Below are 115,343 nucleotides of genomic sequence, written 5' to 3'. Positions count from 1 at the left end.
AATTTTTATGAAAAAGAGATATTCATATTAGGCCCCCCGCTTATTATCGAAGTAGTATGCATTTCTATTGTAGCACGCATGGCTTTAATGGGGTTATTGTTCCCCGACGAAAAACGTGAATGGTGGGGCCGTATGGGCGGCATTGTACATCGCTTTATTCTCCTGTGGTTATTGGTAACAGCAGGTGCCCTGCTACTGCCAGATTACATAAGATATAACAGCAAGAACATGCTTAAGGAACTTGCGCCTATACTGGGTACTGCAGCTACATGGGCGGGCCTTGTTGGCGCAGGTGTAAAAATGGCATTTAACGCTGCATCTGAAGGAAAAAAATCTGACCCGGGAAAATCAAAAGCTGCAGATATATTTGTACGATTTGTTCCATACCTCTTTATGGTAGGTTTTCTGCTGATAGGTGCATATACTTTGGAGGCGCTTACAAGAGTATTTGTGGACGTGAAAAACGCCGATGCCCAAACTTTAGCCAGCTGCTTTGGCCTGTTATCCGGCGGCTTAATTGTAATTACCTGGCTTGTAAGCTGGCGCACTGGTGTTAACGAGTTTTCTTTACACCACTTTTATCGCAATCGGCTTACACGGGCCTACCTGGGTGCAACACGCAGAAGGGATGACCGCGACAATACGGCAAACTCATTTACAGGCTTTGATCAAAGGGATGATCTGCCCCTCACAGATTTCAAGTACAAGGGAAAAAATGGCAGATATATTGGACCCTACCCTATACTCAATACTGCACTGAATGCGACTGATGCAAGTGAGCTGGACAGACAAGACCGGATGGCCGAATCTTTCATATTCTCGCCACTTTACTGTGGGTTTGATTTTAGTGCAACCAAGTCAGCCATCAATAATAAATCTTCAAAATTCAACTATGGTTACCGTAACACAGACAGGTATTCCGCCCCGATGGGTCCACAGTTAGGTTCGGTAATGGCTATGTCCGGCGCTGCAGTGAGCCCCAATATGGGTTATCATTCATCTGCCGCAACAGCATTTTTACTCACAATGTTCAATGTAAGGCTGGGCCGATGGATTGGCAACCCCAGGCAAGACAGGTGGAAGCATTCTGAGCCGACAGCCGGCATAGGGTATCTAGTTAAGGACTTAGTGGGCGATACAGATATTGATAACGACTACGTATACCTATCTGACGGCGGGCACTTTGATAATATGGGCCTCTATGAATTGGTGCGAAGAAAATGCAGCACCATTGTGCTGGTTGATGGCGAGCAGGACAGCAAAGCCAATTGTGAAGGCTTGGCCAATGCAATAAGGCGATGCCGGATTGATTTTGGTGTTGAAATTGAGATTGACACAACTAAGATAACCAAAAAAGCTAAAGATACCGGCTTTTCATTGGCGCATGCTGTTACGGGCAAAATACATTACCCTGGTGTTACTGATGTAGGGGAATTAATTTATGTGAAAACAACTCTTACTGAAGATAATGCAACTGATGTACGTGAGTACTACATGAGCAACCCCGAGTTTCCGCAAGAGTCAACCGGCGACCAGTTCTTTAATGAAGCGCAGTTTGAGAGTTATCGTAAACTAGGCTACCTGTCAATTGATAAGAGCATGTTTGCTGCTGCTAAATAGCACCTTAAACAAAAAAGCGATGGATTTCTCCGTCGCTTTTTTGTTATACCTGTTACAATTTAATCTTCGTTCACAAAAGAACGCAGCATCCAGGTGTTCTTTTCTTTAAACTGCATAAAACGGTTCACCATATCGTTGGTGCCGTCGTCGCCTGCGTCTGCAGTAATATCAAGTAGCTGGCGTTCCATTTCAATCAGCGTAGCCATATCATCAATCAAAGCTTTTACCATATCGGTATCTTTCATACCAATTGTATCAATTTCCTTTAATGTTGATGTGGTTATATAATCATTAAATGTGCTATACGGTGGTTTACCCAGGGTAAGTATACGTTCGGCCAGTTCATCAATTGTAGTCAGTGCTTCTGTGTACAGTTCCTCAAACTTTACATGCAGGGTAAAAAAGCTTTGTCCTTTTACGTTCCAGTGGCAGCCACGCAATTTTTGATAGTGAATGTGGTAATTGGCTAATAAGTCGTTCAGGTGATCTACAACTGGCTTTACTTTCTTTTCTTCTAGGCTAATTTCTTTCGCGTCCATGGTAAATATTGTGTGTGTTTTGGTGTAACAGCCTTCAGGAGGCATTGTTCATAAAGGTAAGCACATTTAATATTAATGAGCATATTTGCACATAATTTAACAATGGACAAACTATTGGCCCCGTTATTAGCACATTGTTTTACCGCACCGGTGTGGCGCATGGAAATTGATGAGCTGAGTGACGCAATTGTTTTGGAACTGCGCAGTGAAGCCGAAAAGCAGGTGAGCTTTGCATCGCTTAGCCTTACCACCGGACAGGTAAATTTTAAAAATTATCTAACAGAAGAACGATGGTTAGTTGGGCTGGAGGCTTTGTACAACGGCGTAGCACTGCTTCACTACTATAAAAACGAGAACAGCCCCGAACATAAAGGTATTATTGCAATTGATGCACAAACCGGTACTAACTTGTGGGCTAATTACAGCTTTGCTTTCGACGGCCTTACCCCTAATGGCCTGGCGGCTTACAACACCGCACTACAGCCAAAAAAAACGGTACTGCTTGATATAGCCACCGGTGCTGTTTTAAGAAATTGCACTCCCGCTGATAAACCTTTGACCAATAATATAGTCGTACCATCAATGATCTCGGCGCAGCAGTTGCCGCAACATTCCCTGCCTTTGCAACCGTACGGAAATATGGTGCATTACCTCCATCACAATAAGTACATAATTGTATCTTTGCACACATTTGAAAACGGGGTGCTGCAGCAGCACATGTTTATAATGGATGGTGCAAATATTGTTTACCGCGATGTTTTAAACAGCGGTATACAAAAATTACAGCCGGAGGCGTTTGTATTACATAAAAACGTACTGGTTTACATTAAAAACAAGACCGAATTAAAAGCCGTGCGCTTGTAAACTATTGTTTAATAACATATTATGAGATTTAAGATCGTATTGTTATCTACCATATTGCTATCCTTATCAGCAACTCTTTTTGCCCGCCCGCTTGTAGATTCAGTAGGCATTGAAAATCTGAACGGCAAAAAAGTGATCCTCCATAAGCTGGATCCAAAAGACAATTACTACTCTATCGGACGTAAATACGGCGTGAGCCCAAAGGCAATCATCTCTTTTAATAACAATGCCGGTATGCAAATCGGCAAGATAATAAAGGTACCTACAGAGCGACCGTTTGACGGGTCAGAACAGGCGGCCGCAACACCACCCCAAAACAAGCCGGTTACACAACCACAACAAAATAAACCTGTAACGCAGCAGCCGATTCAAACACAAACCACCCAAACGCAACCGGTAACTACAACAGTAACTCCCCCGCCGGTACAAAATCCGGTTGAACAAAAGGCTGCGCAGCAGGTAGCAAATTCCAACGCCAATGGCATAAGCTCCCAGCAATACAAAGTGTCCGCAGGCGAAACGCTTTACTCTATTGCAAAACGTTTTAATACTACTGTGGAGGACATTACCGCCACCAACAAACTTACAGAGAGCATTAAACCGGGCCAGCTGCTTACCATTCGCAGTAACGTTCCACCTCCGCCGACACCGGCTGCAGTTGCTAATGATAGCCTACTAGCCAAACGCGACTCCACGATGGTTGCTCCGGCAGACACCATGGGCGAACACCGCCCGGGCACCAACAAGTACGGCCTGTTTGAGAAGAACGAGCGTGGTGTTGCCACCTGGATAGAAGATACCAGCCTCGACCCTAATAAGAAGCTTATATTGCACCGTACTGCCCCTATTGGCACTATTATGCGCATAAGCAACCCCATGACCGGTAAAAGCACCTTTGCAAAAGTAGTTGGCCGCTTTACCGATAACCAGCAAACCAAAGATGTGGTTATTGTAATGACCAAGAACGTTGCCGACAGCATCGGCGCGCTCGACAAACGTTTTCATGTAAATATTAGCTACGGCACTCCTAATGAATAAACCTTTTGTTGTTGGCGTTGCCGGCGGAAGCGGCAGCGGCAAGACCTTTTTTTTGAAATGTTTCCTGGAGCATTTTACTGCTGATGAGGTGTGCCTTGTATCGCAGGATGATTATTACATCCCCGTAGCCCACAACATGACCAAGGAGGAGAACAAGTTGTACAACTTTGACCTCCCCAGCACCATTGATGCAGACCGCTTTGAAGCCGACATCAGTAAGCTCATGCGCTGGGAAACGGTTTATCAGCAGGAATACACCTTTAATAACCCCAACATTGTACCTAAAATGCTGGAGATAAAACCCGCACCTATCATCATTGTAGAGGGGTTGTTCATCCTGCACTTTAAAAAGGTAGCCAATGATCTGGACATGACCATTTTTATTGATGCGGATGAGGAAGTCGCGCTACGCCGCCGTCTTAAGCGCGACCTTGCCGAGCGTGGCTACTCCAACGAAGATGCCAGCTACAAATGGCACAACCACGTTGTACCAGCTTATAAAGAGTTCCTGCTGCCTTTTAGGGACACCTGCGATCGAGTAATTATAAACAATGGCCACATTGCAGATGATATTATCAAAGTCACTGATGACATATCGCAAGAATTAAGAGAGAAAGTTTTTGGAGAGAAGAAGAAGTAACTAAAAGATCAATCGCAGTTAAGCAACAGATCGTAGTACTTTTTCATAAGAACGGTATCATAGTTCACAAGGGAGTTGTACGCCTCGGTAACCAATTCGTTAAGTATGGACGAGCCAAGCTGCCCCGCCCCGTTTGGGATAGAATCGTAATAGGCAATAAGCTCTTTAACCCTTATAATTTCGTACAATAACTGTTGTATGAGGTCGGCTTGCGGGCCGCCGTTCATACCCCCCGAGTTATTGAGAAAACCAAGCGGGTCGTTCATAGTAGACGTCATTTTCAATATACAGGACCGGCTTTATTTTCTCTTAGCACATTTATACTTAATTATACCAAACCGCCTAATAGCTGATTTGTTTTCAAAGTTTAAAAAAAAATAATATAACAACAAAGCCCTCGTTAATGAGGGCTTTGTTGTTATCAGAATACAATTCTTAGTTGTTGTTTTCCGGCTTTTTAACTTCAGGTTTTGGCAATAGCACTTTACGGGAAAGTTTCAGTTTGCCTTGCTTGTCAATATCAAGCAGTTTAACCCTTACTTCATCACCCACCTGGAATATACCGTCCATTGTTTCAATACGACGGTGGTCAATTTCAGAGATGTGCAGCAAGCCATCTTTACCCGGCATGATCTCAACAAAAGCACCGAAAGGCATTATCGAGCGTACTTTACCTTCGTAGATCTCGCCTACTTCCGGTTTAGAAGCGATTGCGCGGATGCGGCCTACAGCTGCATCAATAGATGCTTTGTTATCTGCAAATACCTGTACTATACCAACGTTGTTAACTTCTTCGATAGAGATAGTAGCACCGGTTTCGCGTTGCATTTCCTGGATGATCTTACCGCCGGGCCCAATTACAGCACCAATAAATTCTTTATCGATCTTGATGGTGATGATACGCGGAGCATGTGGTTTGTAATCCTCACGTGGTTCGGTAATGGTTTTAGCCATTTCGCCAAGGATGTGTAAGCGACCGTCTTTTGCCTGGTGAAGGGCAGCAGCAAGCACTTCGTACGATAAACCGTTTATCTTAAGGTCCATCTGTACAGCAACAATACCGTTTTTGGTACCGGTTACTTTAAAGTCCATATCACCTAAGTGATCCTCGTCGCCAAGGATGTCAGAAAGGATGGCGTATTTAGTACCCATTTCGTTGGTGATCAAACCCATTGCAATACCCGATACCGGGTTAGCAATCTTCACACCGGCATCCATCAGCGCAAGCGTACCGGCGCAAACAGTTGCCATAGAAGACGAACCGTTAGATTCAAGAATATCAGAAACAATACGGATAGTGTAAGGATTTTCGTCTTCAGCAGGCAATACGCGTTTTAACGAACGCATAGCCAGGTTACCATGACCAATCTCGCGACGGCCGGCACCCCTGTTAGGGCGAACCTCACCGGTAGAGAAACCTGGGAAGTTGTAGTGTAATAAGAATTTCTGATAACCGTTGATGAACGCACCGTCAATCATCTGCTCGTCGTCCTTAGCGCCTAAGGTAACGGTAGTTAATGACTGTGTTTCGCCACGGGTGAATACCGCGCTGCCGTGAGCAGATGGCAAATAACCAACTTCGCTCCAGATTGGGCGTATCTGCGTGGTAGAACGGCCGTCAAGGCGTTTGCCTTCGTCCAGTACCAGGTTGCGGATAGCGTCGTACTCTACGTCGTGGTAGTATTTTTTAGCTAACGATTTAGTGATGTCATCTATCTCGCCAAGAGTTTCTATGTAAGCGTCACGTACAGCTTTGAATTTAGCACCGCGCTCGTCTTTAGCAGAAGCTGAAGAAGCAATGTCATACACCTGCTGATAAGTAGCTTCGTAAATAGCCTTTTTCAGGTCTTCGTTGCTATGCTCGTGGTTGTAAGTACGTTTTTCTGTTTTGCCAACTTCCTGGGTAAGTTCAATTTGTGCAAGGCACTGTACCTTAATAGCAGTGTGCGCAAATTTAATAGCTTCAACAAGTTCATCTTCCTGTATCTCGGCACTCTCGCCTTCCACCATGTTGATGTCGTGCTGGTTACCTGCTACAATAAACTCTAAAGTTGCATTTGCTAACTGGCTTAAAGTTGGGTTTATAACCAACTGGCCGTCAATTTTAGCTACACGTACTTCAGAAATAGGTCCGTTGAAAGGGATATCCGAAACAGATAAAGCTGCCGAAGCGGCCAAACCTGCAAGTGCATCAGGCATAATATCTTTGTCAGCGCTGATCAGGGAGATCATCACCTGTGTATCTGCGTGATAATCTTCAGGGAACATTGGGCGCAGGGCGCGATCAACCAAACGGGAAATTAAAACCTCATAGTCTGACAGACGTGCCTCGCGGCGTAAGAAACCACCCGGAATACGACCGGTGGCAGCGTATTTCTCTTGGTAATCTACAGAAAGGGGCAGGAAATCAATGCCTTCTTTCGCTTCTTTTGATGACACTACAGTAGCAAGCAACATGGTGTCACCCATTTTTACTACTACCGAGCCATCGGCTTGTTTGGCCAGTTTACCGGTTTCGATCTCAATGGTGCGGCCGTCACCTAAATCGATTACCTTTTTAATTACATTTAAACTCATCTTGTTTGTGTTGCGGTGCGCTTTTCATCTTCAGGAGCGCACCTTTTTTATGTTTGTAAAAATTGTTTCAGAAATTAAAAAAGCCATCCTGCTTAGGCGGACGGCTTTTTTTTGTTTTTCAACAAAAGTTATTTGATGATATCCCTTAGCTGTAACGCCTTGATGATAGCACGATACCTGTTAATATCTTTTTTGTATAGGTAAGCCAGCAATGCGCGACGTTTACCTACTAACTTCTGAAGTGATAACTGTGTAGAAAAATCGTGTTTGTTTTTCTTTAAGTGACCAGTTAAATGCGCGATACGCGTGGTAAAAAGAGCTACCTGACCTTCGGCTGAACCTGTATCAGTTGCGCCTTTACCGTGTTGTGCAAAGATCTCCGCCTTTGCTTCTTTACTTAAATACATTACCTGAATAATATTAAAGCGTGTAAACTTTTGTTAATTGTGGTGCAAAGGTAACTAATTAAGTCTGAAGTTTCAAGAGTTTACGAATAAGAATATCGGGGTAAAAGAGTCAAGAGTCAAGAGTCAATGCTTGGCAGGATTGGTTGTTTTAAATTCTATTAATTCTTTAAATTTCATAAATTCGAGTTCAGACGATAACACTGGCCGACTCACCCCGACATCGCTATCGCTCGTCGACCCTCTCTCCGCTGCGCGCAAAGAGGGTAATACAACAAAGCGTCATTGCGAGCGATAGCGTGGCAATCACCGACACACCTGTCGTCGACCTTTCTATCGAAGATTGCTTCGTTCCTCGCAATGACGCATGGTTACTGGAGGACAAACAACCGCGTCATTGCGAGCGATAGCGTGGCAATCTCCCGACAAGCTTGCGGCAACCTTTCTACGAGGGTTATCGTAACTTTTTATCTGGAGATTGCTTCGTTCCTCGCAATGACGTACTTCCAGAATAATCACCTAAAATCTCTACAAGCACCCCCTCTTTCCGCAACGCGGAGAGAGGGGGCTGGGGGTGAGTAGATTCGCCACGAGCGATAGCGTGGCAATCTCCCGACAAGCTTGCGGCAACCTTTCTACAAGGGTATCGTAACTTTTTATTTGGAGATTGCTTCGTTCCTCGCAATGACGTGCTAATAAACTCACTTACACTTAAAAGATTACCTCCCGTTCGTTCCTTTCCCGAATAGCTTCTTCAGTTCTGGGAATAAAATTTTCCCGTACGTTCTTTTCGGCAGTGCCTTGTACTTCTTCAATAAAAGGACGAATGCTTTTTTCATAGGTCGCAAACGCCGGGTTGTGATCCCCCCCGTGTTCAACTAAGGCATCGGCCAGCGCTGCCGCCCCTATCATTGATAATGAAGCACCCATGCCTGCAGCCGGAGATGCGCAATACGCTGCATCGCCTACCAGCACAACACGACCTTTGGACCACGATGGCATTTTTATCTGGCAGAATTTATCAAAATAGAAATTACCCGAATGCCTTACCTCTTCCAACAGCTCGGCAGTACGCCAGCTTTCGCCGGAAAAGTGTTCCAGGATGATGTTTCGCTGTTGCTCGATGTCGCGGTAACTATAAGAGATCTCCTCCTGCGAGTGAAAACAAAAGATCACATCAGTTTTATTCTTATATGCATTAAGCATAACGGCTTTATTCGGCACGTTAAACATTTGCATGGTGTTTTGCTCTACCAGCAGCTTGTCCACTATCGTAATAGAGAAATACGCCTCCATGAAATGCGCGTAGTCTGCTTCAGGACCGAACCATAATTTACGGACGCCGGAATGTGAACCGTCACAGCCTAGCACCAGATCAAACGCGCGTTGTGCGCCACTTTTGAAAGTAACCTTAATATTATCCCCGGTTTCGTTTAAAACGGCAATGCTATCGCTAAAAATAAACTCCACGTTGTTCTTAAGCTTGGCAAACAGCATATTTATAAACTTATCTCGTTCAATTTCTACTTCGTTGCTTTCGTCATCATTGCCGTTCAGCACTATGGTGCGTTCAGAAACATCTGCTGCATTTTTAAATATTATCTGTTCTACATTGAGCTTGTTGGCCTCCAGTTCATCATGGATGCCCATGCGGCGGGCAACATCCACGGTATTTCCGCGTATGTCAATAGCAGAGCCGGCAGTGCGTGGCTGATCTGCAACTTCCACAACAGTTACGCTGTAGCCTAAATTATTCATCCACCAGGCGCAGGAAAGCCCCGCTATGCTTGCGCCGGAAATAAGTACTTTTTTGTTTTTAAATGCTTCCATAGTTTAATTGTAGCCGCTTGATGACTACGGTACAAAACTGCATAATGCACCTCCCCTACGCTTGTACAAACACGACAAAAGCAAGTGGCTACCTGAAAGTCGAGGATTGCTTCGTCCCTCGCAATGACGCTCGGGAATTCTGTATAATTTCAACACCGTCATTGCGAGCGACAGCGTGGCAATCATCGACATGCTTGTTGGCTACCCACCCGTCGAGGATTGCTTCGTTCCTCACAATGACGCAGTGTCAGAACGAGCACTACTAACCCACGCCGACTCACCCCGACACCGCTATCGCTCGTCGACCCTCTCTCCGCTGCGAACAAAGAGGGTAAGAAGAATTACAAAACAAGAGCAGCACAGCCGGAACAACCACCTCAAAACCGGTATCAGGAACGTTCGGGTAGTATAGGTATTGCCAAAGCACTAACTTTAACAGAACGTAACGTAGCCGGCACGTTATTCACTCTGTTCATGAGATCGCTGCGCTAAGTTTCTTTGGTTCGTTTCTTTTGGTGTCAAAAGAAATGAACATCCACTGCCGCAAATTCAGCAAACCCATTCCTCATCAGCACTAACGACTCACCCCGACATCGCTATCGCTCGTCGACCCTCTCTCCGCTGCGCGCAAAAACGGTAAGAAAAGCCAGTCGATTCACCCCAATGCTACCCCGCTTATCAAACAGCTAATGAATAAACCTGTGAAATGAAAAATCAGGATGGCGAGTCTCCAACTCGTTAGCAGCAGACTGCCGTTGTGCTTCCCCGGCATAAACAAACATTTGCTGCTCGTAATCTTCTATTGCGGCCTGTATGCTGGCGTATTTGCCGTTGGTAAGATTATCCGACAGAATTAGCGCGTCCGTTAAACCAGTGTTTACACCCTGCCCTGCAAAAGGCGGCATAAGGTGAGCAGCATCGCCAATGAGCGTCACCGGCAGTGGCCTTTCGCTTTTCCAAGGTTTATCTAAGGGCAATTTCTTTGTAGGCAGCACCCAAAAAGAGTTGGTTGCCTTAAACAGCTGCCGGTAAACATCAGCCCATTGTACAAACCTGTTGGTCAGGTAACTGATAATGCTATCCCTGCCCAATCCGGCGCTCATAATGCCCGGCTCATCAGCACTGCTAAATATTACACCGTAGCTTAAAACCCCGTTGTTACGAGGGTTAGCAACCAACGAAGTGCCTTTGCTGGATACCATAAGGATATTGCCTTTGCACAGCTGGTAAAAGTCGGGACACCGCATAGCGGCATTGTGCACCTCTCCCTGCACAATGATCGTCCCGGTATCCTCCACCTCTGTATCCGTAAGGTACTTTCTCACAATTGACATACCGCCATTTGCCCCAATCACAACGTCGGCAGAGGCATCGGGCTTACCTTCAAAATGCAATAACCATTGCCCGTAATTAGCCTCAAGGCCGGTCAGTTTTCTATCCCATACAACAGTACCCGGGGTTAAACTTTCCAGCAATAAGATTCTAAGAGAATTTCGGTTTATTTCGGGGTTATCATGTTCGTTTTGTGGCGTTGGCACCCTGGTGAACAAAATATTACCTTGTTCGTCGGCAATGGTTCTGCCCATCGCTATTGCCATTGCATAGTAGCGCTCCAACAGCCCTGCTTTTTGCATAGCTACCTGGCCGGACTCCTTATGAAGATCAAGCGTGCCGCCCCATATACGTGCTTGCGGGTCGGTATCCCTTTCGTATACCGCAACATTGGTTCCGTTTTGCTGTAACAACCGCGCCATAGTGAGCCCAACAGGGCCGGCCCCGATAATGGCTACGTTTTTATCTTTCAATAACATGTATTGCATCATTTATTTATGATGCAAATGTGCGGCTGACAACAGCCTTAATCTTGTACAAACGCGACAAAGTTGGCCACAGCCGAATTGCCGCTTTTAGCTTTACGGGCGAAAGCTGCCGGCGTAGTGCCGCTATAGCGTTTAAACTCGCGGCTAAGATGGGCCTGGTCGGTATAGCCCAATTCGGCGGCTAAAGTAGCAAGGTTAACGGCGGGAGTAAGCCATAAGCGGTTTCGGACCTGCTCAAAACGCATAACGCCCGAAACATCTTTTACGGTGTGGCCCGCGGCCTGCTTAAATTTCCGTTCCAGTGTACGTACCGTAGCATGTGCAGCCTCGGCCACTTCGCTAACCGGTATAGTGCCGTTGGCATTGTTTAAGGCAGCGCCGGCTTTATGCAGCATGGGGTCTGCTTTATGCTTTTTGTGTTCTAAAAAATATTGTTTCAGCAAAGCCAGTGCATCATCGGCGCGATCTGCAGCCATTAAAGCTGCCAAAACAGGTTGAAGTTGGGCGATGGGATGTGTAAAAACGCGAACGCTCTCGTTACCTGCGGGTAAGCCCAGCAGATCGAACACTGTCCATGGGAAGCACCTTACCCCCAGCACCTGCAAACGGCCCTGCGCTTTTAATATCACCGGCTGGCCGAGCAGCCCCATCAGAAAGGGTGACGGCAAAGGCTGCAAGCCTTCGGGAGTGGATACGCTGCAAGCGGAACCAAAAAGAAAAACGATCTCGGCATAACCATCGGGCAGTACTTCAAAATCTGAAGGCTGCTCGCCAAAATCTATTATGGTATACCAAAATTCTTGTATGCTATCCCGCAGTTCTTCGGGCGGTTTATACTCGTAGTGCCGCATGCCGAAAGATAGCATATCGGCGAGTGCATTGCGTAGTCGGATAGAAATTTTTTTCATTAATAACGAACAACAAGTCGCACCGGGAATGCTTTTCAGACTGTCAAATTAGACTGTACAAGTGTAACATCATCAAAAAACTGTAACATGATCGCCAAAACTGTAACATGTTGCAACATATAATTTTTATAAACAATTAATTACCTGATAGTTGGTCAAAAATAAGCATTTTCAAGTGTATCAGGTGTAACACCTTTTCTTGTTACAGTGCAGCTTATATTGGCTTACCGGTAAACTTTTGCAACTTTACTGCATTATAAACAATATGAGCACTTACGCCACCTTTGAGACCGAGCACCGGGTAAGGCCGGATGATATAGACATGTTTCAGCATGTACACAACAGCAAGTACTTTGATTATGTGCTGGCAGCACGCTACGAGCAAATGGAAACCTGCTATGGCATGGCCATGGAGAAGTTTATGGAACGTGGTTACGGCTGGGTGGTGCGTACCGTGAACATGGACTTTAAGCGCCCCTTAAAGATGGGCGACTATTTCCTGGTACGCACCGGCATAGAAAGCATCAACGACAAAGGATGCCGGGTAACCTTTGTAATAACCAACAAAGCAACCCAAAAGATATGCTGCGACGGCTACTTCGACTACGTGATGATAGACATAGCCACCGGCCGCGGCATGAAGGTGCCGGAAGATGTAATAACGCATTACGCTATTTAGCGTAAGTACTTCAAAGAGTATTAAGCAGCAAGAAAGCCTTTAGTGCAGATGGCGTCTGTCACCAGCAACCCCTTGGCACCGTTAATCGCTTCTATAGTGTGAATGTACTTATAGCTGTTGGTTAGCTGGTCATACTCCTGCCCTATCACCTCTATGTTGAGGTCCTCTGCCGCGAAGTCAAGGCTGTCTTGCAGGCAAAGGAAATGCTGGTTGTGCATTGGCAGGAAGTCGTTGGTGTAACCTTTATCATGCAGGTCGATAACGCTCATTGTTAATGCGTTGTTTACTTTACGGGCGGTGTTTCTTAGTGAGTTCATTGTTGTGCAGTTTGTTACAGATTAATAGACGCAAGAATGTTTTACCTAGTTACTGACCACGTAAATAAATCAGCACGTTGGTGTTAACAATTGCTATACCATTGCACAACCTTAATTTAACTAAATTAAAAGCACACAAAGCTACTTAAGCTGCAAACGGCATCCTTTAAGGCAGCTGCAACATAACTCATTAGTTAATACATTTTCACAAATGTTAATAACCAATGTGAATTAAGAAAGTGTCTTGGATAGTAGTAATTCTGTATACAGCAGTGCCCTAAATATGCAACGCACTATCTATCAACTCGCTGTAGAAGTCTGGCAGGTGCATGCCGGCTGCCCTAACCTGCTGCGGAATCAGGCTTGCGGATGATTGCCCGGGGGTGGTATTAATTTCAATAAAATAAAACTCCTGTGTTTCCTCTAACAGAATAAAGTCTACCCGAACCATACCCCGGCAGTTAAGTCGTAGATATACTTGTGTAACTATCTCAGCTATCTCATGATTCTTTTCAGGTGATAGATCCGCAGGCGTTATCTCCTGGGTGATGCCGGGCGTGTATTTAGCTTCATAATCAAAGAACTCCTTGGTTGTTTTAAGTTCGGTGGCAGGAAGCACCGTTACTTTCCCTTTAAGCCTTGCGATACCGATACTGAACTCACGCCCTTTTATAAACTCTTCTATCAATATCTGGTTGTCTTCGGCAAAGGCTTTGTCCAACGCAGGCTGAAGGCCCGCAATGTTGTGCACTTTGCTCATACCCACGCTGCTACCTCCGTTATTAGGTTTAATAAACAGTGGAAACTTGAGATTAGCAGCAATGGTTGCTGTGTCGTGTATATCGCGGCTGTGCAACTGCATAGATTTGGCGGTATGCAGCCCGTGTATACCGTTCACGATAGCCTTGGTATAAGCCTTGTTCATGGTAATGGCCGATGTTGTGGCATCGCAAGTATTATAAGGCACGTTCAGCATATCCAGGTAGCCCTGCAGTTTGCCGTCCTCGCCCGGTGTGCCATGTACTGTTATGAAAGCAAAGTCGAACTTTATACGTTCACCATTAAGTATTATGCTGAAGTCGTTCTTGTCAACATTTACGATAGCATCATCAGCTTCAAACACCCAGCTATCCTTGTTGATAAGTATAGTATAAACCTTGTACTTGTCGCCAATAAGGTTGGCCGCGATGTTACGGGCACTGTTTATAGATACTTCGTACTCACCAGAGTAACCGCCGGCCAAAAGAGCAACATTAATAGCTTTCATGCAGCCAAATATAAGTCCCGCAGCGGAAAGTAGGCAAATTGGTGCGCTTTTATTTTCAAGAGATTCTTTGTTTTAACATTGTAGATAATCTTGCAAATGGCTTTACTTGGCACCTGAACCATATAGCACTTTTCCCACTTTCCACACCGGTTTTCAATTTTTTCATGTATGTTTGAACTTAAATATCCGCGTACAAGGCATGAGTAAATTCGGTCAGTATATTAAGTCCAGGCAATTCAGGAATACCATTTTGCTGGTAATATCCACCATTATCGGGATTGTATTGATTGCATTTTTCAGCCTGGGTTATTATACGCGTCACGGTAGCGGAATACCTGTTCCCCAGCTTAAAGGCTTAAGTGTAGACCGGGCAATGGCCGCCTTAAAAGAACAAGGCTTTAGCTACAAAATAGATTCTGTTTATGTAGCCGATCAGGAACCCGGTACCATTGTAGAGCAAGACCCCGATGCCGGCACCAACGTAAAGCAGGGCCGTACCATTTACCTTACTATGATTACGCAGCAGGCGCCGAATGTGTCGCTGCCCGATCTAATTACAGAACAAAGTATTTACCGTGAAGCTGTTGCAACGCTTTCGAATTACGGTTTAAAGGTTGGAGATACTATTTACCGATCTGATATAGCACGTGACCGGGTTTTAGAAGTGCATTTTAACGGCCAGGTGATTAAGCCTGGAACTAAATTACCAAAAGGCTCACGGCTGGACCTTGTTTTAGGCAATGGCGAGGGTGCAAGCGAGGTAGACATACCCGAGCTTGTTAATCTCGACTTAGATGCTGCTAAATTTGCCATAAAAGGAGCCGGGCTTACCGTAGGCACAATCACGTATGAAGGCAGCATATCCGACTCTACAAACGTTATAGTGGTGTCGCAATCGCCTATGAAAACGGATTCTACCGCGCAAACTAGCATCGGAACAAGGATAAACCTGACAGTCTCGCAGGGTCAGAAAACCAATGAGCCAAATTAACGCAGCCCAGTTAAAGCAACGATTGCAGGAAGAACAGTTAAACCTTCTTGATGTACGGGAAAAGATTGAACATTATACCTTCAACATTGGCGGGTTGAATGTACCTGTATCCCAGCTCGAAAAAAGCTTACCAACCCTCCCCTACAACAAAACGGATGAAATAATCGTTATCTGCAGCAAAGGTATCAGGAGCGAGCATGCATGCTCTATTTTATCCGCACATGGCTACCATAATGTCGTAAACTTAAAAGGCGGATTGATAGCTTTGCAGAAGTTAAACAATCAATAGTTACATCTATCTACATATATGTCAACCGAACAAAAATCATCAGGCGGAACTGCAAAGAAGTTCATAATTGCTTTGGTGACTATTATATTTATCGCGCTTGCGGGTACAGGCTTTTTCTATTACCTGCGTTATTTGGGGCCGAACGTAAATGACAATAAGGAGTACCTATACATAAAAACCGGATCGAACTTTAATGATGTTTACAAAACTATAACGGAACAGCGACTGGTGAATGACACCACAACCTTCTTGTGGGCAGCGCATAACATGAAATATGTTAATCGAGTTAGACCCGGCAAGTACCGCCTGAAGCCCGGGATGAGCAATCGTGCATTTATAAACATGCTTAAGGCAGGCAACCAGGAACCGGTAACGCTAGCTTTTCACAATTTGCGGCTTAAAGAGCAATTTGCTGGGTTTGTCTCAAAAAAACTTGAACCTGATTCTGTATCTATCTTACGTTTACTGGACTCAACTGAGTTTGCTGAGGCGCATGGCTTTACTACCGATAACATCTATACTGTTTTCATCCCAAACTCCTACCAGTTCTACTGGAATACTACTCCCGAAAAGTTCTTCGACAGGATGTATGCCAACTATCAAAAATTTTGGACACCTGAGAGGAAATTTAAAGCTCAGTCGCTTGATCTTAGCCCCGTGCAAGTATCAGTACTTGCATCCATTGTAGACGCTGAGGCATTACATGATGATGAAATGCCATCCATTGCGGGCTTATACCTGAACAGGCTAAAAAAAGGCATGAAGCTTCAAGCTGATCCGACAGTCATATTCGCCATGAACGACTTCACCATCAAGCGTGTGCTTAACCGTTATCTTACTAAAGACTCGCCTTACAATACGTACATGTATAAAGGTCTTCCTCCCGGTCCGGTAATGATGCCTTCTCTAAACGCTATCAATTCAGTCTTGGATTATAAAAAGAGTGATTACCTGTACATGTGTGCAAAGGAGGACTTTTCAGGCTACCATAATTTCGCCACCAACGAGGCTGAACATAAAATAAACGCCCGCAAATTTCAGCAGGCGCTTAACGACAGGAACATTAAACGCTAATGCTTAAGCACGCTACACAAGTAAGGGTACGCTACGGCGAAACCGACCAGATGGGTTATATGTACTACGGCAACTACGCTGAGTTTTTTGAAGTCGGCCGCGTGGAAATGCTGCGTAGCCTGGGTATGACCTACAGTTGGATGGAGGCGTCCGGGGTAATGATGCCGGTTTTGGAAATGCATTCCAAATACCTCAAGCCGGCGTTGTATGATGAACTGATAACCGTAAGCGTTACCCTTGAGAAGATGCCGGGCGTAAAGATTCACTTTAAATACGAGTTGTTTAATGAGAAAGAACAACTAATTCACGTTGGCGACACGCTACTGGCTTTTGTAAACATGAAAACGAATCGCCCCTGCCTGCCACCGCAAGATTTTCTGGATAAAGTAAAACCATTTTTTAGCGAGATTTAGATTAATGAAATGGGCGCACCGCTTTTTAAGCCGTTTTAAGTTCTATCAGTACTTTACGGATTGGATGAAATCCGTTTACATTCCCGGCTTTCGCCCGTTGCCGCTTTATACCGTTGTGGTATTCTTTATAGAGGAAATACAAAAAACATCATTAACCAACCGCGCCGCAGCACTGGCCTACAACTTTATGCTGGCTCTGTTTCCTGCAATCATATTTTTATTTACCCTAATTCCTTATATCCCAGTCCGTAATTTTCAGGACGACCTGCTTAGTGTTTTCGCACAGATAATGCCTACAAACGCTTATCTGGCCTTTCAGAACACGATTGTAGAGATCATCAAGAACCAAAACGGTAAATTACTTTCTTTAGGTTTTGCTACAGCGCTGTACTTCGCTACAAACGGTGTTAGCAACCTTATGCAGGCATTCAATAAGTCATCGCTGATACTGGAAACGCGCACGTGGTTGAAACGTCGCCTGGTAGCTCTTTTGCTTACTATTGTTATAAGTATATCGTTGCTTGTAGCTATAGTAATTATGATTGCCGGACAAGCGGTAATAAACTTTATTAAAGACAAGTTTCACGGCCAATCTGATCTTTGGTCATACCCAATCGCTTTGTTAAAGTGGATCATTGTGTTGGTAATCTTTTTTGTTAGCGTGAGCCTTTTATACAGGTATGGCCCCTCTAACAAACGTAAGTGGAATTTTATTAATCCCGGTTCTATTTTAGCTACAGCGCTGGCAATACTTACTTCTATCGGGTTTACTTACTACACTAACAACTTCTCGTCTTACAACAAGGTATATGGATCTATCGGAACCCTCATTGTAGTGATGATCTATCTTTATCTAAACTCGCTGATTTTACTGATCGGGTTCGAATTAAACGCTAGTGTTGATCTTTCCAAGCGTACGATTCGCATTGTAAAACCTCGATTTAATACCTTTCGCAGCCAAAAAGCTATTGAAAATCAAAAGCAAAACATTGCTAAACAGTAGTTTATATACTATTTAAAAAAAGTTAACATCAAATTTGCCAAATCAGCCGGGATTTGTACTTTTGTCCCCGGAGAGTTGGCAGAGTGGTCGATTGCGGCAGTCTTGAAAACTGTTGACTGTAACAGGTCCTGGGGTTCGAATCCCTAACTCTCCGCAGATTATATCTTAAGTAACAAAACGCCTTAAATGCATCATTTAAGGCGTTTTTGTTTTAGGACCCATCCAAATTGTATAGAATTTAAAACTATGTAGTATACATAGCAGCTCAGGCCCAGTACCAGGCGGGCGCAAACTCCATCTCTGATCTGATCACCGACTTGTCCAGGGCGGCAAAGCTGGAATACAGCAGCTTTGCCCGCTGCAATTCCGGCAGCTGAAGCTTCTTCAGGTTATAGCTGAGCGCGCCCATAAAGTTTTTGCCGATCTTTTGTATGGCGATCATTTCACCAGGTGCCTGATGATCTCCTGCTGGTGAAGCAGGCGTTCCAGCGTCGCGGATATGCCTGCCGCCCATTTCCCCGAGTTCACCCGTTTTGCGAGCTGGTTGATGTTCACGCCGATTTTCCTAAGCTCCAGGTAGACCTGCACATCTAGCTTCGCCAGCCTGGGCTCCGGGTATTTCCCGCTGAGCAGCCGCTGACGGATCAGCAGGTACACCGGCAGGCCGCAGGCTTCTGCTGACTGGTTGATCCGCTCCTGCTCTTCACGCGTCAGCCGGATCACGTTCCTGTAACTGCGTTTATGCCCCTCCTGTACCTTTGGCCTGCTCATCCTGGTCTCCTAAGCAGCAAAGGTGCCGGGCAGCCAGGTTAAACTTGCAGGAGCTCTTCGGTAGTGGTCTGGTTTATTTTCTTTATTCAGGAAGCGGTTGGCTCTCTGTTGAGGTTTTGAACGAAGTGAAGGACTGCACTGACTAAGCACGTCAGCAAGCGTTTGGAGGCACTCCAAACATGGCTTGCTTCCGGGTTTTAGATGATGGTACAGTTAAATCTTTTTCAAAGATTTGTTTAGAGACAGCATTGGTTTAAAGCTTAGACTACCATCGGGAGGTTTAGTATGGTGCTACCCGTTTTTGAAGTAAGTTACTTGATTTACAGAGCAAAACATCTATTTATTATTAATAATACAAGATCTCCCGGAAGTAATCACGAATCTCTGGTGCTAAAAAGCGGCAATGTAAATTATATGGCGGCTTTAATAACATCAATATTAGAGTGGAGCTGAAAAATGCGATTAGCGAGTTAATTTGTAAACATGATGTAAAAGAATTTCAATTCACAGATGTAATTAATAGGCAAAAATCGTTTTAAAAAATTAAGTACTGACGAAGTCTTGCTTCTTTTCAGAAGTTTAATAGTTTCTTAACCATTACAAACTCCCTTATTCCTTCAGATAAGTACTCCACCCAGGCTTACAGAAAATGCATAAGTAACAACCGCGATAAAAACCTAAGCAAGATTGCCTTTGATTTTCACATCGCTCGCATAAAAAAATTTCATTAAAGAAAACAATAGAGTTTGATTTCGACATTGTGATCGATAAAGGATGGGCAAAGCCAGGAAGCAAACTTGAAAAACCATGGTTAAAAGACATTATTTAAATAGCTAGGTTCTATTCCACAGCTCGACTACATATTAGTAAATTTAATTATAATAAAGAAGCCATTGTTAACTACTCCAATGGCTTCTTTATCATATATTGTTAGAGTTGCGCTGTTAACATAGCCGGCAGCTTAGTTAACTTCCATTTCGCTAGAATAAGTTTTCCCGAACCGATCTGTGGCTACTACTTTTATCTTCTTTACGGAAGGTGCGAAATGAGCTACAAAAAGATGGTCGGTTTGTACGGGCTCTACAAAGTGCCTGCTGACGGGCATATCTTCCCCCTTGTATAGGGTCACGGATAATGGATCGTAGCCGATCTCTTTTCCTAGTTCACCTTTTGACTGACCGTCTAAAAAGTACTCGACCTTCCACTTTGGGTCGTAATTCCAAATGTTAGCTATCAGGCGTGTTTGATCTGTAAGCTTATTTACATAAAGGCTGATCTGGTGCTCGGCAGGTAAGCCGGTAGATTTGTAGTACCATTTAAGTTCGGTACCGTTCACCTCGTAAACGCCATAGCCCCTTGGGGTACCGTCACAACATATAGGCCCGGTCCACCAGGCACCGCAAACAGTGCCGTGGTTATGCTCGTATATGTTGCCGGCGACATTATTGGCGTGGTAATGTGTGTGGCCCGACATGATGTGTACATTTTTAAAACCATCCAGCACTGCATAGAAATCTTTATTATTCTTTACCTGGTTGAACACCGGGATGTGCAGGTTGATGATGAGCAAATTATCTTTTTGAACATACTGTAGGTCTTGCTTAAGCCATGCGAGCTGCTCCTCCGTAATATAACCATCATAGTTGCGCTCGGTGCCAAGGTAACGTACGTCATCCAATACCACATAATGTGCCTTACCCCTGTTGAAAGAATAATAGGTTGGGCCATAATTTTGCTTGAACGTAACGTCAGATGTTTCATCACCACCCTGTCGGTAATCCATGTCATGGTTACCAAGCACCTGAAAGAACGGGATTCCCATTTGTTCTACTGCGGCATTGTAGTCGGCAAATAGCTCGTGATTATCCCAAACCAAATCGCCCACACAGATACCATGCACCAGTGCATCTTTCCCTAATGCGCGGATAGTACGATTGGTGTCCGGTACTGATGTTTCCATCATCTGCGCTACATCTTTTTTGTTTTTGACCTGCGGGTCGGCCCAGATTATAAAATGATGATTGTTATCATTCTTTCTCAACTGTTCGAGTTTAAAATCAAAATGTCCGCTATCTAATTTCTCGTATTGCTTAGCCAGACTGTAATCTGTTTTAAAGGCATAACCCGCCGGGGTACTCATAAATATACTCTTGGCTCTGGTGTTCGGTGTTATTTCGTAATACCCATCTGCATCAGTGGATACTACACTATAACCATCAGACATAACTACACCTTTCACGCCGTTTTTACCGTTTGTTACCCTTCCCTTAACTTTGTCGTTGGCATCAGCAAAAGCCTGGTTGTTTAATGCTATGAATGCGCCACCAGTAAGTATGGCAACACTTTGTATAAAACTTCTTCTGTTCATTAAATGAGTATATCTTTTAAGTGCCGGCGGAAAACGCCGGCACTATTTAGTTTTGAATAGTTGTAAAGCCTGTGCCGCTTTCGATAGTACTAAGCGGTGTTGTGAGCGTTAGCGGAATGCTTGTTACTGTACGGCCAGTAGTCCAGCGGCCGGTAAGTGCGTCGTACACACCTCCAAGTTTTGTAAAGTTACTTGTAGCAGGCAAGCCCAGTTTAGATGTGTTGGTACCTCCACCATAGAAGGACTGCGTTTGACGGGTAAGCGAGTTTATGGTGCTGTAATAATCGGTATTGGTAATGCGGTATCCTATCTCCGGCGGGCCGGCCAGGTATACTGCGCCGTTACCACCGTACATGATTACGTCTACTGGGGCGTTAGCTGCGGTAATAGCTGTGCCTTCAAACACCGCTATACCAGCTACGTTACCGCTGTTTGCAAGCAGGTTGCCGGTTATGTTACCTATCCCGTCTGCACCGGGCACTGTTGCATATTGTGTGCTATTGATCCATGTAGCACTGCTAATATCTGTAGAACCTGCGCCGTATATGTTCTTGTTACCACCGACATAAAAGAATTGTCCTTTAGTCACCTTTCCCGAGGTAAGATTAAACTTATAAGTACGCGCGCCGCCCTGCGCCCAACCATCAGGAGATGGCGGAAGCGTGCCTGCATTATTACATGTAATAAGTGAGTAGCTTGTCACCGAGAAATCGATATCCTTTGTTGCTTTCAGCTGGATATACTCATAATTCGCGTCTGTTCCTGTAGGATCGGTAAGGTAGCCGGTGATCACAATCGGCGTAGGCCTGGTAGCTGCAAGGGCAAAAATGTCTTCTGCAGTACGTGGCCACAACTGTACTTTTGTATCTGTACCCGTAGATGCAATTACCGGAATGCCCGTAAAGTTGGCGCTAAATGGCAACTCATTGGCAGCATACTTGGCAGTAGCTTCTGTGTGCAGGGTTATAATACCAAATCCATCATTTATTTGCTTGTCCCCAGCTAAGCTTTCACCGGTTTTAGGCTCGGGAGTAGTTACCGCTTTACTGATGGTCACGAGCGTGTTTTCGTAAACGTCCGGCGATGCAATGAGCATACCCGATGGAACTGATTGTACCTTTAACGCTTTACCCGAAGCTACTTTGGTAATTGCCGTTTCAGTGATCCCCGTAATGCGCATACTTCCGTTTACCCTGGTTAAGGTTGCACCTTCTACTTGGATGATTACCGAATCACCGGGAACGTACTTGGTGGCCGTATTGCCAACAGCAACAGCAATACCGCGCAGGGCGTTACGGCGGTTGTTTTGTACCACTAATACACCTGCGGGCGTATTGCCAGACGCAGCGTCGGATATTACCACGCCCACTATCTCTTTAGCTCCGCTTAGTTTATCGGCAGATAAGGTTACATCTGCCCCTTTATAAATATCTTTAAGGTCCACAACTGCTATGATTGGGCTTAGGGTGCCTTCCGCATAGTTATTCTTTTTACAGGCGGCAAGTACTGTTACTGTAAAGAGCGTTAGCAATAAATATATCTTTTTCATTGTTTTGATGTCTGAGTTTTAACTGAACATTATGGTTTCTGCCACCAAACCTGGGTGCTTATCTCATCCGGCCCTTGTGCGGCAACAGCGGTCTTGTAGTTATCCGGGTTGGCCGATTGTACGTACACGGGGTATGGCAGGCGGGCGGGCATCACACCGTTATTACGCAACCCATTCCCTTTAGGTAAAATGGGATGCCCGGTGCGGCGATATTCAAACCACTGCTCAAAATCTGTATAGAACATAGAGTAGTACTTTTGGAGATGAATAGTCTCCATCTTTTCATCCAACGAAGCTGAGTTATCCCAAGCAATGTCCCCGCCTGCTAAATAGGTGTCAATGGAGGTATTAAACAACGGAACCCAAAGAGTTATTCCAGTTAGAACGCCATTGTTATAGTAGGTTTTGGCATCTCCGCTGACCCAACCTTTTGCTGCTGCTTCTGCAAGGATGAACTGCAACTCCGAATAGTTCATGATGTTGCCAATTAGAGGATCATTCATGAGTGTACCAGTAGTAGTGGATGTGGTTGATAAAAAGTACGACTTTGTTGCCTGCCCTTCCCCCGGTGCGTACCCGCTCGGTATTCCTGCATAACTACCTTGATAAGCGGCTATCCCCCAACGATTGGTTGTTAGCCGTGGATCTGCCCAGCGGTTAAGGTTATCAATAAAGAAAGATGAAATGGCCAGTGCACGCCAGTCTTGCTCGCGCACACCACCTATAAATGGAGATGTAAGCGCCCCCACTCCTGTCCAGCGTAGTATTGCTGCATCATCATTGCTCGTCATAATTGGGTAAGCTGTAGGATTGGTGTCTACAATCTCTTTAATTTTGGCAATACAAGCAGCAGAAACATCAGCTTTACCTGAAAGCCTCATGAGCAAACGCAGGTAAAGGCTGTTACCAAACTTACGCCACTTAAGCGCATTACCATTAAATACCGGGTCGCTTCCGCCGCTAACATTAGCAGCAGCGCTCAATAAGGTATCTGCCGATTCCAGCTTCTTGAAGATATCCAGGTAAATGTCTTTTTGCTTATCAAATTTCGGGGTGAAATTACCATCCTTACCTTTATTTGAATCAAAGTAAGGTACATCACCATAAGTATCCGTGAGCAGCGAGTACAACCACGACTGACAAATGAGGGATATGCCCATATACGTTTTATTGTAGGTAAGCTCCTGGCTTGCTACTGTATACATATCCTTAAAGTTGGTAAGCTGCGTGTACCAGCCGTTCCAGGTATTATCTGCAAATGAGCGCCTGATATCATACCTGAAAACCTTACCCTCTGCGTCGCCCGGATCTACTGTAACCTGCATCAGCTCATTGTTAAAATTTCGGCTGCGCAGCATATTGATAGAAACGGTATTCACCAACGCCGGCGCAAGCAGTTGCTGCGGTAATGCGTTAGGAGTTCCGTTAGGATCGGTGTTAATGTCAACAAAGTCCTTTTTACATGATGATATTGCTACGATGCATAACAATGCCATTGCTATTATTGTGAATGTCTTTTTCATTTGATCATTATTAAATACCAACAACCAGGTTAAAACCGAATGTTCGGGTAGATGGGAACTGAGCGATCTCGAAGCCTTGTACAATATCGCTGCCCGACAGCGTACCAAATTCCGGATCAAAAATTGGCCATTTGGACCAGATGTAAAGGTCGCGGCCATAAACGCCGACAGTAGCACGTCTTAAGCCAAGCTTTTTTGTCAACCGGGGATTAAGGGTGTAGTCGAATCTCGCTTCACGGAACTTGATAAAGTTGGTTGAAAACGTGTTGCCTTCAGCATTATCTATCCCGTAGTGAGAGCGGTAGTACCCATCTATGTCTGATGCGATAACATCATTAGGACGGTAACTACCATCAGGGTTTTGAATAACCCCTTTTCCTATGATACCATTATATCTGCCCGGCAAAGTGAGGGTGGTTTTACCCTGTTCGGCAAGTTTGTAATTTGACAGCGAGTATGCTACGCCGCCAAACTGCCCGTCGAACAACACGTGCAAACCAAACTGTTTATACTTAAAATCGTGACCCATGCTCGCCTTCCACTTAGGCATAGTATTACCGAGGTAAACCAATTGATCAGACAACCTTGCAAAGCCTGTAGAGGCGTCGTAAACGATCTGGCCATCGGGCGAGCGTAAATATCCGCGGCCATACATGTCGCCCATGCTGCCACCAACCTTAGCCACAATTTGCCCGTTGCCAACCGGCCCGGTGCGCAACACTACGGCACTATCCGCGAGTTCCTGAATGGTGTTTTTATTGGCAGAAAAGGTTCCGGTAATTGCCCAATCAAAACCTCCCGGTTTGCGTATAGGTGTCCCGTTTAGCGCCACCTCTATACCTTTATTATTCACACGGCCCACGTTTATAACCGCCTGAGCGAAGCCAGATGACTGATCTACCGTGCGGTTAAGTATTTGGTTTTTAGTATTTCCGGTATACACAGCAAAGTCAAACCCTAAGCGGTTACCAAAAAAGCGCATTTCGGTACCAAGTTCTAATGTTGTGGTGCGCAGCGGTTGTAGGTCGGGATTAGCCAATGTTCTTGGATTTTGCAATCCGCCCGCATAAGTGCTGCCCGCAGTAACATAGTTAAAAGTTGTTTGGTATGGCGTAGTGGTACCACTACCTACACCGGCGATGGATGCGCGGAATTTAGCATAATCGATAGCCTTTGGTAACCTGAATGCTTCTGAAGCAAGAAAGCTTAAACTTGCCGACGGATAGAAGAAACCTACTTTATCGGTACGGTTTGCCGTAGCCAGCGTACTTACCCAGTCTTGGCGGGCGGTCAAGTCCATATACAGGTAATCTCTAAAACTAGTAGAGAGTAGCCCGTAAAAACTATTTATCGCGTACCTCGATTTAAAAGGCGCTGTGACTAACGGTCCGGCATTGTTAGATATTGAATATACGCCCGGATACACCAACGAGTCGGCACGAACCTCATCGCGGTTGTAATTGTTGCGCAGCATGCTGCCGCCGCCGGTAGCTGTTATATTTATATCGCGGTTTATCTTCTTATTATACTTTAGCAAGAAGTCGCCACCCGCTTCCTGCGAGTAGATGTTTTGTGTACGATAAGATCCCTTTGGATATTTGGTACCTGCGTCATAAGGCCTTTCCTGTGCCCTTTGCTCATAACCCATGTCCAGCGTTGCACGCACCTGCAGGCTTAAGCTCTTGGTTATGGCGTACTCTGCCTGTATATTGCCTGTTACAGAGTTGCGGTTAGACTTGTTGATGAACTCGTTTGATATGGCGTAGGGGTTTTCAGGAAAAGAACTAAACGGGTAAAATATAGCTTTGTCCTTTTGTCCTATCTTCCAGTAATCCTTTAACCAATTAAGATCGGCACTTGGCTGCCAAAAAATATACCAATACATTAACGATTGATTACCATAACCAGCACCCGGAAGGTTATCGCTGTTTCTGTTATTGTAATTAACCTTAGAACTTATGGTCAACTTATCGTTGATCTTCGAGTTTACGGACAATGCCAGGCTGTTACGTGTATAACCTGTATTTGGTGTGATCCACTTGTTGGTAACGTTAGTTGCCGAAAAGCGGGCGCTTGTTTTATCAGAACCGCCATCAACACTTATTGAATTAGTAAAAGTTTGACCGGTTTCGAAGAACTCCCTGCTTTGATTTTTGTAAGGAACCCACGGGGTTCTTACTGTTGATTGCTTTTGGGTGAGCGGGTCCAGTTGATAAAATTGCTGACCATCGAACTTTGGCCCGTAAGCAGAACTTGTTGCGCTTGTGCTTGCGCCATCAGGCCCTGCACCAAAAGAATAGTACCGGGAACCGGCGGTGCCCTGGCCATACTCATATTGCAGGTCAGGCCAGCGGTTAACGGATTCAAAGGCAGTGTTAGAGTTAAAGGTTACACCTAAGCCACTATGTTTACTGCCCGACTTGGTGGTTATGATGATCGCACCGTTTGCGCCTCGCTGCCCATAGAGCGCTGCCGCACCGGGGCCTTTAAGTACTGTTACGGTTTCTATATCCTCAGGATTGATGTCGTTCAGGTTGCTACCGTAATCGGCAGGCATATTATCACTGCTTGTACCGTATGCTGATTCGCCTGAGTTTGACGTACGGCGGCCGCTTCCCTGGTTAATAACTACACCATCTACAACTATCAATGCTTCGTTATCGCCGGTTAAGTTATTTTCACCACGTAATATAATTTTGTTAGATCCGGCAGGACCGCTGTTAGAGCGAACAAGGTTTAAACCCGCAACCTTGCCCGATAACGCATCAGTCCAGTTATTGGAGATAGCATTTGTTAGCTGCTCACCTTTTACACTGGTTGCCGAATAACCTAAAGACTTCTCTTCGCGTTTAATACCAAGCGCAGTTACAACAACTTCCTGTAAACCGTTTGCGCCAGGCTTAAGCATTATGTTAAGCGGAGTGACGCCATTTGAGTTTACCTGTACATTGTCTATCTTTTGAGTTTGGAAAGACAAAAAGCTCACCTCTACTGTGTAAGTACCATTAGATACTATCAGTGAAAAGGAACCATCAACCCTGGTTGCTGTAGATACCCCCGCAGAATTTATCCTTACGGATGCTCCCGGGAGTGGCTCGCCTTTATCATCGGTTACGCGGCCTTCTATACGGCCTTTGTCCTGAGTTTTGGCAATTATAAGAATGTTACCTTCACCTGATTGCCTGAACGTGCAGCCTGTACCTCTTAAAAGCAAGTTTAAGGTTTCCTGTACAGTACGTTCTGCACGTGGTAATGTTATCGTACGGGTATCGTCCAGCATATTATTATTGTAGCTGATAGAGATGTTACCTGTTTTTTCCAACTGCTGAAAAGCAGTTTTAAGTGACACCCCCTGAGCGCCGAACGTAACCTTGCGGTTATTGAGTGTTTGCGCATCCGCGCGTAAGATGCCTAAAGGCATCTGTAAGAAGATCAGCATGTTTAGCAACCATAACTTTTTCATATATTTACTTAATTTATACTTGTTTGACGTGAGTTTAAATTGAACTTTTAAGCTCGGGTTGTTACCAGCAACCCGGGCTTATTCAGTAACTGATTAGTAATGCTATCTCATTAATCGCCCTCCTTTTTGATCACCGTGAGAAACAAAAACCTGATTGCCCTTTATTGTGTAGCCGAGCCCGGCAAGAGAGCACAGATCGTCCATTGCCCTATTTATTGTTAAGTTCTTAAGCTTAGCTGTTAGTTTAATATCGCCGAGTTCGGCATCGGTTAAAAATATCTTTACTCCGTAGTGATGCTCCAGAGATGCCGCGATGTCGCTAAAATTTGTGTTGTAAAAAGAGAGATTATTGTTCACCCAGGCACTTACAGCGCCAGCATCAGCGTTGTTAAAGGTGTATAAGCCTGTTTGAGTGTTGATGTTCAACTGCTCGTTTCTTACTAGGTACCGTACTAAATGATTATTCTGATTTGAACCAGATAGTACTCCCACTTTACCTGAACTTACAGTAACGGCAACTTCCTTTTGAGAACTGTATGCCTTTACATTGAAAGATGTACCGAGTACAACCGTGCTTATATCGCCGGTAAATACTACAAAGGGCTTACCGGATTGATGAACCACATCAAAGAAAGCTTCGCCGTCTAACATGATATTACGGCCATCCGCACCAAAGTTTTTGTTGTATTTCAATATGGTGCCACCGCTAAGAATGACAGTCGAGCGGTCAGGAAGAAGTACTTTGGAGTGCTTACCGTCCACATTGGTTATAGTTACATATTCCGACTTATTAAACTGTTGTAAGACGCCTCGTGCGCTCCAGGCCAACGCGCAAAGCAAGATGCAAGCAGCGGCAGCCGCATACCATTTTGTATTTAAGGTTTTTGATTTGATGCCAGGTTGAGCTGAAATATGAGCTTCAACTTTCGCCCACACTTGATTATTGTTTAACGGCTTAGCAAAGTACGCTTGAGATGCTTCCAATATGCCTATGGTTTCGCTAAACTGGACCAGGTTTTCTTCGCTCGCGTCTATCCACTCCTTTAAAAGAGTTAACTCATCATCACTGATGGTTTTTTCGTAATAAGCCGTTATAAGTAGATGGTATGTTTCTTCCATTATCTGTCTCTGATTGTAAAGACAGATTTAAGCGGTTACTATACGTAGCTAAGTTGATTAACCTTACATTAAAGAATTGTTAAGAACGCGAAGAAAACTTACGCTGATCTTTCAGGAGATTTCGAAGGTTGCCAATGGCTTGGTACAGGGTAGTCTCCACAGTGCGTACTGTTATGCCGAGTACGTTAGCAATCTCGCGCTTATCAATACCATCTATACGGCTCATTAATAGTACCTGCCGCTGACTGGGCGGGAGCTTTTCTATGACTTCTAATACACTCCGGTAAGATTCTCTGCCTGATAGTATGGTCAACGGAGTGTTACCGTCTTTTATCAAATTCTGGTCAAGTTGGATATCTTCTAAGGATGATATTGGGGCCTTCTTTTTTTGATTGTAGTTAAGTGACAGGTTCTTGGCGGAGGTAAATAAATAGCTTTTAATGTTTAGAATAGTTGTATCTAACCGGTTGTCCCATATTTTCATGAACAGGTCAGCAACTATTTCTTCAGCTGCCGATAGGTCGTTGATGTAAATCGAACAGAAATGACACAGGCTTTTGTAGTAGCGGTTGAAAAGGGCTTTAAGCGCATAATGGTCATCATTCCTGAGCAGGTTTATTAGTTCTTCGTCTGTAAATTGAAGGTAAGTTGTCAAAGTCCTTTTTTTTGGCAAAGCTAAAAAGGGAATGTTAGGGCAATGTTAAATCAGACGCTTCATATCAACGAACAACAATTGAAACCAAAAATACTAACCCGTCTACTCTGATTTGTATTATTTGGTTCAATGTCTAGGAGCAAATTATTTGATGGTTGCATTTCAGGTAGTTTTCATCCTCACAGATGAAAGCTGTCCAAAGATGATTAGCAAGGCAGTCGCTACTCAAGCTAAGTTGGCGACCGTTGGCGAAAGTTTAGTAGCCCCCATCCAGCCGAATGTTTTAAGGCTTCGTGAGCGATATTATACCATTTCGATGAAATAATAATAGAGATGCTTCAGGCTGGTGTCGAATTTTAAAAGTTTACTGATAAAGCAAATATTTGCTTTATGCACATATTTTTCATTGTTCCGACGCTTTGAAGGCCCTAATTACCTCGAACTATTGCAACATCATAGTTTATAGTTATAGGTTTTTGACACTCTAAACTCTTCAACTACCTGAACTTTTTTCCGGCATTTGCTCCAGACCTTTGCTTTATGGGAAACAACCAAAATATTGAAGAGACCATTCTCACTTACACGAGTGCATGGAATGAGAACGAACGCGAAGTCATCCTGGAAAAGATAAGCAAATGCTGGGCACCGGATGGTACTTACACCGACCGCTTAACCGATACCATTACTGGACCTGATGCCATCACTGATCTGATCGTCAGCTCATTAGGACAAATGGGTCCAAGAACATTCAAGGTATTGGCAGAACCACAGGTGCATCACCAAAGCGGCCGTTTTCGCTGGCTGGCCATCCGCCCCGAAGGATACCCGGTTGAGGGCATGGATTATTTTGAATTTAACAGCGAGAACCGCATCACCCGTATTGTAGGCTTTTTTTAAACAAACGACTATGAAAATCACATTACCGAATATTGAACCGGGCCAAGGGCCCGTGTTAATGCTGAACATGATCAGGTTCAGAGACAAAAAAACCTACTTTGAACAATACATACCGGCATTTAACCAGGTGGTGCAGCAGCTGGGCATTGCAGGTGTAACCGTTAAACTGGTAAGCGAGGTTGTGGTTAATATCGTTGCCGATGAGCACGAGCAATGGGACGAGATTGTAGTAGTAGAATATCCGAGTGCCGAAGCTTTTAAAACCATTGCGCAAAGCGAAATCTATCATGAAATAGCCAACCCGCTTCGGGAGGCCGGAACAGCGGAACTGAAGTTGTTCATGACGCGCAAAATCGATTTTTAAAAGTTATACTTGCTTAGATGTCCGAACTTATATTGTCTAACTTTGCTTTGCATATAGCACTTGCCCCTGACGAACAGGAGCAAGTGCTTGCTTTGTTGCAACGCAAGACAGTTACCAAACGCGGTATACTGCTGCGCCCGGGCGAGATCGAACGGCATATTTATTTTGTCAATAAAGGTTGCCTGCGCATGTACAACACTGATAAGGACGGTCAGGAACACAATCTTTGCTTTTACCCGGAGAACTGGTGGGCGTGTGATATTGTCAGTTTTTTTAAAGCTAAACGGGCTACCAACTCCATCCAGGCATTGGAAGATACAGAGGTTTGTTACTTTAGCTTGCCTGCACTTGAACGCTTATTTACTGAGGTGCCGAGGTTCGAGCGCTTTTTTCGCATTCTCACGCAAAACGGCTTTGATATGTTTCAGAGACGGGTAACGTCCAACCTGTCCAAAACTGCCGAGCAGCGCTACCGCGAGTTCCGCAGGCATTACCCGGGACTCGAACAGCGTATATCCCAAAAACATATTGCCAGCTACCTGGGCATAACCGCTGTCTTTCTCAGTATGATGCGCAAAGAAAAGGACTTGTGAATTACGCTTGGTTGCCGGCATATAATAATAAATTGATTTGTATAATACGGAGAAGTTGACCAGGTGATTCCGTGGCAAATTGACCACCTAAGTGCTGGCGAACGAGCGCAGCAAACGCTGTAGAAGCGTTGTCAAAAGTAGTTATTTAAAGATGATTTTCCAGATAGCTTTTTTCAGGTTCGAAAGGTCGTCGTCTTCTCATGGATTCGCCCTTTAGTTCCATTCGGTGCGCATCATGCACGATACGGTCGAGGATAGCATCAGCGATCGTCTTTTCACCAATAACCTCATACCATTTACTGACCGGCAACTGAGAGGTAATGATCAGTGAGGTCTTACCGTGTCTGTCCTCGATGATCTCCATCAGGGCAGCCCTGCTCTGCGCATCAAAAGGCTGGATACCGAAGTCATCCATGATCAACAGTTGCTGGCGTTCCAGCCTGGCTACTTCCTTCATGTACGATCCATCAGCCTTAGCCATTTTTAGTTTAGCAAAGAGCTTAGGCGTGCTGGCATAGAATACCCGGTACCCTAATATGCAGGCCTGGTGTCCGATAGCAGAAGCAATATAGCTTTTACCGATACCGGTGCTGCCCGTGATCAGCAGGTTCTCATTACGGTCGATAAAGTGACAGTCGGCAAGGCGCATCACCTGGTTGCGGTCGATACTGCGATCTGCATGATAATGGATGTTCTCTATCGAGGCCTTATAGCGGAACCTGGCGTACATAATGGTACGCTCTATGCGCCTGTTCTGCCGGTCATCCCATTCGGCCTCTACCAGGTGGGCCAGCAGTTCATCAGTAGTGTATTCAGCGGTTTGTCCCGTTTCCAGGCAGCTTTTAAAGGCATGGTACATGCCAAAGAACTTCAGCTTGCGAAGTTTGTCTGAGGTGTTTGTGTTCATATTGATCTGTTCATTAATGGTTATTTATAATAGTTCTCTCCCCGTATATTATCATGGCTGGGCATAGGCAACTCGTCAGCAAATAAGCTGTCCTCGTAGCTGTCCATCTTGTTCTCCAGTATCTTCTGTATGGTCTTGTAGTTGTAAACGCCGTAGCCGAGCGCACGCCGGCAGGCGCTGGCCAGCCTTTCGTTACCTGCCTTGCGCGCCAGGCTGAGGATACCGATACAGGAGCGGTAGGCTTGCTCGGGATGTTGCTTCCGGTCCAGTATCTTCAGGATATAAAGCCTCACATCCTCATCAATGGATGCTGCCCATTCCAGGAACTTGTCCGGTGTCCATTCGGTCATAAAGCGGTGGGTGGAGGCCAGGTGATCTTTATCCGTAGTATAGCTGTAAGGGCTTTTGATACGCCTGTGCATAGCGATACGCCCATAGTGATAATAGACCTCGACGTTGGTGCGGGAATAAAGTAGTTTGACCTTCCTGCCGATAAAGCGGTACGGTACGCTGTAGTAGTGTTTGTCGATACCCAGGCAGACATGCCCATTCTTCATTACGGTAGCCTGGTGCTGCCGTTTGAACTCATAGCGCAATGCGGGTAATGGTGCAAGCGCCTACCTTTCCACTTCCTCGAACTGTAGCCTCCGGCTGTAATTACGGCCTTTGAGCGGCTGGCTGTTATGTGCTTCTAAAGCGACTTTGAACGCTGTGTTCAGCTCGGCAAGGGTATGATAGACCTCTTTGCGAATAGGTGCGTAGATACGGCTGTAAACGACCATTACGGCACCTTCTACCAGTGCCTTGTCGCGAGGGCGGTATGCCCGGGCTGGTAAGATGGTCGTTCCGTAATGGTCGGCAAAGTCAGCAAAGGTCTCGTTCAGCGTTGGCTCATAGCGGTTGCTTTTAGTAACAGCTGCTTTCAGGTTTTCGGGAACAATGGCAGCAGGTACGCTGCCATAAAAGTGCAGGGCATTCTCGCAGGCTGCTATAAAGTCTTCTTTCTGCTGGCTCAGCACAGCTTCTACGTAAGTCAGCTGGCTGGCACCAAGGATAGCAACGAATATCTCGACCTCGATGACCTCACCGGTATCCTTGTCCGTTATGCTTAGCTTTTCACCGGCAAAGTCCACATACAGCTTATCACCGGCTTTATGATCCAGGTGCATCGTGGGGTTCACGCGGGCTTTCCACTGGTTGTAATAAAAGCAGAATTGGGTTTACTTGAGGCCGTCAGGGAACTCTTTGATATAAGCTTCCCACAGGATGCGGCAGTTCATGCCAACCCGCTTTAACTCTTTATCTATCTGCGGGAAACAGCGCTGCAAGGCAGGCGTGCGTTTATCGGGAGAACGTTCATTGCTTTTGCCAAAGAAGTCCTCCAGTTCTTTGTCATTAAGGGTATTGATCTCCTCGAATGTAAAGCCGCTGGCATCGTAGGCGGCAAGGTACTTCTTGGCCGTATTACGTGATACGCCGTTCTGTGCCGCTATCGATAGCTTACTGCGGCCCTGACTGTACATTCTTAAGATCTGTCTAATCTTGCTCATGCTTATCGTAGTATTGGCCATAATTGGTAGGTGTTAAAACCTCCAAAAATATGGCTGCTCCTACAGCATTTGCGGCTCGTTCGGGGTGGTCAGTTTACTGCGGAATCAGGTGGTCAATATCAGCGAATTCTCCAGATAAGGGATGCCAAACTGATTGACGAGCTCAACAACACATTGGTCGACGGTATCAATAAAGTGATCGACGTTTCGCTTTGGATGGCGGGTGCCTGAGATTATCGATTGGAGTGACTTTAATGGTTTCAAATATTCCAATCGTAAAACAGAAGATTTTTGGGAGGAGATTGACCTCGACGATTACATCACAACCAAAAATGGCCACCCTGTTTCCTACGATGATTTGAAACATGATATTGTGAGTTGTTGGCGAGAATCAAGGATAACAGCGTGCTGCAATGGAGCATATACAAATGTTTGAATGGCGAATTGACCCATGGGAGTGATCTTTATTTCTTGATAAAGGAAAATGGTATAAGCTCGAACGTGCTTTTGTTAAAGAAGTCAAGAAAGCTGTAGGCGAAATTAAGCCTTTCCCGAATGCATTACCTGACTTCAAGCATAAGGACGAGGCCGATTACAATCATGCACTAGCTACTTCTTTAAAGGGTATTTTGCTAGACGCAAAGAATGTACCGTATGGCGGCGGTTCAAGCAAAATAGAGGTTTGCGATATCCTAACACCGCAGCAGGAATTTTTTCATATAAAAAATACGGAGGATCTTCAACGCTGAGTCACCTTTTCGCGCAGGGATTCGTCTCAGGAGAATTATTTGCCTCAGATGCCGCCTTTCGGGAAAATGCAAAAAAGTATTTGTCAATGGGCTCACCATACGACACCTTTTTCTCAAAGAAACGTCCGGAAATTCATAACTATAAGGTCATATACGGCGTTATCACAAAAGCAAAAAAGGGAATGAACATTCCATTTTTTAGCCAAGTAACCCTAAAGAACTATAAAAGGATTCTTGAAGGTTATGGTTATACGCTATATCTTGCGGAAATCAAAAACTTAAATATTGCTACAAAGCCAGCCAAAACTAAAAAAGCTTCTAAGCCATGGCGTAACAGCTAATAAACACTTGTTCTGATCAGGGGTTATGAGATTATTCTGTAACCAGCCTTTCCAATCACTTATCTTCTACGGTAGCTCCTATAAGAGAGAGTCAGCGAGCATTAGTAGCGATCTAAGTATCAGGTATTATCCCTTTTTATTCCTTCGAAAATTCTGGCTCAGTGGCAATAGTAGATTCTGATTGCCCTACATTTATCAATGATTAAGTTCAAAATCGCAGGGCGTGATATCAGAAGTGATTATTTAAGAAACCTGAGTTTGAAATCTGTGTGCAGCCGTATTTGAAGAGGTCTAACTTGAAATGTTGACGACACCTACACTAAGGTAATTTATATTATTAAAAGATTCCTCTTACTTTAGAGAAAGAAACGAAATGACTGAGATTAGGATTCCCAAGAGTGTAACACCTGCGAAGGTAAGCAGTTTATATAAAGCATTCATAATTGATCAACGATGTATTGATGTGAACTTGGTTTTACCGAGCGAAATCAATCGGTACACTTTTGGGTTGCTAGCAGACTTACTCAGGTTTATAATTACACTTAATAGCCTAAGTGAAATAAAAAAACTGACGGTCGATGCGCAAACAGATGAATTAGATGATTTTTATGATCAGGAATATGCTTATCCAATTATTTCTCTGCTTTGGAATAAATCCCTGTTCGTTGACAATAAAGGAAATAATATTAAGGCCCAATTACGTGAAAGACAGAATAGATTTTTATTTAAAATGAATTCTCTTTCTAAAATCAAAGGTAACAAGTTTATTTTAACCCATACTGATCATCTATAATCGATAACATTGGCTTATTTGAGACACACAAAAATAAAATTGATGCGTACATAAAGCAATTCGTGCCCGCATCTACCAAGTATATTATTCACTTAAATGATAAAGGTTCTGAAAAATTAGCGGGTTATATTTATAACAATTTATCTTTAGAATTGAAAGGTGCCATATCGGTCATAAACCAAGCAGATTTAAATGAAACCTCAATCGACAAAAAAGAGTCTGGAGCTATCTTAATAATAGGATCTTGTATAACAAACGGAAAAAATCTGCTTTATTTAAGTAGATTTTTTAGAAATTATGAAGAGATTAGATTAGTTTATTTCGTAGGTATCAATAGGGTAAGCGATATCTTTAAGAACAAAGAACTTAAAACAAATATTAAATATGGGCTTTACGGTCCAGAAAACAGTTCATTTGTCGAAATAGAAACTATTAGCTGCGACAATGCTAATCTTGAGACACCTTGGAAAGTTGAATTACAATTTTTAAAACGCACACAGGCTGGTCTCGACGAACCTTCAGAATTTATTGAAAGTCGAATTGAAACTATTAAATCATTTTCTAACATTAATTATAAAGGTGGATCAGATAAGATATTTTATCCCAGCCTTTCAAATAGTGAATTGGAGATAAGGAAAAATTCTGCATTCTTTAAAGACAATTCATATTATGGAAACATATGTCAATCAGATGTTTATTTTACGATTGCTTGTGTTCTTAACAACATGAGAAATAATAGCAAAGATGGATTGTGTCAAACCACTTTTGTTAAGAATTTGCTTGACCCATTTGTATTTAGCAGATTTAATGACGGAATTATTCAAGCATCAATTTTAAGGGCAGCTAAAAATGAAGAATTAAATTACTCGATTAGTCAAAGTCATTCGTTTGAAATACTTTCACTCATTGGTACATTTATTAAGCATATCAATGAATATCAAGGAGAAGCGACTATCGAATTTTTACATGCTTTAGCAATCGGAAAATTGAGATTAAACAAATCACATTACCTTTTATTAAAAGATCAACTTGAGAAGATCGGTGATGAAAGATTAAGCTTTACTCGGCGTCGATTGACTTAATTTATCAGAAGAGTATATAAAGGGCCTATATACAAAAGTTCTTAGGTACGTTTCACGTTTAAGTACCCCATTTTTTTGTTAAATAATTATTATCTTTAATAAAGCTTTACGGCTCTAAAAAGAGAAGATAAAAACTGGTGAGTCATGCCGTGAGTCAATTTTATACAAAAGCATAACAAACTGAAAATCAATAAAATACAGAGATAGGTTCTGAACCCTCCCTCTTCGCAGACTATATTCTTAAACAACAAAAACGCCTTAAATGCATCATTTAAGACTTTTTTTGTTTCCAGCCGCATTAATTCACTTAAAGGTGACCAATATCATTCATCCTACTCTTTTATATAAAGAGTTACAAGCTTGCTAAAAAAATATTTTGTAATACCAATTTTCAATTGCTACTGTTGGAATGATCACCACGTTAGCCCGGCTAAACCGGGCTATGTTAATACCTACAAAGTTACCTTCGATGTCATATACGGGGCCGCCGCATTGAGACGGAGTCAAAATTGCGTCTTGTGTAAATACTTTTTTAAAGCCATCTCTTCGCAAGGTTTTGCCCCCGCTAAAATGTTCTGCCGGATGATTTAAAATCTTCTGCGGTGGGTACTGTAGCACCATCATTTTTTCCATCTTCTTATCGTTTCTTTTAATGGTGATCAGAACCGTATCACCAGCCATGTATTTACCAAATGACTTAACAAAGTCAAGCTCATCATTAACCGGATGACCACCAATCGATTCTACACCGTCTCCAATATTTAAACCCGCAAGTGCTGCCGCACTATTAGGTTGTATAAAGGTAAACTTAAGACCATTGCTATCTAATCCGGTAAAGGCACCTATATAGCCATAGCTTGATTTTGGAGGCAGATCTACTATGGCACTTCCCAACACCGCAACTACAGGGGTTGAGTCTGGCATGGGCGATATTAACAAGCTACCAGCGCTATTGATGTGAGTAGCGGAACGCTCAAGTTCGTTGAGCTTTACTCCGCCGGGCAATTTTTCATCTGTTGATAACAGCACCAGGTCATTGAGCCGATCTCTTCTTAACACTGTTGCCCTAACAATCTTATGATTCAAAATAATTACAGGGTTCTCCCCCACCATTGAACTTTTGCTTATCAATAAGCCAGTAGAAAGCCTTTTTCCTGTTGAAATTTTACTCATCACTATGGTGCCCAAGATCAACTGTTCCTGTCCTTCAATCAAGCTTTTGATTTGAACGCAGCTTTTCCTTTGATCATGCCCAATATTTGTGAATTTCTTTAGTACATCACCTTTCAGCGGCGACAGTTCGACGGTTTTAAACAAGATGTCTTTTTCCGACTCGTTAGCGTCTGGCAGCTTTTGGTAATCAACAGCCTTTGTTAGCGCAGAGTAGTATTTGCGATAAATATCAATCGGTACCTCATGATTGATCTGTTCTGATACTTCAATACCGCTGTGTATTCCTATTACCCGTCCCATCAGATCAAATAGTGGACCACCGGAATCGCCTGGTTCCATTTTGCAGGTAGATTGAATAAAACCATACTTGTTTTTTAAAACGGCAATCTGTCCAAAACGAACGGTTGGTTGCCGTTGCTCCAGACTCTCGGGGTAAGCTATACTGACACAGGGTGATCCCACACTCATGGATGATGACCAGCCCATTTCTGCAAAGGGCCAGGGGCCTTTATCGATAATCTTTAACATAGCCGCATCCGGAAGCATTCGCTCCGGCGGTATGGAAATAGTGCCCAAGCCCTTTGCTATACATTCGCGACCATCCGGAAACATAACCTTGTAGCTTTCCCCCGGTTTCACCACATGGGCTGCACTTAATATTATTCCGTCACTGGACACGACTACTCCGCTGAATTGAGAGCTCTGCCTTGCTCCTGTTTGCTCATCAATGGACCACATAAGTACAGATGAAGAAGCCACTTTAGCAACGACAGCTAACAAATTCCTTTGTAGTTTTCCAGTTAAATCGTTTTTGATCGACATACCTGGCTGCGCACCTGAATGTGAGATAATAAATACCAACTGGATAATAATCAATAGTAAAGCTTTGTATCTATTCATTTAAGTATTATAAAAGAAGCCGGACTTGCCGGCTTCAGTAATTAACTATAAAGAACTCGTTATTAATTGTGATAAGGTTTAGGATATAATTAATGCGGCACTGCTATCTTTTTTCGTTGTAAACTTCAAACTCTGCTATTGAAACCTGGTGATCGGCTTTATCAATCCTTATCCGGACTTTGCTGCCCTTTACAGTATTAAAACGATGCACCTTTATCCTGCTTTTGTTCTGCCCTGTTAATAGTTTCTTCCAGACGCCATTACTTAAATACTCCAGCGTATAATCAGTAATGTTCGGCTTCTGTTCGGCAATTACAATAGTGTTAAACGGCTGTTCAGGCTTTAACGCAACCTCGTACCAAGGCTTTGTCACAGTTGGGTTAGATACCCATGAAGTGCTGAAATCATCGTCATTAGCAAAGTCCATTATCGAAGAGTCATCGCTCCAGCTAGAGTTGGCAAATACCTTTTTTGCAAGATTGTGGGAGATGATCGGCGCATCAAGCGCCGGCAGCTTGCCTACGGGACCTTCGTTCTTCCACAATCTGCCTATTTCCTTTAAGGCGTCAAGTGCATTGTCATCAAACAACCCATCACGGTTTGGCGCCACGTTCAAGATGAAGTTACAATTCACCTTGTTTAACGGTATTAGTATATCATTTACAATTTTAGACGGAGCTTTAACCGGATCAGTTGGGTGATTAGTTTCCCAAAACCAGTTATATTGAAGTGGCAGGCAAGCCAATGCTGGCATTGTGTTTTTGTCGGTAGCAACCCGTTGCCCTGCTCCCATCTCATAAGTTTTAATATCAGTGTAATACATGCCTTCTGCCGGGTACTTTGCACCATTGAGGTCCATCACAAGACAATTCGGCTGTTTAGATTTAACTAATGTGTATATATCCTGAAACGGCACATCATCGTAAGATATTCTAGACCATGGCGCATCCCACCCATCTATGATCAATGCATCAATTTTTCCATACTTTGTCATAAGTTCGGTTATTTGTGCTTTCACCATTGCTATGTGCTTAGGTGTGATAGCGTTTGGGCGTAATTGATGATGTGTATCTAATATAGAATAGTACAAAAACACCTTCAACCCATTTGCTCTGAACGCATCAACATACTCCTTAACAACATCTCTTTTTAATGGGCTGTTCATCACGTTATAGTTGGTTGTCTTGGTATCCCATATGCAAAAACCACTATGGTGCTTAGTAGTAATGCAGCCATAGCTCATATTGGCTGATTTTGCTGCCTTTGCCCATTGATCGCAGTTGAGCTTTGTAGGGTTAAACAGAGAAGCCGGAGCTTCCGGGTCTGCCCAGTCCTGGTTCATGTAAGTTGGAATATTGAAGTGGATGAACATTCCAAAACGTAGATCAACGAATTCTTGCTGTAGTTGAGCAAGCGGCCGCGGCGATGCATTCTCCAAAGTTTGCGATTTAACCTTTGTGAAAAGTACAACAAGAAAAAACAAGCCTATGGCTTTATACTTAGTCATCTTAATATTTGATTATTATTTTGTAAACAGCTCTTTAAGCTTTGCATTTAGTGATTCGCCTCTTACATCGGTAGCGATAATCTTACCGTTTGCATCAACAAGAAAGCAAGCAGGCACCGCTCTTATTCCATATAGCCGGCCTACATTATTGTTCCAGCCTTTTAAATCTGACACGTGTTTCCATGGCATACCGTCATGATCTATCGCAGTTTGCCAGCTCTTTTTATCGCTGTCTAACGAAACCGAAAGTATTTCAAACCCTTTGTCTTTGTAAAGCTGGTACTGTTTAGACAAATTCGGATTTTCTGCACGGCATGGGCTGCACCAACTTGCCCAAAAATCAATTAACACCACCTTTCCTTTTAAGGATGCTAGAGACAATGGTCTACCATTTAGATCAGCCTGGGTAAACAATGGAGCCTGATTACCAATTACTATTGTGCCCGCAGCTTTAATACGTTGAGCCAATTCTACACCCACATCTGTTTGCTTAAGATTTGGATTTAGCGCCTTGTAAATTGGTTCTATCTTCGGCAAGTCAACTTTAGTTCCGGCAGCTTCAGAAAGTGCTACCAGCCCGAAATAAGAGTTTGGGTGTTCTTTAGCAAATTGCAGCTGTTTATCAGATCTTGCCGCTATGGCCCTGCGAAACCGCGCATCTACTGCTTTGATATAACTCTCATCCTTTTGCTGCTCTGGTGTACCGCTTGCAAAATCCTGGTTAACGGCTTTGGTAAGGGCCATCATTGATCCACCGATAGATTTGTTATAGGCGGTAAATTCTTCATAAACTTTAGACCCGTTTACAGCAGCGTTAATAAGCGAATCTTTGGAGGTCATCATGATGTTTTCCGGACCGAAGTAGAAGTATATAACATCACCACCGCGATAAATCGCGAACTGTTTGCCACCTCCGCCATGAGCAACGGACATACGTGCAGTAGCAATGTCCTGAATACGTCCGGTAAACTTAAACTTGCCATTAACAAGCTCTGTAGAATCCTCATGGCTTTTACCATTGTCCATGTAATCCAAATAAACCATAGAGGGTTTGCTGAGATCACCAATACTTCCCGAGAGGGTGAAGTTTACATTCTGCCCACTGCTTACCGCCGGAAGCGCTAGTACCAGGCAAACAAGTCGAGCAAACTTTTTTATTAACTTTTTCATAGATGTTTATAGGGCCTTAATAAGCTTTTTAATATAAGATTTGTGGAAAAGCCTTTTGTGCTGCCACAAACTGGGCTTCGGTTTTGTTGTTCCATCCAAAGGCTGCAGTGGCTTGTTCTTTTAAATTCACACCGGCAGCACCGCTCCAAAAATGTACAAACTCACCCCAATTAAGATCGTGGTCAAATTCGTTCCCGTTCTTCTTTGGATAGTATTTAGCAAGCAATTCAAAGTATTTGTTCAGTACAGCGGCCTTACCGTGTTGATTGTAAATCGGGTAAAACCAGTTTTTAAACCACTGAGTGTTTGCTCGCGGGAACGTGTCGTATTTATTTTGCATTTCCCTGAACACTTTTGCGGCTTCTGATTCGTATCCTATGTGCAAGTAAACATCATAGATGAATATTTCCATAAACTTGCTGTCTCCCCATAATGCGTCAGATGGAGAACCTTTTACCCCATGGCTTGCGCCGCATACAATGTGGCCGATCTCATGTATTGGCATACCAATTTGCTGCCCTGACGGATTAGTCCAGTCATCAAGGCCACAATCGATAACATTCCGATAGTCATGACTTCCGTCAAAATACGATGCCGGGTGCCCGCCGCCAAGTTTGCCGTTTACTACTTTGTGAAAGATGACGTACAGCCGTGTAGAATCGCCAAAGTTGCCATACGTACTTTTCACGTAAGCCCACGCATTAGAAATAACCTTGTTTGGCCAGATTACATCTCGCGACATGTTATCATCATAGTAAACAGCAGCGTTGTTATCATAAAATGTACGGGTAACTGTTAAATCATGCTCAAACCAGTGCTCTTTCCACTTAAGAGGTGGTGCACCCACCTTTGCATTAGCGGCTTTTTTTGCTTTACTTGAATTTGCGAAGTGCGTTTCTCTGCATGAGGTTCCCATCAGCGCAGCTAAAGCAATTGCGCCAGTCATTAATTTGATCCTTGAAATCATAGGGATAAGTTAACCTGCTTTAAATAGCGGCAGGCAATTAGAAAATTTTTTTAAGGGGCATTCTACAATGCCCCTTTAGTAATAAATTATTTACCAGCCGGTATTTTGAACTAACTGCTTATCACTGTCCACATCCTTTTGGGGAATGGGATACAGGTAATGTCTTTTAGTAAATACGCGATTTTCAAAGGTTACCAGGTTATAAAACTCTGGAACGTTAGCGCTTATATTTAATGCTTTAAACGGCCCGTTATCTGTGGTTTCTGCAATTTTCCAGCGGCGTACATCAAAAAAGCGGCTGTTCTCAAATGCAAGTTCAACCCTGCGTTCTTTCCTGATCGCTTCCCTCATGGCAGTCTGTCCTGCAGGAACAGGCAGGTCTCCTGTACCATATTCCGGCACGCCAGCCCTGTTCCTTATCAGATTAACGTACTTTAAAACATCCGCATTGCCTGGGTCACTTTCGTTAAGTGCTTCGGCATAGTTAAGGTATATCTCTGCAAGCCTTAGCATCACCCATGATCTTCCGCCTTGCCTCCAGTCACCGGTTACAATATTCTTACGAACAATATAGCCGGTTGGCGAATAGTCATTCCCACCAGTTTGCTTACCTGAATTACCTGTATTGTATGTTTGAGTAATCACTTCGCCACTATTGGTATTCAGCCACCTGCTGCCGTTGTAAGTTATCCCTACATAGAAACGAGGTTCCCTGTTTGTCCATTGATTGTAGGTACTGCGGGCTTTGTCATCATAAGGTGCCTGGAAATCAGAAAAACCTGTTTTTACATAGCCGGATTTACTATCGTCTATAGAACGCCCGTTTGCCATAAAGTAAGCATCAACCATGGTTTGGGTTGCTCCTAAGCCACCGCTTCCCCTAACCTCATCGGCGTAACCAGAGTGATAAGGCGCCAGTTCATAAGCCCTGTTGGTAACACCCGCACTAATCCTAGCGTATATAATTTCTTTGTTCCAATCCACCAGCATTACGTCTCGACAAGATAGATACGGACTAAAGTTGCCGCTAGCATCGTTTACCCGGTAGAGATCAAATTGAGATGGAACGAACTGATCAATAAACGCCTTTGCTGCATCAGCTGCTTTCTTCCACTTAGTAGCGTCGTACTGATCATTAATTAGCTTTTTCCCGTCAGCATTAATCATAGAACTATAGTCGGAGTTACCGTTGAATAAGGGACTGGCTGCATATAACAAAACCTGGGACTTTACAGCCATAGCAAAAGCTTTGTTAATACGTCCATAGTTATTATCGTTTGATGCTTTTAAAGGTAAATTGACCATTGCAGCATCCAACTCTGATGTCACGTACTCAACACATTCGTCAAACGAACTCCGTGGCAGCTGCACATCAGCAAACGATGCATCAGGAGCGATGGTCTTGTCGCCAGTGATTACTACAGGTCCATAAATGCGCATCAACCAGAAATAGTAAATAGCTCGCAATGCCCTAGCCTCCGCTTTGTACTGAACTTTCAAAGAGGCGGGCAGATCAGCAACTTTGTCAACATTGTCCATAAATATACCTGCAGAACGGATTCCGCGGTAGTACGTGGTCCAAAAACCGCCTATAAAGCCACTGGATGCATCATAGTTACCGTTATTAATGTTTTGGGTAGCGACAAAACCCCAATCGTATTCAGCCTCGTCTGATCCGCCTGTCCACTCACCTATACTATTGTCACCACCGGGAAAGCGTTGCGATGCCTCATCAGGTATTGCGGAGTAAACGTTTGCTAAAAACTTTTCGGCCGTGTTCCTGTTCCTAAATGTTTCGTCGAGTGTAAGGCGGTCATCAGGCACCTGGTCTAAGAAACCTTTCTTGCAAGAAAGACTGAATATGCATAATGCAATAACTGTTATTAAAATTCTTTTCATTTTAGTTTTTAATAATGTTGTCCGTTAATTAAACTGAGCGCTTATACCGAAAGAGATTGTTTTCACGTTGGGGTACGCGGTTCCATTGCCTGTGTTCAACTCTGGGTCCCAAAGCTTAAATTTACTAATGGTGAAAACATTGTAACCCATAACGTAAATGCGCGCACTGCTCATCCCAATTTTTTGGAACGTTGACTTTGGAAGCATGTACCCTATATCAAGCGTTTTTAAACGGATGAACTGTACATCCTTCACCCACCATGAGCTGTGCTGAGTATTGTTGGTGTTGTCGCCATCCCCGTAAGCCAAACGCGGGTAAAACACATCTTGTCTGGGATTTTCTTCAGTCCATCTATCGGTAATATTAGAATAAGCATTGCTGATGCCACCGTTAGTAGCGAAAGGTTGTATTGCGTTACCAGAGATGTATCTGGAAGCATGGCCTGTGCCCTGGAAAAATGCACCAAGGTTAAAACCTTTGTAAGCAACGTTGAAACCAATGCCATAGATTAAAGATGGTACGTCTCCTCTGCTAATCTCTGTACGGTCGTAAGCATTAATAATGCCGTCGCCATTCAGGTCACGATACTTGATGTCGCCCGGGCGAATGCTTTGTTTGGAACCCGGTACCGCGCTGGCGTCTATCTCCTCCTGGCTGGTAAACAATCCCTCAGCTATATATCCAAAGTCCGCTAGTACGTTATGCCCTCTCTGATCATTCCACGGATACTTTGGTGAAGGCTGATCGTTCTCAACAACTTTATCTCTATTGTAAGTAACGTTCCCGCGTAGGTTCACTACGGTAGCACCTATATTAAGCCGCTGCTCTACGGTGGCATCAAAGCCTTTATTGTCTACAATGCCCAGGTTGGCGTATGGAGATGATGTTAAACCAACATAGTTTGGTACGGCTGCCCTTTGCAGGAATATACCTGTACGGTGCTCTTTAAAAAGGTCGAATGTTAGAGAGAAGGAATCATTAAAGGCCCTTATGTCTATACCCAGATCTTGCTTGTGTGATCTAGACCAGCTAACATCTACTCCGTAATCAGTAATGTTTATACCGCCTATAGAATTGGTGTTATTTAAGCCATAGGTGAATCCGTCTACAATATCTGGATCATCAGACAACAACGTCAAATAACCGAACCTGCGACCGAGGCCGATGTCCGCACTACCAACAATACCATTGCTGTAGCGGAATTTCAGGAAAGAAATGGTTTTTTTAATAGACTCAAAAAACTTCTCCTCGGAAACCAGCCAGCCTAAACCAAATGCCGGGAAATAACCGTATCGTTTATCCGGAGCAAAGTTTTCCGAACCATTGTAACCCATGTTGAATTCGGCAAAATAACGATCTGCATATGAATACGTCGCCCTTGTTGCTAAACTTCTTAAGCGGTATGGTATCGAGGTAGTGAACTCGTCAGCCGGAAACCTCGATTCGTCTTCCTGGTTGAATAACACGAGCCCGCCTATACGGTGCTTACCAAAAGTGCGGTCATAATTAAAGGAGCTCTCTGAATAAACTTTATTTCTCCCGCTGCTCGTTGCTTTAAAGTTAAGGTAGTTACCGTCTCCAGTATAGGTTCTCACAAGGTTGAGGGTACCATCCAGATTATAAGGAGTGTTTTGATCAGGATACCAGGTGTCCTCTCTTTTTTGACGTAAAACACCGTTGACATTGTTTGCGTCGAATGCAAAAAGTGTGGTGAACGTAAGGCCTTTCACAATGGAGTTTAAATCCTGAGTGATCCTGATATTTGAATATAATTGATTTTGAAAATTGGTTCTGTAACCCCTCCTTGTCAGATCAGCATACGGGTTGCGCTGATCACCATTTGGATTTACCCCAGGGACAAAACCACCTGGGTATTCTATCGGAAACACAACCGGGGAAACAATCATGGCCTGACCAAAAATATCGCCTGAAGAAACAGAAGGATAGTTCCCTTTCCCTACATAACCCTGTACACCTAAAGCAACTTTGGTGCTTTTAGTAACATCTAAATCAACGTTGCTGGTAAAGTTGTAACGTGTGTAGTCGATATTGGAATCGAAGGTGGATAGTTTGTCCGTCTTTAATAGACCGCCTTCATTGTAATAACTTGCCGAAACATAATATTTTGCATTGGGTGCACCGCCGTTAATGTTGACGTTGGCACGCCTGTTACGGCTTGTGTTTTTAAATACAGCAGCCAACCAGTCGATGTTGGGGTACAATAATGGATCGACATTATTTTGTGTGTTTCTGATGTATTGCTGTGAGTACTTCGGCACCCCGCCGCGTGTGGTGTTTGCCTCATTAACGGCGTTCATGTAAGTTATGCCATCCGCCATTTCGGGCCTGCGGGTAAATGAAGATAAACCCTCATAATAATCAGCATCAATTTTTGGTTTACCTGATTTCCCACGCTTGGTTTGCACCAAGATAACACCGTTAGCGCCCCTTACGCCGTAAACAGCAGTAGCTGACGCATCCTTTAAGATGGTAAAAGATTGAATGTCCTGCGGATCGAGATTGTCTATCGAACGCGTAACACCATCTACCAGTACCAAAGGTCCTGTACTATTGTTAGTAAAGGTTGAAATACCGCGTATCCATATGTTTGCGCTGTTGGAACCAGGCTCACCGGAACGTTGTACACCAACTATACCAGACAACCTTCCTGCTAGTAAAGTAGAAAGATTGGCAACGGGTTGTTTCAATTCGTCTACATCAACGGTAGATTGCGCACCTACCAAACTAACTTTCCGCTGAGTTCCGTAAGCAACAACTGCCACCTCCTTTAACTCATTTTGCGGCTGCGGCACAAGTTTAACATCAATTACTTTTTGATCGTTAACTGCTATTTCCTGGGTTATGTACCCAATAAACCCAAAAACCAAAACCTCTGTTTCGTCGTTTACCTGAACTTGATATTTTCCCGCAACATCGGTAATGCCGCCCCTTGTGGTGCCCTTCACACGTACAGTTACGCCCGGCAAAGCTTCTCCCTTTTCGTCTACAACTTTACCTGTTACAATGCGCTGTAGCTGTTTTGGCTTACTTATAACCGGAGCTTTCTGCTGATATTTAATCAATATCTCGTCTTCAAGTACCGAAAATGTAAAAGGTGTTTTATCAAGAGCATAAATTAACACTGTGCCAAGCTCCTTGTCAACTACCTTAACAGACACGCGGGCATTGCTATTAGCCACCGATCCGTTATAGGTAAACTTTACACCGGAAGCAGCAGAAATATTTTCGAGGGCTTCACTTAACAGGATATTTTTAAATTCAACGGTAACATGCTTCTTGAGTACATCCTGTCCGTTAGCGTCAGTTGCGGCTACAAGAATACCTGAACTACATAAAATGATCAGAACAATGGTGCTTATCTTCATAAAAAGCATGTACTTGCGTCCCATATAGCGGGATACATTATTTTTCATATATTCACTCAATAAAACGTTAAAAATTAGCAAGTACCCTGGGTTGCACGCCATGGAGGTATAGCTGTTTGTTGGATGTTTTTTTGATACAGTAAGCGCCCCCTCGCACGGGGCGACTACTGATCTTTTGATGAGAGTATATCGTTATTTCAAATTGCACCCTCCTCCTTTGATCGTCCATACACTATCTTTTTGAGTCATTTTGGCATTAACCACGAATGCCATTTTCTTCAGGAATTTTTCAGGACTTTCACCTGGTTTTATCCGGCCAAAAAACGTACAATCTTTTACTCCACCTTGCACTTTTACCTGGAGATTATACAATCTGGTGATATCTTCCACTACCTCCTTAGCGGGTACATTTTTGTACTCATAATATCCATTATGCCGGCCTAAGATGGCGCTAACATCAGGTATGGGCAGTACCTTAGTAAGGTTTGTCTTTTTGTTATAAACAATTTGATTGTTCGGCAATAAAGTCACATCTTTTTTGTCGCCGGCAAAGGAAACCTTGCCGGTGAATAACGCAATGACTACATCCTCGTGCTCTGTAAAAGATCTAATGTTAAAGCTTGTTCCGAGTACTCTAGTGCTGGTGTTAGCTGTATGAACAATAAAAGGATGTTTTTTATCTTTAGCTATATCGAAGAAAGCTTCACCAGTAAACGTTACTTCTCTAGTACGTCCGTTGAAAGCCACCGGGTAAATAAGAGAGCTTTTTGCGCTCAGCCAAATTTTTGAGCCATCCGTTAATTCAATAATCTTTCTTTCGCCGGCTTTAGTAGTAACGGTAGCCAACTCAACAGCAGAATTTCCCTTATTGGTACTCCAAAATATGGCAAGACAAACAATTACTATTACTGATGCAGCTATAGCTAACCTGGACAAGGTAAGTGACTTACTTGGCCCTGTGGCTTTTACTTGCTGCTGTATATTATTAAAAATTCTTTTTTTTGCTTCATTCTCCTCGGATTCGCTTTGATATGGAGATAAGCGCGCTTCATTGCCTTCTGCCCTATACCAAGATAATAGCTCTTCCCTTTCTGAAGTCGTGGCAGTTCCCTCAATATATCCTTTTACTAAATACTCTTTTCTCGACTCTTCCATTCTAACGGCAATTAATATGAAGTACCATAAGCCCGCGCCTACCCTTAGTGGCGAGACATTTATTTTTAATAATAAAGCTACTTTATGGATTAGGCAATATGAGGTATTGCCTTAGTGCTGGTTTAGCAAAATGATCAGGATCATCATCTCTTTAAGATTAAGACGAAGGACCTTGAGTGCTTTTGTCAAATGAGCTTCAACTGTTTTTTTAGCAATGTTCATCTCATCTGCAATTTCCTGAGGCGACAATCCTTTCTGGCGACTGTATTGATAAACCAAACGGCACTTTTCTGGTAGTTGCTCCACAAGGCCGTTAACATACTCCTCCAAAAATTTTGCGTGTAATAAATCTTCCGGAAGATCTGCCGACGGGGAACCGGGCATTTTCTCAAGCAATTTCTCGTGCCGGCTTTTAGTGTATATGCCTTTAAATACGGCAAACTTAATTGAGGTTGCCAAATAAGAATTAAGCGTTTCTATTTTCACATGCCCTCTTCTATTCCACAAGCTAACAAAAACCTCCTGTACTATCTCTTCTGCAGCAAACTTCTCCTTTGTATAGCTATAAGCTAGTGCAACAAGCCTTTTCCAGTACCTGTTATATATATCTGCAAAAGCATTATCATTGCCGTTTGCAAACAGATCAAGTAACTCGCTATCAGTAAGCTTCACATCAGACTTCATCAGGAATGGCAATGTTTTCACTAAAATATTAATATTTTTTTAACATTAGATACTTTTTGTTGCATTAGCCGTCACTTAGACATTTTGTGGGATTGCGAAGATCAAATCACATAAATGCAAAAAGCCGCTTCATCATTATGAAGCGGCTTTTTGCAAAATTTAAATTTAATTTAGCAATATCTTTTCCGTTATAATTCTGTCGCCAGTACCTCCTACATACTTGTAGTGAAGATCAAAAGTTTTAGTTGCAGGGTCATACGTGCAACTTCCGTTTGTTTGTATGGACGGATTTGCCGAACCCGGCGCAGAAATTACAGTAACGGAGTTATCAGGATTAACAATCAACCACATGTAATAGTTGCTACCTCCCAAATCAGCTGCTTCAACACGTATAATATTGCCATTTACAGTTGTTAATGTTTTGTCCCGGTTTGTCCAAGAGCGGTTTATAGATGGATCCGGAAACTCTATCGTTCCGGTTGCTTTTGCTTCGCCCTCATAAGCACTTTTTATCCCCACTATGTAGTACACTGATTTGTAATAGTTTATCTGCTGCCCTTGAGCATCGGTAATGGATATAGGTAGCATGTACTTAACACCAAGTGTAAGTTTGGATGTGTTTATATTAACAATATAGTCTGCTGTGGTTTGCCTGGCTGGTATCACCACCGTTGAGGTTGGTGCACTATAAGCATCAGCAGGCAGACTCTCGTACAGCTCATATTTGAAGTCTGATGAGTTTGGCAAATCGTTACCATCTTTTACTGCAGCTAAACTATCAGCTACGTAAAGCTTGCGATGCTCAGCGTTCAATGAGGTTAACGCTGCTGCATCTATGCTTAAAGTAACAGTAACATCTTTGTTAAGGGGTTTTGTGCCCGACAAGAGAACAGTAGTAGCTAAAGGCTGCGGAGTAGAGCTTATACTTTTGGATACTGCATATTTAAACCCTCCGTTATCAAACATTGCAGGGCCGGCGTGCGCAGCAATGGGTAATTCCACAGAAGTAGGGGCATTTTTGTAGTTGTAATTCTTGTCGGATTCCTTAGAACATGATAGCGCAAGACAAGCCATTAATGTTACAAGTGACAGATAAAGTTTAGTAGATCTTTTTTTCATTTGATTATAGCTAGTTATTAAATTTTGATTTTTGGCGCTGATCATTCGGGATTATAATAATCCCGGCTACAAAGAAGAGTATATCAAAAGCCGTAACACCCTTACTGCTTTTAGAACTTTTATAAAAATAGAGCCTTATCACTTGCCCCTGCAAACTCCGGCAGTCTACATTAGGGTACATGCAGAAATATATGAGCCTTTTTACTTCAAAAACCTTGACATAATCAACTTATTTCTTATCATAAATCAAAGCAAAGGTTAATTGAGCACGCCACTTTTGTAGCAAGAATAACATTAACAATGAAAAAAATAAGTCATTAAAACTGCAAAAGAATTATTATTGAATTATTTAGAAAATATAGGAAATCCTGATTTTCAAATTAAACTATTCGCCGAAGATGCTAAATGAGTACTTAAAAAACATTTTGCATACATATATAAATCTATTGCGTCTCAATTGTCAAGACAAAAAAGTTTGATCTCTGATAATTTTTCGCGAAATTTACCCAATAAGCATTAGCGATAATTGAACCATTTTCAGGTGACCTATTCGGTGACCTAGATTAATTTTAAAGTACATAAAGCGTTGATTAATAGCGATTTGATTGCTTAATTCTGTTCCCTAACTCTCCGCAGATTATATCTTAAACAAAAAAAACGCCTTAAATGCATCATTTAAGGCATTTTTATTTTAGGACCCATCTAAAATGTAGAGAAATTGAAGCTATGTAGTATACATAGCAGCTCAGGCCCGGTTCAGGCGGGCACAAACTCCATCTCTGATCTGATCACCGCCCTCTCGAGTGCTGCAAAGCCGGAATACAGCAGCTTTGCAGCACTACCTCGGCCTTTTCCGCTCAGCAGCCGCTGGCGGATCAGCAGGCATAACAGCAAGCCGCAAGCCTCTGCCACCTAGTTGATCAGGCTTCGTGAATGTTGTGAAGCGTAATTGCGAAGGTTGAAAACTCGCCTATTAATCGCCTTTCTACTTTAGATTGTCACCGTTTTTCAAATCATCACCTGCGTTCAAAACAATTTGGTCAGCGGCTTTTAAATTGCCAAATACTTCCGTAGAATCCTTCCCGGCGAGACCCTCCTTTATGTCTGTTAAAACTGCGTGGCCGTTTTTGGCGACAATCACATATTTTCTTTCCGTAGATCGAACGATGGCGGAATTAGGAACCAATAGTGACTGAGCTCCTGAACGCAGGGGTATTTTTACTTCAGCATACATGCCTGGCTTTAGCTGACCATCATTATTTACAACATCAATCTCAATGGCTTCTGAATGCATATTTCCTAGTGCATTAGCCGTACGACTGATCTTAGCAGTATGTGCAATACCTGGCATAGCGTTAAAAGTAAAAGTAACCAACCGTCTTAAGTCTAACTTGTCTACATAATCTTCTGGAATTGCCACTTCAAGCCGTAGTTTTCGGGTGTCCTGTAATACCAGCATGGGTTGGTCAGTTGCCTTACCTGGCGCGACCAGCGCACCGGGGGAAACATTGCGTTGCACGATTGTGCCGTTAAAAGGAGCATATATTTGCAAATAGCCTTGCATAGTTTCCACCGATCCCATATTAGCTTTTTCAGAATTAGCAATAGCCAAATCCGATTTCATACGCGATAACGCATTATCAAGTTCCAAAGGAGAAACAGAACCGGGTTCAGCAGCGGCTTGCTTTAACCTGCTATACTTTTCCTTACTGGCATTAGCCGTTTCCTGTGCCTGTAAATAGCGGGAGTTAGCAGCCTGCAATTGTGATTGCATCTCCGGTGCTTCCAGCGTTAACAGTAGCTGACCTTTGCGTACCTGCGTACCACGATCAACCAACACCGTTTTGACGAAACCGTTAACCTTTGGAAATAAATTCACCTCATTAAACGGATTCAACTGGCCTGGTAATCGCGCATAGCTGGATAGTGCCTTTTGGGTTATAGTTCCGATCTCATACTTTTTGTTACTTGTGATTTTCTGTTCGGTTAGATCTACCGGCTTTTGATTACCTGAGCAGGCTGCGAAAAGTAGTGGTGCAAACGTTATGATGATTAATTTGGTTTTCATGTTCTTACAATGTTGAAGTTTCGATAGCCATGTTTTCTTTAGGCATTAATGATGGTGATTCATAAGAAGTTTTATCCTGTACCCAGGCAAATACCAATGGCAAGATGAATAAAGCAGCTAAAGTTGACGCCAGTAGGCCGCCGATCACGGCACGGCCTAAAGGTGCGGTTTGTTCGCCAGCTTCGCCTAAGCCAGAGGCCATAGGGATCATTCCTGCCATCATAGCCAAACTTGTCATCAGGATGGGTCGCAAGCGGATAGCGGCGCTGGTAATTGACGCGCGAGTAGCATCTTTAAACTCTATCCTCAGTTTTTCTCCGTTGGTGACTATAAGGATAGCGTTTGCTACCGATACACCCGTAGACATGATCATCCCCATGTAAGATTGCAAATTAAGCGTAGAGCCGGTAAGTAAAAGTGCCGTTAGCGATCCCAGGATTACTGCTGGTACTGTGGAAAGTACCGTAAAGGAAAGTTTAAAGGACTGGTAATTAGCAGCCAGCAATAAAAAGATCACTAATACTGCGAAACCTAAACCGCTTTGTAAACTGCTCATTGTTTCGGTAAGTAAGCTGGTCATGCCTTTTAGCTCGGGTAGTAAGCCTTTTGGCGGCTTACCTATTGATTCGAGCGCTTGTTGCACGTCGGCAGTTGCGGTTCCCAAATCCATTTTGTTGATGTTAGCGCTTACAGTAAGAAAACGCCGCGGACCTGCACGGTCATATTCACCAGGTGCGTAGGTCATTTTAAAATTTGCTACGTCGGCTAATGTCGGGGTGCTTTGTCCCTTCAGCAAGGGTATTTCCTTTAGTTCGTCCATAGTATTCATCGTATACTCCGGAATTTGCACTTGTACCTGGTAGGTATATTGTTTGTCTTCATCCAGCCATTGGTTCTTTTCAGTGAAGCGACTGGACGATGTGCTTGCAGTTACTGAGCGGGCAATGTCTGTAACGTTCAGGCCAAATTGCGAAACTTTTTGGCGGTCAAGCGTAATTGCAATTACAGGTATTTTCAATGGCTGTACAATCTGCACGTCTCTGAGGTATGATATCTGCTTTAATTTGACTACCGTTTTATTGGCATATGCCTCAATCTGTTCCATGTCCTTACCTGCTACCCGGATTTCGATTGGTGTGGCAGCACCCTGACTCATGATCTTTTCAGTCATATCAATCGGCTCGAAGGTTATACGCAGGTCAGGCATTTTCTCACCTATGTTTTTACGCAATGCATCTTTTAGCTCGTCCATGTTCACCTTATAGCTTTCATCAAGCTTTACTTGTAATACAGCCTCATGAGTGCCTGTATTAAAAATGTAGAGATTACTGCTGCCGTAACTACTTGGAATTATACCTACATAACCCGAGCTAATTTCTACATGATGATCAACTGTTTTATCAATGATGTTTAGCACCTGTTTGAATTTGTCTTCTGTACGTTCCAGGCGTGTTCCATCCGGGGCTTTAATACGGATTAGAAATTGACCGTTGTTCAGCTTTGGCATCATGTCTTTTCCGATAACCGCGAAACCAATACCCGCCAGCAAAACAACTACTACTAAATATACCGGTACTATCCATTTCTTACTAGGCATCCACCGCGTGATAATGTCCATGAAACGCAACTTTACTCGTTCGAAAAAATCGTTTTTCCCCGGATCTTCCTGCTCATTCTTCAAATGATCGTTTATCTGATCTTCTTCTTGCCAATCCAACGCTTCGCCAGCGTGAGCATGCAGTTCTCCATGATGATAATGCTGATATTGCTCGGCTTTGATCAGCCAGTTGCTCATGATGGGCACAAGTGTTTGCGCCAATATGTAGGATACGATCATGGTTAAACCAATGGACATTGATAAAGGAAGGAACATTGCTTTGGGTACCCCAGTCATTAGGAAAGAGGGGGCAAACACAGCCAGGATGCAAAGCAAGATTAACAAAAGCGGGAACGAAATCTCTTCGCAGGCATCATAGATAGCCAAGCGTTTCGACTTTCCCATTTCCAAGTGCTGGTGAATGTTTTCTATCGTTACAGTCGCCTGATCAACAAGGATGCCAATTGCCAACGCAAGGCCGCTCAAAGTCATGATATTAATAGTTTGTCCAAAAGCTCCTAATAACATTACACCTAGTAAGATAGAAACAGGAATAGTAACAACGACAATTAAGCTACTTCGCCAATCGCGTAGAAATAACAATACCATCAAACCGGTTAGCAAGGCACCCAGTCCACCTTCGGTCATTAAGCTTTTAACAGCATTGATCACAAAAATAGATTGGTCAAACTCATACGATACCTTAATGTCATCGGGCAACAAACTTTGCATTTCGGGAAGCTTACTTTTGAGCCCTTGTACTACCGACCAAGTAGACGCATCGGCAGTTTTAACGATAGGAATGTAAACAGATCGTTTGCCATTGATGAGCGCGTAATCTACTGTAATGTCGGATGCGTCGGCTACACGGGCAACATCTTTTACAAGTACAGAAACACCGTTTTTTGTTTTAATTGGAATGTCACCAAACTCTTCAGACTTTTTTACTAGCGAATTAATGGTGGTGGTAAACATGGTATTGTCAATCCTTAAGTTACCCGAAGGTGACATAGCATTAAATTTTGCTAACGCTTGCACAACCTCATCGGGTGTCAGTTCATAACTGCGCATCTTAGCCGGGTCAACACTTACGGTGATAGAGCGGGAATTTGCACCAAACGGTGGTGGTGCTGACAAACCCGGAACCGAGGCAAACATAGGCCGGATGCGGGTGGCGGCCATATCATAAATTTCTTTTAAGCTACGGCCAGGAGCGGACAATACCAATTGTCCGACCGGGAGAGACGACGCATCATAACGGATGACCTGCGGTGGCAACGCACCCGGCGGAAAAAACTTCATGGCGCGGTTTACCTGTAAAGCCACCTGCGCCTGGGCTTCGGCCATGTTAGTGCTTTCGTAAAAGCTAATCTTAAGCATGGTAAGCCCTTGAATATTTTTTGTGGTGATATTTTTGATGCCATTTACGTAAAGAAATTGATCTTGTAAACGGGTGCTAAAAAAACCCTCCATTTGCTGGGGAGACATACCGCCGTAAGATTCGATAACATAAATAGTAGGAAGGTTAAGCTGCGGAAAGATATCTATAGGAATATTGAGCGCACTAAGCACGGCAAAAATCATCAAACTTAAGGTAATAACTACTACGGTGATTGGCCGTTTTAGTGCTGTTGTAACCATTGACATATTAGTTTAATTTAAAAGGTTTAAAACAGAACTCAGGTTATTTGCGGTAACCGCCTTTTGAAATAGAGCACTTATGTACGCGAAGCGGGCTTGCGCGTAATCAGTTTCAGCCCGGTACAGTATATTAAGGGCCGCGTTTAATTCTATAATATCCGTTAAGCCGCTTTTATAAAGGGACAGCTTCTGACGATAGCCTGCATTAGCAGCTTTCAACTGATTGGGTATCTCAGTAAGGCGCTGTTTTGCGGTGTTTAATTCTACATCAGCCTGATTAACGCTTAAAGTCAGCAGATTTTTTTGTTCGTCCAACCTGCGTAACGCGTAGTCAGTAGCAGATTTCTGCGTGCGCAACTTCAGTTGTTTCCGGCGCATATCGAAAAGATTATAAGATATTCCAACACCTACCAGGTAATTGCTACGATCAAAGCCCCAACCGTTAGATAAGCTGTTGTATCGATCATTGCCATCAATACTAGCACCACGTCCCCAGGCTGCAGCTTCTAACAAAATCTTAGGATTGTATTGTTTTTTTACCAAGCTTTCTCTTTCTCGGCTATTTTGTACAACTGACTGATAATAATTAATGATCGGGTGATTAGCGGTATCTGCAACAAGGATGTCAGGAATGTTTTCTTGCAAAATAAGGCGTGTTTCAATCAAGGTGTCCGGCACCATAGCTTGATATGATAGTCCGCTAAGTGCAGCTAACTGCAATTGAGTTTGTTTGAGCTGGTTATTCAGTTCGAGATAAGTTAACCTTGCCTTTGATAATTCCGCTTCAGCGATACTAGTGTCTACGCCCGGCCTTATTCCACTTTTTGCAAGGGACTGTATAGAACGGCGAATTTGTTGATTCCGTTCAATATTGCGCGCTTGTATGTTCAAATAGTCCTGCAAGCGGAGTAGTTGCAGATAGTTACCTATTGTATAGGCCTGCAAGCGGTATTTTGATTGCTGAAACTGGCTTTGTTCGACGGAGACATCTGATTCGGCCACCTTATTTTGAGCGTTGTAAGCCCCAAAGTTGTATATCTCCCAATCGAGCGCAGCAATTCCTAAGTTCGTCAATACCGCATTGGTATTGCTTTCGGTCCTAACGCCGCGCGAGTTACTTGGCACAATGCCAAAGCCAAAGTAAGGTCCGGCCGTATTATTGTTAGTGCCGATATCGGCCTGGTAGTTAAGTTTTAAATTAGGAAGCCAATTATTGCGAGTTTCGGCAGCTTGCGATTGTTTTATTCCAATGGCGGCAGAATCTGCCAATAGCGTGGGTGCGCTTGAATTAACCCGGTTAAGCAGTTCGACTAGCTTAATCGGCTGCAGATATTGCTGGCCAAAGCCTTTTAGGGCAAGGCAGAGACAGAGCAACACCAGCACAGGTGTTTTAAAATTTTGCATAAAATTCGGATATATGAGTAAACCTGTCACAGATGTGCAGGAATTTAAATCAGCTAAAACAGGGAATTAAACCAGTTTCAGATCCGGATGATTTGAAGAGAGAGAAAAGTATGACGAGGCAGAGTAGTTATATCCTTTTTTAAAAGGCTGAACCGAGAATTTAGCGGACTCGTCAATGAGATAAATAGCAGCAAAACGAAAAAACGAGCAGCCATAATAATTATATCACTTACATTATTTTTCTCCTCGAAGGTTGATTTATCTGGCCTTTTGATTTGTGTCGGTTGAGAAGCGCTTCCGGAAGTTATCTCCATTCTTCGTTTGAAAATGGAGTTACCGGTGACCTGCTTATTTTGCAACTGATCTCGCTTATGGGAAAGGAAAAAAATGTGTGTGGTAGCCACAAGAAAATAAAACACCATTACCGTAAGAACAGTAAAATCTACTATTTGGCTATGGTGTGTTTTTTTCATTTAAGTAAAGTACAAACATCAACAAAAATGCTTTTGTTTTCTGCAAAAGTTTTGTTGCAAAGCATGGAAAAATAACCACAATTGTCAAGTAATCTTTCTATTTTAACACAGCTAACCTTGCCCCTCTTTCGTTATTTTTTCAGATTTGTTTGCCGACCACCTTTCTTAACTGTTCAACTAACTAGGTCTAGCTAATGATCCACCATTTACCTTGCATCAAAGTACGAAAGTATACATCCTGAACTACTCCGGGGAAAAGGTCCATCTTCATTACGTTAGGTCAACAAACCGCCCCTGAGTAAGAAAAGAATATCATTTAAGGAACAAATAGCTCTAATAGGCTGTTGACTTGGTTATCATCGATGACTTTATCTTGATATAGTTATAAACTGACGATAACCCGACTACTATTATGACTTAAGGCTTCTAAGTTGCATAGTATTTGGCGACTCTTATGTTATCTTACGAAAGTATTATGGTGAGTTTAATTGCTGTTGCTAAATTCCAGGGGCAGATCGAACCATTTTGCGAATGCAAGAGGCTGACATATGAAACCGGATTTGCTAAAAAATATTTGCTAATGAATGAATTACTACAACAGATACGCCACGCTATAACAAACCGCTTTAATTTACAGGAAGATAAGGCCGACGAATTAGAGATTGTTACTGCCATACGGAAGAATATCGATTTTCGTGGTACCAACCTTTGGGCACTTATATTTGCTATTTTCATTGCATCTATTGGTTTAAATGTTAATTCGACAGCTGTGATTATTGGTGCAATGCTTATTTCACCTATAATGGGCCCGGTAATGGGAATTGGATTAGGCATTGGCATTAATGATCTTTCAATGGTTAAAAAAGGAGGCAAAAACCTCCTGGTTGCCACACTGGTAAGCGTTATTACTTCAACTTTATATTTCTCTATCACCCCTTTACATGAAGCACAATCCGAACTGCTCGCCCGCACTTCTCCGTCAATATGGGATGTCTTCATTGCATTTTTTGGTGGTTTGGCGGGTATGGTAGCAGCATCCCGTAAAGAAAAAAACAACGTGGTGCCTGGCGTAGCCATAGCAACAGCACTAATGCCGCCACTGTGCACTGCAGGGTTTGGCATTGCCACGGGTAATTGGCTATATGTGCTTGGAGCCATTTATCTATACTTCATCAATAGCGTATTCATTGCTATTGCCACTTACCTCATGTCACGTTACCTCCAACTGCAGCGCACGCATTTTGACGATCCGGCAGTTCAAAAGAAAGTTACCCGGTATGTGATCATTATTGTAGTGCTAACCATTATACCAAGCATCTATATGGCTTATCGCATTGTAAACAAGAGCATCTTTGAAAATAACGCCCGGAAATTTGTAGAACAGGAATTTCACTTCAATAGCACACAAGTAGTTTCAAAAACCTATACTTACTCGGATGGAAAGAAAACTATAGATCTTTTGCTAATTGGATCCGTTCTCGATAAACCCGTAATTGACTCGTTAAAACACCGGATGAACGGTTACCGCTTACGTAATGTACAATTGAATATCCGGCAGGGACTTAACGCCAAACAAGAAATAGATTTCTCCCAGATTAAAGCTAGTATACTGGAGGATGTTTTTAACAGCCAAAACAAACCCGATACGATAAGGTTGGCAGCTAAACCTTTAAACAAGGATAGCACAGTGCTTACGGAATTGAAAATACTCTACCCAACGGTTACTGCATTTGGCGTAAGTAAACTGGCTATAAGAAGGCCAGACACCAACATAATTGACACACAGCGCGTTGCTTTGATCCGGTTTACCAAACCATTACGCGGTGCAGATGTTCAGAAATTACAGTTATGGTTGCAAAAGCGATATCAATCACCACGTTTAAAACTCGTAGCTCAATAGTCTAGGTATTATGAACAAAAATCCGACGCTGCACAAGCTTAACGAACTGCAAGCCACTGCTATATGCGGTAACGATATAAGCTCTTCCTGCCTGTATGTTTCGGCACTAACAATTGCCTATGCAGGCCAGTTTGCCTGGATATCTTTGCTGGTTGTTGCAGTTGTATTGTATCTGTTCAGGAAAATTTACGGTGAAGTAGTTGGCGCTTTACCACTTAACGGAGGTGCTTACAATGTACTGCTAAATACGGCATCAAAACGTACAGCTTCTTTCGCCGCGTGCCTCACTATTCTTTCGTATATGGCTACGGCGGTAATATCGGCTTACGAGGCAATGTTCTATTTTCATGATATTGCAGGCAGCCTTCCCTTGATCCCTGCAACGATAATGGTTTTGGCTATATTTATGATGCTGGCTATTATAGGCATTGGAGAATCGGCCATTGTAGCTGTAATTATATTTATCACTCATCTCGCTTCTCTTACCTTGTTGGTACTTACCTGCTGCTGGTTTCTCTTCAATAATGGACTTGCGATTTTTATTGCCAACTGGCATTTACCTGTTACATCAGGAGGCATTGTTACTGCTCTATTTTTAGGTTTTTCAGCGGCAATGCTAGGCATATCGGGCTTTGAGAGTTCAGCCAATTTTGTGGAAGAACAAAGGATTGGTGTATTTCCTAAAACGCTGCGAAATATGTGGCGTGTAGTAAGTTTCTTTAATCCCATTATTGCACTACTGGCTTTAGCAATATTGCCTATGGCTTCAATTAATAATCATCAGGAATCACTACTTTCTTATATGGGCCTTAAAGCGAGTGGCGGCTGGCTGAGCTACATTATATCGATGGATGCAGTACTGGTATTAAGTGGCGCTGTACTAACCTCCTATGTGGGCGTAACCGGGCTTGCCGAGCGTATTACCTTAGACCGTATACTGCCAAACTTTTTTCTTGCCCAAACCAAAAGGGGCGTTAACTATCGTATCGTAATCGGCTTTTTTATTTTGTGCGTTTCTATTTTACTGGTAACCCGTGGCGACCTTGCAAGTTTAGCGGGTGTATACACTTTTTCGTTCTTGTTGGTAATGGCTTTATTTGGCGTAGGCAACCTGCTATTGAAAGCTAAACGAGACAAATTACCGAGGTTGGAAAGAGCACCTGTCTTATCGGTTGTGGTGGCTATCGGCTTTATAATAGCAGCCTTTTTGGGTAATATGCGACTGAACCTGGCGTCGTTTTATGTTTTTATTCATTACCTAATACCGGCCATGCTGTTCATTTTACTGATGTTAAACAGAGCGCGGGTAACAAGATGGCTTATTTACGCCACCGCACATTTAGGCAAGCCCATTCGCCGTTTGGTAAACAAAACGCTCAGGCCCTATCGGTCATTGGTAAAAATCAGTTCGCAGGAACTGGTATTTTTTACCAGAGGTGACAACGTTGCTATTTTAAATCGGGTGATGATGTATGTTGAGGACAATGAAGCAACCAAGCGATTAAAGATCGTCCACATTGCTAACGCCGAAAGCAACAATAACAACTTGAAAAAGGACATTGAGGTACTGGACAGAGCCTATCCGGACATCGATATCGACTTCGTAGAAATAGAAGGCCAATTTGGCCCGGAGATGATTGACAGGCTTTCAAAAGAATGGCAAATTCCCAAAAATTTTATGTTCATCGGCTCGCCCGGTAACAAGTTCCCCTACCATGTTTCTGAACTTGGAGGGGTAAGGCTCATCATGTAAAAATTTAATGATAATAAAGCATACGACTGAGGTGTTAATGCTTTAAACTTCAATAAAGAAGATATTTGGTCAGTAGAAACTTAAACAACCTGATTTTTTACAAAGCAGGCTTTAAATAATCCACATCAGAGGTTCCCGATAATTTGGTAGAAGCCAAATCCCGGAAAACTCTTATGTAAGGTGTGAGTAGTTGTTAAGATTATTTAGCAAGACGTTTTTCGTCGCTATCTACGTAGTAGAAGATTGATCCAAAGAGCAACATTACACCGCCAAAAAATGCCGGGATCTTAACTGACCAACTGCCGTTTATTGTTGTGATATTTGCTGAGCCTCCACTGTCGTCGGCATTTAAATGGTGTTTGTAAAAAATGTTTCCGAAAATGATTAGAGCTATACCAATCACAATTAAAAAAATGCTGAACTTTTTCATAATGTTTTATATTAGCCTACAGGGGAAACGCTGCAATATATACAGGCGTTTAGAGAGAGGTACTGATATTACATCAGTTACTTTATAAATGTTTTGATTGAACTGATCTATATAATTTTCTTGCTTATAAATTACAATCTCCCGCGTTTACATACCTCCCCGACATCAGCAACTGCACAAAAAGTTTATCAGCATATAAAAAACGGCGCCCTTACCAGGAGCGCCGTACGATAAACCAACTTCAACCAATCTCAATAACCCGGGTTTTGTTTCAATTGCGGGTTTACATTGAGAATATCTTTACCTATAGGGAATATTTCTGTATGCTTATCGCCATCAGGCTGTTTGTCCCACCATGTTCCGGTGCTAAAAACGCCCCAGCGGATAAGGTCAGTTCTGCGCCTGTTTTCGCCAATAAACTCCCTGCCCCACTCGTCAAGCATTTCCTGATCTGTCAATTGGCTGCCATCTAACTTGTATAAGCTTGGAGATCCATCCGGGTAATTACGGCGCCTTACCTGATTTAGTTGTGCTGCCGCACCTGATTTGTCGCCTTTGCGGTAAAGGCACTCGGCCAGGGTATAGTAAATTTCAGACAAACGTACTTCAGCATACGCGGAGGTAATCCGATTAGGGTCTGGCGTAGGATAAAGCGGGTATTTAAGTAAGAACACACCCGAATTGTGATCAGCATGGTTCATGTTCGATTCTTTGTCAGATATTTTTGTACCCGGCTTAGCATTCAGGAACATCCCCACCTGGTCGCGGATAAACAGCGGATAAGGGCCTTTATTGCCTCTTACGGTATCTGCACGTTCAGAGCCGTTCACTGTACGTTTAAAAGGCAGATATCCGTAAAGAAACATGCCCTCGCGCTTGCTATCACCCAGGTTGCGATACTTTTTCAGGCGCAGGTCATCTGGATACCTTTGGAATTTAACAAATGGCTTTCCTAATTGGAAGCTGTACTCCACGCTATCTACATCACGTCCGGGTTGAAGCGCAAAACGTGGATTAGCTTGTCCAAAGTCTGTAAAACCACAATATAACGGAGCGGCATCATACGTCATAGCATTAAAGAACATGCCGCCATCATACTGCCAGTGTGTACGCGCAAGGGTTCCGGGAAAGCCATAGATCACTTCTGAACTGGTGGACGTATTCGTATAGTCGAAGGGCGCATCCCATCGTGTATCAAGGGCGTAGCTACCATATTTACCACCAATAATGTCCCTGCATACTGCTTCACATTCGGTAAACTTTTCTACGCCGGTATAAACCTTAGCGTTTAAATAAAGCCTGGCAAGCAATGCAGCCGCGCCTGCTTTTGTCCACCGGCCGATACCTTTAGCGCCTAGCTGATCGCGCGTAGGTAAACCCGGAATAGCTTCCGTCAGTTCCTTTTCAATAAAGGCGAATGTTTCTTGCGGAGTAGACTGTGGGTTACCTTGAGTTGAATTTTTTACATCGGTTACGATTTCAATATTGCGATAGAAATCAAATGCTCTTAGGTAGAACCAGGCCCTCAGTGTACGCAACTCCGACTTAAAGTCTGCCAGTTCCTCTGGTGTTACGCTCAGCTTAGCCGGATCCTGGATGCCTTCCATATCCTGTAAGGAGTTGGTAGAAAGCACAATACCCTGGTAAAGGTTTGTCCATACACCGCTGGTAAAAAAGTCGTTTGTGGTCCAGGTGTGGTAATGCATGCGCTGGTAGTAACCGCCATCCTGCCAGTCCCCCTGGCGATTGTACGTTCCGTACTCATCGGTACAATCCTCATTTGCAGCGTAGTAGTCATTGCCCTGTATGCTCCAATACCCATGTTCGAATGGACGAAGAAAATCTCTAATCACATCGTCTCGCCTGGTTAAAAAACCTGATGCATCCACCCGGTCGTATACATGTTCGTCCAGCTTGGTGCAGCTTCCGGCTAAAACAGCCGTCAGGAACAAACTGCTTATATATAGTTGATATTTTTTCATGTTGTTAAATGTTAAAATGTGGCCTGCAGACCAAGAATCAATTGTAACGTTGATGGATAATAGTTTAACGACGTATTTACGCCCGGCGTAAGTCCGTTGCTGTTTATCAGGTCAGGATCACCTCCGGTATAAGAAGTAAACGTGTGCAGGTTTCTGCCGGCTGCGTAAAACCGTACAGATTTTAAGTACTTGGTATTTAAAGGCTGTGTATAACCCATTGCTACGTTATCAATTTTCACGAAAGAACCCGACTCCAGGAAGTAATCAGACGCGATTGATGTTGTGGCTGAATTTTTTAGCTTGGAATACTTGCTGTTGCTGTCGTAAGCAGATTTAAGCACATTTGCGTCAGCCTGGGTTGACGGCGTGCCCAAATAGAACGCCGGTGTGTTAAACACTTTGTATCCAAAAGCACCGCGCAGGAATATGTTCAAATCAAAGCGTTTGTACCGGAAGTTATTGCTTAAAGAGCCGATGAATTTAGGCAGACCGTTACCAACGTATTGCCTGTCGTCCCTGGATGCCTGATTAGCCGGCACTATACTGCCGTCTTTTCTGTAAACAAGCAGTGCTCCCGAGTCATCAACACCGGCAGACTTCAACGTGTAAAATTCGCCAATGCTATGCCCTTCTTCAATACGTTGGATTTCGCCTGGAGATCCCGGAGCAGACAGACCTGCTACATCCTGAAAAGTTGCTCCCTTGTATAAGGTGTTTGAAAAAGAGATAAACTTGTTGCGGTTGTAAGAAAAAGCAGTGCTGATATTGTAGCTAAAATCGCGATGCTTTATTACCGCTGCGGATAACGTAACCTCGATACCTGTATTTTTCATGGTACCAACGTTAGTAAACGTTTGCGATTGTGGGTTAGGAGGAAGCGGCACATTGTAATAGCCCAGCAAATCTTTGTTCTTTCGTACGTAGTAATCTATCGAACCACTAATCCGGCTATCGAATAAGGAGAAGTCTACACCTGCGTTGAAATTGATAGAGCGTTCCCAGCTCAGGTCGGGGTTTACGTTAGATGACGGGCCGTATACCTGGTATTGTACACCATTGAAAGGAAAATAACCTGCGCCGCCATACAGCAATAACGAGAGGTAGTTGCCAAAATCTTGGTTACCGGTTACACCATAGTCTGCCCTTACCTTTAAATCGCTGATCCATGGGGCTGAAGTTTTAATGAAATCTTCTTCGGATACCCTCCAGGCAGCTGATACCGCCGGGAAATTTCCCCACTTGTTATTGGCTCCAAATTTAGAAGACCCTTCGTGGCGCAAGCTCCCTGTCAGGATATACTTATTGTCAAAATCATAGTTCAGCCTTCCAAAAAAAGCGATAAGGGTAGACCCATTTTGGGTCGATCCGACAGCGGATTGCCCCTGCCCTGCCGCACCGCCGTTATATAGTCCGGAACCAAGGTTGTTCCACTGATAAATGTCGAAAGGAAAGTCGTAGTTCTGTGCGTAGAACTGTTTGTAATTATACAGGGAATAAGAGTAACCACCAAGCAACTTAAAGTGATTGCGGTTTACATCCAGCGAATAATTACCTATCCATTCTAAATTCTTCTGATCGTTTTCCTGTTGTTCCTGCGATGCAAAATTTGTTTGGGTTGTTCTGTTAGCATGAACGATGCTGGATAGAGTAGACGGCCTGAAGTTCATGTTCCGGCCAGAACGGCTTATTTCAGAGATCGTAACTGTAGTGCTCAGGTTCTTCAGGATATTAGCTTTTAATGAAGCGTTAACATCAATCTCTTTTATTTCCGCGTCAGACTTTATCAGCTTACCATTCTCTACGGGATTGTTGGAGAAGAAACCCGTATTGATGTAATTATAGGCACCTGTTTCATCGAAAATAGGATAAGTTGGGTTCAGTGTCAAAGCATTGTTAAAGTTACCCTGATCTGAATTGCTGGTATTCATGTACCGTGGCGCAATACTAAGCGTACCTACAAAGATATTGTCGTCTGTAGTGTGGCTTATGTTTATCCTTGCACCGTATTCTTTTTTGCGTGCCCGGAGGTCAATACCATCTGCATTACGGTAATCTGCCGATGCAAAGTAGTTGGTTTTAGCCGATCCGCCGGAAAGCTGCATGGTGTGCTTTTGGCTGAAAGCCGGCGAATTGGTTACCGCACCAAGCCAATTGGTACGTGCACCATAATCCTGCCCTTGCTTATTCTGAACACGATTTTGTAGAAACTCTTCTGGTGAAAGGTTTTCCAGGCGGTTAGTTACATAATCAAAACTTGCATAACCGTCATAAAACATGCGGGACTGTGAAGTGCCTTTTTTTGTGGTAATAATGATAACGCCGTTGCTTCCTCGTGTACCGTAAATAGCTGATGCTGCGCCACCTTTTAACACATCAATACTCTCTATATCATTTTGATTGATGTTATCAATGTTGCCACCGGGAATGCCGTTTACCACATAAAGCGGACTAAGCCCTGCATTACGCGACGATACACCCCGCAATTGTATACTCGGTGATGAATTTGGATCACCGCTTGAAGTATTAGTAATGTTAAGACCTGCCACTTTGCCCTGTAAAGACATTAACGGGTTATTGGCAGATACAGGAAGCAGGTCTCTGCCTGATACATGCGTAATAGCGCTTGACACCTCACGCTTATCCAGCGTGCCGTAACCAACGCTTACCACTACCACCTCGTTTAGTGTGTTACTGGATTGTGAAAGGCCAACGCTTAGCGTTGCTGATTCTGTTAAGGGTACCTCACGGGTAGCGTACCCGATGAATGTGAAAGTTAGGCTTTTTGCCGTTGGAGGGACATTCAAGCTATAAGCACCATTCACATCTGATGTGGTGCCGATTGATGAGCCTGTTACAACAATGCTTACACCCGGCATTGGCGAGCCATCGGCAGCATCGGTAACCTTGCCGGTTATGGTTCTGTTTTGAGCCATTACAATGCTGCTGAGCATCATAAAAAGCATAAACGTACTTATACGAAGTAGAAATTTCTTTTGCATAAAATGGTTTTATTGGTTTATAAATTGGGGACTAGCCGATTGCATACGACCCGGCGAAACACGGCGCTTTAAGGCGGCGCCTTTCCACAGTTGGCGTTTTTCATTTAAAGATTTTTTGAGGTAGATAACACCAGATCGCTCCGGAGCAGTTGGTTTACAGTGCAAGTAAGCTCGCCTGCGTGGCAATTACAAGACACCAACAGGCCATCAGAAGAAAATCTAAAACAATAAAAAATTAACTGTTTATTAAACAGTTGTTTACCACGAAAAAGAAGGAGAAAAATCCAGAGGCCTGCAGGCTAATCAGCAGCAAGTTTGATACCCATAATGCGTTGTTCAAACTCATCTGCGGGTATTAAAGCCTTCGAGCGAAGGCGAAACCGGTAGGTATAAACGGTACTAACGGTATATTCCAGTATTGCAGCAATCATTTCGTTATTGCTAATTCCTAATCTCATTAACGCAAATATACGCAGTTGAGTAGTAAGCGTTCCTGCCGTTTTTGGTTTAAGCTGATCCTCTTCGGGCAGCATCGCATTAACAGCCTCTACAAAATCCGGGAAGAGTTTTAAAAAGATCTGATCAAAAGTATGGAACAGTTCCCGCCGTTCTGCATGAATGTCTACCTTGTCCAATTGTCGTAGTGCTTCATCAACACTGCCCGATTTAACCTTCCGTTGTAAATTGTTCTTCAGCTTGTCAAGCTTTACAATATGCCTGGAGAGCTCGCCGAAAAAGAAGCCAATATATTCTTCTTTTATCCGCCCTTCCTCCCAAAGCTTGGTATTCTGTTGAGCCAAAAGCCGGTTGTTCTCACGGATAACCAGTTCGCCGGCGCGTACTTTCTTCAACTGTACAAAAACAATGAACCCAACTAAACCGATAATTATAGTAATCACGATTACCGATGAAAGAACTATTAAGAAGCGCTGCCTTTCACGCTGCGCCATCATGTCGCGTTCGGCAGATACAACCGAGAGTAAACGGGCAACCTGGTAACGCTGCATACGGGCGCCAAACTTGTTGGCTTGCTCCATTGCCAGTTGTAAAAATGTATAAGCATCATTTACCTTACCCTGCTCTAATAATGTGTTGCCAAGGTCCAGCATGGCCTGCGCCCGGTAAGTTGAAGTCCGGATATCATTTATAGCTGCAATAGCCAGCAGGCTTACCTTTTCGTCCCCCTTACGATAACGGCTTAGCCCGGTAACTACCATTGCTTTCTCATGCTCTGATAACCTACGGTTCATCAGCTCTATGTAAAAGCGGGAAGGATGTGGCCCTTCTCCGGGATCTTGTTGCGCTTTTAATATAAGTTGCTCAAACGAGCCGTTGTCTGTTAATGCAATGGCCGAATCAAGGTAACGAAACTTTTTGCCCCGGTCTTCGGGTGCGTAAAAGCGATCTGCGTTGTACTTAGACAGGTCTGACCAGGCCCAGGAGTAAAGTATGTAGTAGGATTTTTTAAGCTCCCGGTCCAGTACCGCCGGGTTAATCTCCCGCAGGCAATCAAAGGTTTCCTTGAACATGCCCGAGCTGATAAGTGTCCGCCCCAGGCGCAGGCGGTTCTCTGCAAGTCGTCTGCTATCATTTAATTGGCGGCTTATTGATACGAGTTGCTGCGCGTAATAGAAAGTAGAGTCGAAGCGATAATCTTTAAAAGCTTCAAATAAGCCTAGTACAGCGTTGTACCTGTCTTCTAGTCCACTTGATTTATGGCTGTTGAGCTTTAACCTGAGTGCGGCTATTTCCTTATCCTTTTGCCAGTCGTATGTTTTTATTTTAGCAACCTCTGATCTGAGTACCTTAAGCAAACTGTCCCGGCTTGTGGCTGATGCATTAACGCTTAAAAGGACTATTCCAATCAGGGTAAACAACAAAAACTTTCTCATGAATTAAGCTTCGTAGGTAGACGATGCAAAGCTACGTCAATATGAATTGGTTTGCCGTTACTACAAAAATTTTTCAATTCATGTGTTGGTGGTTCCTGTCCGGCAATTCAAACACCGGGTAAGTTGTTGAGCGAGCAGCGAGAATGACAGATTGAGAACTCAGCCAAAGCGGTAACTCAGAAGAACAATCATAATTGATGCCTTCTTATTAGAAACCACTGTCATCTAAAGCAAAGGTGTTCTTACGATCTTTCCATTTTCCTCGTGTAAAATCCGGGAACTTTTGCGGCTTGTTACCATCTGCAATAGACTTTTCAGATAAAGGCGTTATCACGCTCATGGTTAATGAATCATAAACATCTATAGGCGTTTGTTTCTTCTGTTTTACTGCCTCTACAAAACCGTTAAATACAAACCAATCCATACCTCCGTGCCCTGCTCCCTCGGCATACTTCTCGTACTTTTTCCATAGCGGGTGGTCGTATTTCTCGAACCATTCGCTGGCTTTGTCCCACTGGTCGGTGTTTTTTGATTTACCTTCTATGTAAACCGCGTTGGCCACATCCATCCATATCCCCTCCGTTCCTTGCACCCTAAAACCTAAAGAATATGGGCGCGGCAGGTGCGTATCGTGACTAAGTGTTACTGTTTCGCCGTTAGCACAGCTGATAGTAGTTGTGGTTACATCACCATTTTTAAACTTGATCTTTGAATTTTTACTGCTGGGGGCAACCTTATCCAGGTAAGCATTTAGCCCGCGCGATTTAGTTGAGAACGATACCAGGTTTACAAAGCTGTTACCCCGGTTTATGTCGATATAATTCATAACAGGGCCTGCGCCATGAGTTGGATAGATATCGCCATCGCGGTCTATATTCCATTGTGTACGCCACTGCGATTCGCCCATGGTGCCCGGACCAAACTCGCCTCCTTTTCCGTAGAAGCTTTTTCCATCGTTAAAGAAAATACCGCGCAGGTCGTGCTGGTAGCCGCCTTCAAGATGTATAAGTTCTCCAAAAAGTTTTTGTCTGCTCATGTTTAAAGCGGCCATTACATCGCGGCGGTAGCAAACATTCTCCAGCGTCATGTACGGCATCTTTGTTTCATCGTAGGCCTTCAATATATCCCAATGATCCTGCTCTGTTATACCCGCAATAACTTCACAGCCAACGTATTTACCGGAGCGCATGGCATCAATAGCCTGATCTTTATGAAACTGCCATGGGGTAGCAATAATAACACCGTCTATATCTTTCCTGTCCAGCAGCTTTTTATAAGCATCCAGTCCCCCTGTGTATTCAGCAGGCAACTTCTTTTGTGCTTTAACAAATTGCTCCCTGCAATACTTCAGCGAACTTTCCTGTATGTCGCAAATGGCTACAATATCTACATCATCGCGCAGCAAACCCTCTCCTATATGGTTACGGCCGCGGAGACCAACTCCTATATAACCCAACCGTACTATGTCTGCATTTTTTGCAAATAACGATCCGGAAGGTAAGATGGTTAGTCCCGCTATTGCCATGGCTGAATTAGTTACAAATTGTCTGCGATCCATAGTGTGTGTTGTTTTTAATATATAAATATTATGAGTTTGTAGATAATCAATTGTTGTTCATCTCCTGTGTTATTATTTCCTGCATAGCAGCCGAACACTCATCAAGTAATTTCAGGAGTTGCAGCTGCGCCTTTGCCCTTTGCAGGTTATGCCCCGCAAACTTCGTTTTAAAGTAAACATCTCCATTAATATGATCTGTTAAAAACCGGACGGCCTGCATGTAAGGCAACAGAAGAACGCCTTTTCCAAGAGAGTCAACTTCGGCAACTGTTAAGAACTTAGCCGCCCATGTAAGATAGCCCTTTGTATAGGCGACAAACAGCGGCATGTTAAGTTGAATCTTGTTCAAGTCAGCCTCATCTTCTGCTGAAGTGTTGATAATGGTACGGATGGCATCGCCAAAGTCATAGGCCACATAGCCGTCCATAACGGTTTCTAAATCAATCACGCATTGCGCCTCATCATTGTTGTTAAGCAGCACATTATTAAACTTGGTATCATTATGGATTACCCGCTTTGGCAATACTGCCACCTGAGCTGGTGCCTGAAAGTACTGCATTGCCTCAGCATAATCATTAATAACGTCCAGCTCAGCAGCAACGCTTTTCACACGGCTAAACGCATCTGCCGCAACAGCCGTTTGTAAATGCTGCAAACGTTTTTGAATATTGTGAAAACCAGGAATTACCTCAAACATCTCCCCTGCCGGAATATCTGAAAGCATCTCCTGAAACCTGCCAAAAGCCTTACCGCCTTCAAATGCCTGTTTGGGCGTTTCCACAATATCATAGGTTTTGGTGTTTTTTAAGAAATACAGCATACGCCAGTAATTGCCGTCGCCATCCTTATAAAAGAACCGTCCATCTTTCGCCGGCACAAGTGTCATTACCTCTTTAAGAGGATCACCATCTCCGCGTTCAATTATTTTGCATTTAAGATGCGCAGTTACCTTGCTCATGTTTTGCATCAGTTCCTCCACATTGCCGAAGATGCTATGATTTATACGTTGCAGCAGGTAATCTTGTCCGTCTGCGTCGGTGTTTATGAGGCGGTACGTGTCGTTAATGTGCCCTGAGCCGTATGAGCGGCATGACTGTATATCTGCAGAGCACTTAAAGTAATTTACAACCTCCAAAATGTTACCGGTACTCTGCATCTATAATTTATAATTGATCTGCGCGTGTAAGCGCACCTAAGCTACAGGCAGTTTGCTGCTGCTATGCTATGGCAAGATAATAATTTGCAGGTAATTGGTGAGTGTTGCAGGTAGAACAAGTTTGAAGAGCAGATGCATCAATATACAGAAATATTTGGATAAATACAAATATTGGTGAAAATAGCTGTTTTTATTGATGTGAAAAAGTGTGGTTATTGCTGGTAAATAGCCTGTTACGGAACTGTTCAATATTTGGCAATGCAAAATTAGTTGAACAGATGAACACTCTTAGAGCAGCTAACGGCTGCAGATTTTTGAGACCTTGTGGCGCCAAGTTAAAAAAGTTATATTAGTGGAAACGGTTTAGGTACTTTTACCGTTAAAGTGATTACTTATGGTAAAATTATTTGTCGGCGGGTTTCCGCTGGATATTGAAGAACTTGAACTGGCTAAGATAGTGGCGGTATATGGCGATATAAGTACCCTCAAGATCGTTCGTGATAAAAAAACAAGGGTATGTAAAGGTTACGCCTTTATTGAGATGGTAGATCGTGCCGGTGCAGAAGCTGCCATGGAAGCGCTGGATGGTACTTCATTCGCAGGTAAAGTGCTATCTGTAAAGATAACAGAAGAACCTGCTGTAACACGCCCTAAGCCTGGTAATTTCCGTCCGGCACCTAATCGTCCTCCGCGCCCTACCGGCAGCGATGACCGCCAAAGGCGCCCAAGAAGGACTATTAACTAGTTAACTGCTGTAATAGAATACTTCACACCCGGCCTGGTTTCAAATGAAGTCACATAGTCAAAATCTGTCTTTTCCACTTTAGTAGCAACCCCCTTTACATTAATCTTTCCGGAGGTACGCACCTTGCAGATGCCTCCTTTCAAGGATAAAATAGTTGCTGATTGTAACTTCTTCCTGACCCAAATCATATCTACCTGGAAGTTTCCACGGGCTTTTAAACCTCTAACGGTTCCGGTTTCCCAGGCATCAGGCAGCGCTGGCAGCATGTAAATATCGCCTAACTGGCTTTGCAGCAACATTTCGGTCATACCCGCTGTACCGCCAAAGTTGCCATCTATCTGAAACGGCGGGTGAGAGTCGAACATGTTCGGATAAACGCCTCCTCCATGATGAATATCTGTTTGTGCAGCCGAATTGGACTTCAACAGTTCGCGTATAAGCTGGTAAGCATGGTTGCCGTTTAATAACCTCGCCCAAAAGTTTAGTTTCCAGGCAAGGCTCCATCCGGTGCCGTCATCACCCCGGATCTCCAAAGTTTTTAGCGCAGCTTTAGCAAACTCCGGAGTGGCTATCGGCGAAATTTGTTTACCGGGGTATAGCCCAAACAGATGCGAAACATGCCTGTGGTGCGGGTCTACGTCTTTGAAGTCTTTATACCATTCCTGCAGGTTACCAGCTTTGCCAATATGCAGCGGGTACAGTTTGTTTCTTTTCTCTATTAACAGCTTTCTGAACCCGGCATCATTTCCTAATTGTTCTGATGCATCTATCAGGTTCGTAAACAGGTCATAGATGATGGACATGTCCATGGTAGTAGCAACGGACACTTCACCCTGGCGGCCTTCATCGTCAATATAATCGTTCTCCGGTGATACAGATGGTGCTGTAACCAAATACCCATCTTTGTCTTCCACAAGCCAATCAAAACAAAACAATGCGGCTTCTTTCATTATAGGATAAGCCTGTTTTTGTAAAAAGTCGCGATCCCGGGTAAACTGGTAATGCTCCCAAAGGTGCTGGCAAAGCCAATTGCCACCCATAGCCCAGTTCGCCCATTTGGGATCACCATTGCCTACGTCCCCCACTGGATTTGATTGCGCCCAGATATCGGAATTGTGGTGTGCCACCCAGCCGTTTGCATTGTAAAACTGCTTTGCCGTAGTCTTGCCAGTAATAGCCAGTTCCTTTATCAGCCCGAACAATGGCTGGTGCATTTCCGACAGGTTAGTGCTCTCAGCAGGCCAGTAGTTCATCTGCGTATTGATATTGATGGTGTAGTTAGAGCTCCATGGAGGGCGCATCTCGTTATTCCATATGCCTTGCAGGTTGGCAGCTGTTCCGCCCGGCCGGGAACTGGAAATAAGCAGGTAACGCCCATACTGAAAATATAATGTCTCATAATCCGGATCATATGCGCCGGCGGTGTAGCCGTTGATACGTTCATCCGTAGGCAATACGGCATTAGGCGTTGGCTTGCCCGGGGCAATGTTTAACGATACGCGGTTAAAATATTTCTGATAATCTGAGATGTGTGCTTTTCTCAGACTTTCATAACCTTTTGCTGCTGCTTTATTAAGATACTCTCTGGCTATGCGGTGTTCATCTTTATCCTGGTTGTGGTCAAAACCATTAAAACTGGTAGCAGCCGACAACAGCAAGGTTACCTTTGTAGCATTCTTAACTACAATCCCATTGTTGCTAGTTTCAACAGTTCCGCCGTCATTTATAGCTTTTATTAACAACTCGTAGCGCATACCGGCGCTCTTAGCTGTGTCCTGATAAACTATATGGTCCCGCTTAGGATTGTAATAACTAGGGTCGGCGTGAACGGGTGCTTTACCACTCAGCCGCAACTCACCAGAGCCTTCTTTTAATAAAGTAAAATGCACCAGGCTGCTGGAATTTACTGTAAAGTTTAACTTGCCCGGCTTGTCTGCTGTTAATCTGAGTACCATTACCTGATCAGGTGATGAGGAGAAAGCCTCACGATGATAGTTCACCCCATCAGCTGTGAAATTAGTGTTGGCTATAGCTGTTGTAATGTCCAGATCACGATAGTATTTGGTTGCGTTTGTATCTTTTAGTTGCTGTTTTATAAAAATGTCCGCTAACGGCAGGTAAGATTCGGTAAACAGTCCTTGCATCTTTTTGGTTAGCCGGCTAGCCTCCTTATAATCGTGCTTGTTTAACAATGCATCTCTAACCTGCGCCAGATACTTTGGTGATTCGGGGTTCACATTACTCTTAATTGGCCCGCCGGTCCAAAAGGTGCTTTCATTTAATTGGAGGTGTTCGTTCGCAACCCCGCCAAACACCATCGCTCCTAACCTCCCGTTCCCAAGCGGCAGGGCTTCCGTCCAAACTTTAGCAGGTTGTTTGTACCACAACTTCATTGGGCGCTGTGCAGCGACTATCAACGGCAAAAAGCCGAAAGTGATACATAGGAAACGTTTCATAAGGAATACTTGTCTGGTTTACAATTAAATCAATAATACGCAATTATATCTTCCAGGCAAACATTAGTTATCATATCTCGAAATAGATTAACTATCCTTCATATCTTCTTTACTGTCAATTAACATCGTTAATGTTTATTGCAGCTATGAAAAAACTGCTACTTATATCCTGTCTGTCGCTGGTTACAGTTACTATTAAAGCGCAACAAACACCTGCCCTCGGAATGCCAACCGTTAGCTCCGGCCGCGTTGCTTCACAACCGTTTTTATTTTCTGTAAATACCCTTACTCCTGAAATGACTAAATGGAACATGCAGTATTCCGGAAGTTATGGTGAACGTGCTGTTACACCGTTCGGGTTCAACGGTGTAGACCAACAGCTAGCGGTGAAAGGTTACCTGGGCAACAGGTTTACGCTGTTCGCCAATGCATCGCTCGGCTTTGCGCGTTCGGGCGGTGTGAACAGTTACCAGCAGGTAGAAGTACTGCGCGACGTTTTAGGTGGCCGTAATGCTTTTGGACCGCGCGTAGGACTGGGCCTGGGCGCCAGCCGTGACTGGTCGAACGTAAAATCTTTATTTAGCAGACTGGCAGTGTCATTTGATGCAGCATCATGGAAGATTGGAGGTAATATGCGTTTTGAAAAAGCTTTTGACAAGAACAGAGATAATATAGATCTTATTAGCAGCGTTGGTTTTCACCACCGGATAAAGGGTGCTTTTTTTGCAGGTATTGAAGCTGTAGGGCAAGACCTTGAAGGTTTTTGGGATCAGGAAGAGGCGGAGGGCGGAGCCAAGTTACTGATTGGCCCATCGCTTAACGTTGCGCCTGTGGGTTCCAGGCTTAGCTTTTCGGTATGCGGCGGGCCTATTTTCTACGCAACACGCAGCAATGTCGCGCCATCGGCAGCTATCAGGGAGCTGCCATCATCAAACGGCTATACTGTACGTGTGCAGGCATCGTTTGCACTCGGCAGATAAGAACTACTTAGCTTCTTCAGCTTCTTTCTTAAGAATGGCAGCTTCGGCTTTTTCAACTACTATGCTCTGCCGCAGCAGTCCAAAAAGACTCATGTAAACGTTGGCTATCCAAACCAGCGCAAAACCTGCTATAAGGTATCCCCTCCAGTCAGGCAGGAGTAAATGGAACTTAGTTATAAAAAGAAAGAAAAAAGTCACATAGTGACTAAAGCAATATTCGCAGGTAAATAGATAAAAAAACTTGCGAGCAAGCAGGCTGCGCTTGTCTTTTGTTTGTTTAATGCAGTAGTCGCGTGGTTCGCGAAATACTTCCTCGTGGGTTACTGTCCACGCAACGCAGGCGATAGGTATAGCGAGCAAAAAAAGCCAGGTAATTTGAGTGGTAAGTTCCATTACACTTAAACCTGCAATTACATTACCTGTTTGCTGTTAAGTAACATTTAACTTTCAAGGTATGTATCAAATCTAAGCTATCCAAATGAGTCAACTTATAAAGGGCTGAATTTAGCCCTTTATAAGTTGACTCTTACTTTAACTTACTCCCTGTTTACAAATTTGTGGAAGGTGCTTTGCTCTCCATCAGCTTTCTTGTCCTGGTATAAAAAGTCGAGTTTGTTGTCGTCAAAGTTCTCGAAGAAGTCTTCCCAGCTAATTTCTTCAAACTTGTCGTCATTGTCGCTATTCTTTGGAAAGTGTATTCGTAGTACGCCGTCCGCGTCATCTTTACCTGTATCCTTTATTTTAGCCGGCACGCCACCGCGTGATTCAGCCCATTTCTGAATTTTCTTGTGATCGGTTGTTCTTACTGACTCGCTCATAGCTACTATAGTTAGATTAATAATGTAGAATAACAACGCTAGCGCAAACGATGTTTGAAACTTTATTAACTTTTAGTTTATTTGTTGATTTTCGCAACTATTTTTATTGTTGATAAGCATAGTAGTTATGCAGATAAGATGTTTATCTGCTAATTTGCGCAATACGCCTAATCATATGGAACATAAAGCTAAGTCACTCCGGCCTTTCATTGGATCAAAAGACTTCAACACATCACGCAGCTTCTATCGCGATCTCGGTTTCGAGGAATTTGTCATTTCCCCCAACATGTCAGTATTTAAAACCGGGGCAATGGCCTTTTACCTGCAGGACTACTATCAAAAAGACTGGATCGAAAATACAATGATCTTTTTGGAGGTAGATGATGTAAGCCGCTTTTGGGACGAATTGGTTGTTCTTGACCTACCTTCGAAATATCCCGGAGTAAAGCTTACTCCTATGAGGATACTGGATTGGGGCCGCGAGTGTTTTGTGCACGATCCGGCAGGAGTGCTGTGGCATTTTGGCGAGTTTAACAGCTAGTACATAGAGGCCGTTAACTGCAATTACTTTATCAACTCCGAATTTTACAACAAAGGCGCTTTCCAAATGGAAGCGCCCGATTATAGATAGGTATTGTAGAGTCTGGTTATTGTTTTGGCGGTACCAACTGCATAAAGGTTACTATGCTACTGGCTTCGTAAGATTGTATGTCTCCGGTTGGGCAATGGATAGCGTAGTTACGAAAAGTTAAATTGCGTTCGGTATCCCTGTTTTTCCATCCTGTGTTCACGTTGGTTTGTATCCAATCCATATACTGCGGTTGGCCACCATCATTTATCAGCTGCATAATATATTGGGCGAAGATCGTTTTCAGCACTCCTTGCTCATTAAAGTCACCCTCAGCAGGCAACAGGCCATTGGTGCCCATTTTGTTCCTGGTGTAATCGGCAACAAGCTTCGCATCGTTTAGATAACTTTGGTCATTAGTTTCTTTAAAGAGCGTAACCGCAGCACCTATAGCAGTACCCTGATTATAGGTATAATCTTCGTAACCTGCCGGGTTGTTGCCGATTTTATGGTCGGCTATACGGCCGCTGGCATCCATTAGGTTAGCTTTAGCCCATGCGTACACAGATTTTGCTTTAGTTAAATAAGTTGCATCGCCGGTAAGCTTGTACAAGCGCACTGCCGCTATTACGGTTGGATAGTTGATACAAGCGTTTTTGCCGCTATGCTTAAAATCCCAAAACATGCCGCCATCAACCGCGTCGTATGAGCCATTCCATACTCGTTCAAAACCAGATTTTGCTTTTTGCAGGTATACGTCGTTACCCGTAAGCTGTTTGGCACGGGCCAGCGCCATTACCCACCACATCATATCGTCGTAGATGAACCAGGTAGTGGTATTATCCCAGTTATAACCATCGTACTGGTTATAATTACCCTGGTAAATGTCGTTGATCATGGTCAGTTGCGCTGGATCTTTGGTACGCTCGTATACGTTCATGGCCATGTCCCAGTAAATGGCCTGTGTCCAAATAGCTGCTACACCATCCCGCCTGGTACTGCCATAATAGAGCTTTTTTGATGCATCGTAGAAGTAACGGTTAAATGCGGTATAAGCAGCGGTTGCATCAGCGGCAGTGAAGCTGGTTGGTGTTATAACAGGTGGTGGATTAACTGGCTTATCCCCTGCTGGTTTAGTGCCCTCGTTTCCCTTACTGCACCCTAGTGCTGTAATAAACATGCTTATTGCAAAAATATAAAGTACTTTTCTCATAGATAGATGAATTTATTTATCGTTTGTGAGTGAGTAAGGTGCGTTGGTTGGCTTGGTACCGCGTTGTTTGTTAGGCTGAGACGACATACCAAAGTTGAGTACAGCACCTTTCAGCAATGCGGAGTGGCTTAACCAATTATAGGTGTACGGTTTACCATTAACATTAAGGCTGTTTACATACCGGTTGTCGATACTGTTTTGAGGCGCGTTAATGTTGATAGTTTTACCATTCTCCAGGATAAGTGTTACTTTTTTAAACAACGGCGCACCAATGACATACTGATCGCTTGCGGGAGTTACCGGATAAAAGCCCATTGCAGAGAACACGTACCATGCGGAGGTTTGGCCGTTATCTTCGTCGCCGCAGTAACCGTCAGGAGTCGGTTTATACATCTTATCCATCACATCACGAACGTGCTGTTGTGTCTTCCAGGGCTGGCCTGCGTAATTGTACAGGTACGTCATGTGCTGTATAGGTTGATTGCCATGTGCGTACTGGCCCATACCTGCAATCTGCATCTCTCGTATTTCGTGAATCACTGAGTGATAATAGCTATCATCGAACACGGGCGGCAATGTAAATACCGAATCGAGCTTAGTTACAAATTTTTGATTACCACCCATCAGGTTGATAATACCTTGTACGTCATGAAAAACGCTCCAAGTGTAATGCCAGCTGTTTCCCTCGGTAAAAGCATCGCCCCATTTAAATGGATTAAAAGGTGTTGCAAAACTGCCATCCTTATTTTTGCCGCGCATCAACCCGGTTTGCGGGTCGAACAGATTTTTATAATTCGTTGCTCGTTTCCGATAGATTTCAGTTTCAGATGCAGGCCGACCAAGTGCTTTACCCAATTTGTAGATCGCGAAGTCGTCATAAGCATATTCGAGCGTACGTGCTGCGTTCTCATTAATCTTTACATCGTATGGCACATAGCCGATCGAGTTGTAAAACTCCACTCCTCTGCGGCCTGTAGCGTCCGGACCTGTGTTATTGGCACCATGTAGCAGGGCTTGATATAAGGTGTTAATATCATATCCCCTTCCGCCTTTCAGGTAAGCCTCTGCTACAACAGAAGCAGAGTTGTTACCAACCATAATATCTGCATAACCCGGACTGCTCCACTCGGGCAGCCAGCCGCCTTCTTTGTAATCGTTGATGAGGCCTTCCTGCATTTCTTTGCTCATGGATGGGTAAACCAGATTTAGGAAGGGGTATAACGCCCTGAACGTGTCCCAAAAACCAGTACCTGCAAACATATACCCGGGTGTAATCTTCCCGGTGTAAGGGCTGTAGTGTACAATTTGGTTTTTAGCATCAAACTCGTACAACCGATTCGGGAAAAACAGCATCCGGTACAGGCAGGAGTAAAAAGTTCTAATCTGGTCGGTAGTGCCGCCGTCCACTTTCAAGCGGCTCAGCGTTTTGTTCCAGGTGTCTTTCGCTTTTTGTTGGGTGGATGCGAAACTTTCGGTTCCGATCTCGCGCTTGAGGTTAAGTTCGGCCTGCTCTATACTGATGAACGATGATGCAACGCGCAGATGAACCTTTTCGCCCTTAGTGGTTTTAAAGTTGAGCACAGCCCCTGCGTGATCGCCTGTATACTCCAGCTTACCTTCGTCAACATCTTTATTATGCCAGGCCGATGCCGTAAACGGTTTATCAAGGTAGATGACAAAGTAATTTTTAAAATTTGCAGGGACAGAACCGCTGTTGCGTGTACTATAACCTACTATCTTGTTTTCGCCAGGAATGATTTTGACATAAGAACCTTTGTCAAACGCATCGATCACAATGTGTGAGCTGTCACTCTTTGGGAACGTGAACCGGAAACTTGCCGCACGCTCCGTAGGTGTAATCTCTGTGGTAATGTCGTAGTCTGCCAGGTACACGCTGTAGTAATAAGGCCGGGATACCTCTGCCTTATGCGAGAACCAGCTGGCACGTTCAGCATCTTCCAGCTTGATCTTGCCAACTTCCGGAAAGATGGAGAACTGACCATAATCATTCATCCAGGGTGAAGGCTGGTGTGTTTGCTTAAAGCCGACAATCTTGTCGGCGTTGTACGTGTATTGCCAGCCACTCCCCATCTTGCCTGTTTGTGGTGTCCAGGTGTTCATGCCCCAGGGCAAAGCAATTGCCGGGTACGTATTCCCATTAGATAATGAGGGCTTGGAATCAGTACCCATCAACGGATTTACCAGATCGGCAAGGCTAGCGGTGTTGGTTTGTGCCGATGACAACAATGGCAGCAAAGCAAGTACAATTAAAAGTGTTCTTTTCATTTATATAGATGTAGACGGTTATAGTATTTACGACCATACTAGCCATACACAGGTAAGCCCGTGTATGGTAGCAGTGGCCGCACTTAAACCAACCTCAAAAGTTTACCAACTTAATTCAACCTTTATTCCTTCAGGATCATTTGCAAAGCCCAGGAACACGGTTTTGGACGATGCATCCCAGGACGTTTTTACATCAGCAACCGGCTGCCCTTTGCTGTCTGTCACCTTGATAACATTGGGTTTCCCGGGCAATAGTACACGCATACTGTTCAGGGTTTGTATTGGGCTTTTCACCACAAAAGAGTACCTGGCGCCTTGTACCTTTTCTTCGTAAGCGCGTGCCGCAGCGGCCAGCACCTGTGGTTTTGTTTTGTTAACGATCCGGTTCACGTTATACAGCAGCGACTGCTCGCCAGGGTTTACCACCTTTTCGGCTAACACCGGCAACTGTGGATCGAACAGATCTATCACGGGCCCTTTAATGTTGTAAGGCTTACTGTCGGCGTTCTCATCCATTACAGACACTACGTCGTAAGGCCCTCTTTCGAGGTAAAGACTGTTTTTGAACAGCAGCGTACCGGCTTTAGCGTCCTGTTCATACCCGGCTTTCACTACATCGATGAATTTCGGATCGGCGTTGGCATCCAGCACAAACTCTTTGGGGTTTTGCCTGATGATGTATACCGTACCTTTACCGTAGCTGTACTTCTGCTTTGCTGATGCAGCATTGATGTTCATTAGCTTAAATAAGTGTTGAGAGGGCGCGGTAAACTTGTTACCCTTTGTATCCCACCAGTCCATCACAGTTTGATAAGGATCGTCGTCGCGGCCGCAGTAAATAAGCACACCACCCGCTTTCACCCATTTAGCCAAAGCCGCATGCACATCGGCAGAAACCGGCTTCATATTAGAATAGCTTACCACCAGTACTTTGATACCTTTTAAAGTAGCAGCATACTGCAGGTTTTCCATGTGAACGGTTTGCACCGGCACGCCGCGCTTAAGTAACGGCAGTGTCTGCCCATAGAAGTTAGAGAACTGGGGATCATCGTAGCCGTTATGAGTAGGAAACCGCTGAAACATCAGCGTGTTACTCATCAACACACCAATTCCGTTTACTCCGCTGACACGAGTAGGTGATTTTGGCATGCTGTTAAGCGCATTCACCATTATCTGCATTTGAGTGGAATAGTATTGCGGTATTAATACCTTTTCGTTGCTGTTAGCAACTTTATACGGGTGGGTGTAAATACGTTCCGGCCATGGCATTACTTCGTAATCTGCAACCATCGGGTATAGCAGTTTGGCAGTAAATGTTGCCTGGTAATTTTTTTTATAATCGGCCCAATCGCGCGGCCAATCTTCAATAGGATCCGTCAGGAAGTACATCTTACGACCGGTAGGAGCCGTCATAGACACCATTGAACCATATTCCAGGAAAGCGTTCTCGAACACGCGCTCTTTCTTTTGTCCGTCGTAAAAAGTCGGCTCGCGGGAGGTGCCTGTCCAAACCTGTGCTATGTAGCCATCTATACCAGGCAGCGATGCAAGGCTCGCCTCCGGACTAACAATTTGCCACGATGAATAATTTACCAGTGAGTGGGTGGCTATGTAAACTTTTATGCTTTTGCCTTTGCTCCTGCCGTAAGCCTTGGCGTAATTAGATGTTTCTTTAATCGCCTCGTAATATAAATGGTACTTGAGTTTACTGGATAAATATGTGTTTTCTGCAGATTCGTGCTGGGGTTTCCATGGAAATCCGTAGTACTTTTGCCACTCTTCTTTAAACGGCGCGCTATAACCGGCTCTCGCCCAAAACTCGGGTTCCTCTAAAAAGATGTCAGTTATACCCGCGTCTATAACCCTTTTTATTACCGCGGTTTTCATGTATTCGACAAACGATTTCACCGGCACCACATAGGGCATATCCTTTCCATGAAAAATAGTATCACCTTTAACGGTAACCTGGCCTACGCCTAAGTGGTTGATACCATCCCATTTACCGAGAAAATAGTCTTTGTATTCGCCCCAGGCAATACCCGTCATGAACTGTGTTTGGTAACCGTGGTCGCGCCAGGATTGTACACGTTGCTCAAAGGTCATCCCGGGCCTATCGTTCACGCCATAAACGATAGCGATGTCCGATCGTACGTCTATTTGGGGAATCCATGGGCTGCTGGTTTGGAACGCAGTCTTTTGAGGTAGCGCAGCAGTTTTTGGTTGTGCATAAACGCCAGCAGATAATGCTATTGCGCCAATGCTTAGGAGAATCTTTTTCATAGGTGTAGTTTAAGCCAGTTCTCCGGAGGTGCTTACGCGTCCTCCGGGAAAAAGCAGATCAGATATTTCTTAAGGAACACTTATCGTTTTCACATCTGTGTAGTTGTAGTACTTCAAGCCGTAATCGGTCCTTGCACCTATACGCAGGAAATAGTCGCGCTTGGTTGGTAGTGGTCCTCCCTTTGTGGTTAGGGAGATAGTTTGACCCAGTTGCGCGTTTGCAGATGATCCATTGAAATCTATCTGCGGCGAATAACGATTGTCATAATTGTTATTACCCACAAATTTGTTAGAATTCAAGAACAGATGCACATCAGTTATATTCTGCTGAAAAGCAGGATCATTAGTACCTCTTGTAATTTTAAAGTTTACAGTTACCGTTCCATCATTGTTAAGCACTGGCTCTCCTACCCACTCGATACGTAAAAATGGGTCGACAGAAAAATTAACGGTTGTAGTGCCTTTTATCTCAACGGTCTGGCTTTTATCAACCGTCGTAGCGCCACTTCCATCGGTTTGCACCATCGGTACAAATGCGCCTTCGGCACTTATCTTATTAGTACCGGGGAATAGCTTTGTATAGTTAAACGTACCATCCTGCATTGATGAAATATAGAAAGGCGTTGGGTTATCACTCCAGCTGGTCTCCAGTAATTTGATACGGGTGCCGCCGCCACCATTTTCGGTTTGTAGGGTTTTGCCTGTGCCAGCATCTATTACGCTACCTGTAAGTGTTTCGTTAGGCGAATCGTAATTGTCAAGTTTCTTGCATGAGCTTCCCGCAAGGGTAATGGCGCATACAGCTATCGCATATAATATCTTCTTCATGTTTTTACGCAATTAATAACCTGGGTTTTGTATTAACTTCTGGCTTTTCTGTATCTCACCGCCTGGTATCTCCTCGTAGTACCAACGTACATCAAAGGTGTACCGAACGTTGCGCTCATCGGTTCGCGCATCAAAAAAGTACTTTTTGTCAGCCGCCGAGTAAAATGGCATCAACACACGATATATAGTCGAGTTTTGTTCTTTATCAGCAGTTCTCCACCTGCGCATATCCCACCATATCTTATTTTCAAAACCAAGTTCTTTTCTTCTTTCTTTACGGATAATATCTGTTGTTAACTGGCCGGGCCCTGTGAGTAAGGTAGCTCCCGCCCTTTCACGAATTTGGTTGATGTCCATATAGGCATCCTGTTGGTAATCTTTATCGTTCTGGCCTAAACTACTTAGTTCAAAGGCTGCTTCGGCACGGTTTAGCAATACTTCAGCGTAACGCATTTCGATCCAGGTTTGGTCAGAACGGTTTTCCAGCACTTCTGATGTTGGTTTATCTGGCACAAGCCATTTACGGATAGAGAAACCTGAAATAGCACATGTACCATCACCGGTGAACACGCCGCTTAAGCCAGCAGGATTAAGTGTGCTACCATCAGGTAACTTATATGGAGTTTGGTTGGCATTAGATGATTGCACAATATTACTTGTTGGGTAATTAGACGTAGAACCAGGAGGAAGCAGCGGACTGATACCGCCGTTTGATGGCCCTGTGTAAATACCGCGACGAATTTCTATACTCTGTCCCTTGAACTGATCACCAGGAAGTATCACGGTTGCACGAAGCCTTGGTTCGGCATTGGCAAACAGGTCCATGGTATTGGAATATAAATCATATTTGCCGGCTGTTGTAGTTTTGATTGTACCATCGGGGTTCCTGGGCAATCCGTCAAACAGCTCTACGTAATTTAGCGTAGGGTTCACTTCCGAAGAATACCCGTTCGCACCCATCAGCTGTCGAGGCACATTGTAAGCATCGTACCCGTGAACAGACTCAGGATAGTGGTATTCTTTTACAAACACGTTCTCCGGGCTTGTCTCATCAAAAAACATGTTTACATAGTTTTGAAACTGAGCTTCCTTATCGCCAGCTGCCCAGGCTTTTTTATACAGGCTGTACTTCGGTGCCACTAATAAAGCTGCATCGTAAGCGGCTTTAAAATAGGTAACAGCTTTATTGACAGGTATACCACATACCCTGTTGCCCGCTGCATCAACCAACGTTGTTGTGTTGTATTTAGCTATTGAGCCGGCGTAAAGCATTGCCCGCGATTTAAAAGCTGCCGCTGCATACTTGTTGGCACGGCCAGACTGATTAGACTCGGACATGTTGGTGTATGCGTAGTCAAGGTCGGCTGCTATAAAATCGTAAACAGCTTCCTCTGATGCGCGAGCTATATTAAGATCCTCAACATTGGTGGTTGGATATTCCAGCACCTTATCTACCAGCGGTACACCTCCATAGCGCTTTACCAGCGCAAAGTACGTAAGTGCGCGTATGAAACGTGCCTCGCCTAACCAAGCGTTAACCTGAGCATCGCTGTAAGTGCTTTTATACTTAGGCATATTCTCCAGAAAGTAATTAGCATCCCTAATCAGCTTATAACAATCACTCCATGGCGATTCGCCCACGTTCTCCTGCATGGCACCATTCTGATCGCGGCTTAATGCTTCGCCTGTTACGGCCGGGAACGGACTGATGATCCAGAAGAAATTTAGGCCGCGCTGCGGTGAATAACGGAAATCTTCTATCGGCAACTGGCTGTAAATACGTGCCATGTAGGCCTGTATGCCACCGGTGCTAGTAAATACGTCTTTATCCTGTATGATATTGATAGGAGGTACATCCAGCTTTTTGCATGCTGTTGTAAAGCACACCAAAAAGCATATGATTATGTATATGGTCTTTTTCATGTTGTTGATGTTATAGCTTAACATTTACGCCAAGTGAGTAAGTTTTGTTAAGTGGGTAGAGGTACCCATAAGTGCTGGAAGGATGTTCCGGGTCCAGGTACTTAACCCCGGTGAAGGTTAGCAGGTTGTAGCCATTCACAAATATCCTGGCACCTTTAATGCCTATCTTTTTCGCAAAACCTGAACTGATGCTGTAACCCAGTTCGGCAGATTTTAGCCTGATGTATTTGGCATCCTGAATGTTAAACATGGAGTTTACATCTGCAGTGGTACCAGTAAGCGCGTAGTTACCAGGTATCCAAACTGTATTAGGATTGTAAGGATCAGCATTTGCATCTGCCGGATGATATCTGTCCAGGAACATACCCAACGCGCTGCCACCACCCCAAAGAGGTATGTTCAACTGTTCCTGATAAGAAACACTTACACCGCTTGCACCCTGCCACACGGTATTGAAGTCGAACCCTTTGTAAGCGCCACCAAGTGTTAAACCAAAGTTGGTTAATGGCGCGCTGTTGTAAGCTATCGGGTGCACGTCGTCGTTGTTGATCTGCCCGTCGCCGTTCCAATCCTCGTAGATATAATCACCCACTACTGCATTACGAGATACAAACTGTCCGCTGTTCAGGATATCCTGATAGCTGGTGTACCTTCCACCTTCGCCGTAGCCCCAATAAATGTTATTCCAGCGATTGTTTTGATTGTTATGCCAGTTTAGTTGAGAGTTGCCAAAGCGAGACTGCACAACCGTACGGTTTTGGGTTCGTGCCCATGATACGTTACCTCTTAAGAAATAGCTAAACGCACCGAGATGATTGCGATGGCTAAGCTCTAATTCGAACCCCTGAGTGCGATCGCTATTTAAGTTCTCCTGCGGAAGGTCTGCACCAACAACGCCTGGCAAATTCAATATTTGTGTTGCAAGCAAACCGGTGCGGTCACGACGAAAAACGTTGACGGTAGCACCTAATAGGCCGTTCCATGCTTCCAAGTCCATACCGATATTGTAAGTTTCGGCGTTGAACCAGGTAAGGTTAGGGTTAGCTATACCCAGATTCTCAGTACCATTAACAAACGTACCGTCGAACACTGAACCCGGAGGCAGCTGGTTGTTAGACCCATTTGCAGGGTAGCGGTAACCTGTAAGGAACTGGTAAGCCAGTGCGGAGTCATCCCCTACTTTACCATAAGATGCCCTTAATTTCAGATCGTTGATGAATGATAGCGCTGTTGAATTTTTCCAGAATCCTTCCTGAGATATTCTCCAGCCTAATGAACCGGCCGGGAAAAATCCCCAGCGTTTCAAAGGCGAGAACCTTGAGGAGCCATCGTTACGAAAACTAAATTCTGCCAGGTACTTACTTTTGTAATTGTAGTTGATACGACCTACAACAGACTTATTGGTGTAGTTATATATATCGCCGGAGTTTGCAGAACCTAGCTGGTTTTGGGCACTTCCTGAAAATAGTTGATCTACAGCTAAAGAGAGTTCACGCTGTGCATAGAAATTATCTTGCTGGCGGTTATTCTCTTCATATAATAATAAGCCCGTAAAACTATGATCACCAAAGCTACGGTCGTAATTAAGCGACAATTGCATTAGCGTGCCCGGACGCTCGAAAAACTCTCTGCGGAAAGTAGCAGGTGTTTGGTTTGGCACAGCCTGATAGCTGTCGCTATTTGCATCGTAGTTATACTGGTTGTAAGATTTTTGGTAGATGCGGTTGCTGGAGCTGTAATAGTCATAACTAAACAACCCCTTAGCGCTAAGCCCTGGTACGAAGGGCACCACGTACGTAGCCGAAAGCTGCGATTGGAACCACTTGTTGTTATAAACCCGGTATCCATCAACATCGGCATCAGCAAGTGCCACCGGGTTAGAGCCGTCAACCTGGCCAACATTAAGATAATCTGGATTGTTGTTTGCGTAAATAGATTGTGTAGGTACTTGTCTCCAGAACGAACGAATTATCCACCACGCATCCTGGTAAGGCTGGTTCTTTTGATCCATAGTACCATTCAGGTTCACATCTACCGTAAGGTTTTTATTTACTTTAGCAGAAAGGTTCGACCGTAGGTTGTAACGCTTATAGTTAAGGTCGCCGCTGCGAAGAAAACCATCCTGATTGGTTATACCCGCACTGATGAAGTAGTTGGTATTTTCGCTTCCGCCAATAGCATTTAAATTGTGCTGTGACTGGGGTACTTTATTCTTAATTACAGGCGTATACCAGTCGGTAGTTACACGCTGGCCGCTGGTGTAAGCGTCAAAATCGGCTTGAGAATATTTTACCTGGCCACCGTTCACATTATGCAATAGCTGCTCATTCACCAGTGTCATGTAATCAATTGCTTCAACCGGCTTCGGCAAGCCTGATGGTACCTGGAAACCATACGTACCGGAGTAGTTAAGTTCCATTGATCCTTTTTTACCTTTTTTGGTAGTAACCAAGACTACACCGTTTGCCGCGCGCACGCCGTAAATAGCAGCCGCAGCGTCTTTCAGTACTGACACGCTTTCGATATCATTTGGGTCAAGCCTGGTGATGTTATCCCGTGGTACCCCGTCTATGATCACCAGCGGATCGCCAAACCCACGAATACTGAAGGAGTTGTCGAAGGAGCCCGGTTCAGCTGAGTTTTGCGTAACGCGTAAACCGGCTACCTTACCGGTTAGCGAGTTCAGCACGTTCTCGTTCTTGGTGGTTACTATCTCGCTACTGTTTACGGTGGCAACAGAACCTGTTACCGTAACTTTCTTTTGTGTACCGTAACCTACTACTACAACCTCATTGAGTGTAGAGGATGCTTGCGTTAGTGTGATGTTAACTGAAGGCTGGTTAGTAATAGGGACTTCCTGCGCTGCGTACCCTAAAAAGGAAAATTGCAATGTTTGACCGGAACTTACTGCAATGGTGTACTTGCCATTTACATCTGTTACAGTAGCGGTGTTTGTCCCTTTAACTTTAACGGTAACGCCGGGCAGCGGACCGGCATTGTCAGACACTTTCCCGGTGATAGTGTTTGTTTGTGCAAAGGATGTACTCCATAGAAGTACCAGCAAGACGGATATAATGCAACATTGCACCGCCCTCCCCATCTTCACACCATAGCGTATACCACGGGGGTGTACACCATAATTGGTAAAATTTTCATCCATAGGTTGTTGGTTATAATTGGTTTTTGATGCCGGTTTGCAAAGAAGTAATTGGTAAGTCCTCCTTTAACCGGCAAGCAAGTATAGATGGGGATGTATTAAAATGGGGGTTAAAAAAAGGGTTAACCCGCTTAAAACTTTGTTAACCGAGCATAATTAACCTAATTATTAAGAAGTTTAATTGGAAATGCTACCGGCAGATCTTCTCGAAAGGAACATGATATTCACTATCGAGCGATTTTTGATACTCTGCTGCAAATTCGTCGTAAACCCTGCGAGCAGTGTCAACACCTTTAATCCGGCGAAGAGACTTGAGTTTATATTTTAATGCAACGTCATTAAACGGATCTATCGTCAAGGCAATGCGAGAGAGCTCCAGCGCGCGCTTGTGGTCTCCAGCTTCATATATTCGTTTTACTTCGGGCAGCAGTACTTGTAACAACAATTCTTCAAATTCGAGTTTAATATTGTCCAGCCACGTCTCGGGCAGCTCCTTCAAAAGGCTGCCACGGCTAAACAAGTCGAAGTATCCGTTAACAAACGCCTCTGTAGTAAGGTCGTGCTGATGCACTTGATCGATTGCAGAACTGATTACAAAGTAATCGCAATAAAAACCTTCATTGATCTGGAAACGGTAGGTATCATTTATAAAGGTAAGCTCAATACCATCAAAATCGGCAAGGATGTTCCTTAGGTGATTGAGCGTTACGCCCCGGATGTTCTTGGTTTTTGTAACATCTTTCTCCGGCCAAAGTGTAAATGATATTTTTTTGGAAATCACCCCTTCGCCTTCCCGGCTGTTCAGTAATATCAGTATAAATAACTGTTTTATTTTCGGGCTGAAAAGGTAAGTTATATCCTTCCCAGCTTTGTTATATGCATTAAACTCGCCTAGCAGATACACCGCGTTTGGTTTTTTTTCGGCCTTTTTTCTAGAAGAAGGATCAAATACCAATTGTTCCTCAGCATCAGCAACAGCAGGTTTTGATTTCTTCTTCCAAAGCAAATAAGCCACACCACCTGCAGTAGCCGCCGCGGCTACTGCATACCACCAGTATTTACCTGTGCTGGCTTCTTCGGGTTTTTGCGCCTCAAGGTAAGCCTGTGTAGTTACAGGCGGACCGGAAAGCGTAAGGATACGTATGGTTGATTGCGTTGGCGATGTAAACTCCTGGGCAGTACAAATAAAAATATCCTGCGTGGCATCGTAGAAAAGGTTGAAGTCACTTTCTATACGTTCCGAAGTGACCGGGATAGTTCCGCTAACAATCTCGTATGATCCATCCTTGATTGAAAATTTATACAGCCCAAGATTGGTTTTCGGTTTTTCGTGCGGATAACACAATGCGTAAAAATATTTCTTATCCTTAGAAATAATGAGGTTATTAGCGGATACAAAAGGCTCTTCTGCAGGTGTTATCTGCCAAAGCTTTTTAATTGTATGGGTAGTTAAATTGAGCCTGTATAAATCGTAATAGTGCGTACCACCAACTATTTGATTACCCGACTGGTTGCCATAGCCGCCAAACACATAAACCTCATTGTTGTTATCAGCCTGGCTGCTGCCCGAGAAAAAACGAGGTGTTATAGTATCACCTTTAAATTCAAGTTTTTGCCATTTGTCTAGCGCCTGGTCGTACTTAAAAAGGTCTTTGTGGTACTGGAATGAACCATATCCCCCAAAAAGATAAAGTTCTTTCTGATCCCGGTCGAAAAAAGAATTATGATGATGTCTTTGGTCGCGGATGGAGCCTTTACCTAAAAGCTGCCAGGTAAGTGTGCTCAGGTCAAGAGCGGCAATGCTTTGATTACTATCTGCCGGCAAAGCCTCATAGGCATATACCTTATGCTGATTTGTATTTACAACACTTTTGCCCAGTACCAGCTTTATTGGTAAAGTGTTCTTGTAAGACTTTTCTGAAACGACACCATCTTGCACATTATATTGCAGTAGTCGATCTTTCTCGAACACAAACAGGTTTTGCTTCTCCGCATCAAAATTCAGCCCTGCAACATCATTAAACGTGCGCTGAAATTTAGGTGTCCAGAAATAAGATTCGTTGATGAGCCACGAAGGGTGATCTACATAGCCGATAGCGTCACCTTCCTTGTCGTGCACGGCGCTGCCTTTCCATTCGTTTAATGGAAAAAAGTATTTCTCATCTTCATTGCCAATTTCAAGGTCCTTCAGCGCCATTTTAGGCACATCAGAGTAATGCGGATTGCGGCCAAACGTGATCGTGGGTGTTATCTCCTGTTCAAAACCAAACTCTTTTGCTTTATACCATTTGCCATTAACTAAAAAGGCAACAGTATTGGCCGTTAAGTTTATGTCCACCTTTACAGGTATCCAGTGCCGTTTCTTCAATTGAGAAAGCTGCAGGGGTATCTCTATCTTATTGCTCTTACTATCAATGTTAAAATTAAGTGTTGGCGAGCCATTATGATTGTAGATATAGGTCAGGCTATACGAGTTATTATGCGTGTCGGTAATGTTAAAAACGTAGCCCAGGTGGTCGTTATCCCATAACGACAAATCAAAACTGATAATGAAGCGGTCTTTAAAGGTGGGTGGCTTGTTGGCAAACACTACGTAAGAGGTGCGCTTGCTCATTAAGCTGTCGTTAGAATTAAACTGCAGGCTCTGCGCTTTGCAATTCCACACACTAACCACCAACAGCAACAGAGTACAAATAGCATTATGTACCGGCGTAAACGGCGATATAAATCTACCAGTTACTTTCATCAGAATACCAAGAGGACGGCGTATTGACTTAAACAAGAAGACAAATTTAGCGTTTTTACAACAGTAACAAAGGCAATCCAACGCGTAGTAAACATCATTTCTTTGGCAATTACACTATTCCTTTTTTGGAAAAGGAGCATTCAACTTATAAGGTTGGAACAATAGCCGACGCTGTACGTTAAACAGTTATGAAGATTCTACTTACTGGTGCTACCGGTTACATAGGCAAACGATTATTACCAGTACTGCTGGAAGCAGGGCACAATGTAGTTTGCGCCGTACGTGACAAGGCACGGTTAGATATAAAAAAATACAAACCCGAACTTGTAACGATAGTTGAAGCAGACCTGCAAAAAAGGGAGACGCTGGATCAACTCCCTAAAGATATAGATGCAGCATATTACCTGGTTCACTCCATGAGCATGAGTGGTGGCGATTTCAGTAAGGAAGAAAAGCTCTCTGCGGAGAACTTCGTTGCCTACGCCGATAGTACCACTGCTAAGCAGATCATATACATGGGTGGCATTGTTAACGAGGACAAATTAAGCAAGCACCTAGCGTCACGCAAGGCGGTTGAAGAAGAACTGCGTAAGAGCAAAGTACCGGTAACTGCATTAAGGGCAGGCATTATAGTTGGATCGGGAAGCGCGTCTTTCGAGATCATCCGCGATTTGGTGGAAAAACTACCCGTAATGATCGCGCCCAAATGGCTCGAAACGAAGTGCCAGCCGGTGGCTATCCGCAATGTAGTGCAATTTCTATCAGGCGTACTGCTTGACGAATATACTTACAATAAACATTTCGACATTTACGGCCCGGATACACTGACCTACAAGCAAATGCTAATGCAGTTTGGAGAAGTAAGAAAGCTAAAACGCAAAATTATAACGGTGCCTTTCTTTTCGCCAAAGCTCTCTTCCTACTGGCTGTACTTTGTAACTTCAACCTCCTACCCACTTGCTAAGAACTTGGTAGATAGCATGAAGATTGATGTAATAGCAAAAGAAAATGAATTGCCGCAAAGGTTGGGTATTAAGCTGATTCCCTATAAACAGGCAATTGCTATAGCATTCGAAAAAATTGAGCAAAACCTGGTTCTTTCCAGTTGGAACGATGCAGGCGACAACAAGATTTTTGCAAGAGGACTTTCTAAACATATAGAAATACCAAAATATGGCGTGTTTAAAAACGCCCAGACCAAAAAGGCTAGCGATCCGCAAAAATCACTGGAAAGGATATTTTCCATTGGTGGCCGTAACGGCTGGTACTATGCCAATTGGCTTTGGGGCTTTAGAGGATTTTTTGACAGGCTTTTTGGCGGTGTAGGTCTGCGCAGAGGCAGAAAAAACGCAGCAGAAGTCTCTCCCGGTGATGCATTAGATTTTTGGCGCGTAATTTTAGCCAGCAAGGAAGAGAAAAGGCTTCTACTTTATGCAGAAATGAAGTTGCCCGGCGAGGCCTGGCTGGAATTTAAAATGGATAAAGACAATTGCATTAGTCAGACCGCAACATTCAGGCCGCTTGGGCTCGCCGGGCGTTTGTATTGGTACGCTATGTTGCCATTCCACTTTTTTATTTTTAAGGGAATGCTGGACAAAATAGCTGAAAAAAGTAAAACTTAAGGAAAATCCACACCGTCCAGAGTGATGCTTTGCTCGTTCAAGTCGGTCATTGCGGCATAAGCATCAGCCCGTGCAAGCAAAAAGTTTCTCAGGCGGGGTAATTGATCTGTATTAATAAGGTCTACACCACAACTTAATAGCTCTCTCCAAACGTTTTCGTTTTCCGGCGAAGCCCATAATCTTACCTTTTTACCATATTTATGCGCCATTTTTACGTAAGCAGATAGATGCTGGCGCTGCTTTAGAGGTAAACTTCCCTTTCCGTTCCACTTCAGCATTTTAGAGTACTTGCAGCTTGCTGTTTGATAAACATTGGTAGAGAGAGTATCCTTGTAGGTTTTTGTAAGGTCTTCATCAATAAAAGCCAGTCGGCTTTTTTGTTCCTTAATAATCTTAAATGGCTTGTTACCGGTAATTACTACTGTTACCGGGCGTTGCACAATCTTCCCGTTTTCGTAACCTGAAATTATCGAGCTGTATTTGTTTAAAAGTATGTTCAACGCCTGGTAAGTTTTCTCTGCGTTCGATTTAATGTCAATCATCAGCGTAACCGGCCCTAATGGCCGTGCAGCAAGGTTACTGCTGCCATTTACGCTTGCAAGTAAGGGCTTAAGGTACAAATCTTCAAGAGTACCTTTATTATCTACCATGGGCAGTATATGTGCTACCACAAGCTTACCGTTCCGCAAAAATATATCTGCTTCTAAATTGGTAAACCCATTATCCAGGGCATCGTATAAAGGGCGTTTATGAAAGTAGTCGTTGTGTGCAAAAGCATTGAGCATTGTTGTTTTTTGTGCGCAAACAGAGGTGCTTACAAAAGCTGCTAATGCAAAAACAAATACCTTAATGTAGTTCCCAGCGCATGATTGTCTTCCGGCCATGTAGTCGATAATTGATTTTGTAATTTACACAACTATGACAATAGCGAAGAATTTAATTTAAAATACCATTTAAACTTTCGAGTTAAAAGGTCAGTGTATCAGTAGGTTTTGAAAGGCAACGCTATCTCCCTTATAAACGTTAAAATCTACTGCATGATTAATGCCGGTAACTCGCCCTTTATCTGAGTGCTGCCAAAAACGCCACTTGGTGTTGTTACTTAACTTCAATTTAGGCTGATAATAGTGCGCTATCCACAAAGGGTAATCATCAAAATACCCGTCGAGGTAGTCTTTGTAGAATTGAATATTTGCGTAAATAATGGGCCGTACACCTGTTTTGTTCTCAACATGCTTTACAAAAGTGGTAAGCTCTTTACGCATTTTTTCCGGAGTGGTACCATCCAGTACTTCAATATCAACTACCGGGGGGAGGTCTCCTTTTTCCATTTTTACGTTCTGCAGAAAAAAACGCGCCTGCCACAGCCCATTTTTACGTGGACGAAAAAAGTGGTAAGCACCGCAAGCTATGCCCACTTTTGGCGCTTCGCGCCAATTGCGTTTAAAGTAGGAGTCTACAATCAGTAACCCCTCGGTGGCTTTTACAAAAGCGAAATTAATGCGGACACTGTCCTCCTCCATAGCTCTTACCTTAGCCCAGTCGATTTTGCCTTGCGCGTAAGAAACGTCTATACCGTGAATCTTATATCCTGACGGTATCCGTATTTTAAAGCTTTTGTACGTGCGATAGTGCTCATCCTCCCCTATGTCCTTTATCCAACGCCATGCTCCGGTAAAGCCGTTAAGAATGTATCCATAGTAAAACGGAGATAGCAATATTAATATCAATCCGGCAAGCGCCACCTTCCACCACTTGTTAGAAACAGGCGCGGCTTTCTTCTTGCGTGTTGCAGGTTTTCGGGGGGAACGCTTGGGAGACGGCTTGGTTGGTTTAGCAGTAGGCACGGCACAAAGATAAATGATGTATACTTATCGGGTGAGGCAAAGCGCCTTTTATCTTTACAAACCACTGATATGAACGCAGCAGCAAACCAAAGGCTATTTTATAAGTTTGTTCTTTATATACACCTCATTTATCACACCGATGAAACAGAAATTTCACTACGCTACCGTTACAGAGGCAACAGAAAAACTACAGGAACAAGGCTTTGATTTAAACTTTAGTTTGGAAGGCAATCACTTAAAAGCTGATAATGAAGCTTATCCTGCCGAAGATTTTGAGATTGTTGATTTATACCGCTACGAAGGTGTTACCGACCCTGCGGATGAGGCTACCGTTTACGCCTTGGCCTCGGCAGCCGGACAGAAAGGAATTCTGGTTACCGGATACGGCTACTCGGCTGATGCACAGGCCGAAGACGTTTTGAAACAGTTGCATTACAAGTATCAGCAAAAAAATGGAGAACAATAATAATGGAATTAGGCATAAGCACCTTTGGCGAAGTACAGCCCGACGGAAAGCCAGGTAACGCAGTGAATGCCCATTTGCGTGCTCAGCAGCTATTGGAAGAAGTGAAGCTGGCTGATGAGGTGGGCCTTGACGTTTTCTGCTTTGGTGAACATCACAGACCCGATTTTGTGATATCAGCACCGGAGGTGTTTATGGCAGCAGCAGCATCTATTACCAAAAACATCCGCCTATCAAGTTCTGTAACGGTGCTGAGTTCAGCGGACCCTGTGCGCACCTTTCAAAACTTTGCAACGGTAGATTTACTTTCAGGTGGTCGTGCCGAGATACTTGCCGGACGTGGATCATTTATAGAAACGTTCCCGCTCTTTGGCTATGATCTTAATGATTATGATGAGTTGTTTAGTGAGAAGCTTGCGCTATTGCTGCAGATAAACAAAGAAGAGATAGTGAACTGGAAAGGTGAGTTTAGGGCACCTATAGCTAACCGCGGCGTTTATCCCCGCCCTTTGCAGGAACAATTACCGGTTTGGCTAGGCGTGGGCGGCACACCTGCATCTGCAAAGCGCGCAGGAACCCTTAACTTACCCATGATGATAGCTATATTGGGGAGTGCGCCCAGGCATTTTGTATCGTTTGCAGAACTATATCGCGAAGCTGCCGCAAAAGCCGGGCATGATGTAAGCCAATTGCAATTAGGTATAAGTTCGCAGTTTTACATAGCTGAAGACGAGCGAACAGCAGTAAAGGACTTTTATCCGTCTTACGAAGCCTTAATGAACCGAGTTGGCCGCGAACGAGGCTGGTCGCCAATGAGCAGGGAACAATTTGAGTACCTGCGGGCAGATGGCCCACTGGTAGTTGGTGATCCGCAGATGGCGATAGATAAAATACTGGAGCAACACAGCCTATTTAATAATACACGCTTTTTAGCCCAACTGGTAACAGGTCATACCTCCCATACTGGTATATTAAAGGCCATAGAGTTGTTTGGCACCAAGGTGGCACCGGCGGTTAGGAAAGAACTTGGGCAGTAATCAAGCTGGTACACTGATATACTGACGTAATTACTTTGCCTTTTCAATCTTGCACCTCTCCGTCCTGAGCAGTTCTATAGTTTCGTTCATCTCAAAATCTGATTTAATTCGGGTCTCTTCTGTACGATAGTACTTTTTGAGTTGCTTTCGGTGATAAGCCTGAAAAAACCTGCGAATGTCATCATCATTTTGCAGTATCAAGGCTGGTACAGTAAGTGGTGTCCGATCCTCGTTCATGGCTACCATGGTGAAGTAGCTGGTATTGGTGTGTTTTATTTCTTTAGTCCTAACATTTTCCGATATCACCCTTATACCTACTACCAGCGAGGTTTTGCCAACATAGTTGACAGAGGCCATAAGAGAGACCAGTTCGCCTACTTCAACAGGCGCCAAAAAGTCGATGTCGTCGACAGATGCGGTCACGCAATAACCGCCGGCGTGCTTTGCGGCACACACGTACGCAACCTTATCCATCAGACCCATAATTATTCCACCATGTATTTTGCCTCCAAAGTTGGCATACGATGGGATCATCAATTCTGTAAGTGTCACCTGCGAGTCGGCCACAGTTTTGTAGGTATCCATAAGTAGGGCATTAAACTGATGAATTTGCATAATAAAATTCATACAACAAATCCTATTTGATATTATTGCAGTTCTGTTTACCTACATACTATCTATGAATATTTACAATTATTTTGCTAATCGTGCAAAACGGACGCTCCACGTACTTGTTTTTGCACTTGCTGCTACAACCGGTACTGTCTCTGCACAAGACCGTGCCCCTGCTTACCCATTGATCACCCACACACCTTATTTAAGTGTATGGTCGCCAACCGATAAGTTAAATGAATCTGCCACAATGCACTGGACCGGCAGCCCGCAGTCGTTAATAGGCGTGCTAAAAGCTGACGGGCAGTATTACCGCTTTATGGGGATGGCTGCTGCGCGTTATAAAACTATCTTGCCCGCTGCCGATGAGCAGCCGTATTCCTGTAAGTACGTCTTTGAAAAACCTGCTGATGACTGGGAGAAACCGGAGTTTAATGACAACAGCTGGAAAACAGGTAGTGCACCATTCAGCGATGCTATACGTACCATTGGCACCCACTGGACCAGCAAAGAACTCTACGTACGCAGGACTTTCACATTAAGCGAATTACCTGTACTTCCTCTTATCTTACGCCTTTATCATGATGATGATGCAGAGGTTTTCATCAACGGCAAAAAGGTTAGCAGTCAATCAGGCGCAAACGGCGACTTGCAAATGTTTCCCTTGAAAGACAACGGAAACCTTAAGGTGGGCGAAAACGTGCTGGCTATCCATTGCACAAATACCGGCGGCCTTGCAGCACTGGATGCTGGTTTATCTGTACAACTGGAAGATAAAACCAACGAGAACATAAAGGTTGCCAGGCAAACCAACGTACAGGTAACCGCAACGCAAACCATCTACAACTTCAATTGCGGTCCGGTGAAGCTCAAAGTGACTTTCAGCTCACCGTTGATATTGACTGACATAAAAACTCTGGTTACTCCTGTATCTTACATCAGCTACGAGGTTCAATCGTCAGATAGCAAGACCCACGCTGTAGATATCTACCAAGGCGTATCTACCGACCTTGCGGTGAACAAACCTACACAGCAGGTAAAAGCCACGGCCTATACTTCAAACGGTATCCAGATAATGAAAGCCGGTACCACCGAGCAGCCGGTGCTAGAAAAGAAAGGCGACGACGTACGCATCGACTGGGGTTACGTGTACGTGGCCTCTCCTACTTACAACGCTAAACAGTACATCAGCACACAAGACAACGCTTTGGATAGCTACGCGCTATCTCCTGGCGCACTATCTACCCTTACCGGCAAACAGCTAATGCTGAACACCATGCTGCCGTTCGGTCGTGTGGGAAGTGCTGCTACCGAGAAACACATCGCCATTGGTTATGACGAGGACTACTCGGTACAGTACTTCAAAACCAACCTGCGCCCGTTGTGGAAGGAAGCCAAAGGCACCACTATTGAAGGCGTATTAAGCTCTTCGTTAAAGAACTATGCTGCCGTTATTGCCAAATGCAAAGCTACAGATACAAAGATTTACAACGACGCGCTGAAAGCCGGCGGCGAGAAGTATGCCAAGCTTTGCGTGCTGGCCTATCGCCAGAGTATTGCAGCGCATCAGCTGGTTAAAAGCCCTAAAGGCGAACTGCTGTTCCTGTCTAAAGAGAACTTCAGCAATGGCTCTATAAATACGGTAGACGTTACCTACCCGTCCGCACCGTTGTACCTTACTTATAACCCTGAGCTGCTTAAGGGCATGCTTAACGGTATCTTCTACTACAGCGAGAGCGGCAAGTGGACCAAACCTTTCGCGGCGCATGACCTGGGCACCTATCCTATTGCCAACGGCCAAACCTACGGCGAAGACATGCCGGTAGAAGAGTGCGGTAACATGGTTATCCTCACCGCGGCTATTGTTGCTGCCGAGAACAACCCTGCTTACGCTAAAAAGCACTGGGCTACCCTAACCAAGTGGACCCACTTCCTGGCCGAAGCTGGCTTTGACCCGAGCAACCAATTGTGTACCGACGACTTTGCGGGTCACCTGGCGCGTAATGCAAACTTGTCTGTAAAAGCTATTGTGGCTATTGGTGCCTACGCTAAGATGGCTGCCATGATGGGCGATGCACCTGCAGCTAAGAAGTACCGCGAGATGGCTGCTGTAATGGCTGCTAAATGGATGGAGAAGGACGATGCCGGCGACCACTACGGCCTGGTGTTCGAGAACCCTAAGACCTGGAGCCAGAAGTATAACATGGTTTGGGACAAGGTACTCGGCCTTAAGCTATTCCCTGCCGGGGTGTACGAAAAGGAGATGAAATACTACCTGTCGCACCAGGAAGAATACGGTTTGCCGCTGGATAGCCGCAAAACCTACACCAAGAGCGACTGGATCATCTGGACCGCATCTATGGCCAACTCCCGCAAAGATTTCGAAGGACTGGTTAACCCCGTGTACAAGTACGTACAGGAAACCAGCAGCCGCGTTCCGCTTAGCGACTGGCACGAAACCACCAACGGTAAAATGGTAGGCTTCCAGGCGCGCAGCGTTGTGGGCGGCTACTACATGAAAGTGTTTAAAGATAAAATGGCCGCCAAACGCGCCAAATAATACCCCCAAGCTATAACAGGTGTATCACGACAACGTGTTACACCTGTTACACTTTTTTACCCCCAAAAACAGTCATTTAGCTGTTTATCAAAAACTTAACAAAAACCCGTGTTACAGTTTTCGCAACCATGATACAGTTTTTCGGCAATTTTTAAATGGTGATACACCTAATTATTCCAAAGTAGAGGATTCTCAACGCTCCATTCTGCCGATTCCGAAATTCCCTAAATTCGAGTTCAGACCATCCCCTTTCTTGACTCTTGATTCTTAACTCCTAACTCTCTCCCTATCTTACTGACAAAACACTGTCAGCACTTTACTGCCGCCTGTTGGGTATCTTTGTATACAATCCCAACACTTTCTTTTATGACACAATACAATAGCTACCTCCCGGGTGGCGAGCGCCCCTATGAAATTGAATTACTGCGCTCGATGATCCGTGGCGAAATTACCGAAGACGAGGCCTTTAAGCTGAAACGCGAGCACGACGACGACCTGCACCCCAACACCGACGATGCCTTTATTAGTAAAACCGCTGCCGACTGGCTGATACAACCTAAGGACCAGCCGCGCTACCAGCGCCTGTTTGGGGAGTTTTGGCGCAAGGACGAACTATGCATTATGTTTGCAGATACCAACGTAGGCAAATCTATCCTGGCCGTACAAATAGGCGATGCCATTAGCGCCGGCAGGCACATAGGCAATTACACGACCACTAAGCAGGACGAGGCCGTGCTGTACTTCGACTTTGAACTTACCGCTCAGCAGTTTGCCGAGCGGTACACCTACATTAACAACCGCTACGGCTTTGCGCCCAACTTTCACCGGCTCATGATCAATCCTGATGCCGGGCGCGAGCGCAAGTTTGCCAGCTTTCACGATTATATTATCAACGCCTTCGAGAACGTGCTGGTAAGCACCAACGCCAGCACCATTATTATTGACAACATTACCTGCCTGCGTACCAGTACCGAGTCGGCAGCCGGGGCCGTAAAGCTGATGCAGAGCCTCAAGATGCTCCGGAGCAAGTACAAACTGTCTGTACTGGTGCTGGCCCATACGCCCAAGCGCAATGTGGCCCGGCCCATTACCCGTAACGATTTGCAGGGAAGCAAAATGCTGCTCAACTTTGCCGACAGCGCCTTTGCCATAGGCGAAAGCCAAACCACGCCCGGCCTGCGCTACCTCAAGCAGATAAAGCAGCGTACCGGCACACTTACCCACGGTGCCGATAACGTATGCCTGTGCCGCATACAAAAACACGACAACTTTTTAAAATTTGAATTTACCGGCGAAGGCACCGAAGCCGAACACCTGCTGCACTATACCGAGCAGCAGCGCAAAGCCACCGAAGACCGCGTAATGCAGCTGCACAACTCCGGTGTTACGCTCCGGAAGATAGCGGCACAAACCGGGTTATCACATGCGTCGGTGGCGAGGATGGTAAGGCGGTTAAGCGAACATACTGCTTAGTTTTGGCTTAAGTTAAAGCAAGGTCAATGCACATTAACGGTTTACCGGAGCAAACTTAGGCTTAACTACGATATTTGTTTGTTGATAAGTGGTTTTAAATGGATAGCTCTCGTCAGACTTGGTCAACTTAACCTTTTTGGAGGTTCCTAAAACCAGGTTGATAACCTTCATTAGCTTGGCAGGCATCTTTTTATAAGTCACACTTTTTAAGTGAGTAATCCTTCCCTCGCTTTTAATAAGTACTTCTATCCAAGTATCATCAGCTACCGGGGTGTCTTCTGTATGCAAAGAGTTAATATCGATCTTGTCTACTTCTGCTGATATCCTATCCCAATCGCTGGCCGGGAGTTTACCTTCGTAGTACCCAGGCTTAGTGGAATTGTTGCCTTCATAATAGTGGTAAGTGTGCAGTGTTATTTCTGTTGCAGACGAAACGCACCCACCAGGGCAATAGCCAATTGCTACGGTAATCATTTCAAGTTTATCACTCTTCTGTTGGCAGGAGCTAATAAAAACCAAAATTATAATAAGTAGCATTTTGTTCATTTGCATATCTGCCAGTTACAAGGGTAATTTAGTTGATGGTACCTAACCTAACGTCTAGACCAAGTACTCAACCCACATTCCTGAGCTGCATACTTGCGCCAGCTTAGGGGCGGTTGGGGAGTAATGATGTGGTAAAATGATGCCAGTACCTTAAGTTGATCTAATAAGAATGAGCTTAGCGTCGACAGTTTATAATCTGCCATTTAACATGTTTCCTTGAAATTGCTAAATGTACACTTAGCTTTGTAAAAAGTCAATTACTTGTGTTTACAAAGCTCTACCGAATTAACACACAATCTAGAAGTAACTTATACTTTATCTTTCTGTTAACTATATTACGTAATTTGAGATATATTTACGGTTTAAACCAATCTAAACCTCAGCTATATTACAATGCCGTTAAATGCTTCAGCTTCTGGAAACTTGCAAGAAGTTAAATTCCATCTTCATAAGATAACCTTTATTCCTTATGTTAATTCGACAAAACAAAATACTAATGACATTTTGTTTGATGTGATTACTTTTCTTAATCGTGAGCAGCTAAATGGTAAAGCTTATGCTATTAATAGAAACAAAAATAAACCAGAATTAGAAAAACGTGAGCTTTTCGTATATAGTGCAGCAAGGGTTGCTCAATCCAAAAAATTCAAATGTTCTATCGCGTTAATAAATGATAAATCGTTAATGGTAAAACCGGCTGATGCTTTTACATTAGTTCCTTATGACAAAGCTAAAGGATCAATCACCATTTTAACTCACTTTTACATTGATTACAGTGTTAGCCCGGCGATAATTTGTGCTCAATTCAACAACGAAGGTCCAAGAGTTTCAGACATTGAGTTTTATTTTAGAAGTCTTGCTGTAGAATTAGGATTGGCAAAAGGATGTCAGATTACTACATACCTGCATGCCCCAATTGATGATACACTTGGGCATTTGAGGAATGTTTTGAATTTCGAAATCAAGCTACGCCCACAAAGCATAGCACAAATGGATGATGATATCAAATCTGGCTTGATTTCTGATTTTGCTAACATCGGAAATAGATTGAAACCAAGCTTCATACGCATTGAAGCCATGTTCCAGACACCAGGTGCAAAAATCAAAAGTGAGCACCTGAACAAGGAGGCAAATTCGTTTATTAAAATGCTCCTTAAAAAATTTAAGGAGAAGCCATTTCACATTGATCAATTCGATGAGTTTGAATTAAAATTTGTTAATGATGAAGGTGAAAATGATGTATTTAACCTTATAAAGGGCAAGAGAGAAATTGTCGTCCAAGTCGATAGAACAACTCATATGACTACAACAAAGTATTACAATTTGATACAAGCAGAATTTGATCAATTTATTGAATCATTTAGGTCATGATAGACAATTATTTCAAACGCCCATTGTTGTACGACTATTTATTGGGCTGCTCTGTTTGTGCTATATTTTTTTGGCTTAACCACAAAGGTCATTTCAATTTACCGGAACCGGGTGCCAGCCTGTCAACAACTACAGACCTATCAACCATTTCTCTTACCCTAGCTGGGTTTGTTTTAACGTTACTTACGGTATTGATTACCTTTAAAACTGGGGCTAAAATTCCTAATGGAACTCAAAATGACGATGTGCCATTATTTGACCTTTTCTTTTCAACAAGGCTTTATTTTCAAACTACAACGCTTTTAAAAGGCTGTATTAATTCATTGGTTTTTATTTCAGTTTTAGGGTTTACATTAAAACTGCTGCTAAGTGAAGCTTATGAAAAGTTTTTGTTTTACTCTAATGTCTTAGGACTGGTTATTATAGCTGCTACTCTCTATCGTAGTCTTATGATTCTAACACGGATAATCAGGCTTCAAAGAGAGAGTTAGTGCGTTCAAAATATATGAACAAGCAATTAAATGACGCTTAAAGATGGCTGAACAGATTTGTTTGATTTACCCTCCGCTGGCGCACGCGTGCCGCGTGTGCCATAACTAACCTTTAAAGGAAGCTTATTTCGATCAGCCCCTTGCCATCAGCGTAATCGATAGCACTAGAGTACTTCCAATGCCAGCAATCGGTAACAAAGCCCGCTTCTACAGGGTTGTTATGTATATAATCGGCCTTTTGTTGTATAACCGCCGCACTCCAAAGTTGTATCGGTTTATTGTGGTGCTGCCAAAATTGATGCCCGGTTACATTACTGCTTTTAGCTGCTGCCCGTTTAAACATCCAAAGCAACCACTCACGACGAGACTCTTGTGTGTTACCTAAAATCTCCTTTACAATTTGTTTCGATGTAAACTCTTTAAAACGGCCTAACAGCAATTCAGGATTATTATTTTGTGCTGCAAAAATTAAATGAACATGGCTCGGCATTATGCACCAACAAAAAATGTTCATTCCCAAGTTCTTTGAGCAGTAATTTAAACTATCTGCCACTACTTCACAATAAACAGATCTTGTAAATACATCTATCCAATTTACGGTAGCGAAACTTACAAAGTACAACCCTTCCTTATTTAAGAATTTGTATTTCCTGCTCATTGATGTAAATCTAAATTTTTAAATTTAAACGCGGGCAAAAAGACACACGCGGCACGCTTGCGGCAGCAAGGGGGCAAAGCATTCTAGATATTATAAAATAAAAACGCCGATCTAAATAGATCGGCGTTATGTGATAAAAATTCATTTTGACTACATTGGACTCACATATGTGTCAAATGAGAATGGTGAATAGCCTGTCCTGGTGATTGAGCCGGCAATATGATAATTGGCTTGTGTACCTGAGTAAGTTCCTGTTAAAGATATTGGATATATAAGGCCTGTATTGCTATAAATCACGGCTTTCACTATAAAGCCCCCTTTGCCGTATAATGTCCAAACTTCATTCGTAACCGGGTCAAAAATCCCCCCAAGAACAACATAATCGTTTGATGCTGTTGGCGGCACGAAAGTACTTTCGCGAATGATTACAGTTGATGCTACGCTGTGACTTCTGACCAAAATGCCTTTGTACACTCCAACTTGTCCGTAATAGTTTTTTACGTAGTTATCGATGTTCGGTCGTGGATACGGATTAACGCTGCTGCTTACCTGTCCTGAGAAAAATTTGCTCCATTCTTTTTCAAAACTCTTAACATCAGCGCTATATTCTATTTTGGAGTTACCAAGCAAGTAAGTATATGGCGCAGCTATATAAGGACCTCCTGCAGAATAATTATCAACTTGCAATACGGCTTCATTTTCTATGAAATCTCCTGAAGGAAAATAAATATTTCCCAGATCCAAGTCTCCAAAACCCAGGTGTGCGATGTAACGGCCGTTTTCGTATGCAACAGCCACTGCACTACCAGGGCTTACGGTGTTTACTTTGATAGTTCTGGAGATTACAGAGTCAGTGTTAGTGCTAGCAGGTTCAAGATTTGATCTCACAGCATCTTTCTTGCAACTGGTAAAGACATACATTGCAAGTGTTACAAATAGTATTAATTTTTTCATGATAAAGTTTAATGTGCTATAAGTTAATCAACTTTATTAAAAGATAATAAATATTATAAAATTTCCTTTCAAGCATAAAGCCTTTCTACTTCCACAGCGCCGCTCTCAACGGGATTGTCAAACGTTATAAGCTTTCTACCAAAAACACACGCCGTAAGCTTCGCCGATGCGGGTTGCTTAATCAACTATCTCTACTTTTCTGGCTTTTTTATTGCTTTGTTATCACCATGAAAATAGATATCGAAGCAACTCCTGAACAAATCAGGAAAGTTATTGCACTGGCAGGAAACGATGAGTCTTTAACCTCAATAGTTCAACAGCTTAGTAACTGCCTGTTAACAAGCGATGACAGCCAGGTTGATGAAGTGCCGCAAGAAGGAGATAACGAAATTATAAAGCGGGATGAGTAGGCAGATAAACACTGGCTACTCATTTTTTATGTAATTACCGTATACCACGCTGTTGTAACCAATCGGCAGGATCATAGTTTTCCTTACATCGGCTCAAAAATAGCTACCATGCCGTCACCGGATTTTAGCGCAACCTTGATCATTTTATTGGTGGGCCGGCCTCCACCGTTTATTTTACCTGACAGGGTAGTATTCCCAAGCGACTTGCAGCTGTAAGTTTTATCACCAAGAAACGACAATGGCACTGTAATATCTTTTGCCTGCTTATTGTTTATTACAGCCAAAAACCACTTTGTGCCACTGCGGCGGGCCATTACGCACACTTCACCTATGGCGCTTGGTTGCAACACAATTGTTTCGTCCCATACGCTAGGTATAGCCCGTACAAACGGCAATGCTTCGCTTTTCAGCAAGTCGGCCGGGTCAACACCCAAACACAAAAACGGCGATGTAAATGTCACCACTGTAGCAACCTGGTGAGCAAGCGTGGTATTCGATACAAACTTAGCCGTGCTAAGCGGCGTATAATCCCCAGGCCCAGCCAAGTAACGGGTAAACGGGATGATGGTATTGTGGGTAGGCCAATCGGTATCGTCGCTGTATTCAAGTCCCCGTACAGCTTCTCTTGTAAGCTCGTTAGGCCAGGTACGGCTTTGTCCAGACGGTTTACCTGCACCATGAAAATCAATCATTAACTTAAGCCTGGCGGCTTCTCTGCACGCACGCTCGTAAAAAGCCATCACATTTTGGGATTCGCTGCTCATGAAATCAATCTTTACCCCTGCTACACCCATCTCGTGGCATTTGGTTAGAAATGTCTTGAGGTAAACCGAGTCCCTAAGTCCCGGTAAGCCATTGTTGTCGGGATAGGCAGCCCAAACCCAAATCTTTACGTTTTTAGCAGCAGAGTAATCGACCAGATCCTTGAGTATCTGCCATTGGTCTTTGCCTGGCTCGCGCCACTTTCCCCAGCCATCATCAACAAGATTGTAAGGGATGCCGCATTGTGCCGCCAGGTCAGAAAACTTCCGCATGTTCTCCGGAGTAACAGCGCGGTTAGCCGTCATCCATGACCATACACTTTTGCCCGGTTTTATCCAAGGGGTATTAAAGCCTTGAGGGAACAATATTGCGTCCGGCTTATCAGATAAGCTGGCCACAATATCAGCGTTAACCAGCTCATTAAGGTTTTGCCCTATGCTGATCACCCGCCATGGTGTTTTGGTACTGCCGCTTAGCTTTACGTTTCCTTCAAGAGCAGTATAAAACGAATTGAAACCACCTGCTACAAGATGTGCCCCGGCAAAGTTGTTAATACCAGCCTCTGTAACGGCGGCATAGCCGAAGTTATTGGGCAGCACTAATGTAAGCGGCATACCAATAGGCTGCCCTTTCTTGATGGCAGATGGCTGGCTCCTGGTATACTCACCTTCATAGTTATGGATATCTCCCTGCCACCAAACGGCAGACTGCGCAGGAACAGTAAACTCAGTTAGCTCACGGCTAACTTCTGCAACGCCATTATGAGGAATATTGTACCTGAAAGCAACACCGTTGTTAAACACCTGCACATCAACGGCCCAGTCAGCTTTGCTTTTATCATCGGACATAATTTTAATTGTTGATGAGTTTGCGTGGTGTTGAGCCAAGCTGTGTACACCCCGCCAGGCGAAAGTGTTTCTTATTAACGCTATTTTGGATGGATGTATCGGCTTGCATTTTGCGTAAACACTGCTATCTACCACCAAACCCATGGCCGATGGTTCAATAACAGCTTGGCCCTTAAACTGCACCTTGTAATATAACGCACCGTTACTGTTAAAAAACGTTGCTGATATTTTATTATCAGGGCTCTTAATAGTAAAACGGGCGACCTGGGCGTGAATGCTGTATCCAGCTAAAGTAAAAGCAGCAATGAGTAAAGCGCGTTGCAGAAATGAGATCATGGTGATGTATAATTGGGCGTAAGATAAGTAAACGGGGGCTTGCTTGCTACATTTTTTAAAACTGAGAATTGATGCAGATAGATTATTAAGTTGTATTAACAAGTACTATAATTGTGTATAAACCCGGCATCAATGGATAACACCAAAGTTTACAAAATGTCCTTTGCGGGCGTGTACCCCCACTACATTAACAAAGTAGAGAAGAAAGGCCGTACAAAGGAAGAGGCAGACGCCGTTATCTGCTGGCTAACGGGTTATAGCCAACAGCAGCTACAGCAGCAAATTGATGATAAATGCAGCCTGGAAGCCTTTTTTGCAGAAGCGCCTCAGCTGCACCCAAATGCATCGAAAATAACTGGTGTAATTTGCGGCTATCGTGTAGAAGACATCGAAGATGAGCTAATGCAGAAGATACGCTATATGGATAAGCTGATAGACGAACTGGCAAAAGGTAAAGCTATGGACAAAATATTACGCAAATAAGTTGGCGGGGCTTAATCCCAAATGCCGTTCTCAGCGGTAAAAATTACCGGCTGGCCGCCGGTCACCATTATAGTATGTTCGTGCTGTGCAACAAACCCGCCGCGGTTGCCAATAAGTGTCCATCCATCGGCCTGTGTTTCGGCAATGGTCGACTTTGTGGAAATAAAAGTCTCTATCGCCACTACAGAATTCTTTTTGAAACGGGTGGTGTTATACCTGTCGCAGTAATTAGCAATTTCGTGTGGCTCTTCATGCAGGCTGCGGCCCACGCCGTGTCCGGTTAAGTTCTTCAGGACAGTATACCCTGCCTTTTTAGCTTCGGTCTCTATAAGCTTGCCAATATCAGATATCCTAACACCGCCTTTAATGTTGCTGATGGCTTTCTTTAATATCTCTTTAGATGCTTCTACCAGCTTGCCATGGCCGTGCAGGTCCTCTCCTATAACGAATGACCCACCGTTATCGGCCCAATAGCCGTTCAGCTCTGCAGATACGTCGATATTTATCAGGTCGCCCTCTTTAAGTATCACATTTGCTGATGGTATGCCGTGCGCGGCTACTTCGTTAACGCTTATGCAGGTATACCCGGGGAAATTATAGGTAAGCAATGGTGCCGATGATGCGCCAAGTTCTGCCAGTAATTTGCCGCCGTAGTCGTCAAGTTCCTTTGTAGATATACCGGGTTTTGCATACTCCCGCATCTTTTTAAGCGTAATGGCAACCGCATCGCTGGCCTGCTGCATCCCGGTTCTTTCGTTTTCGGTGGATATAGACATGGTGAAACTTTTATCTGCCGCAAAATTAAGAATTTATACATCGGGCTGCGTTTGCCGCATGTCAGATTCATCAGAAATGATACATTTGAAACAAACAACATCAATAATGGATAGCAGCGCAAAACTTTTAGAGGACAGCCTTTTAATAATATGGAACGACCGTGATCCGGAAAAAAGGCTAAAAGCTATGGCAGAGATATACGCTGCCGACATTGTTTTCTATGAGTCGAACGACGGACCGGCAATTGAAGGTTATGAGGCTATAAACGAGCTAATCTCCAAGCTCCAGTCGCAATGGCCACTGGAATTTAAGTTTGAGCTGAGCAGGCCATCGCATGTTAACCACCAGGTGCAGCACATTACCTGGACACTGGGCATCCCCGGCCAAACACCCGTAGCTACGGGTATGGACATTGCAATTGTCGAAAACCATCAGATAAAGTTGTTACATTTATTGCTTGACGCGCCTGCTCAATAAGGCACACTTAACTTTGCTGCAAAGCTTTCAGCGGCTTACCACCATTTTAAGGGCAGCTCTATTTCATTTACAGCCTTTACTACCAGGTTAGGTTTATAGGCGTAGGTAGAAAGAGTTTCTTTATCTGCCATGCCGGATAATACCAGGACAGTTTTAAAGCCCATATAAATACCACCTTTTATATCGGTCTCCATCGTGTCGCCAATTATGGTGGTCTGCGAGGGTAACAGTTGCATGTAAGCACTTGCAGAGCGCATCATCACGGGGCTTGGTTTCCCTATTACAAAAGCTTCGCGGCCGCTGGCTTCCTCAATCATGGCGGCTGTAGCGGCAATGCCGAGGTTGTTCCAACCTGCTTTCCGGGGAGATGGGTCGCGGTTAGTGGCAATAAACTTTGCACCCGCCAAGATCATATCCACAGCACTGTGCACCATTTGCAAGGTAAATTCGTGCCCTTCACCAAGTATAACAAAGTCTGGGTCTTTATCCACCAGCACTATTCCAGTTTCTTCCAGGCTGGTTAGCAAGCCACCTTCGCCCAGCACGTAAGCACTGCACCCTGGGTACTGATCTTTCAGAAAAGTACTGGTAGCCATAGCACTGTTGTAAATATGTTCTTCAGTTACCTCAATACCCAGCTTGCCCAGTTTCTCAACAGACTCTGTCCGCGTGCGTTGGCTATTGTTAGACAGGAAAGTAAAAGGTACATCCTCCTCGAGCAGGCGTTTAATAAATATGTCCGCTCCTTCAATCAGCGTATCCCCGGCATATATAACGCCATCCATGTCAATCATTAACCCGTGTTTCATTCTTTGCTGATTTTTAGCACAGCGCTGTCAACAGGCTGTAGAGGTTACAACCAAAAGCTTTATTTATGGTTTTAAGGTTTAGGCAGAAAGAAAGACTATGGGAATGATCAGCAAGGCAATGTTAACAAAATATAACCCGTTAAATCAGCTACTGAGTAAAAATTGCATTACAATATAACGCAACGGTATATTAAGCACTTGTAAAGGCTTAAGAACAATTTTTTTTAAGATACCTTAGCTGTATACAATTTAAAGCTTTATATTTATTGCGTATAATGTACACAATGAATTATACCACCAATTAGAATTACCAATTAAACACTTTATATGAGATTGAAAATTACCCTCCTGCTTGCGCTATGCGTTGTGCTGTTCAACTTCAGCAAGATACCTGTTAAGCCGAGGATACTTGTTTTTACCAAAACTTCGGGCTACCACCACGAGTCTATTGCTGTTGGTGCGCCTGCTATTATGAAGCTGGGTACAGAAAACGGCTTCCTGGTAGATACCACTTCTGACGCTGCCAAGATAACCGAGAGCAACCTGAGTAAATACAGCGCGCTGGTTTTCCTGAACACTACCGGTTATATGCTGAACAACTACCAGCAGGCCGACCTGGAGCGCTACATGCAAGCGGGCGGCAACTTTGTTGGTGTACATGCCGCTGCAGATGCCGAGTATGACTGGAAGTACTATGGTCGCCTTGTTGGCGCTTACTTCCTGAGCCACCCGGAACAGCAGGAAGCTAACCTGAAGATCGTAGACAAGAACCATCCTTCTACCAAAGGTATGCCTGATGTTTGGCGCCGTAAGGACGAATGGTACAACTATAAAATGATCAGCAACAAAATACACGTGCTGGTTAAAATTGACGAGAGCAGCTACAAAGGTGGCGCTAACGGCGATAATCACCCGATGGCGTGGTACCAGAATTTTGAGAACGGCCGCTCTTTCTACACCGAAATGGGTCACACCAACGAATCATACAGCGATCCGGTTTATTTGAAACACCTGCTGGGTGGCATACAATACGCTATTGGTGACAACAAAAAGCTGGACTACAGCAAAGCCACTACTGTGCGTGTGCCGGAGGAGAACCGCTTTGTAAAAACTCAACTAAACGAAGGCACCCTGTTCGAGCCGACCGAGATGTCAATACTGCCAAACCTGGACATATTGGTTGCCCAGCGCCGCGGCGAAATTATGCTGTACAAGCATGATACTAAGAAGATGAAACAAGCCGGTTTTCTGGATGTATACTGGAAAACGCATACTAAAGGTGTTAACGCCGAAGAAGGTGTACTTGGCCTTAAAACAGACCCGGACTTTGCTAAAAACCATTGGGTTTATGTTTTCTACAGCCCGTCAGACACATCAGTTAACCGCCTTTCGCGCTTTACCATGACCGGCGACACTATCGATAATAAATCTGAGAAGGTAATCCTGCAGTTCTACTCACAACGCGAGATCTGCTGCCATACAGGTGGTTCTATAGCCTTTGGCCCGGACCGCACCCTGTTCCTTTCTGCCGGAGATAACAGCACACCTTTTGACGAGCCAGGTAAAAAAGCTTACAACACACACGCTTTTGCACCACTTGATGATCGTCCTGAATTCCTTAACCATGATGCACGCCGTTCTGCAGGTAACACTAACGACCTGCGCGGTAAAATTCTGAGGATAAAAGTAAAGGATGATGGAACATACAGCATCCCGGAAGGCAACTTATTTAAACCAGGTACTGAGAAAACCCGCCCGGAGATTTATGTAATGGGTGACCGTAACCCTTACCGTATATCTGTAGACCAGAAAAATGGTTTCTTATACTGGGGTGAAGTTGGCCCGGATGCGCAGAACGACAGCCTGGAGACCCGCGGTCCACGCGGTTACGACGAGTTTAACCAGGCCCGTAAAGCAGGTTTCTTCGGCTGGCCATTGTTTGTGGGAAACAACTACCCTTATCGCCCATATGACTATGCGACTGGCAAATCAGGTGCGCCGTTTGACCCAATGCACCCTATTAATGATTCAAAAAACAACACTGGATTAAGAGAACTGCCACCAGCACAGCCGGCATTTATCTGGTACCCTTATGCAGCTTCTCCTGATTTCCCTCAGGTGGGTTCAGGTGGCCGTAATGCAATGGCAGGCCCGGCATATTATACAGACATGTTCCCGAAAGCGACACGCATGCCGGACTACTTTGACAAAAAAGTAGTTTTCTACGATTGGATACGCGGTTTCATTAAACTGCTTACCCTGCAGCCAAACGGCGATCTGGACAAAATGGAACCATTTATGGCCAACACTAAATTCCATAATCCTATTGATATGGAGACAGGTCCGGATGGTAAAATATATGTACTGGAGTATGGCTCAGGCTGGTTTGCCAAAAACAAGGATGCCGGTATACTACGCATAGATTACAATAGCGGAAACCGCGCGCCGGTTGTAGCTGCTGTAACATCAAGCAAGGGTTACGGTGCTGTACCGCTTACAACTGTGCTTACCGTAAAGGCTACCGATCCTGAAAAGAACAAGATGAGCTACGTTTGGAACCTTGGTAACGGAGTAACTAAAACCACCACTTTACCAAAGCTTACTTACACTTTCACCAAAAAAGGTAACTATAATGTATCCGTAGTAGCTAAGGACGAAGAAGGCGCTACAAGCGAATCAAAAACTGCCTCAATTCTAGCTGGTCAGGATTCTCCGGACATGAAAGCTAAGGTAGCAGCTATAAAAGCTAATGCCGCCGGCAAGGCGCTGGTTATGTCGCTGGATTGCGCGGCCTGCCATAAGGTAAACGAAAAATCTGTTGGCCCTGCCTTTACAGATGTTGCTAAGAAGTATCCTAACAACGCTGCTTCTACCGCACACCTGATGAAAAAGATAGTAACAGGCGGCCACGGTGTTTGGGGCGATGTGGATATGCCTGCGCACCCTAACCTTAAACCTGCCGATACCAAAAAGATAGTGAACTGGATTTATTCCCTTAAATAAGTTAAACCTTTTCTTTGCAGCGGATATGATCAAAAATCATATCCGCTTTTTATTTTAATGATGAAAAAGATAGTAGTACTGTTTGCTCTCCTGGCTTCAATTGGCCAGGCCTTCGCTCAATCCCGCGTAAACTTTTCGGGCCTTGTAACCGACACCCACGCAGCCCCCATCCATGGAGCAAACGTAAACCTGCTGAATACCAACTACAGCACCGTTACTGATGCTAAAGGCGCATTCCGTTTTAACAAGGTACCTGCAGGTACCTATACTTTGCATGTAAGCAGTATAGCCTTTGCGGCTGTGAACCAAACTATAACCATCGCTGATGGAAGGCAATTTACTAGCATACAACTTTCTGAAGCTAGCAACCGCCTGGATGAAGTGGTAGTCACCGCGCAAAAAAGCGAAGAATCGGCTCAGCAGGTGCCGTTTAGCATATCTACCTTATCCGCCAAGCAGGTTCAGGATTATCGTGTTTGGAATTTGAAGGACATAACAGCTATAGTGCCAAACTTGTACTCTTCAAATCCCGGCGATAACCGCAACGTTACCAGCATCAGGGGTGTAGCTACAACCTCCTATGATCCCGCCGTGGCTACTTATATTGACGGGGTTAACCAGTTTAGCCTGGATACCTACATTCCGCAGCTGTTTGATGTAGAACGTGTGGAGGTCTTACGCGGTCCGCAGGGAACGCTCTACGGCCGTAATGCAATGGGCGGCGTTATCAATGTTATTACTAAACAGCCAACTAACGAAACTACCGGCTTTGCCGAGCTTAACTACGGTAGCTACGATCAAAAGCGCATTAGCCTGGGTATGCGTACGCCACTTGTAAAAGATAAACTGTACCTGGGTGTAGCAGGCCTGTATACCGGCTTTGACGGCTTTTACAATAACCTGTACAACAATACCAAACTGGACAAGCAGCACACTTTTATGGGTAATTATTACCTGAAGTACCTGGCCACGCAAAACTTCTCATTAACGCTTAACGTGAAAAATTACGCTAACCGTAACAATGGACCATTTGCACTCGCCCCGTCTCCTGCCGATGCCTTAGCCACGCCGTTCCAGGTGAGCCAGAACGCAACCACTAAAATGGTTGACAACATCCTGAATGCATCATTAACTGCAAACTACGCCGGAAAAGGGTTTATCTTTACATCAAGCAGCGCTTACCAGAAAAACTACCGTTATTATACCGTTCCAATTGACGGCGACTTCTCTCCTGTTGATGCAGTCACTATCAACAACAATTACGGCCCCCAATTTAATAAGGTAGAAGTTGGCACGCAGGAGTTCAGGTTTACCTCGCCTGCATCCGCCTCGAAAATTAGATGGACCACAGGGCTATATGGTTTTTACCGATATGCGCCAACTAAGTCGGCGACTGGTTTTGGCGGGGATGCAGCTGTTAATACCAATATTGAACGCAATTATGGTTGGGCTGCTTACGCGCAGGCTACCTTTGTTATTGATCCAAAATGGGACGTTACTGCCGGCATCCGTTATGATTTCGAGCACAAAAAAGGCCGTGTTGCAGGCCTATATATACCAGGTGGTTCAGATCCAATCGTATCGCAGAACGACAGCTCGGCAACGGCTCACTTTAACGCGTTTTCGCCAAAGGTAAGCCTGGCTTATCATGCATCTGAAGCCAATAATCTGTATGCAACTTACAGCAGGGGTTTCCGCGCAGGTGGCTTGAGTCAGTTAGGGGCAGATCCTACACAGCCACCATTGTATGCCTTCAAACCCGAGTACAGTAACAACTTTGAAGTAGGTTCTAAGAATTCATTGCTGAACAACAAATTGAGGGTTAATGTATCTTTGTTCTATATTGGCATCAACAATGCGCAGGTGCCTACACTGATACTTCCTCAAGGCCTTACCGTTACCCGAAATGCAGGTAAACTGCATAGCAAAGGTGCCGAAGCTGAAGTAGCCGCAACCGTATTAAAGGGCTTGGATCTTTCCTATAACTTCGGCT

Annotated in this window: 92 protein-coding genes, 1 tRNA gene and 2 pseudogenes (2 of these 95 cut by a window edge); 35 read left to right on the top strand and 60 right to left on the bottom strand. The window is 44.0% G+C overall.

The features are described from left to right. Positions 1-1,620, top strand: the final stretch of a protein-coding gene (locus tag DYU05_RS00740; RefSeq protein ID WP_117381081.1) for a patatin-like phospholipase family protein. Its footprint begins 1,701 nt before the window's first position; the window shows 1,620 of its 3,321 coding nt (coding positions 1,702-3,321); its start codon lies off the left edge, out of view; it ends in the stop codon at positions 1,618-1,620. 59 nt (positions 1,621-1,679) lie between these two features. Here DYU05_RS00740 and DYU05_RS00735 read toward each other — a convergent pair whose 3' ends face one another. Beyond that, entirely contained in the window at positions 1,680-2,159 is a 480-nt protein-coding gene (locus tag DYU05_RS00735; RefSeq protein ID WP_117382899.1) for a Dps family protein, read from the bottom strand. 102 nt (positions 2,160-2,261) lie between these two features. On the opposite strand from DYU05_RS00735, the gene DYU05_RS00730 reads away from it, so the two are divergent. From DYU05_RS00730 to DYU05_RS00720, 3 genes are read left to right on the top strand one after another with little or no spacing between them, the layout of a single operon-like run. Continuing rightward, the gene (locus DYU05_RS00730) at positions 2,262-3,023 is read left to right on the top strand and encodes a DUF4905 domain-containing protein (protein WP_165851968.1); all 762 of its coding nucleotides are present in this window, start codon (positions 2,262-2,264) and stop codon (positions 3,021-3,023) included. Between the two features lie 21 nt (positions 3,024-3,044). Then, a complete protein-coding gene (locus tag DYU05_RS00725) occupies positions 3,045-4,061 on the top strand; it encodes a DPBB and LysM peptidoglycan-binding domain-containing protein (protein WP_117381079.1) in 1,017 nt (338 codons plus the stop codon). Further along, positions 4,054-4,701 (top strand): uridine kinase family protein, encoded by a 648-nt coding sequence (locus DYU05_RS00720; protein WP_117381078.1) that lies wholly within the window; start codon positions 4,054-4,056, stop codon positions 4,699-4,701. The genes DYU05_RS00725 and DYU05_RS00720 overlap by 8 nt, the downstream gene beginning before the upstream one ends. 8 nt (positions 4,702-4,709) lie before the next feature. Here DYU05_RS00720 and DYU05_RS00715 read toward each other — a convergent pair whose 3' ends face one another. The 6 genes from DYU05_RS00715 to DYU05_RS00690 all read right to left on the bottom strand — a co-directional run bounded on the left by DYU05_RS00715 (position 4,710) and on the right by DYU05_RS00690 (position 12,240). Further along, positions 4,710-4,979, bottom strand: a complete 270-nt coding sequence (locus DYU05_RS00715) for a hypothetical protein (RefSeq protein WP_133300140.1) — start codon at positions 4,977-4,979, stop codon at positions 4,710-4,712. Between the two features lie 157 nt (positions 4,980-5,136). After that, positions 5,137-7,278, bottom strand: a complete 2,142-nt coding sequence (gene pnp, locus DYU05_RS00710; RefSeq protein WP_117381076.1) for a polyribonucleotide nucleotidyltransferase — start codon at positions 7,276-7,278, stop codon at positions 5,137-5,139. 128 nt (positions 7,279-7,406) lie between these two features. Then, on the bottom strand, positions 7,407-7,685 hold the full coding sequence (gene rpsO / locus DYU05_RS00705; RefSeq protein ID WP_117381075.1) for a 30S ribosomal protein S15: 279 nt from the start codon (positions 7,683-7,685) through the stop codon (positions 7,407-7,409). A 708-nt stretch (positions 7,686-8,393) separates the two neighbouring features. Continuing rightward, positions 8,394-9,512, bottom strand: coding sequence for an FAD-dependent monooxygenase (locus tag DYU05_RS00700; protein ID WP_117381074.1), 1,119 nt, complete (start codon positions 9,510-9,512; stop codon positions 8,394-8,396). A 686-nt stretch (positions 9,513-10,198) separates the two neighbouring features. Continuing rightward, entirely contained in the window at positions 10,199-11,335 is a 1,137-nt protein-coding gene (locus tag DYU05_RS00695) for an FAD-dependent oxidoreductase (protein ID WP_235853923.1), read from the bottom strand. Positions 11,336-11,370: 35 nt separating this feature from the next. Next, positions 11,371-12,240 carry a helix-turn-helix domain-containing protein gene (locus DYU05_RS00690; RefSeq protein ID WP_205771746.1) on the bottom strand — a complete coding sequence of 290 codons (870 nt, stop codon included), beginning with the start codon at positions 12,238-12,240 and terminating at the stop codon, positions 11,371-11,373. Positions 12,241-12,505: 265 nt separating this feature from the next. Here DYU05_RS00690 and DYU05_RS00685 point away from each other — a divergent pair, with 265 nt between their 5' ends. After that, positions 12,506-12,919 (top strand): acyl-CoA thioesterase, encoded by a 414-nt coding sequence (locus tag DYU05_RS00685; protein ID WP_117381073.1) that lies wholly within the window; start codon positions 12,506-12,508, stop codon positions 12,917-12,919. 20 nt (positions 12,920-12,939) lie between these two features. Here the strand turns inward: DYU05_RS00685 and DYU05_RS00680 are convergent, their stop codons facing one another. Both DYU05_RS00680 and DYU05_RS00675 read right to left on the bottom strand, forming a co-directional pair. Beyond that, a complete protein-coding gene (locus DYU05_RS00680; protein ID WP_117381072.1) occupies positions 12,940-13,236 on the bottom strand; it encodes a hypothetical protein in 297 nt (98 codons plus the stop codon). Between the two features lie 277 nt (positions 13,237-13,513). After that, a complete protein-coding gene (locus DYU05_RS00675) occupies positions 13,514-14,503 on the bottom strand; it encodes a D-alanine--D-alanine ligase (protein WP_117381071.1) in 990 nt (329 codons plus the stop codon). Between the two features lie 199 nt (positions 14,504-14,702). On the opposite strand from DYU05_RS00675, the gene DYU05_RS00670 reads away from it, so the two are divergent. The 6 genes from DYU05_RS00670 to DYU05_RS00645 all read left to right on the top strand — a co-directional run bounded on the left by DYU05_RS00670 (position 14,703) and on the right by DYU05_RS00645 (position 18,427). Then, complete coding sequence (locus tag DYU05_RS00670) at positions 14,703-15,494, top strand: PASTA domain-containing protein (RefSeq protein ID WP_117381070.1); 792 nt, start codon at positions 14,703-14,705, stop codon at positions 15,492-15,494. Next, on the top strand, positions 15,481-15,783 hold the full coding sequence (locus tag DYU05_RS00665; protein ID WP_117381069.1) for a rhodanese-like domain-containing protein: 303 nt from the start codon (positions 15,481-15,483) through the stop codon (positions 15,781-15,783). The genes DYU05_RS00670 and DYU05_RS00665 overlap by 14 nt, the downstream gene beginning before the upstream one ends. Positions 15,784-15,801: 18 nt before the next feature. Next, entirely contained in the window at positions 15,802-16,857 is a 1,056-nt protein-coding gene (gene mltG / locus DYU05_RS00660) for an endolytic transglycosylase MltG (protein ID WP_117381068.1), read from the top strand. Further along, positions 16,857-17,270, top strand: coding sequence for an acyl-CoA thioesterase (locus DYU05_RS00655; RefSeq protein WP_117381067.1), 414 nt, complete (start codon positions 16,857-16,859; stop codon positions 17,268-17,270). The genes mltG and DYU05_RS00655 overlap by 1 nt, the downstream gene beginning before the upstream one ends. 4 nt (positions 17,271-17,274) lie before the next feature. Beyond that, positions 17,275-18,273, top strand: a complete 999-nt coding sequence (locus tag DYU05_RS00650; RefSeq protein ID WP_117381066.1) for a YihY/virulence factor BrkB family protein — start codon at positions 17,275-17,277, stop codon at positions 18,271-18,273. Positions 18,274-18,342: 69 nt separating this feature from the next. Then, a tRNA-Ser gene (locus DYU05_RS00645) sits at positions 18,343-18,427 on the top strand. A gap of 111 nt (positions 18,428-18,538) precedes the next feature. Here the strand turns inward: DYU05_RS00645 and DYU05_RS20970 are convergent. The 8 genes from DYU05_RS20970 to DYU05_RS00610 all read right to left on the bottom strand — a co-directional run bounded on the left by DYU05_RS20970 (position 18,539) and on the right by DYU05_RS00610 (position 29,721). Next, positions 18,539-18,715: a hypothetical protein gene (locus DYU05_RS20970; protein ID WP_165851967.1), complete on the bottom strand. Its 177-nt coding sequence runs from the start codon at positions 18,713-18,715 to the stop codon at positions 18,539-18,541. Continuing rightward, positions 18,712-19,044 (bottom strand): plasmid mobilization protein, encoded by a 333-nt coding sequence (locus DYU05_RS00640; protein WP_117381065.1) that lies wholly within the window; start codon positions 19,042-19,044, stop codon positions 18,712-18,714. Before DYU05_RS00640 ends, DYU05_RS20970 begins: the two co-directional genes overlap by 4 nt. A 961-nt stretch (positions 19,045-20,005) precedes the next feature. After that, positions 20,006-21,412 carry a calcineurin-like phosphoesterase C-terminal domain-containing protein gene (locus tag DYU05_RS00635; protein WP_117381064.1) on the bottom strand — a complete coding sequence of 469 codons (1,407 nt, stop codon included), beginning with the start codon at positions 21,410-21,412 and terminating at the stop codon, positions 20,006-20,008. 46 nt (positions 21,413-21,458) lie between these two features. Continuing rightward, on the bottom strand, positions 21,459-22,961 hold the full coding sequence (locus tag DYU05_RS00630) for a DUF5689 domain-containing protein (RefSeq protein ID WP_117381063.1): 1,503 nt from the start codon (positions 22,959-22,961) through the stop codon (positions 21,459-21,461). Between the two features lie 29 nt (positions 22,962-22,990). Beyond that, on the bottom strand, positions 22,991-24,484 hold the full coding sequence (locus DYU05_RS00625) for a SusD/RagB family nutrient-binding outer membrane lipoprotein (RefSeq protein ID WP_117382896.1): 1,494 nt from the start codon (positions 24,482-24,484) through the stop codon (positions 22,991-22,993). Between the two features lie 10 nt (positions 24,485-24,494). After that, positions 24,495-27,947: a SusC/RagA family TonB-linked outer membrane protein gene (locus DYU05_RS00620; protein ID WP_117381062.1), complete on the bottom strand. Its 3,453-nt coding sequence runs from the start codon at positions 27,945-27,947 to the stop codon at positions 24,495-24,497. Between the two features lie 102 nt (positions 27,948-28,049). Then, complete coding sequence (locus DYU05_RS00615; protein WP_117381061.1) at positions 28,050-29,066, bottom strand: FecR family protein; 1,017 nt, start codon at positions 29,064-29,066, stop codon at positions 28,050-28,052. Positions 29,067-29,145: 79 nt separating this feature from the next. Continuing rightward, on the bottom strand, positions 29,146-29,721 hold the full coding sequence (locus DYU05_RS00610; protein WP_165851966.1) for an RNA polymerase sigma factor: 576 nt from the start codon (positions 29,719-29,721) through the stop codon (positions 29,146-29,148). Between the two features lie 540 nt (positions 29,722-30,261). On the opposite strand from DYU05_RS00610, the gene DYU05_RS00605 reads away from it, so the two are divergent. From DYU05_RS00605 to DYU05_RS00595, 3 genes are read left to right on the top strand one after another with little or no spacing between them, the layout of a single operon-like run. After that, positions 30,262-30,618, top strand: a complete 357-nt coding sequence (locus DYU05_RS00605; RefSeq protein ID WP_117381059.1) for a nuclear transport factor 2 family protein — start codon at positions 30,262-30,264, stop codon at positions 30,616-30,618. Positions 30,619-30,628: 10 nt separating this feature from the next. Then, the gene (locus DYU05_RS00600; RefSeq protein WP_117381058.1) at positions 30,629-30,982 is read left to right on the top strand and encodes a DUF1330 domain-containing protein; all 354 of its coding nucleotides are present in this window, start codon (positions 30,629-30,631) and stop codon (positions 30,980-30,982) included. A 17-nt stretch (positions 30,983-30,999) separates the two neighbouring features. Then, the gene (locus DYU05_RS00595; RefSeq protein WP_117381057.1) at positions 31,000-31,575 is read left to right on the top strand and encodes a Crp/Fnr family transcriptional regulator; all 576 of its coding nucleotides are present in this window, start codon (positions 31,000-31,002) and stop codon (positions 31,573-31,575) included. Positions 31,576-31,720: 145 nt separating this feature from the next. Here DYU05_RS00595 and istB read toward each other — a convergent pair whose 3' ends face one another. The 4 genes and pseudogenes from istB to DYU05_RS21255 form a co-directional block, all read right to left on the bottom strand. Continuing rightward, on the bottom strand, positions 31,721-32,482 hold the full coding sequence (gene istB, locus DYU05_RS00590) for an IS21-like element helper ATPase IstB (RefSeq protein ID WP_117381056.1): 762 nt from the start codon (positions 32,480-32,482) through the stop codon (positions 31,721-31,723). A gap of 20 nt (positions 32,483-32,502) precedes the next feature. Further along, positions 32,503-33,078: a Mu transposase domain-containing protein gene (locus tag DYU05_RS21265; RefSeq protein ID WP_235853922.1), complete on the bottom strand. Its 576-nt coding sequence runs from the start codon at positions 33,076-33,078 to the stop codon at positions 32,503-32,505. Positions 33,079-33,099: 21 nt separating this feature from the next. After that, positions 33,100-33,690: pseudogene (gene istA, locus DYU05_RS21260) on the bottom strand (IS21 family transposase); the annotation flags it as partial. A 12-nt stretch (positions 33,691-33,702) separates the two neighbouring features. Continuing rightward, positions 33,703-34,032 carry a helix-turn-helix domain-containing protein gene (locus DYU05_RS21255; protein ID WP_235853920.1) on the bottom strand — a complete coding sequence of 110 codons (330 nt, stop codon included), beginning with the start codon at positions 34,030-34,032 and terminating at the stop codon, positions 33,703-33,705. Positions 34,033-34,101: 69 nt separating this feature from the next. On the opposite strand from DYU05_RS21255, the gene DYU05_RS20965 reads away from it, so the two are divergent. The 4 genes and pseudogenes from DYU05_RS20965 (at position 34,102) to DYU05_RS00560 (ending at position 36,997) form a co-directional block, all read left to right on the top strand. Next, complete coding sequence (locus DYU05_RS20965; RefSeq protein ID WP_165851965.1) at positions 34,102-34,263, top strand: hypothetical protein; 162 nt, start codon at positions 34,102-34,104, stop codon at positions 34,261-34,263. 296 nt (positions 34,264-34,559) lie between these two features. Then, positions 34,560-35,122: pseudogene (locus DYU05_RS00570) on the top strand (TIGR04141 family sporadically distributed protein); the annotation flags it as partial. Between the two features lie 373 nt (positions 35,123-35,495). After that, positions 35,496-35,915 carry a hypothetical protein gene (locus tag DYU05_RS00565; protein ID WP_117381052.1) on the top strand — a complete coding sequence of 140 codons (420 nt, stop codon included), beginning with the start codon at positions 35,496-35,498 and terminating at the stop codon, positions 35,913-35,915. Positions 35,916-35,977: 62 nt separating this feature from the next. Next, entirely contained in the window at positions 35,978-36,997 is a 1,020-nt protein-coding gene (locus tag DYU05_RS00560; protein ID WP_133300139.1) for a hypothetical protein, read from the top strand. A 363-nt stretch (positions 36,998-37,360) separates the two neighbouring features. Here the strand turns inward: DYU05_RS00560 and DYU05_RS00555 are convergent, their stop codons facing one another. From DYU05_RS00555 to DYU05_RS20955, 14 genes are all read right to left on the bottom strand, one after another. Further along, entirely contained in the window at positions 37,361-39,070 is a 1,710-nt protein-coding gene (locus tag DYU05_RS00555; RefSeq protein WP_117381050.1) for a trypsin-like peptidase domain-containing protein, read from the bottom strand. A 103-nt stretch (positions 39,071-39,173) separates the two neighbouring features. After that, on the bottom strand, positions 39,174-40,577 hold the full coding sequence (locus DYU05_RS00550) for an alpha-L-fucosidase (RefSeq protein WP_117381049.1): 1,404 nt from the start codon (positions 40,575-40,577) through the stop codon (positions 39,174-39,176). Between the two features lie 15 nt (positions 40,578-40,592). Continuing rightward, the gene (locus tag DYU05_RS00545) at positions 40,593-41,747 is read right to left on the bottom strand and encodes a TlpA disulfide reductase family protein (protein WP_117381048.1); all 1,155 of its coding nucleotides are present in this window, start codon (positions 41,745-41,747) and stop codon (positions 40,593-40,595) included. 28 nt (positions 41,748-41,775) lie between these two features. Continuing rightward, complete coding sequence (locus DYU05_RS00540) at positions 41,776-42,714, bottom strand: hypothetical protein (protein ID WP_235853919.1); 939 nt, start codon at positions 42,712-42,714, stop codon at positions 41,776-41,778. 90 nt (positions 42,715-42,804) lie between these two features. Beyond that, positions 42,805-44,613 carry a RagB/SusD family nutrient uptake outer membrane protein gene (locus DYU05_RS00535; RefSeq protein ID WP_117381047.1) on the bottom strand — a complete coding sequence of 603 codons (1,809 nt, stop codon included), beginning with the start codon at positions 44,611-44,613 and terminating at the stop codon, positions 42,805-42,807. 24 nt (positions 44,614-44,637) lie between these two features. Next, entirely contained in the window at positions 44,638-48,048 is a 3,411-nt protein-coding gene (locus DYU05_RS00530; RefSeq protein ID WP_117381046.1) for a SusC/RagA family TonB-linked outer membrane protein, read from the bottom strand. A 144-nt stretch (positions 48,049-48,192) separates the two neighbouring features. Then, entirely contained in the window at positions 48,193-49,155 is a 963-nt protein-coding gene (locus tag DYU05_RS00525; protein WP_117381045.1) for a FecR family protein, read from the bottom strand. A gap of 111 nt (positions 49,156-49,266) precedes the next feature. After that, a complete protein-coding gene (locus DYU05_RS00520; protein ID WP_133300138.1) occupies positions 49,267-49,860 on the bottom strand; it encodes an RNA polymerase sigma-70 factor in 594 nt (197 codons plus the stop codon). 144 nt (positions 49,861-50,004) lie between these two features. Beyond that, positions 50,005-50,958, bottom strand: coding sequence for a BT_3987 domain-containing protein (locus DYU05_RS00515; RefSeq protein ID WP_165851964.1), 954 nt, complete (start codon positions 50,956-50,958; stop codon positions 50,005-50,007). Between the two features lie 756 nt (positions 50,959-51,714). Further along, positions 51,715-51,870 carry a hypothetical protein gene (locus DYU05_RS20960; RefSeq protein WP_165851963.1) on the bottom strand — a complete coding sequence of 52 codons (156 nt, stop codon included), beginning with the start codon at positions 51,868-51,870 and terminating at the stop codon, positions 51,715-51,717. A gap of 73 nt (positions 51,871-51,943) precedes the next feature. After that, complete coding sequence (locus DYU05_RS00505; protein ID WP_117381042.1) at positions 51,944-53,026, bottom strand: efflux RND transporter periplasmic adaptor subunit; 1,083 nt, start codon at positions 53,024-53,026, stop codon at positions 51,944-51,946. Between the two features lie 4 nt (positions 53,027-53,030). Then, on the bottom strand, positions 53,031-56,270 hold the full coding sequence (locus tag DYU05_RS00500; protein ID WP_117381041.1) for an efflux RND transporter permease subunit: 3,240 nt from the start codon (positions 56,268-56,270) through the stop codon (positions 53,031-53,033). 6 nt (positions 56,271-56,276) lie between these two features. Further along, positions 56,277-57,668 (bottom strand): TolC family protein, encoded by a 1,392-nt coding sequence (locus tag DYU05_RS00495; RefSeq protein WP_117381040.1) that lies wholly within the window; start codon positions 57,666-57,668, stop codon positions 56,277-56,279. Positions 57,669-57,745: 77 nt separating this feature from the next. Continuing rightward, complete coding sequence (locus DYU05_RS20955; protein ID WP_117381039.1) at positions 57,746-58,141, bottom strand: hypothetical protein; 396 nt, start codon at positions 58,139-58,141, stop codon at positions 57,746-57,748. Positions 58,142-58,721: 580 nt separating this feature from the next. Here DYU05_RS20955 and DYU05_RS00485 point away from each other — a divergent pair. Continuing rightward, positions 58,722-60,041 carry a DUF389 domain-containing protein gene (locus DYU05_RS00485; protein WP_117382894.1) on the top strand — a complete coding sequence of 440 codons (1,320 nt, stop codon included), beginning with the start codon at positions 58,722-58,724 and terminating at the stop codon, positions 60,039-60,041. Between the two features lie 10 nt (positions 60,042-60,051). Then, positions 60,052-61,794 (top strand): APC family permease, encoded by a 1,743-nt coding sequence (locus DYU05_RS00480; protein WP_117381038.1) that lies wholly within the window; start codon positions 60,052-60,054, stop codon positions 61,792-61,794. Between the two features lie 199 nt (positions 61,795-61,993). On the opposite strand, the gene DYU05_RS00475 is transcribed toward DYU05_RS00480, so the two are convergent. The 6 genes from DYU05_RS00475 to DYU05_RS00450 form a co-directional block, all read right to left on the bottom strand. Continuing rightward, positions 61,994-62,224 carry a hypothetical protein gene (locus tag DYU05_RS00475; RefSeq protein WP_117381037.1) on the bottom strand — a complete coding sequence of 77 codons (231 nt, stop codon included), beginning with the start codon at positions 62,222-62,224 and terminating at the stop codon, positions 61,994-61,996. A gap of 251 nt (positions 62,225-62,475) precedes the next feature. After that, on the bottom strand, positions 62,476-64,206 hold the full coding sequence (locus tag DYU05_RS00470) for a RagB/SusD family nutrient uptake outer membrane protein (protein WP_117381036.1): 1,731 nt from the start codon (positions 64,204-64,206) through the stop codon (positions 62,476-62,478). 11 nt (positions 64,207-64,217) lie between these two features. Next, positions 64,218-67,205 carry a SusC/RagA family TonB-linked outer membrane protein gene (locus DYU05_RS00465; protein WP_117381035.1) on the bottom strand — a complete coding sequence of 996 codons (2,988 nt, stop codon included), beginning with the start codon at positions 67,203-67,205 and terminating at the stop codon, positions 64,218-64,220. 299 nt (positions 67,206-67,504) lie between these two features. Further along, entirely contained in the window at positions 67,505-69,097 is a 1,593-nt protein-coding gene (locus tag DYU05_RS00460) for a DUF6377 domain-containing protein (protein ID WP_117381034.1), read from the bottom strand. A gap of 208 nt (positions 69,098-69,305) precedes the next feature. Then, positions 69,306-70,655, bottom strand: a complete 1,350-nt coding sequence (locus tag DYU05_RS00455) for a Gfo/Idh/MocA family protein (protein ID WP_117381033.1) — start codon at positions 70,653-70,655, stop codon at positions 69,306-69,308. Between the two features lie 46 nt (positions 70,656-70,701). Next, entirely contained in the window at positions 70,702-71,811 is a 1,110-nt protein-coding gene (locus DYU05_RS00450; RefSeq protein ID WP_117381032.1) for a phosphotransferase enzyme family protein, read from the bottom strand. 394 nt (positions 71,812-72,205) lie between these two features. Between DYU05_RS00450 and DYU05_RS00445 the strand changes: the two genes are divergently transcribed. After that, entirely contained in the window at positions 72,206-72,556 is a 351-nt protein-coding gene (locus DYU05_RS00445; protein WP_117381031.1) for an RNA recognition motif domain-containing protein, read from the top strand. On the opposite strand, the gene DYU05_RS00440 is transcribed toward DYU05_RS00445, so the two are convergent. Beyond that, complete coding sequence (locus DYU05_RS00440) at positions 72,553-75,012, bottom strand: glycoside hydrolase family 95 protein (RefSeq protein ID WP_117381030.1); 2,460 nt, start codon at positions 75,010-75,012, stop codon at positions 72,553-72,555. The genes DYU05_RS00445 and DYU05_RS00440 overlap by 4 nt on opposite strands. Positions 75,013-75,158: 146 nt before the next feature. Between DYU05_RS00440 and DYU05_RS00435 the strand changes: the two genes are divergently transcribed. Beyond that, positions 75,159-75,992, top strand: a complete 834-nt coding sequence (locus DYU05_RS00435; RefSeq protein WP_133300137.1) for a hypothetical protein — start codon at positions 75,159-75,161, stop codon at positions 75,990-75,992. A 3-nt stretch (positions 75,993-75,995) separates the two neighbouring features. Here the strand turns inward: DYU05_RS00435 and DYU05_RS00430 are convergent, their stop codons facing one another. Beyond that, positions 75,996-76,385, bottom strand: a complete 390-nt coding sequence (locus DYU05_RS00430) for a hypothetical protein (protein WP_117381028.1) — start codon at positions 76,383-76,385, stop codon at positions 75,996-75,998. Between the two features lie 143 nt (positions 76,386-76,528). Then, a complete protein-coding gene (locus tag DYU05_RS00425; protein ID WP_117381027.1) occupies positions 76,529-76,810 on the bottom strand; it encodes a hypothetical protein in 282 nt (93 codons plus the stop codon). 175 nt (positions 76,811-76,985) lie between these two features. On the opposite strand from DYU05_RS00425, the gene DYU05_RS00420 reads away from it, so the two are divergent. Next, positions 76,986-77,351: a VOC family protein gene (locus DYU05_RS00420; protein WP_117381026.1), complete on the top strand. Its 366-nt coding sequence runs from the start codon at positions 76,986-76,988 to the stop codon at positions 77,349-77,351. A 106-nt stretch (positions 77,352-77,457) separates the two neighbouring features. Here the strand turns inward: DYU05_RS00420 and DYU05_RS00415 are convergent, their stop codons facing one another. The 7 genes from DYU05_RS00415 to DYU05_RS00385 form a co-directional block, all read right to left on the bottom strand. Further along, a complete protein-coding gene (locus DYU05_RS00415) occupies positions 77,458-78,591 on the bottom strand; it encodes a glycoside hydrolase family 76 protein (protein WP_117381025.1) in 1,134 nt (377 codons plus the stop codon). Positions 78,592-78,603: 12 nt separating this feature from the next. Continuing rightward, positions 78,604-80,877: a GH92 family glycosyl hydrolase gene (locus tag DYU05_RS00410; RefSeq protein WP_117381024.1), complete on the bottom strand. Its 2,274-nt coding sequence runs from the start codon at positions 80,875-80,877 to the stop codon at positions 78,604-78,606. 102 nt (positions 80,878-80,979) lie between these two features. Continuing rightward, positions 80,980-83,157: a type 1 glutamine amidotransferase family protein gene (locus DYU05_RS00405; protein WP_117381023.1), complete on the bottom strand. Its 2,178-nt coding sequence runs from the start codon at positions 83,155-83,157 to the stop codon at positions 80,980-80,982. A gap of 69 nt (positions 83,158-83,226) precedes the next feature. Further along, positions 83,227-83,985, bottom strand: coding sequence for a DUF3823 domain-containing protein (locus DYU05_RS00400; protein WP_117381022.1), 759 nt, complete (start codon positions 83,983-83,985; stop codon positions 83,227-83,229). 12 nt (positions 83,986-83,997) lie between these two features. Then, positions 83,998-85,908: a RagB/SusD family nutrient uptake outer membrane protein gene (locus DYU05_RS00395; protein ID WP_117382893.1), complete on the bottom strand. Its 1,911-nt coding sequence runs from the start codon at positions 85,906-85,908 to the stop codon at positions 83,998-84,000. Between the two features lie 10 nt (positions 85,909-85,918). Continuing rightward, complete coding sequence (locus DYU05_RS00390) at positions 85,919-89,068, bottom strand: SusC/RagA family TonB-linked outer membrane protein (protein WP_117381021.1); 3,150 nt, start codon at positions 89,066-89,068, stop codon at positions 85,919-85,921. A 187-nt stretch (positions 89,069-89,255) separates the two neighbouring features. Continuing rightward, positions 89,256-91,811 (bottom strand): Kelch repeat-containing protein, encoded by a 2,556-nt coding sequence (locus DYU05_RS00385; RefSeq protein WP_117381020.1) that lies wholly within the window; start codon positions 91,809-91,811, stop codon positions 89,256-89,258. Positions 91,812-91,999: 188 nt separating this feature from the next. On the opposite strand from DYU05_RS00385, the gene DYU05_RS00380 reads away from it, so the two are divergent. After that, positions 92,000-93,433, top strand: a complete 1,434-nt coding sequence (locus tag DYU05_RS00380) for an SDR family oxidoreductase (protein ID WP_117381019.1) — start codon at positions 92,000-92,002, stop codon at positions 93,431-93,433. On the opposite strand, the gene DYU05_RS00375 is transcribed toward DYU05_RS00380, so the two are convergent. Both DYU05_RS00375 and DYU05_RS00370 read right to left on the bottom strand, forming a co-directional pair. After that, complete coding sequence (locus DYU05_RS00375; protein WP_117381018.1) at positions 93,430-94,317, bottom strand: phosphatidylinositol-specific phospholipase C/glycerophosphodiester phosphodiesterase family protein; 888 nt, start codon at positions 94,315-94,317, stop codon at positions 93,430-93,432. The genes DYU05_RS00380 and DYU05_RS00375 overlap by 4 nt on opposite strands. Positions 94,318-94,407: 90 nt before the next feature. Beyond that, entirely contained in the window at positions 94,408-95,280 is an 873-nt protein-coding gene (locus DYU05_RS00370; RefSeq protein ID WP_235853918.1) for a glycoside hydrolase family 25 protein, read from the bottom strand. Positions 95,281-95,419: 139 nt separating this feature from the next. Between DYU05_RS00370 and DYU05_RS00365 the strand changes: the two genes are divergently transcribed. Together DYU05_RS00365 and DYU05_RS00360 are read left to right on the top strand one after the other, a co-directional pair. Then, positions 95,420-95,746 carry a hypothetical protein gene (locus DYU05_RS00365; RefSeq protein ID WP_117381016.1) on the top strand — a complete coding sequence of 109 codons (327 nt, stop codon included), beginning with the start codon at positions 95,420-95,422 and terminating at the stop codon, positions 95,744-95,746. Positions 95,747-95,748: 2 nt separating this feature from the next. Next, a complete protein-coding gene (locus DYU05_RS00360) occupies positions 95,749-96,780 on the top strand; it encodes an LLM class flavin-dependent oxidoreductase (protein ID WP_117381015.1) in 1,032 nt (343 codons plus the stop codon). Positions 96,781-96,810: 30 nt separating this feature from the next. On the opposite strand, the gene DYU05_RS00355 is transcribed toward DYU05_RS00360, so the two are convergent. After that, on the bottom strand, positions 96,811-97,365 hold the full coding sequence (locus DYU05_RS00355) for an acyl-CoA thioesterase (protein ID WP_117382892.1): 555 nt from the start codon (positions 97,363-97,365) through the stop codon (positions 96,811-96,813). 94 nt (positions 97,366-97,459) lie between these two features. Here DYU05_RS00355 and DYU05_RS00350 point away from each other — a divergent pair, with 94 nt between their 5' ends. Both DYU05_RS00350 and DYU05_RS00345 read left to right on the top strand, forming a co-directional pair. Then, a complete protein-coding gene (locus tag DYU05_RS00350) occupies positions 97,460-99,952 on the top strand; it encodes a glutaminase family protein (protein ID WP_117381014.1) in 2,493 nt (830 codons plus the stop codon). Positions 99,953-100,318: 366 nt separating this feature from the next. Next, on the top strand, positions 100,319-101,425 hold the full coding sequence (locus DYU05_RS00345) for an AAA family ATPase (protein ID WP_117381013.1): 1,107 nt from the start codon (positions 100,319-100,321) through the stop codon (positions 101,423-101,425). 33 nt (positions 101,426-101,458) lie between these two features. On the opposite strand, the gene DYU05_RS00340 is transcribed toward DYU05_RS00345, so the two are convergent. After that, positions 101,459-101,899, bottom strand: a complete 441-nt coding sequence (locus DYU05_RS00340; RefSeq protein ID WP_133300136.1) for a DUF6438 domain-containing protein — start codon at positions 101,897-101,899, stop codon at positions 101,459-101,461. Between the two features lie 465 nt (positions 101,900-102,364). Between DYU05_RS00340 and DYU05_RS00335 the strand changes: the two genes are divergently transcribed. Further along, positions 102,365-103,342: a hypothetical protein gene (locus DYU05_RS00335; protein ID WP_117381011.1), complete on the top strand. Its 978-nt coding sequence runs from the start codon at positions 102,365-102,367 to the stop codon at positions 103,340-103,342. Further along, positions 103,339-103,833 (top strand): hypothetical protein, encoded by a 495-nt coding sequence (locus tag DYU05_RS00330; RefSeq protein WP_117381010.1) that lies wholly within the window; start codon positions 103,339-103,341, stop codon positions 103,831-103,833. Before DYU05_RS00335 ends, DYU05_RS00330 begins: the two co-directional genes overlap by 4 nt. 112 nt (positions 103,834-103,945) lie before the next feature. Here the strand turns inward: DYU05_RS00330 and DYU05_RS00325 are convergent, their stop codons facing one another. Together DYU05_RS00325 and DYU05_RS00320 are read right to left on the bottom strand one after the other, a co-directional pair. Further along, entirely contained in the window at positions 103,946-104,491 is a 546-nt protein-coding gene (locus tag DYU05_RS00325; RefSeq protein ID WP_117381009.1) for an REP-associated tyrosine transposase, read from the bottom strand. 150 nt (positions 104,492-104,641) lie between these two features. Next, positions 104,642-105,379, bottom strand: coding sequence for a hypothetical protein (locus DYU05_RS00320; protein ID WP_133300135.1), 738 nt, complete (start codon positions 105,377-105,379; stop codon positions 104,642-104,644). 293 nt (positions 105,380-105,672) lie between these two features. Here DYU05_RS00320 and DYU05_RS00315 point away from each other — a divergent pair, with 293 nt between their 5' ends. Continuing rightward, positions 105,673-105,855 carry a hypothetical protein gene (locus DYU05_RS00315; RefSeq protein ID WP_117381007.1) on the top strand — a complete coding sequence of 61 codons (183 nt, stop codon included), beginning with the start codon at positions 105,673-105,675 and terminating at the stop codon, positions 105,853-105,855. Between the two features lie 83 nt (positions 105,856-105,938). On the opposite strand, the gene DYU05_RS00310 is transcribed toward DYU05_RS00315, so the two are convergent. Continuing rightward, entirely contained in the window at positions 105,939-107,801 is a 1,863-nt protein-coding gene (locus DYU05_RS00310; RefSeq protein WP_117381006.1) for a glycoside hydrolase family 97 protein, read from the bottom strand. Between the two features lie 132 nt (positions 107,802-107,933). On the opposite strand from DYU05_RS00310, the gene DYU05_RS00305 reads away from it, so the two are divergent. Next, on the top strand, positions 107,934-108,284 hold the full coding sequence (locus tag DYU05_RS00305; protein ID WP_117381005.1) for a DUF2200 domain-containing protein: 351 nt from the start codon (positions 107,934-107,936) through the stop codon (positions 108,282-108,284). A gap of 11 nt (positions 108,285-108,295) precedes the next feature. Here DYU05_RS00305 and map read toward each other — a convergent pair whose 3' ends face one another. Next, a complete protein-coding gene (gene map, locus DYU05_RS00300; RefSeq protein WP_117381004.1) occupies positions 108,296-109,060 on the bottom strand; it encodes a type I methionyl aminopeptidase in 765 nt (254 codons plus the stop codon). A gap of 58 nt (positions 109,061-109,118) precedes the next feature. On the opposite strand from map, the gene DYU05_RS00295 reads away from it, so the two are divergent. Beyond that, positions 109,119-109,538: a nuclear transport factor 2 family protein gene (locus DYU05_RS00295; protein WP_205771745.1), complete on the top strand. Its 420-nt coding sequence runs from the start codon at positions 109,119-109,121 to the stop codon at positions 109,536-109,538. A 35-nt stretch (positions 109,539-109,573) separates the two neighbouring features. Here DYU05_RS00295 and DYU05_RS00290 read toward each other — a convergent pair whose 3' ends face one another. Next, on the bottom strand, positions 109,574-110,347 hold the full coding sequence (locus DYU05_RS00290; protein WP_117381003.1) for an HAD-IIA family hydrolase: 774 nt from the start codon (positions 110,345-110,347) through the stop codon (positions 109,574-109,576). Between the two features lie 327 nt (positions 110,348-110,674). Between DYU05_RS00290 and DYU05_RS00285 the strand changes: the two genes are divergently transcribed. Next, the gene (locus tag DYU05_RS00285; RefSeq protein WP_117381002.1) at positions 110,675-113,350 is read left to right on the top strand and encodes a ThuA domain-containing protein; all 2,676 of its coding nucleotides are present in this window, start codon (positions 110,675-110,677) and stop codon (positions 113,348-113,350) included. Between the two features lie 57 nt (positions 113,351-113,407). Further along, on the top strand, positions 113,408-115,343 hold the 5' portion of the coding sequence (locus DYU05_RS00280) for a TonB-dependent receptor (RefSeq protein ID WP_117381001.1). It continues 389 nt past the right edge of the window; only the first 1,936 of its 2,325 coding nucleotides appear in the window; it begins with the start codon at positions 113,408-113,410; the stop codon falls past the right edge of the window.

Origin of the sequence: Mucilaginibacter terrenus (assembly GCF_003432065.1) — a bacterium.
GTDB classification, from domain to species: domain Bacteria; phylum Bacteroidota; class Bacteroidia; order Sphingobacteriales; family Sphingobacteriaceae; genus Mucilaginibacter; species Mucilaginibacter terrenus.
This window is presented reverse-complemented; position numbering and strand designations above follow the sequence as displayed.

What these genes read in the sequence shown, in the direction of transcription:
- DYU05_RS00650 (WP_117381066.1), top strand. Translation starts at nt 17,275, where the DNA reads ATGAAATGGGCGCACCGCTTTTTAAGCCGTTTTAAGTTCTATCAGTAC.
- DYU05_RS00695 (WP_235853923.1), bottom strand. Translation starts at nt 11,335, where the DNA reads ATGATGCAATACATGTTATTGAAAGATAAAAACGTAGCCATTATCGGG.
- DYU05_RS00315 (WP_117381007.1), top strand. Translation starts at nt 105,673, where the DNA reads ATGAAAATAGATATCGAAGCAACTCCTGAACAAATCAGGAAAGTTATT.
- DYU05_RS00725 (WP_117381079.1), top strand. Translation starts at nt 3,045, where the DNA reads ATGAGATTTAAGATCGTATTGTTATCTACCATATTGCTATCCTTATCA.
- DYU05_RS00355 (WP_117382892.1), bottom strand. Translation starts at nt 97,365, where the DNA reads ATGGATACCTACAAAACTGTGGCCGACTCGCAGGTGACACTTACAGAA.
- DYU05_RS00565 (WP_117381052.1), top strand. Translation starts at nt 35,496, where the DNA reads ATGACTGAGATTAGGATTCCCAAGAGTGTAACACCTGCGAAGGTAAGC.
- DYU05_RS00325 (WP_117381009.1), bottom strand. Translation starts at nt 104,491, where the DNA reads ATGAGCAGGAAATACAAATTCTTAAATAAGGAAGGGTTGTACTTTGTA.
- DYU05_RS00515 (WP_165851964.1), bottom strand. Translation starts at nt 50,958, where the DNA reads ATGAAAAAAAGATCTACTAAACTTTATCTGTCACTTGTAACATTAATG.
- DYU05_RS00545 (WP_117381048.1), bottom strand. Translation starts at nt 41,747, where the DNA reads ATGAAAAAGTTAATAAAAAAGTTTGCTCGACTTGTTTGCCTGGTACTA.
- DYU05_RS00330 (WP_117381010.1), top strand. Translation starts at nt 103,339, where the DNA reads ATGATAGACAATTATTTCAAACGCCCATTGTTGTACGACTATTTATTG.
- DYU05_RS00555 (WP_117381050.1), bottom strand. Translation starts at nt 39,070, where the DNA reads ATGAATAGATACAAAGCTTTACTATTGATTATTATCCAGTTGGTATTT.
- DYU05_RS00410 (WP_117381024.1), bottom strand. Translation starts at nt 80,877, where the DNA reads ATGAAAAGAACACTTTTAATTGTACTTGCTTTGCTGCCATTGTTGTCA.
- DYU05_RS00380 (WP_117381019.1), top strand. Translation starts at nt 92,000, where the DNA reads ATGAAGATTCTACTTACTGGTGCTACCGGTTACATAGGCAAACGATTA.
- DYU05_RS00295 (WP_205771745.1), top strand. Translation starts at nt 109,119, where the DNA reads ATGTCAGATTCATCAGAAATGATACATTTGAAACAAACAACATCAATA.
- DYU05_RS00425 (WP_117381027.1), bottom strand. Translation starts at nt 76,810, where the DNA reads ATGAGCGAGTCAGTAAGAACAACCGATCACAAGAAAATTCAGAAATGG.
- DYU05_RS00640 (WP_117381065.1), bottom strand. Translation starts at nt 19,044, where the DNA reads ATGAGCAGGCCAAAGGTACAGGAGGGGCATAAACGCAGTTACAGGAAC.
- DYU05_RS00505 (WP_117381042.1), bottom strand. Translation starts at nt 53,026, where the DNA reads ATGAAAACCAAATTAATCATCATAACGTTTGCACCACTACTTTTCGCA.
- DYU05_RS00735 (WP_117382899.1), bottom strand. Translation starts at nt 2,159, where the DNA reads ATGGACGCGAAAGAAATTAGCCTAGAAGAAAAGAAAGTAAAGCCAGTT.
- DYU05_RS00670 (WP_117381070.1), top strand. Translation starts at nt 14,703, where the DNA reads ATGAGTAAATTCGGTCAGTATATTAAGTCCAGGCAATTCAGGAATACC.
- DYU05_RS00475 (WP_117381037.1), bottom strand. Translation starts at nt 62,224, where the DNA reads ATGAAAAAGTTCAGCATTTTTTTAATTGTGATTGGTATAGCTCTAATC.
- DYU05_RS00435 (WP_133300137.1), top strand. Translation starts at nt 75,159, where the DNA reads ATGAAAAAACTGCTACTTATATCCTGTCTGTCGCTGGTTACAGTTACT.
- DYU05_RS00385 (WP_117381020.1), bottom strand. Translation starts at nt 91,811, where the DNA reads ATGAAAGTAACTGGTAGATTTATATCGCCGTTTACGCCGGTACATAAT.
- DYU05_RS00290 (WP_117381003.1), bottom strand. Translation starts at nt 110,347, where the DNA reads ATGAAACACGGGTTAATGATTGACATGGATGGCGTTATATATGCCGGG.
- DYU05_RS00310 (WP_117381006.1), bottom strand. Translation starts at nt 107,801, where the DNA reads ATGATCTCATTTCTGCAACGCGCTTTACTCATTGCTGCTTTTACTTTA.
- DYU05_RS00550 (WP_117381049.1), bottom strand. Translation starts at nt 40,577, where the DNA reads ATGACTAAGTATAAAGCCATAGGCTTGTTTTTTCTTGTTGTACTTTTC.
- DYU05_RS00525 (WP_117381045.1), bottom strand. Translation starts at nt 49,155, where the DNA reads ATGGAAGAGTCGAGAAAAGAGTATTTAGTAAAAGGATATATTGAGGGA.
- DYU05_RS00465 (WP_117381035.1), bottom strand. Translation starts at nt 67,205, where the DNA reads ATGCAAAAGAAATTTCTACTTCGTATAAGTACGTTTATGCTTTTTATG.
- DYU05_RS00285 (WP_117381002.1), top strand. Translation starts at nt 110,675, where the DNA reads ATGAGATTGAAAATTACCCTCCTGCTTGCGCTATGCGTTGTGCTGTTC.
- DYU05_RS00350 (WP_117381014.1), top strand. Translation starts at nt 97,460, where the DNA reads ATGAATATTTACAATTATTTTGCTAATCGTGCAAAACGGACGCTCCAC.
- DYU05_RS00480 (WP_117381038.1), top strand. Translation starts at nt 60,052, where the DNA reads ATGAACAAAAATCCGACGCTGCACAAGCTTAACGAACTGCAAGCCACT.
- DYU05_RS20970 (WP_165851967.1), bottom strand. Translation starts at nt 18,715, where the DNA reads ATGATCGCCATACAAAAGATCGGCAAAAACTTTATGGGCGCGCTCAGC.
- DYU05_RS00470 (WP_117381036.1), bottom strand. Translation starts at nt 64,206, where the DNA reads ATGAAAAAATATCAACTATATATAAGCAGTTTGTTCCTGACGGCTGTT.
- pnp (WP_117381076.1), bottom strand. Translation starts at nt 7,278, where the DNA reads ATGAGTTTAAATGTAATTAAAAAGGTAATCGATTTAGGTGACGGCCGC.
- istB (WP_117381056.1), bottom strand. Translation starts at nt 32,482, where the DNA reads ATGAACACAAACACCTCAGACAAACTTCGCAAGCTGAAGTTCTTTGGC.
- DYU05_RS00635 (WP_117381064.1), bottom strand. Translation starts at nt 21,412, where the DNA reads ATGAACAGAAGAAGTTTTATACAAAGTGTTGCCATACTTACTGGTGGC.
- DYU05_RS00615 (WP_117381061.1), bottom strand. Translation starts at nt 29,066, where the DNA reads ATGGAAGAAACATACCATCTACTTATAACGGCTTATTACGAAAAAACC.
- DYU05_RS00335 (WP_117381011.1), top strand. Translation starts at nt 102,365, where the DNA reads ATGCCGTTAAATGCTTCAGCTTCTGGAAACTTGCAAGAAGTTAAATTC.
- DYU05_RS00445 (WP_117381031.1), top strand. Translation starts at nt 72,206, where the DNA reads ATGGTAAAATTATTTGTCGGCGGGTTTCCGCTGGATATTGAAGAACTT.
- DYU05_RS00630 (WP_117381063.1), bottom strand. Translation starts at nt 22,961, where the DNA reads ATGAAAAAGATATATTTATTGCTAACGCTCTTTACAGTAACAGTACTT.
- DYU05_RS00395 (WP_117382893.1), bottom strand. Translation starts at nt 85,908, where the DNA reads ATGAAAAAGACCATATACATAATCATATGCTTTTTGGTGTGCTTTACA.
- DYU05_RS00460 (WP_117381034.1), bottom strand. Translation starts at nt 69,097, where the DNA reads ATGAGAAAGTTTTTGTTGTTTACCCTGATTGGAATAGTCCTTTTAAGC.
- DYU05_RS00680 (WP_117381072.1), bottom strand. Translation starts at nt 13,236, where the DNA reads ATGAACTCACTAAGAAACACCGCCCGTAAAGTAAACAACGCATTAACA.
- DYU05_RS00700 (WP_117381074.1), bottom strand. Translation starts at nt 9,512, where the DNA reads ATGGAAGCATTTAAAAACAAAAAAGTACTTATTTCCGGCGCAAGCATA.
- DYU05_RS00530 (WP_117381046.1), bottom strand. Translation starts at nt 48,048, where the DNA reads ATGAAAAATAATGTATCCCGCTATATGGGACGCAAGTACATGCTTTTT.
- DYU05_RS00390 (WP_117381021.1), bottom strand. Translation starts at nt 89,068, where the DNA reads ATGGATGAAAATTTTACCAATTATGGTGTACACCCCCGTGGTATACGC.
- DYU05_RS00685 (WP_117381073.1), top strand. Translation starts at nt 12,506, where the DNA reads ATGAGCACTTACGCCACCTTTGAGACCGAGCACCGGGTAAGGCCGGAT.
- DYU05_RS00720 (WP_117381078.1), top strand. Translation starts at nt 4,054, where the DNA reads ATGAATAAACCTTTTGTTGTTGGCGTTGCCGGCGGAAGCGGCAGCGGC.
- DYU05_RS00655 (WP_117381067.1), top strand. Translation starts at nt 16,857, where the DNA reads ATGCTTAAGCACGCTACACAAGTAAGGGTACGCTACGGCGAAACCGAC.
- DYU05_RS00450 (WP_117381032.1), bottom strand. Translation starts at nt 71,811, where the DNA reads ATGCAGAGTACCGGTAACATTTTGGAGGTTGTAAATTACTTTAAGTGC.
- DYU05_RS00440 (WP_117381030.1), bottom strand. Translation starts at nt 75,012, where the DNA reads ATGAAACGTTTCCTATGTATCACTTTCGGCTTTTTGCCGTTGATAGTC.
- DYU05_RS00415 (WP_117381025.1), bottom strand. Translation starts at nt 78,591, where the DNA reads ATGAGAAAAGTACTTTATATTTTTGCAATAAGCATGTTTATTACAGCA.
- DYU05_RS00455 (WP_117381033.1), bottom strand. Translation starts at nt 70,655, where the DNA reads ATGGATCGCAGACAATTTGTAACTAATTCAGCCATGGCAATAGCGGGA.
- DYU05_RS00430 (WP_117381028.1), bottom strand. Translation starts at nt 76,385, where the DNA reads ATGGAACTTACCACTCAAATTACCTGGCTTTTTTTGCTCGCTATACCT.
- DYU05_RS00730 (WP_165851968.1), top strand. Translation starts at nt 2,262, where the DNA reads ATGGACAAACTATTGGCCCCGTTATTAGCACATTGTTTTACCGCACCG.
- DYU05_RS00675 (WP_117381071.1), bottom strand. Translation starts at nt 14,503, where the DNA reads ATGAAAGCTATTAATGTTGCTCTTTTGGCCGGCGGTTACTCTGGTGAG.
- DYU05_RS00405 (WP_117381023.1), bottom strand. Translation starts at nt 83,157, where the DNA reads ATGAAAAAGATTCTCCTAAGCATTGGCGCAATAGCATTATCTGCTGGC.
- DYU05_RS21255 (WP_235853920.1), bottom strand. Translation starts at nt 34,032, where the DNA reads ATGAGCAAGATTAGACAGATCTTAAGAATGTACAGTCAGGGCCGCAGT.
- mltG (WP_117381068.1), top strand. Translation starts at nt 15,802, where the DNA reads ATGTCAACCGAACAAAAATCATCAGGCGGAACTGCAAAGAAGTTCATA.
- DYU05_RS00365 (WP_117381016.1), top strand. Translation starts at nt 95,420, where the DNA reads ATGAAACAGAAATTTCACTACGCTACCGTTACAGAGGCAACAGAAAAA.
- DYU05_RS00420 (WP_117381026.1), top strand. Translation starts at nt 76,986, where the DNA reads ATGGAACATAAAGCTAAGTCACTCCGGCCTTTCATTGGATCAAAAGAC.
- DYU05_RS00595 (WP_117381057.1), top strand. Translation starts at nt 31,000, where the DNA reads ATGTCCGAACTTATATTGTCTAACTTTGCTTTGCATATAGCACTTGCC.
- DYU05_RS00305 (WP_117381005.1), top strand. Translation starts at nt 107,934, where the DNA reads ATGGATAACACCAAAGTTTACAAAATGTCCTTTGCGGGCGTGTACCCC.
- DYU05_RS00345 (WP_117381013.1), top strand. Translation starts at nt 100,319, where the DNA reads ATGACACAATACAATAGCTACCTCCCGGGTGGCGAGCGCCCCTATGAA.
- DYU05_RS00375 (WP_117381018.1), bottom strand. Translation starts at nt 94,317, where the DNA reads ATGGCCGGAAGACAATCATGCGCTGGGAACTACATTAAGGTATTTGTT.
- DYU05_RS00625 (WP_117382896.1), bottom strand. Translation starts at nt 24,484, where the DNA reads ATGAAAAAGACATTCACAATAATAGCAATGGCATTGTTATGCATCGTA.
- DYU05_RS00360 (WP_117381015.1), top strand. Translation starts at nt 95,749, where the DNA reads ATGGAATTAGGCATAAGCACCTTTGGCGAAGTACAGCCCGACGGAAAG.
- map (WP_117381004.1), bottom strand. Translation starts at nt 109,060, where the DNA reads ATGTCTATATCCACCGAAAACGAAAGAACCGGGATGCAGCAGGCCAGC.
- DYU05_RS00500 (WP_117381041.1), bottom strand. Translation starts at nt 56,270, where the DNA reads ATGTCAATGGTTACAACAGCACTAAAACGGCCAATCACCGTAGTAGTT.
- DYU05_RS00400 (WP_117381022.1), bottom strand. Translation starts at nt 83,985, where the DNA reads ATGAAGAAGATATTATATGCGATAGCTGTATGCGCCATTACCCTTGCG.
- DYU05_RS00485 (WP_117382894.1), top strand. Translation starts at nt 58,722, where the DNA reads ATGAATGAATTACTACAACAGATACGCCACGCTATAACAAACCGCTTT.
- DYU05_RS00340 (WP_133300136.1), bottom strand. Translation starts at nt 101,899, where the DNA reads ATGATTACCGTAGCAATTGGCTATTGCCCTGGTGGGTGCGTTTCGTCT.
- DYU05_RS00495 (WP_117381040.1), bottom strand. Translation starts at nt 57,668, where the DNA reads ATGCAAAATTTTAAAACACCTGTGCTGGTGTTGCTCTGTCTCTGCCTT.
- DYU05_RS00535 (WP_117381047.1), bottom strand. Translation starts at nt 44,613, where the DNA reads ATGAAAAGAATTTTAATAACAGTTATTGCATTATGCATATTCAGTCTT.
- DYU05_RS00540 (WP_235853919.1), bottom strand. Translation starts at nt 42,714, where the DNA reads ATGATTTCAAGGATCAAATTAATGACTGGCGCAATTGCTTTAGCTGCG.
- DYU05_RS00690 (WP_205771746.1), bottom strand. Translation starts at nt 12,240, where the DNA reads ATGAAAAAAATTTCTATCCGACTACGCAATGCACTCGCCGATATGCTA.
- DYU05_RS00665 (WP_117381069.1), top strand. Translation starts at nt 15,481, where the DNA reads ATGAGCCAAATTAACGCAGCCCAGTTAAAGCAACGATTGCAGGAAGAA.
- DYU05_RS00715 (WP_133300140.1), bottom strand. Translation starts at nt 4,979, where the DNA reads ATGACGTCTACTATGAACGACCCGCTTGGTTTTCTCAATAACTCGGGG.
- DYU05_RS00620 (WP_117381062.1), bottom strand. Translation starts at nt 27,947, where the DNA reads ATGAAAAAGTTATGGTTGCTAAACATGCTGATCTTCTTACAGATGCCT.
- rpsO (WP_117381075.1), bottom strand. Translation starts at nt 7,685, where the DNA reads ATGTATTTAAGTAAAGAAGCAAAGGCGGAGATCTTTGCACAACACGGT.
- DYU05_RS00600 (WP_117381058.1), top strand. Translation starts at nt 30,629, where the DNA reads ATGAAAATCACATTACCGAATATTGAACCGGGCCAAGGGCCCGTGTTA.
- DYU05_RS00605 (WP_117381059.1), top strand. Translation starts at nt 30,262, where the DNA reads ATGGGAAACAACCAAAATATTGAAGAGACCATTCTCACTTACACGAGT.
- DYU05_RS20955 (WP_117381039.1), bottom strand. Translation starts at nt 58,141, where the DNA reads ATGAAAAAAACACACCATAGCCAAATAGTAGATTTTACTGTTCTTACG.